The following is a 115,343-nucleotide window of genomic DNA, read 5'->3' as shown; positions in this document are numbered from 1 at the left end:
CGCACCACCCCAAGTGCCCCATGTAAGAGGTTCAAGGACATCCTCTGATCGCAATCCAATCAGAAATCGACCAGTTTGTTTTGCATAGAGAAGACAACCCGAACCAGCCCTCCCCCAGAAACCAGTCTCCCTGAGAGCCGAATTGAACTCTTCATCTGGGTCAAAATCACTCATTATGCAGTCCTTAAATTGCCATTGAAATCGGCCACTTGCTTCACAAGCAGATGACGCAGCATACTTATGCTGTCTTTTTAAAGAGAAAACTACAAATGAGCGGCAATCAAATCTCACTTCTTGAAGGACATGGGTTCAATTCCAACATCTTTTTATTTGGTTCTGCTAACTCGAATCCTACCGCATGGTTGGGCTTCAACCTGGATACCATCGGTGGAATTGTCGCAACTATTCACTTTTCAGCTCCAAATCTGAGCGGTCGCATTGCGGTCATCGCATCCGAATCCCCATCCTTGGAGACCTTATCATGCCCAAGTGACGGCCTCTTCATCCAGATTGAGCGCAATCCAGAGAGATCCCACATCAAATCTCTCTCGGATGGCATGTCCAGGCTATCCCATCCTATGGGCCACCTCGAAGCATCTTTCATCGGCGGCGGATATCACCTCGACTTCATCCGTGGGAACTTCGCAACTTTCGAGAATAGCGATACTCAGCGCTTTCCACCTCTTTCGTCTCCGCCAGCCCTTGAATCTTCAATCAGGCATTCACCCACTAACGGCAATTTGCCGAGGATCAAATCCAAGGTTCAAGAAGCGAAGTTTGGTGTAAAAATCAGTGGGGTAGAGGGCCTCATCATTTCTGTCGCCGAAGACGGCCAACTGCTGATCGCTCATGACGGTAGCATCCACACCACTCCAACATCTGCGACCATTGATCGTGATGGACTGCATGCACACTCGGCAGATGGCGACCTGGTTTTCTCGGTCTTCTCGCCAGAACTATTTTCGAAAACCAAAACGCCACTCTCAGAATCCCCCTATTTTGTCGCATTTGACGGCAAGGAAATTCTGGAGTGGCGCGAACTCAAAGTTGCCGAATGAATTAGGTCGGCAGCTTCTCTCTAGTCTTGGCCCAACCATCAATTGCGAGATCGATAGCTTCATCGATTGAAATCTTCTCATCCGCACGTATCCAACGGCGAATGCAGTCTTCAACAAATACCTCAGCCTCGGCAAAATTTTCTGCTTCAAGACGGTAGGCAAGAATTTCCAGATCACGCTCCGGCTTATGACCATAACGCTCGAAGGCCATGTGCAAATACTGCTCGTATTCCACCGTTTCAGGGTTTGGCAGATTCACGCGCACAGCAAAACGACGCCAAACAGCCTTATCGATCATGCCTGGGTGGTTCGTTGCGCCAAGGATGATTACGTGAGGCGGGATGTCGTCAAGCTGAACAAGCAGCGTCGACACGACACGCTTCATCTCGCCGCCCTCGTTTTCGTCTCCGCGATCCTTACCGATTGCGTCCATTTCGTCGAAAAACAGGATGCAGCGGTGCGTTTTAACGAAGTCAAAAATCGCAAACAGTCGTTTCGAGGTCTCACCAGCCTTCTGCGAGATAAGCTGGTCGTATCGCACAAAATAAAATGGACAGCCCATTCGGTTCGCGATTGCCTTTGAAAGAGCAGTTTTACCGTTACCCGGAGGACCAATCAGCATGCACTTGTTTCGCGGATCAAGGCCTTTGCTGATGTATTTTTCGTTATGCTCCTGTTCCTCGATGAACGCATTGATAATTTCCTTGACCTCTTCGGGCAGGATCACATGGTCCATATGAACATTTGTCTTGGTCATCACGAGACCAATTGGAATGTCTTTAACGCTCTTGAGGGTCTTATTGAAGGCGTCGAGCTTATTGCTCGAATCCGTCTTGTCCTCGACCTTGCCACCCTCTTCCGTGCGAAGCGTTTCTTCAATCAATGCGGCGAGCGCACGATCATTGTTCCCTTCGGCAGCCTGGAGCGTATTTTCAAGTTCTTCGAGGAAGGTAGACCTGTCGCCTTGAGAACCAGCCTTGAGAAGATCGAGAAAATTGGGGTATTGAGATAAATCGGACACTACTGTTCCTCTAAAAGGCTATTTTCTTAATAGAATGCCTCTCAGACGAACACGCCGTCAACAAGCTCAAGGTCGATGTGACGTCCAAATCACTTCCCCAATGAATGATTGGGGATCGACAATATCCTTTTCCTCGCCTCGGAAAGCCGGATTATCACATACCGCCTTCCACTGTCCGTCCGTCGTCTGCATCACTCTACGGACCAAAGCACGGCCTGCAGAAACTAGAACATAAATTCGTCCATCTTCTGGATCGGCAGTCATGGGAACAAACAATGTCTCCGCATTTTCTGGGATTGTCGGCCTCATCGCCGTTCCCTTCTGCAGCATACATCGTACATCACCTGGGTCCGGAGTTAGCGACGACAGGAGTTCACTGGTATAGGCGACGGACCCAACGGAGTTAAATTGGGTATCTACAAGAGGAACGGCTAGAACCGCTTCGTTTGTCGTCGACTGGGTTTCTTCACCGTTGATGTACCACCGAAGATCGATTTCGAGGATGTTCGCAATCTTGATGGCAACATCAGCTGGTGGGACGGTTCCCTTCAGATAGGAATGAGCGGTCGACAACGCGACTCCGAGCTGTTCAGCAAGCCAAGCGATAGGGCGGCCGCGCATGGCGTCCTTAATCCTATCAGCTCTGGATGCTTTTTCGCTCATTTTTCCTCTTTCGGTTTTCCGAATATTTTGTTCGGAATATCGAAAATGCCTCACCGTGTCAACTTATTTACCCGAATAAAGATTCGGGATTCCGTAAATTTTGTAAATTTTCATTCGGGATTCCGAATTTTTCGATTGAAGCAAAGAATGTTTACAACTCTTTGTTGATTCGATTTTCCGAATAAAGATTCGGGATTCCGAAAATCATCGTTCATGCCCCGCACAGGCGTTACGCTGCTACAGGAGGTTTGTTTTGATAGCAGTCGTTCTAAGGAACGTGAGGACAAAAGAAAACCCCCGCTTGATCAACAAAACGAGGGCGCTCTTTGTAGCCGTTATGCTTTCTGCTAAGTGACAATAAATCATAGATTTCAGTCCCTTAGCGGTCATCTCCCCTGTAAGAGCCTGTACACGGCATCACTTAGGAATAGATCATGGGCGTCACCGCAACTCCTTGGCTCTCTACCATCGGTAATCGGAAATCGCGGCTGGTCCAACCAAGCATTCACCTACAATGCCTTCAGCTGCGCCATTCGTCAAACGATTATTGCAATAATGTTGACCGCCCCTGGATTCGACAATCCGAATAAAAGGATTCGGTTTTCCGAAAACTCAAGGTTTTTCAACGCATTAACTGTTTCGGAATCTCGAAATTTTGGATTCGGAAAACCGAAAACCACATACCCGCATCTGCAAAGTCGGGCACTCTACGCATAATCAATTCCGCCGACGAGTATCTCGCCCCTTCCAGATTCGGAATCTCGAAAGTCTGGATTCGGTTTTCCGAAAAACAATTGTATCTCAAATAGATAGCAGATTCGGAATCCCGAACGACGAGATTCGGAAAATCGAAAATACACATCCACGCATGATGAACCACCTCGTGAAATTTGATCTGCAAGAATCGGATCGTGCATTATTGGAGTAGCAAACACATCAACCGGACTTAGCTCGATGGCTAATACGCCCAAACTGATACTTCTGACGGTTCTTCCGGCGATTTTGGCTTGTGGCATGGCCCATGCTCAAGAGCAAACGTGGACTCCAGACCATTTTGACCACGGCCGTGCACCCTCAGTCTCTCTTCCGTCGACGCCAGGGGTCTCGGTAGGTGGTGGGTTTAGTGGCTATTCCGCTCCAACTTCACCTCCTCCAACGGCTCAACCAGTGCCGCAACCTGTGAAGAAGCAGCCTCCAGCACCGTCAGACAAGGCTCAAAACGGTCAGAAAGGGCCTAACACGGCCTCTGACGCATCTCCTGCAAAGAAGGACACGGCAATACCTACAACGGCTCAGAAACAGCCTATCCAGGCTCCTAAGGTGGAGAAAAAATACCGGAAGGGAATGGTCCTGAGTGGCAATGCAGTCGTCGTAGATGGTCATAGCCTCGTCGTAGACGGTCATCCAGTGCGTTTGAACGGTGTTGAGGCTCCTGGTCTTGCCCAGATGTGCAACACCGCTTCAATGACCGTTTGGCCGTGCGGTTCCAAGGCCGCACATCGGCTGGTTCAGTTGATCGACGGGGATGCAGTAACGTGTCAGGTCGTGGATCAGGCGGGACACGGCGCTGCAGCAGTTTGCTCGACCCGTAGTATCCGTGATTTAGGGGAAATGCTTGTATCTGAAGGGTTTGCCGTACCGAACAGCCACGGCAAAACTTACGGAGCTGCAGCTCTATCCGCGCAGCAGGCACGTAAAGGGCTTTTCATCGGGTCATTCATCCATCCAACCCGCTGGAGGATTCAGAATCCGTCATAATCCTTATTGAATCCTATTTTTAGGGATAAAGCGGAAGCTGACCGAAGGGATTATTACTGGAAAAGAATCTGCTAGGACGTATGCGTGCCCGCCTGCTATCTTTTCAGGACTAGGCACTAGGGATTTTCCAAGCATTAATCGGTGAGATTCAGAGTCAGTTATATTCTTATGATTCAGGAATTTCGAACGGACCTTAAATCATTGAATCATAAAAACAATGTCGAAGGGTCTCCGATGAAGTTCACTAAAATCCAGACGGTTTCCCCTGGATCTGGACGCAAAGCCCCTGGTTTTCAGACATAATTAATTCCTTAAAAAATGTCGTTTCCCCTAATGTTTCTTGCACTCGTTAGGGAAGTAATATAGGGAATAAGAACTGGATATGATGAAAGAGGGCATATTTTGATGACAAACGAAAGCAGGCAGGACGTAATTCGCAAAGGCAGTAGCATCATTTCGGCTACGCCTAATGACAGCGTTATGTTCGAACCCATCGACAACACGCTTTTCAATTATCTGGTCCTGCGTACCTATTCGGACATCAGTCCCGAGCAGCAGATTTATAGGGTGCCTGTGAAGGAAGTCATGGAATATTTGCGGATTGACCGCATCGGCAAACTGCAGGCTTCTCTTGAACGTCTAGGCAAGGGTTTCATCGAAATTGATTACGTGGATGCAGAAACGGGTGAGCCTCGATCCATGTATGCCCACTATCTGTCCTCGGATGTTTCTTCGACTGGCTCTGGCATGCTGAAGTTTGCTTTCGATCCTATCCTTGTTCACTTCCTGTCTGAACCCAAGGTTTTCGGCCTCATCAGCGTCAGCCGCGTTCGCGATCTAAAGACAGTCGCGTCCCAGAAGCTTTATGAGATGATGGCACTTCAATTCCGGAAAAAGACTCCTGAATGGCGTTGCTCAGTCGAAGAACTCCGCGCCTATTTCCAAGCGGGCGACAAAAATGCTCGTTTTGATAACTTCCGCATCCATGTCATCGAGAAGGCAATCTCCGATGTGAATGCTATTGCCGAATTTGACATCGTGGTCGACTACATCCGTGGCGGTAAGGGCGGCGGTGTGACTGAGATTGTGTTCAAGGCTTTATCCAAGTCCCATACCCGCCTCATTGAAGCCTCTGCGATCAAATCCCCGTCCACTCGCAAAAAGAAACCTGCTGATAGTCATACTATTGATCTACTCGACGGAAAGACATTTGAGGAGCGTGGTGGACCTGCAGAGTTGACGATGGCAGCAATTGAAAGTGCCCGCGACATGATCCCCGATGATGCAGATATCAATCATCTGATTACTGAGTGGCGTGACATCAATCGCGGTAGAGCACTCACGAATCCTGACCAGTCGTTCCTGAGCTGGCTTGAACTCAAGCTTTCACAGGAAAACGATCCTCTGTTGAAGGACATTGATGGCGACGTCTTTGGCTTGCTCGTTGGCGGGAGGGACTAGTTTTGATCGATACAGAAGCCCAGAAGCGTCTTCTTCGTAAGCGCGTAGAGGCCCTGAGTTTTGGCGATGACGTTTTGAACGAGGCTTCTGACATCATCCGCGACGCAGGCATGAAACTCGCTGATGCTGCTGTCATTCTGCGCAAGGAATGGCTCAACGATCTAGTCGCATCGACCAAACCGTCAGAGTTCAAGCGAGCATCAGCTAATCCTCGCGTCCACTTCCTGGCGTGGGTTGGTGAGCGCGCCAAGAAACCGTTTCATGTGACCTATCGTGCAGTCGATGCGGTTGAGCGTCGGTTCGGCAGTGACCTGGCGTCTCGCTTTGCGCATATCGTTTGGCCGCAGGAAATTGCATGGGCGCAGCGTCTTCGTCTTTCGGATAACCCCAATACGGCGACCCGTGCGGCTATGTTTTTGCGTGAAACTGAGGGCAATCCTGCCAAGATGTTCAGCAAAATTGCTGATCTTTATTCCGATGCAGTTGCGAAGGTCGGTTATACGGACAATGCAGCTCATGAATTATCGCCAGATGAAATCCGGTTCAATCCGAGTGTGCCGGAATTCAATCCGCTTTTCCTGAAATATGCATCACGGTATTATTCTGATGTCTTGCACAACATGACCCGTGACAAGATTGAAATTCTCGCTGCTCGCGCCGCTAAGGATGAACGTCAGGATCGTTCTCTGATCATGGCTCGAAACGTCGTTAAAACAACGAAGCGTTTTCCTATGCGCAGGCTTCCAAACGTAATTTCTCTCGCGAAGTCGCTTGGGCTGACGGCCAACCAGCTGTATCAGCTGGAAATCTCGTTTCTTGTAAGGATGGAATGCGGCGAAATCGAACTGGAACAGGGGTTGAACTCCCCACATATCGCCTTCGTTACGGCTCTCACCGATGACAAAACGCGGCAGGAGTTGTTGGCCGCCGCTCCGCCGATTGATATCGAAGAAGCCAGTGTTCAGTGGGAAGTCGCTCATATGGACGGACGGCGATGGGCAAAAGACCTCCCTGCGTCGTTCAGCAAGTGGAGCGACATTGCGCAAAGCGAAGTCGAGAAGTGGCAGGTGGCCATCGTGGAGGAAGAACGCGAAACGCCAATGGATCTCGTATCCGATTTTGCATTCTGGCTCATGGACATCGCTCTATGACGACGGACATCACTAAAAATATCCCTGCCGAGATTACAAAGCGGCTTCTGGAGCATGGCAGCAGAGTTGCCATGCGTTCTGCGTCTTTGGCGTCCGAATTCTCGAACTCTCGGGTCGAGATCAGGGAAAGACTGGATGATGTGATTAGCGCAGTGCCTGATCACGTTCTGGACGGTCTCCCTGCCCCCTCCGTAGCGGCCGTAGACGGCGCTCTGATCTGTGACGCCAAGAGCATTGGCGATCTTTGTTCTGCTGTCGGAGTGCGCGTCGGCCCTGACGAAGGCCAATCGGATTCGGATGTCTGGATGGACCTCGTTTCCCGCTCTGTGACCAACCGCGACATCCTAGGAGGCGTTATGTCGTCGATGGAAATTCGGCTTGCTGCGGAATCCAATGCCGATGTTGTGTTGATCGATGGTTCGATGCTTTCGACCATGCTCAACGTTGCCAAAGGCCTGGCTGCCTCGCGTGGAGTGTCGAATGAGCTGTCGGTGCGTCTTGGTGCTATCGCTTCGCCCGACTTTTTTGAGCAGGTGATGACGATCCTAAGCTCGGCCCGTTATGTGGCGATGCCTAAATATACGACAACGAACGAATTTGCTGATCGCATTCCTGAAAAATTCGGCTCTACGGATGCCCGAACAATCATGACGCTCGCACTTCGTCCTGGTGAAATGACATATTTCTCTGTCCGAGAGCGCGAACAGAATTCCGGAGACAAATTCAAAGCTCCATATCTTGGCTTCAACAAAGAAAATCAGGCTGAATTTACGGATGCGTTAGAAGGCGTCGTCTCGTGCTATTATCGGCCGCATGCGTGGACGCCCGCATTTCGCCTCGACATGATTGCGGATGCTCTGCATGACGATGAAGCGTTACTGCGGGCACTGAAGGCTGTCAGGGATTCCACGACAGTCTCCGGCATGCGTGAACCAGTTCCGCTTTATCTTGTGGATTTATTTGCAAAAAGCATTTCCGAAGGAACGGCACCCGTTGTGGATATGGCGGTTCTCTCTGAAATTAGTGATCCCGAAGTCAAGCTTCTGCTGGCTATGGGCTATAGAACGTGAGGAAAGATGGAAAATAACGATAAAAACATTGCGATTGCAGCTGTAGGCAGCCCTTCTTCTACGGAAGAAATGGCAATCAGCATTTTTGACAATTCCTCGCAGCGCCGTCTTGTCGGAAGCCTTGTTTATTTGGACATGCAGCAGGAAGGCCATCAGGTTCGTGCCACCGGGCAGATTGTCAGTCTGGAAATGAGAAATAAATGGCATGAGCACGACATTATGCAGAATATTATCAAGCAGGATGGCTCTATTCCGTTTCTAAGCGGGCGTCAGGACGTCATCACGGCAAATCTCTCACCAGGCGCGGTCTTCTCCCGGCATTCCGATATGGACATGTGGGGGCATGAAGTTCTCGGCACCGTTCCCCCTACTGGAACGAAGATCAAACGCCTCGATCAGGCCACGCTTGATGAATTGCTGCGTTCGCAGAAGGATGATCTGTTTTACATCGGCCGTGCCTATGGCGATGCCAGTGTTTCGCTTCCGATGTATGTCAAGCATTTCGGAAATCCGGCGCGTGGCGGCCAGGGCGAAGCCTATCACAGCCTGATTGTGGGCAAGACTGGCTCGGGCAAGTCGACATTGGCCAAGTTCCTGCTCGCAGGTTACGCTCGCCACGAAGATATGGCCATCCTTGTTGTCGACCCCAAGGGTGAGTTCGCGGACGAAATCTCCGGCTATGCGGTTGGCGACAGTGGTCTTCCTTTCCGTGGCCTTCTGATGGGGATGAACCGCGCTGCGCGTCGCTACGGCATCACTCAGGTTCGCTTGGAAGGCTACGAGCTGTTCGAGGACGTTCTTTTGTCTCTCGGCCTCGACAAGAGCCTGAACATTCGAGGAGCGGACAACAAGCTCGAACTCGCTTCAGCCATTATCGAAATCATCCGTGAAAAGGATGGCATGACGTTGGATAACCTGCGTTCTCGCGCCGTTCTGAAGGAAATCCTTGAGCGTATCGCGGACGAAGAAGACGGCTATGTCGACCGCATCTACAAGTCGAAAGAGCCGCAGGATGCCTTGCGCAAGGAAATCGAACGCATCCTGAATAACGACAAGCACCGCATCTGGCAGGTTTGGGACTTCCTTGCGTTCCTGTTCGAACGCGGTGACGGCACCCGTCAGACGGTCGGCCAGATCGTACGCTCGCTGATGGAAAGCCCTGAAGGCGACCGTCCGATGATCGCTCTCGATCTTTCGGTGCCTGGCAACCGTCGCGATCTGGAGGATCTTGGCGATCAGTTCGCAGCCCTGCGCGAGGCCGATGAGGAACGCGATCTGTTCACCGATGCCCTTCAGAAGAAGATCATCTACCGCATCGTGTCGGACATGCGTCGCTTATCGGAAACCATCGTCTCTGAGCGGATGCGTGCCGGGAAAAAGAGCAACGTGAATACGCTGGTCGTCTTTGAGGAAGCTCACCGATATGCCCCTCGCCAAATCGCGTCTGATGATGAAGACGGCAAGAAGCTGAAGGCAAAGCTCATCGAAGCCGTTCGCGAGACGCGCAAGTTCGGTCTCGGCTGGTTCTTCATCGATCAGACGATTGGTGGCCTCGATAAGGAAATCATCCAGCAGGTCCGTTGCTCGTACATCGGATACGGTCTCTCAATGGGTGAAGAGCTGAATGCGGTTCGCGAAATGGTAGGCGGAGATGCACGCGATGTCGCTCTCTATCGTTCGTTCAAGGACCCAGCATCCTACGGCCGCCCGAGCGAGAAAAAGTTTCCCTGGATGGCGTTTGGTCCGGTTAGTCCGATGGCTGCCAATCACCCATTGTTCTTCAATGCCTTCGACGGCAAAGACTTCTCCAGTTTCAACGTTTTGCCTGTCGATGACAGTGTTCGGCCGATGCGTCTCCCACCTCAGACCATTGCAGGTCGTCGATCCAAAGGGGGTGGTAACATCAAGCCCGTGTCGATGGACGAGCTGCCTGAAGATTTGTTTTCGGAAAATATCTGACTGTCTTAAAATCAGGAATTTAAGGGGGCTTCGGCTCCCTTTTTTTGTTTCATTCAACGCCAACAAGCATTTTCGATACTAATGGATTATTGAGGAATAGACATGGAACAGCAGTCGGAACGCCGCCAATTAAAAATGCACCCACGCCTGTTATGGGATGTTATTCACAGACAGGCTGGTACTATTGGGAAAGCTATCCTTGAAGGCGTTATGAACTCAGTTGACGCTGGAGCTACTGAATGCCGTATTAAAATAAATCGTGAGCGTTTTGAAATTCACGATAACGGCAAGGGCTTCGCCTCAGATCAAGAAATCGAAGATTTTTTCGAAACATTTGGTCAGCCCCATGAAGAAGGGGACGCAACTTATGGCCGTTTTCGTATGGGTCGCGGTCAGCTGATGGCATTTGGTGTCAACGTTTGGCATACAAATGGCTATAAAATGGTGGTAAACTTAAAACCTCAAGGTAACGATAAATCTAAAGATCACACACTAGGTTACGATTTTTTCAAAATAAATGAAAACAACCCAGGCTGTCACATTGCAGTTGATCTTTATGATAAATTATCCCCATCTGCACTTGAAAGCGTTACGCGTGAAATCAGAGATTTTATTAAATACGTTAGTATTCCTGTTTATTTGAACGGGAAACAGATCAGCATCGACCCTTCGACTGAGGAATGGGACGAAATCACTGACGACGCCTATATCAAGCGTAAAGGCGGCGGCACGCTCGATATCTACAATCTCGGCGTATTGGTCACCAAGCAGTCACAATATATATCGGGTGCATCAGGTATCATCGTCTCCAAGAAGGCACTGGACGTGAATTTTGCCAGAAACGCTGTTCAGGCTAGCTGCCCGGTGTGGAAGCGTGTCTTGAAAGTCCTCAAAGATGACAATCTGCAGGCCTTGAAAAAGAAGGTTCCTCTTGATGACGTGCAGCGCGACTTCTTTGCGCGTCAGCTTGTTTCAGGCGAACTGGACGTCAAAGAGCTTGGTGACAATCGCATTGTTACTGACATCACAAATTCCCATCATCCATTGTCGATTTTCACCCGTCTGTCCAATTATCAGAATAATGTCACTGTCGCAGATCGCGGGGACCGCGTTGCTGAGATGGCGCATACTCGTAAGCTGTCGTTTGTTGTTACCAAGGAAATGGCAGAGCGATTTAATGCATCTACATCGGAAGAATTTGTAGAAGCTGTCAAAAATATTTTCTCTGAAAACAGACAGCATGTTCCTCGATTAAATGCGGTGGATCGTGGCCACTTTGACAAGGTCATTTCATCTTCGCACGAGCCTATAGCGGAAAAGGAGCTTAACAAAGCTGAGCGGGTCGCACTTCGGGCGTTGAGAGAAGCCAATCGGACCATGTACCAGCAAGGTTCCTATTACGATTTCAGATCTGGCACACAAACGTTCAGTAAAAGCGAAAGAAACGCATACGGACATACTGCGTATCGGCCACGCCAAATAAGCGTTGGAGCTTCCGACACCGCTTTAGCTTGGACTGATGGCGATGCAAACATTTGGTTCGAGCGTCGTCAGCTGAAGCTAGTGAAGAAAGGCATGCCTGGGATGATCCAGCTTGCGAATATCATGATGCATGAATACCTCCACAACGAGGCGTCGACAGACACTCATGAACATGGCGTCGAGTTCTATAATCGACATCATAATCTGAATGTTTATACGACCATCATTGCTGATAGTGCCAATGCAATGATGCGATCTGTAATGAAATCACTGCGCGCTGATGATAAAGCCCTCAGTCAGCAAATGGCCAAATACGAGGATACGATCACAGAAGCTGCGGAATTTGGTGTCGGACAGTCACTTGAAGAGACTGTGCTGCATGAAACTGACGAGACCATAGTTTATCCGGATCATGCGCCGTCTGCGCCCATGGCGGCTCTCGCTCCCGCAATTCGACCTAAAAAGAAGAGGGTCGAGCCAGAGCCAGAAGAAAACTCTCCACAGTTCTCAATGTCGTTTTAACGGGAATTGTGGTAAATTGAATCTTCCGGATTGATGTCCACCTTGAGGAGATAACGTATGACCAAAAAATTGTCTGACACCGATGGTCTGGTCAAGACGTTGGAATTGGGAGACCGTGGAGACTGGTTCGAGATTACTTCGGACGAAGGCGTAGCAGCGGCAGCAGAATTAACCCAAACTGCAATCGCTCTTTACTATAAGCGGGAAAGTGAGACGGAGGGCGGGCATCCTCGTCGGTGGTTCGTATTGGTCAATGAGAGCAACGGAAAAGAGATAGGCGATGTTTGTCTGGCTGTTGAGCCTGACGGTGTCGAACTGAAGAACCCTAACCTGATTAATGGCAAGTCTCATGTCACTGGTTATCAGAACAAGCCGCCCTACCCTGACTTTGAGTTTGAAATATCGGAATTGTCAGACGCAATCGGGATTGAAATCGAGCCAAATTGCATGGGCCGAAGAATTTCCTGAATAATCGGATTCAAATCCACCAGAGAGCGCTTCGGCGCTCTTTTTCGTTTAAAGTCATCATGAAGATCGACAAAAACCAGATGACAAAACCCTTATTTCTCTATATGTTTTACGGTATTTTGAATTGAAACGGAGTTCCCATGCAAAACGCGACGATCCAGGATACCCAATCTGAGCGCAAGTTTGATCTAGCGGATTTGGTGTCGTCTCTTGTTTCGTTGAATTCTCCAAACCGGGCGGTCGACCAGGTGGTTGAAGTCATGTTGGGTGGCGACACTGCTCGTGCCGAAATTGCCCCTATCTCCGTCCTCGGAAACAAGTGGCTTTATTCGGAAACTCCATATTATACTCGTGACATGAAGTCTGTTGAAGGACTTGCAGCGCGTCGCGGAGTTACCTTTTCAACTGAGAGGGCAACTACTGGATTTTCCGCTACGGCATCAATGCCGAAAACTGGCCAACACCGGACGGCATCGTCACCGTTGGCTACTGCCGCTGCAATCGCCGCAATTGCTAGTTTGAGCTATGGAGTCTAGTGTGTTCGATATTGAGAAGTTCGTTGAGGAAAATGGAATAACGCTTACGACGTCCGTGGTGGACTTCAATCCATATATTCCCCATGAAGCTGAGGATATGAAACATTGTCTGTGTCAGCTTTCTGGCGAAACTCTCAACAACTTCGAGTTCTACCTCTCTTTCGTGGATACCCAGGAAGGCTACACGCCTGATGCGACGTTCGTCCTTGAGCGTTTGCTCGACGATGTTCGCAGCTTCCGTGACTGTCAGGGGTATGACGATTTTGCGCGACTGTTGGGGATCGAGGACGATGATCCAAGCGGCATTGTAGCGTTTGAAGAAGCTGGCCGACTTTCAAATCTGATCGGCCAGCACTTCACCTTCGACGATGAAGCCATTTCCGTACCAGTCCTATAGCCCAGGACTAGTCTCGTCGTATGCAAGGGCAATATCCTTAAGCTTGAATTCACGACAGGGTTCGACGGTGCCATCACTATGATAGCTTGTACCGTGCGACCACAATGATCGCAATTGCTGAGCTTCTGGATGATCGCTTGAGATATCGACGTAGACGTCAATGACGCTTCCGCCGTTGTTTCCGTTGTCAATCCTGTAGCAACTTGCGATATGCGCTTCAGACAGCTCGTCAACGACCGCAGGGATGCCGTCTTCAAACGCGAAGATCTCCTGATCGGACGTATCGCCTTTGTAGGCACTGACTTTTAAGAGCGTGATCTCTCTTCCAGACAATTCCAAGAGATCGGCCGTAGCCAACTTGATCAGCTCATCGTCGGAAAGGTGTCGAGGTCGTGGAATTTTGGCCTCATCTTCCTCCTCAACCTGAATCCAGCCCTGCGCGTTATAGGTTCCGTCTGGATAAAAAATTGGGGTTTCAATTACCACCATCGTTCCCCTGTGTTCGCCAGTGAGAACTTTACCCTCCATGATCGACAGCAGGCCTTCCTTTTCGGCCAGAGGATCAGTCTGGGTGCAGGATTCAGTGCCATGAATGCCTTCCACATGAACGAGAATAGGTTCATCTGACATGTATATGCTGCCGTCCATCGTCATGATCTGATGCGTGGCAACGACCCTATTCTCGACCTTGGCTTCGAATTCCATGACCTTGTTGGATAGATCGTCCGAACTCAGAACTGCAGGCACATAAGAATTCTCATTCACGGGAATGACCAAATTCATATTGGCTGCGAGGGTTTCAGCCACACCGATCATCTCCGTGTTCTTTGCCTTGGTTCCAAGTGGATCAAAGGAAAGTTCGCTTGAGTTCGCCAGCTCAGTGAGGAATGCGGTTGTGCGCAATAGCGACATGAATTTTCCTGTAAATCGGTCACAGATTACCTGGTAGTGAGCAGGGTGATTTTCCTTGATGTAGGAGTATTGGCGGTCGCACTCAGATAATAGTTTATCCAAGGCTTCAGGTTCAAAATTCGACAGGCTGAAGCCTACCTTTTCCATTAATTCGTCTGCAAAATGCCAAAAAATATCATCAGCCTCATATTTGGCCTTTATTTCTCTGCTGGACATACGACTTCTCCATTTTTCAGATATCCAATTCTGACCATTTTCAATGAATTTCACAAAGCAGTCCGCCATTTTTAACGATTATTGATTGAATATTTCACGCCGATTTGAGAGTCTGGATATATGAAGGTTTTGTGCCTTCTGGAAAGGCATTTGAATGGCTGCATTGAGACCTAGAATTGATCTCTCGCCACATTGTGGATGCAGTCACTCGCGGTCCTTTTCCCAATTGGGACAATTCAAGGAAGGCATGCTTGGTTTCGAGCGTGCCTTTTTTGTTGCCTGAAATCCAACCAACACCGAGAGGGTGAGTTTATGGGTAGACGAGATATTAGAGCAGCTGAGCACCGCAAGCGTAAGAATGAACAAGCCATGGCAGTGGTGAACGAGGAAAAGTTTATCGGCAAAGGTACTAACCGCAGGCAAGTTGAACAAATTAAGGCTCTTAATCCGTCCCAGAAACAATACATGAAGGCCATCGATGATGCTGACGTCACGTTTGGCGAAGGAAGCGCAGGTACTGGCAAAACCTATATTGCAGTAGCAAAGGCAGTTGAATATCTAGCAGCAAAAAAGGTTGAAAAGCTGGTATTCACTCGCCCTGCTGTTGAGGCTGGTGGCGAAAAGCTCGGGTTCCTGCCTGGCGACATGAAAGAGAAGATCGACCCCTACCTCTTGCCGATCTATGACGTCCTCAATGAGCGTCTCGGGAAGGCCAATGTCCAGAGGATGATCGACGACGGTGTAATTGAGATCAGTCCTCTCGCATTTATGCGCGGGCGCACCTTCACCAATGCCTTCATCGTAATGGATGAGATGCAGAACGCTTCGCGATCTCAAATTAAAATGGCCCTCACACGAATTGGCGAAAATACCAAGGTGGTCTTTACGGGCGATCCACAGCAAAGTGATCTAGGGGACGAGTCTGGGTTTATGCCAATGGCTAAAGCTCTGGAAGGTGTGGAAGGGATTTCCGTCGTTCGCTTCGAGAGCCGTGATGTCGTCCGGAGCAAAATCGTTCGCGATATTCTCGCTCGGTTGGAACAGAGCCACGCCTAAGAAGAAGGCCCGAGACAAAATCTCGGGCCTTCTTCCTTTCAGAGGTGAATCAAATCAATTAAGCGTTGATTGCAGCGAGGAGATCCTTGCCAGGCTTAACAGTGACCTTGCGGCTGGCCGGAATGTTGATCGATTCACCAGTCTTCGGGTTCTTGCCGACGCGAGCCTTACGATCCTTGACGCCGAGCGTAGCAAAACCAGTCAGTCGAACCGATTCACCGTTGGCGAGCGTGTCAGTGATAATCGCGAGCTGGGCGGCCAGAACATCAGCCACAACTTTCTTGTTGACGCCCGCCTTTTCCGACACTGCTGCTTCGAGTTCGATCTTGTTCATTTTTTATTCTCCAGAATAATTGATGTGGAAACTGACGCTTTAAGCGGTCAAACTTATGGTTCACGGCAGTTCGCCATACTGTCAAGCGAGCAAATTCAAAGTTTTCGATAAAAACACAAAAAAGGAATTTTCGATGGATATCGAAGAGTATGTCGATGAAGAAACAAGAAAGGTCGATGAGGGCATCGAACGTCCTGTTTCATTCGACGATTTCAATGGCCAGACTGAGGCTAAGGAAAATCTCTCGATCTATGTGACAGCGGCGCGAAAACTCGACAAAGCGTTGGATCATGTGCTGTTTTACGGTCCTCCCGGTATGGGTAAAACGACCCTCTCGCAGATCATCGCACGGGAATTGAATGTCAACATCCGAACGTTGATAGCGCCAGCAATCAAGAAGCCGTCTGACATTGTCAGCGTTCTTGCTGGTATCCAACGACGTGATGTCGTCTTCATTGACGAAATTCATCGACTACCGGCGGAGATCGAAGAAGTTCTCTATTCCGCAATGGAAGATTTCGTTCTTAATGTCCTCGTTGGAGAGGGTGCTGGCGCTCGTGTCGTGGCGATCCCGCTTCCTCCATTCACGCTGATTGGCGCAACGACCTTGCCAGGCAAACTTACAAGGCCTATGCGCGACCGCTTTGGCATCCCGGTTCAGTTGCAACCCTATTCCGATGAGGAGATGGCGGCTGTGATCTCACGGGGCGCTGAGAAGCTCGGCCTTCGTATGGAGGAGGCTGCCATTGCTGAGGTAGCTCGCCGTTGCCGCAGCACTCCTCGTATTGGTTTGCGACAGCTTCGTCGCATCCATGATCATGCGGTCGCAGCTGACCGTGACACCGTGACAGTTGAGCAGGCGGATGAAGCCCTACAGCGTCTTGGAGTCGACAAAGACGGGTTTAATGCCGCTGATCGGAAATACATCAGCATGCTTCAGAATCGCTTCAAGGGAGGGCCAGTTGGCCTTAATACGATTGCCACGGCTCTCGGTGAGAATCCTGAAAATGTGGAGGACGTGATTGAGCCATACCTAATCCAGAAAGGTATTATCGACCGAACCAGTCGCGGCCGTGTTATAACCGACCCTCTTCGAAAGGCTCGATCTTTAAGGGAACAAAATCAGGGAATTCTCCCTTTGTAATGTTGCGCACGTAAACAAAATGGATATCATTGCATTTCTATTTTGGAGTTAAATCTGGTGAATTTTAGTAGATCATCGGGCTTTAGTCGTCCAGCGTCTCTTTCTTCAAAGCTGTCCGTCGCTGAGGAGAATGTTCAGGATTCTCAGCCAGCCGTGGTAATGCCTGATCCTATCGAGACTGACGACGAAACCACAGAAGTTGGCTCAACGCTACCGCCATCAATTTATGGAGGTAGCGTTCGGTTGCTTAACTGGAGCAACACCGCTCGTACTGGAATGAGCGTAGAGCTAGGCATTCGTGATATCTCACCTCAGGACGTCCATCCGTTTAAAGGGATGCTCTGCGGTAAAGAAAATGGGCAGCGCCTGAAAGTTTGGATTGGGCCTGGTTCAGATCATTTGCTCCTGAACCAGAATTCCGAGGGGGCATTTTATAGGGGTGATGGCTTGTTGATGCGCTGGTCCGACGACAGCGTAAACGGCATGTCGATCAAGATGCTGATCGACGGCTCGATTGATGGTAGCGACGGAAAGCACCCTTTCGATGGCTTTATAACTGGCCGCAAAGAAGGGGAGATTTTAACCTTCCTCGCTTGGGCTGTAGCTGATGACGAAACTGTCCAAGACCCCGCATTCGTACGAAAGAAGCGGCCATTTGCGGAGCTTTCCCCTGTTTCGCAATCTCAGATTCTGTGCGGCGACAATCGTTTCATCTCATTTTTGGCTAAGAATGAGCACATGCTGCTTGAAAGGCCTGTCTCTATCCGTCCCGTCGATAACCCGAAGTTTTATGCCACTGAATTCGTTAAGTCGTATATCGGCGTCGAGAGCCGCGCTGAAATGAACTACGAAACGCCTGAAGGGGCAATGGCTCGAAGAAAGTGGCGAGACCTCTTGAGCTACTACAACAACTCACGTGGCATATCGTGATAACAGACGGCGCTCTCGCCGGTGAATGTCAACGTATAGTCGTTTCTTGCAAAGTGATGTGGCATTAGTGAGTATCTATCTATTATAGTCTCATTATTGCAACAGGTCGCGTGAATAAGAAATGCACAAGGTATGTAACATAAGGGAAATAGGCCTTCGGGATAGCCTGCCTCCTAGCGAGCGCTGGCGTTCCTATTGCGCTGATCTCGACAAGCTTTTTTCCAAGGCTGTTGAGGGCGGATTTGGCAATTTCCAATCAAATTCGAATTCTTATGGGCGTAATGCCGCTTGATTTTGCGGCAACCGCCTCAGTTTGTTAAAAATTTATACAAAAAACTCGTTGACCGAACCATTATTTGCTATCTACCATCAACTTAATTGTTGCCCCAATGGCATTCGGTGAATCTCTGCACCCCTGGTGTTCGTCCAAGCTCTAAGCACGCCCGCAATGGCGGCTTTTGTTGTTGGTTTGTGCCTAGAATGGTGTTGGTGATGAACAAAGTTGAATTCTTTTCGTGGTGCGAAGATCGCGGCCTCTCTAAAAACGGTGAAATAGCCCGTTTATTCCGTCTTTCCAGTCAGACAGTGCGCAACTGGCGCAAGAAAAAAGTCGAGGAAATGCTCCCTACCTGGGTTTCTTGGGCATGTGCTGCTCTGGATTCAGAGGAACAGCGTGAATCGGCATCGAAGATCGCCCAAATGACAGTTGAAAAGTTATCAGCTTGGCAGCGTCGTCACGAGTTCAAAACACTCGATGACACTGCCGGCGTTTTCGACATTGAGCGGCAGGCCGTTCACAACTGGTACAAGCGCGGTCGTTTTCCTCGTTGGCTTTCATTGGCTTGTGCTGGGTATGACCTCAAAAAGCGCGCTAAATCTCGCAAGGAAAAATCGATAGCCGCTTGACGCTAAACTGTAGCGAATAGAACATCGTAATTAACGTTATCGGTCGATATTCGATGTAACTTCAGAGGGATACATATGTCTCGTAATAAATTGAAAGCTTTTGTCGGGGGTGTTGCTCTTTTAACGGCTGTATCCCTTTCTGGAACTGTGATGGCTGCGTATGACGGTTTCGGTTCTGACATCCCTCTGAACCTCGCTGCACGCGAGATCATTCCTGAAGGTTGGACGGTGGATTACGGCGACGGTGTCGACCGGGATGCAAATGTTTCGTGGTCCTCGGCAAGTGACTGGAAACAGGCGCTTCAAAACGCAGTCAGCAAGCGTGGATATGCCGCGAGCTTCGGCACAAATTCCGTCGTCATTTCGAAGGCTTCTGGTTCTTCTACTAAACCTTACTCGTCAGACGCAAAAACGAGTTCGGCAACCTCGAAGCCGCGCGCTCCTCGTTCGGCTCCAGCCAAGCGCAATCCAGCTCCTGCCCCAGCAACTGCAGCAGCTGAAGCACCTCTTCAGGGCGGCGGTGGTTTTACCATTCGTCCGTACAAAGGCGGCAAGCCTGTAGAGGACGTAAAGGGACCCGCAGAACGGCCTGATGAGGGGCGCTTGGCCACTAAGGGAGAGAAGTTTGAACCCTACAAGCCAGCGGCTTCGCAGTTTACCGTCTCAGCTGGGCAGATGTTGCACCCTGTGCTTGCTGAATGGGCTTCGAAATCCGGATGGACCGTTATTTGGGAGTCCGAATACGACTACCGCATTGAGGCGAATGCGAGCTTCAACGGCAACTTCGTTGATGCTGTTACTCAGATCGTGACCGCAATGGCAGAGGCTCGCCCTGCGATCACCGTCGATTTCTATCAGGGCAATAACGTTGCCGTAGTTTCAAACAAGGCTGCTGACGCAGTCAATTAAGGATTTCGGAGTTAGTAAATGTCGTCTCGTGCCGCAAAACTTTTTATTGCCCTTCTTGCCACGACAGTTCTTGGTGGTTGCACTCTAAACCAGGAAATGACGAATGGCGTGCGATCTGTCCAGCGTGAAGCGACGGCTGGCCTTGCGACCGCCGCAAGTCCGATGCCTGTTGCTGACAAGACCCCAATTAAGGTTCAGAGCGGGGTGTATGTCGGTACCAAATCGATCCGCAATGAGAATGGTGACCCTCTGCCGTCGAAGCTTGAGGGCAAGTCCGGTATCACCATCGTTAAAACCTCTCCGCAAAGCCTTCGTGATCTTTCGGTCCTGATTACTCAGCAGACGAAGATTCCAGTCGTGATTTCTGCTGCGGCTCCTACGGGCGGCAGTGGCGCTGGTGCACCAAATGCTGACGCTGCATCTGCGTCGGGTGGTGCCCGTCCTCAGGCAGCAGCGCCAAATCTTGGCATTGCCAATGGTCCGGTCCCAGACGGTTTCCCGATTGAAATGGCTCTGTCACAACTCCAGGGATCGTCAGCAGTTGCTGCCCCGTCTGCTGGTTTGCCGCCTGTTGCAACGACTGTATCGCTGCCTCTGAACTATTCAGGCCCACTTTCCGGTCTGATGGATTTGCTGGCCTCTCAGTACGATGTCGCCTGGAAATATCACAACGGCCGTATCGTCATCGAAAGCGTTGTAACCCGCAGTTTTGACGTCCCTGCTCTGGCAATGGCTTCGAGCCTCAAATTCGATCTGTCGTCGAAGTCGAGTGCTACTGGTGAAGGTGGCTCCACGCCTCAGGCTGGTCAGGAAGCCAGCGCTACGTCGTCGACCGACATTCTGCAGGAGATCAATGGCACTCTTGATAAGATGCTTCCTGGTGAAGGTAGCAGTTTCACGGTCAACCGTTCGACGGGTCTGGTGACTGTCACCGCGACGCCCGCAGTTATCAATCGTGTCTCTGATTATATTTCCACGATCAACAAGCGTCTCTCTGAACAAGTCGCTTTGTCCGTCAAGGTATATTCCTTGGTCATCGACAACAAAGAGGAGTTCGACCTCGACGTAAATGGTCTTTTTAACAAGGCCACCAAATACGGCTTGGCTATGGGCACGGCCGGATCTGGCGGTGTTGTTCCTCCAGTGGGCGGCCTTGGCGGTCCTGGTCTTGGTTGGGCGCTACTTGACACTAAGAGCAAGTGGGCCGGGTCGAATGCTCTCGTGAATGCTCTGTCAGAAAAGGGAGATATCTCCGTTGTCACGACTGCCTCGGTCACGACTGTTTCTGGCGTTCCTGTTCCGCTTCAGGTCGGAGAAGAGCGTGACTACGTGAAGCAAGTCGAGGTGACGCCTGGAACTGACGGCGCTCAGGCCACGGCCAGCATCACTCCGGGCACTGTCTCTACTGGCTTCAGCCTTCAGATTAATCCTCGCGTCGAGCGCAATGGCGATGTTCTGGTTCAGTACGGCATCAACATTTCGGAGCTGTCGGGTTCTGAAGATGGCTTCGAGTCCTTTGAAACCATGGGCACGAAGGTTCAGCTCCGCCGTATTTCCCAGCGCAACTTCATTCAGCAGGCGCGCATCCCGCATGGAAATACGCTCGTCCTGGCAGGCTTTGAACAGGTTCGCAACGAAGCCAAGAAGCGTGGTCTTGGACGTCAGGCACTGCCGATTTTTGGCGGAGGTGCTAAAGCAGGCGTCAAGCGTGAAATCATTGTTATCATGATCACGCCGACGCTTCTGAAATAAGGGGCTTGGAGGGTCGAATGGCCAAAAAAAATGATTTTGGGATGGGAGACTATGACGATGCCTCGTACGAGGCATCGGTCAATGACGTAGGTGTTGTAAAAGTTGGCAAGCGCGAATACGCAATTGGCCTTCTTTGGCATAAAATCGACGACGTCAGCAAAGCCGCCAACGAAGCACGTTCTCTCGCCACCAGTGAAAATCAACGAGCTGATTTTTTCTGCCTTCGCTTGACTGGTGATGCGCAGTTTGGTCTTGGATTTAAGGCGCGCGGGCATAAAAACGGTCTTCCATCTCTTGCAGCACAGTTGGCATCCGCTAAGGGTGGCAAGTGGATTGGTGTGTTTGAAGTTGAGAATGGGTACTATCTCGCTGCCGTCTATGAAGACGCGATCATGTCTGAATGTGATCGGTTCTTTAGCGATGCTGATGCAGCAAAAGAAGAATTCGAAAACTTCTATAACAGCACCGACTGGAAAGAAACCATCGCTCCAGAGAGCTTCGAGATTCCAGGAACAACTGAGGTGCCAATTGCTCGGTTACTCGAAGATCGGATTGCTTGCCGTCTTCAGGCGGTTAGTAAGCGTGGCGCTCTTATCAAAACACTCGTCGGGCTTGGAATTGTAGTTGGTACCGTTGGTGGTGTTAACTGGTACCTCAAGCATCTTGAGGACATCGAACTCGCACGCATCATGGCAATTGAAGCTGAAAATGCAAAAAAACAGCTCTTTGCACCCAAACAGGATGAAATCAAGATTCCAGACGCACCATGGATAAGATATCCGGTGGCTTCATACTTCATCGATAGTTGCGTCAAAAATGTGAATTCATTCCCACTCGATATTCCGGGTTGGGAGGTGAAGGAATTCATTTGTAGCGATGGCTTAGTTGCCGCTGCTGTGGATCGCTCTGGTGTGCTCGGAAAGGGTGGTGGTAGCTTTAACTGGATAAAGATGATGGTGGAGAAAGAAGGCTTTAAGCCGACAATTATTCCACCTCCAGGTGGCAACGGCAATCGCGCTTCAGTCCAGTGGGAAATTGGTGATCTGCCTAAAATTCCAGTAGATCTGGAAACGATAAAATGGACCAAAATGCGTGATGGTTTAATCGTTGTGATGGATGAGCGCTTTGTCCCCATTTCGATCTCGGACGGACCATCTAACAGTGACTTTTTCCGTGGAATTGCATTCTCGTTTTCTACGACCGAAGACCCGCGCAATTTTACAGATATAATTTCGGCGCTTCCAGGCGCGTTCGTCACTAGTTTATCATATGAAGTAACAAATAATCTTTGGACATTGGAAGGACAAGCCTATGAACAGCTTCCGCTACCTACGACTCAACCTAATTAGCGTTGCTTTGGCTACCTCGGCTGCAGCTATGGCTTTGGGATCTGCTCATGCGCAGCAGGCGCTGCCGCCTGCGACTGGTGAAGTTGAAACTGCACCAGCGCCGATGCAGGCTCTTCCAGAAGGCGCGACTATCGAGGGCGCTCGCGAGAAAATCAGCAATATGTCTTCCGAGGCTGGAAAGTCTCTTGAGAAGCTGATGGGTGGAAGCGTGACATCCCGCACGGCCACCGAAGTCGGTGCCATGGCCGAACGTAAACGCAGTATTATGATGCTCGAATTGCAGCGTGATGAAGCCAAATTGGCAAAAGAACTCTTTTTCGAGCTGGAAGGTGGCAAGGACAAGAACGAAGAAGAGTTGAAACAGCTGCGCGAAGAGAACGAAGGTCTGAAATCTTCTCTTGAGGCCGCGCAGAAATCGCCTAAGGCGGCTCCGATGTCCATTCCAGTGAACCCTGTTGTTACGGAAATCGTGGGCGCTGCTGGCGGTCTGAAAGCATCGGTGTCCTATCCAGGGTCTGGGGTGATCCTTGCCTCCCCTGGTACTATTCTGCCCAACGGCTGGAAGGTCATATCCGTTTCGAGCAAGGGAGTTGTCGCTATGGACGGAGACGTTCGTAAAACTCTCGGCTTCGGATCACCTCTTAACTAGCCGATCAATCCGCCGATTTTTGTCGGCGGATTGTATCGTTCATTTTGTGTGTAATATCTAAAGAGGATGGACGTGGGAGGCTATGTTGAAAGACTTCATGAGCATTTTAAAAGGGAAAAAGGATCAGGCTGCTGATAAGCAACCTGTCCAGACCCCTGCTAAACCTTCGCCTCAAAATGTTAATGCTTCGGCAGGTGCCACGCGGCCTGCGCAGGCACCACAAAATGGCCAGTCCCGTCCAGCTCAGGCAAGGCCTGCCACGCCTTCCCAAGGTCAGCAAAATCGTCCTGCACAGGCCGCCCAACGGCCACGGCCACCTCAAGAACAAGGATCGGCTCTTAGCCCTGTTAAGGCTGAGCAACGTCATGGGCGCGCAATAGTTGCGACCGAAGAAGAGGCTCTGGAACTTATAAATCATTCCGGTGATCTTATTACTGCTCCCAATGGTTCATATCCGCTCACTCCAGCGCTTCGCCAGTATGTCGCCTTGATTTCCCCAGGCGGCGAAGTCACGAGAAACATCCTTGCCATCGCAAAGGGATATCATGTCCATCCTGAGACATCTTCCGCAAAGTCGTATTTGAGGCAGAGCGGTCAATCTTGGGTTAAGGAAACCCTCGTTGACATGGATGTTGTTCGCCAGATTTATGCAAATCACGAACAAAAATACGGATCATTTTACAGCAATAATAGCAGGGGAGCTACGTCGCCCGCTGCTGAAACCGCTGTCCGCCAAAGAGAATTTCTCAGCTTGGTGCAGCGCGCCGCCGACATGAAGGCATCGGACATTCACTTAACGATTGGTCGAAATATTGCCACTGTTCGCTTCCGTATTGACGGTGAAGTTCGCAAAATCCCTGAGATGCAGGATTTGCCAATAATTGTCGCGAATGAGCTGTGTATGGCAGCCTTCGCAATGGCTGACGCATCCGATCCGACTTATAACCCACTGGATTATCAGGGCGCACGTGTAACCGACACATCTCTAAAAGGATTGAAATTTCCAGAGGGCGTGCAGTCGGTTCGTCTACAGTTCAATCCTCTTCCTTCTAACGGTCGTTATATGGTTGCTCGACTTCTGTATTCGCAGAAGATCGGATCAGATTCAGACGTTGATCAACTGGGATATGCGCCGATCCAAGTTCGACAGATACGCTCGATGCGTCGAAAACCATATGGGATTAATATTATTTCAGGTCCTACTGGTTCAGGTAAATCGACGACCCTGCAGCGTGGCCTCACTGCATTGATGCGTGAAAAGGTGGGCGTGAACGTTGTTACCATCGAAGATCCGCCAGAATATGTGATTGAAGGAGCCGCCCAGTTACCAGTTACGAACGCTAAAACGGCGGAAGAACGTTCCGAAAAATTCCGTCAAGCGATTACTGCCTCGCTGCGTTCTGACCCTGACGTCATCATGATCGGCGAAATTCGAGATCAGGCTTCTTCGCAGCTTGCGTTCGAAGCGGCTATGACCGGTCACGGTGTCTGGGCATCGTTGCATGCTAATGACGCGTCTTCGATCCTTGACCGCCTAAGAGACCAGAAGGTTGAACTGTACAAGCTATGCGACGCAACTCTCGTCACAGGTCTTATCGGCCAGAGGCTTTTGAAAAAGTCGGTGCCTAATCATACAGTCGGCTTCGATGAAGGTGTGGCTCTTGGCTTTATCCCCAAGGATGTAGAAGAATTTATGCGTACAAATGCGGCTGAATGGATACATAAAATCCGTTTTGCCGGAACTCATAAATTCGAAAAAAACCCTGCCGATGCATATGCTGGTCGCCGTGTTGTGGCCGAAGTTATAGAGCCTGATCAGACCTTCTTGGATCTAATAAAAGAGGAAAAAAAGGCAGAGGCTGTAAAATATTGGAAAGAGCAATTGGGTGGCATTAGTATGCTGGAGCACGCTTTTGTTCTTGTTTGTATGGGGCAGCTCGACCTTCGAGAGATGGAAAATGGCGTTGGCAGTGCCCTGAGAATAGACAGGAATCGAATTCCGACCATAATGAAACTTGTGTCGGAAGATATGTAGATTAGTGGGCCATTAAATGATCGGTAAATATGAAAGAATGTACCTGAAGTTTGCTTTCAATGAAAAGCAGCGGATGCGCGTGTATAGAAAACTAAGCCGTTTTCTTGCAAACTCGGTTACATTGTCTTCCGCACTCGAAATCATGCATAAGCATGCGACTATGGACGGAAAGAAGCCAAAGGCTCCAATAGCGCGTATTCTTGGGGAGTGGCGGCGTCAGATTACCAACGGTAAAAGCTTTGGCCAGGCCGTTCAGGGATGGATACCTGATAGTGACCGCCTCGTCATCGAAGGCTACGAGTCAGCTGGTGCTCTGGGAATGGGTATCGAAAAGGCGGTTTTGATTTCGTCTTCTGCAAAGCAGATTAAAAACACCCTGTTTGCTGGTTTGGCTTATCCGGTGATGCTGATCGTCATCGCAATTTTGATGCTGGTCCTTTTTGGATTGCAGGTGGTTCCAACCTTCGAAGAAGTTCTACCTCGTGAAAGCTGGACTGGTGTTGGCGCGCAGATGGCGACAATGTCCGACTTCATCAGGGATTATATCATCTACATCATCGGCCTGATGGCGGTCCTTATTGCGTTGACCATTTGGTCCATGCCTCGATGGACAGGCAAATGGCGCGTGAAGTTTGACCGCTACCCACCTTGGTCCTTGTATCGCCTAGTTATGGGTGCTGGCTTCATGGTGTCGGTTGGCAGCATGATCAAGTCTGGCATGGCCATTCCTAGCATTCTCAAGATGCTTCAGCGCGGTGCGAGTCCCTGGTATGTGGAACGTCTTTCTCGGGCCGCTTACCATGTCAACAACGGTAGCAACCTAGGTGATGCCCTTCATCGTGCCGGACACAATTTCCCAGACGTCGAAACCGTTCAGGATTTGCGAGCCTACGCATCTCTGACAGGGTTTGATGAAACCCTAGATCGTCTTGGTACCGAATGGCTCGGGGAGTCAGTTGCTAAGGTCCAGCAGCAGACTGGCATTATGCGGAACTTTGGCTTCCTATTTTTGGGCGTTGTCTTCGGTTGGATCGCAATGGGCATGTTCTCCTTGCTGCAGCAGATTACGACGTCAATGTGAGGTAGGGTAATGGTCGATAACGATACAAATAGAAAACCAAATGCCGTCGTTCCGAGAAAAAATGAAGCTGGAGCGTTGAGGCGAGGTCATCCACATCGTTTGAAAGATCTGGAATTTTCAGATCTATATATTGCAGAAGCTTCTGGGCGCATTCAAATTCGTGGAGCCGTCGACAACGATGGTCCTTTGATGGATGTTCCGGACAATGCTGTTTCTGATCTGGAAGAGCTTCGCTTCAGCGTTATGGCTTTAGGGAAGAAGACCGAAAAGCGAGAATTCTTTATCGACTTCGACGGCGTCCGTTATCGTGTTTCCAAGATCATTTCGCATGGGGGCATCTGGTATACTCTTCGAAAATCAAAATCGGAAATCCCTGCCCTAAAAGATTTGGGCGGCTTTAGACCTTCTGTCATGCGTCACTTGGCTCAATTGGGTCTTCAGACGTTTAAATCGTCGAAAGGTGGAATGATCCTTATCGCTGGCTCTACTGGGCAGGGCAAGACCACAACTGCCTGTTCGCTATTGCGCGAGTATCTCGTTCACTTTGGTGATGTCGCCGTCACCATTGAAGACCCGCCAGAAATGATGATGGACGGCGAGCATGGTACATCCGGGCGTTGCTTTCAGCTCGTCCTAGAGAAAGGTGACACGTTTGGAAGCTTGCTAGTGAGCGCTCTTCGCTTTACACCGAAGTACATTTTCTTGGGTGAGTTGCGAAAGCCAAGCGATGCAAGCCAGGCACTTCGAGCCGCAATTTCAGGCCATTTGGTTATCACGACTATTCATGCTGGTTCCATTGAGGAAGCCCTTAATTCCCTGATTAAATTAGCATCTGCAGACGAAGGCGGCGTTGTCTTTGCAAGAGATCAGCTTGCTTCCGGCATTGCTGGTGTCATTCATCAGTCGCTGCAGACGACAAGCCGTGGTAAAATCTTGCGCGCAGATACATTGTTTTTTGGCAAAGAAAACGGTCTTAGAACAATGATCCGTGATGGCAACATCAACCAATTGTCTACCGCCATTGATCTACAGCGTCGGCGAGCCGAGCAGAATAAGCCGCTGTTCGACTGATATGAATGGTTTCTGTTGGATTCTGACGGTCAAGGGGCATACAATCTAAATATTCTCTGGAGATTACCTAGATGTATGCCCTTTACATTGTGTTCTTGATGACATTCCTGATGTCTTTAGCTTTTGGCTTAAATGCACCCGCCGAGCAGAAGATGCTGAGGCCGGAGGTCGTCGCAATGCAGATGAGTTCGTGGCACGTTGCTGCGCAAAAAAAGTGCGGCCTAGAGGTTTGCAATGGCGGGACTGTCAATCCAGTCAACTATCTGAATGACATGGTTAAAAACGCGGAATTCGTCACCAGAGGATATTTTAGAACAAATTATGACGTTGGGTCCAAATATGTTCTAACCTCACTCACGGGTGTTGGAATGAGCGCTGGGAACATTAATAGCGCGACTGTCTCATCATCATTTCACAAACTCCTTGGTGGTGACTCTTCTTCGAGCATTGGATATTGGGATCAAACGAAAAAGCGGATTGAGCTTCCAAGTCGGCGTTATGGGAAAACTAATTTGAGCGTGCCAGGTGATATTTCGGCCAATTTACTCATAGGCGTTCCTGATAAAAGTCCGGTAATGATCAATAAAATCGTCGACCGTTGATTTAGGCACACTCACTGACGATAATATTGAAAAATAGCAACCTTTTGGAGGTTACCATGAAGAGACGGCTAGTTGATGTGATTAGATCGCGGCGCAACAAGGGCTTCTCCCTGATCGAAATCGGCGCAGCATTGGTTGTCGTCGGACTTATGTCTGCTGCGATCTCAGTAATGATTGCGGAATACACCGAGCAGCGGAAGGCTAAGACTGCGGCCGAGAAGCTTGCGGAGGTTCATGAGGCGGCAAGTGGTTATATCAAGGCCAACTATTCGGCTTTGATGACTAATACAACTGGCGGTAAAAAGGTTGTCGTTGCGTCAGGTCGTAAATCGATCACTGATCAACCCCCAGTCGGTTCGTTGCAACGTGACGGCTTTCTGCCTGCTGGATTTATCGATAATAACGCTTATGGTCAGCAGCATTCGGTGATTATCCGTCAGGTGACGCCTCCTAGCGGTGGCACTCCTTATTTGGAGGCAATTGTTACGACGCATGGTGGTAGAGCCATTCCAGATGACCAGCTGGCGCGTGTCGCTGGTTTTGTCGGCGTCTCGGGTGGTTATTTTGGCGGGTACGACATTAATGCTACAGACAACGGCATGATTGTGGGCAACTTCGGTGGTTGGCGCACCCAGAAGAGCGCATGGGACGCAGGTGGAATTACCATCCAACCTGGACACGTGCAGTCAACACTGGCCTTTGAGAATGGTAATCTTCTTACGGACTATCTCTATCGCAATGACGTTCCAGGCGTTCCAGAAGCCAACACCATGAACACCTCGATCAACATGGGCGGGAACAATATCAACAACGTGAATACTCTCAAAGGTGTGGCTAAATCTGACGCTAAGTACGGCGGCAATAATGTCGTAACAATCGATGGACATGTTGAAGCTATCGACGTGTGGGCAAGAAATGCCACCTTGTCCAACAACCTCACGGTCAACGGAACTTCGACAGTTAGCGGGAACGCCACTTTCGGGAAGGACGTCACGGTTGCAGGCAGTGTAACGGCAGATACCGTTAATACGAAGAACGCGACTGTCAGTGAAAAGCTAAAGACGAAGGATCTAGAAGTTACCGCAAAGGCTGATATTCAGGAAATTGATTTATCAAAGGCCTATTTGGTTATGTCTAACAACGGCGGGCGTCCAGATGGTCGCTTTCCTCAGACTGGTGGTAAAATTCAGCTTCGTGATCTTCTGCCTCGTACCGTTGCCCATTATTCATATCAGGTGACCGAATCCAAACCTAAGGTTTACAAGCCTGTTTGTGGTAGTGGCGGCACGCAAAAAATAATGGTTTATAGGCAGGTTGAGTCATACACAGGTGATATTGAAAATGCCAAACCTGTCATTTCCAATGGTGTGTTCGCAACCAGTTTAGATGCTAATTTTTGGGAAGTTAAATGGGAAGGCACGCCGAGGCACGGTACCGTTGAGAGAGCTGCAATCGCTCAGACGTTCTGTTCGTATCAATAACTTTTTTCATTGGAATTAAGATCGGGGGCTTCGGCCTCCGATTTTTTTTATTGTCACTTGCATCGGCCTAATAAATGATTTCCCCTAGGTGTGTAGACCTTCATTCAAGGAAAAATCGACATCGAACCGTGGATTGAAGACATCGAAACCGTAATTGTGAAATCAAATCGACAACGAAAGGTCTAGAACATGGCAATTGCACTCACAAAAAGAACCCGCTCGGGCGGTAATAGTGGCGGAGACTCGCGTCCCGTTTCGTGGAACCCTCTCCTCAAGATGACTGCTGATCGCGATGAAAATCGTGCGATTTGCGAACTTCAGGTTGATGCGTACGGCCTGCCTGCTGGTTCGCAGGTTGCTCTGACGCTGCTTCCTGCAAAGGCAGTTGCTCCTGGCAAGAAGGCTCGTCCGGAGCTGAAGAACTTCCGCGCTGGCAGCAAGATTGGCTCTTCTCCAAAATTTGGTGATGAAGTCCTGATCATTGCTGAGCGTAGCTACAAGGACAACAAGGAAACCATCGACGGTCTTCCAGTCATCAAGGCAAACTGGATCAAGGCCGCGATCCATGACCTCGCGGATGCTGGTCCTTCGGCTTATGCAGTTGGTTATGTCCATGTTGGCAAGATCCTGGAGCGCAAGAACAAGAACGACGAAACCTACTTCACGCAGAGCCGTAGCGTTTACATCGATCAGACTCCAGATGGTCCTGACGCCTTCGCGTTCAACAGCATGGAAGAGTTTGTCCACTTGGCAGGCCAGTGGCTTGAGCATGTTGGCCGGGACGGTGAAATCATCGTTCGCGTCACCAACAACAACGCAGTTCTCTCCGGTGAAGTGCCTGAGGGCGAAGCCGAAATGCTGAACAAGTCGCTCCGCCTGTTCTGGAACCGCGCTGAAGAGCGCCAGATGACGATTGAGGAGAGCATCGAGTTCTTCCTCGATGGCCCAGAAAAGCTCAATAGCGGCGCAGACAACCCTGACCATGGTCTCTGGAGATCGCTTGTTGAAGCTGCTGGCACGGAAGATGCCAAGGACTACTCGTTCGACGCTGTCGTTAATCGTGTTGCCCCAACTGGCTCGACTACGCTTGAAAATCTTCAGGAAAAGCGCGTTACCCAGTCCAATGAGGAGCAGGCTCTCTTCAACATGCAGAGCGGTGGGGAGTCTTCTTACACTGACCGCGTCTTCATTAAGGGCACCTGGCTTTACCGTCACCAGCCGCTGCAGGACGATCCGTCTCAGACCCGTCTGATCTCGACTGATACGTTCCCGTTGGACAGATATGGGCCTACCTATTTGGCCGCTGAGCTTCCTGGTGCTCGCCCAGCTGAGGTTCAGGCTGTTCTTGATCTGCGTGCGAAAGAGCGCGGCGAAAAGCGCTATTTCGATGCGAAGGCCGCACGGAATGCTCAGAAGGAAGAAGCAGGTGAGAACCTGAACATGGATAACAACGATAGTCCAGCTCCTTCTGGTGGTCTCACCCCATCTTAAATAGATGGAAGTTTCGGATTTAGGCCCCTTCATGGGGCCTTTTTCTTTTGTTTTTTAGTTTTTTTGATCTCACTTTCGATCTTTTCAGGTACGCTGTTTTAAACTATTTCGTAATTCGTGGTTTGAGATGGCTGAAAACACAAAAACACAGTGGGTAAACCTTGGCGTTGAAGGTTTTGACATTGTCCTTGCCAGTTTTGAGGATTCTCCCGGTGAAAAGGCAATTGTCATTCGAGGTGAGCGAAAAGCGACCGAATGGGAGGCCGCAGCTCTGAGGCGTGCTGGCTTCTTTCAAATGGCCAGCACTAATTCCTTGTGGGCTAGACGCGGTGGCAATTTCAAAATGCGTGAATTGCGACCAATTTTCCCGGCTATGAAAGCCGTGGACATGGAAATATCCGAGACAAGAATAAGTGTCCGTGGGCGCAGTCCATTTATTTCGACCAAAACAGCCACGGATCGCTTGCCGGAAAAATATGTTTCCGAGAATAAAAAACTGGATTCCAAGGCGGTCAACCAGTTCCAGGTTGTCTACAAGCCTGCTTCTCGCTTGGGTAATCCAATTGCCATGATTCCTGTCAATATGAGCGAAGCGACCGCCAAAGCTCTTGATCGCATCGTGGAAACGCATGGTCCCATCGATAATTTCGTGGCGACAAGCTTGGATATGACCCTCCACGAGTTGGAGAAATATCTGTCTCCTGAGCAGATTGATGCTGTAGGCATGGGTATTGCCGCCATGCTGCGCGACCGTGAATTCATTTTGGCTGACCAGACAGGTCTCGGTAAGGGGCGAGTGCTTGCAGCTCTTGCTTTGGCGGCGCGCGTGCTGGGTAAGAACGTGGTCTTCCTGACAGAGAAGGCAAACCTGTTTGCTGATTTCTGGCGTGACATTTCGGACATTGGTGCTGCCCCGCGCATGGGCACCCCGTTCCTTCTAAACAACGACTCTAAGATCATCGACGTTATGTCGCCGACTGGCGACATCCTGTTCCAATCAGAACGGCCGGACGTGATCAAACGCCTAATCCGTGCTGGAGGCATGCCAGAAGGCCACAATATGATGATGGCCTCATACAGCCAGTTTAATCGTGCGGGTTCGGCAAAATCGAATTATCTCGCATCTGTGGCCGAAGGGGCATTCGTTCTCACCGACGAAGCTCACAATGCGTCAGGAGACTCCAATACCAAGAAAATTCTCGATGAAGCGTTGGCTGGAGCGTATGGTGTCATGCGCTCTTCGGCGACATTTGCTCGCAAGGCAAAGTCGTTGCTTTCGTACAAGAGGGTTCTGCCTCCGTCTCTTCGCAATGAAGACGTCGGAGAAATGCTTGATGCAGGCGGCAACCCGCTTGCGGAGGCTCTTTCTCAGTATCTGGCGGAGGACGGGGTCCTTATCCGTCGCGAGCACGACCTGTCGGGCCTGAAGATCGACGTCATCATGGATGATGCTCGTCGTGACAGAAATCGCGGCTACTCTGACGCCTTGGCTCCGATTCTGGCAAAAATGGCTAAGTTGTCTCGTCTTGTCGACGATGAAATCAACACTCGAAACGAAGAGAACGAGCGCGCTGGCGGCAAGGCAGCGAAGGAAAAGTGGTATACGTCTAACTTTGGCTCCCGCCTGTCACCATTAATCAGGCAGTTCGTTACGGCATTAGAAGTCGACAGCTGCGTTGAACGCGCCATTATGGCGCTCCAGAGTGGCGAGAAGCCAGTTATCGTCATCGAATCTACGATGGAGTCCTTGATGAGGGAGCTGTCGGGTGAAGGTGGCTCTGATGATGACGATTTCGATGAAGCTGCGGACATTGAAATCACCGAAGAAGATATGAAGGCCGAGGGTACTCGCCCACCGGATTTCCGAGCTGCTCTTTCGGTTATGTTGGATCGCATCATGCAGATGTCGGTCAAACGTGGGAAGGAAGACCCCGAAAAGTTCCCAGTCGAGGACCCGTTTTGCATTGCGGAAGCCGACGACATACGAAGGATGATCGAGACCTTCCCTGATCTGTCACTGTCGCCGATTGACGATATTCGTGACCGTATTGAAGCGGCAGGCCGCGAACTCAAGGAGAAAGGCCATAACCCCGAAGGCTGGACTGCCGATGAAATTTCGGCCCGCAAGATGCGCGTCCAAGATGGCGTCTACGAAGCTCGCAAATCCATTGACCGCAACGAGACAATCGTTGCTTTCAATAATGGCGGCATCGATGCCCTCGTCATCACTCGCGCAGCATCCACGGGTCTCTCGTTGCATGCTTCCGAGCGTGTGAAGGACCAGCGACGCCGTCGCATGATCGAATTGCAGATTCCGGTCAACGTGGTTGAGCGTGTTCAGTTCTGGGGGCGCGTCAATCGTCGTGGACAGACGTCTATCCCCGCGTTTGAGACGCTTTGCACGGGCTTGCCACTTCAGATGCGTATTATGGCCATGGAGAACCGTAAGGTTGCTGCATTGTCAGCTAACGTGTCCGCGAATGCCGAAAACGCAAATGCGATGGATGTCCCTGACCTAATCGATAGTGTCGGCAATCAGGTCGCCCAGCGAATTCTTGAAGATAAGCCAAGTTTGGCTGAAAAAATGTGTATCGCCATGCGAAACATTGATCAGGAAGTAGCTGACCAGGAGCTTTATTACATCAACAAGCTTCTGCAACGCATGTGTATGCTGATGTCCGATGAGCAGGATGAACTCTTCACCCAGCTGACCACCGAATATGAAGACGCTATTGCCAGCATGAAGGCGGAAGGTAAGACACCTCGTGGCATGCGGGAACTCGAAGGGTTTTGGAAGGAAGTTTCGAGGGAAATTTATGAAGAAGGTAATCCTGATGATGGCGAAGTCTTCGGCCGCCCCGTTGAACTCGTCACGATGGAAGGCCATTTCGACAAAAACCCATTCACCAGCGAAAAAATTCTAAGTCTGATTTCGACAGCGAGAGAGGAGTTGGGCAGGCAATCCGGGAACGTGGTTGGCCCATTCTTCAACGAGGAAATTAAAGCGATTAGGAACAACCGCAAGAAGATATTGAATGCCTCCTTGTCAGCACGACTTGTGTCGGTCGATTTTGCCTTGAAATCCAAAGAGCCGAATGCGGTGAAGAATGCAGATGAACGCCTTACGAACCTGCAGGCCGCTCTTGCTGTCATTCAACCGGGGCAATCCATGACAGTGCCTTCAGAAGACTTAGGCAGTGTCACAGCTGTGATCGTTGATGTTCGCAAGCCTGATAAAGATGAAATTCATCTTCCAGGTCGCTGGTCCATCAAATTTGCAGTTCCCGGCGAAAGCCACACCAAGGAAATCTCACTGGCCACGTTGATCCGTGACAAATCTTATTCCTTGCATCCACTGCAGCCTGGTCGTCTTCCAGAGCCAAACCTGGCTGTGTTCGACAACGCTCCACGTGGTACTGTCGTTGAAACCAGACAGTTCCTGGATGGGAATCTCGTTAAAGCAGTGGCGATAGCCGCAGAGGCTCGCGCTGGCAACATGGTCATTTACTACGACGATGATGGAAATCGTCGTAGGACTGTAATGCTTGGGCGTAATGGTTATAAAAACCTGTTCGACCGTAATCGCAAGATAAAGTCCGGCGACGAAGGATTGGAGATTTTAAAATCCAACCGCCCTCTTTATACAAATCACCTTGAACGCTCGAAGGGCCTCACGATTGTCGCAGAAGGGAACACACTGACTGTCTCCATCCCCAAAAATAAGGATGGAAAACAGTTCGAGGATTTATTGGTTGGAGTGTGCGGCTTCCGAGCTGGAAATACGGACAAATTCTGCCGAGTCACTTATGAAAAGCTCGAAGAAATCCGTATTGCACTAAATTTTGGAGGTTTCTCCCTGCATTTTGAAGGAAATCAAGTCGCAAGGCAGGTGAAGAAGCCATTCCAGCAAAGAGGATTTGGGCAAAGAAATAACGGATTCGGCATGAAGCGCTGATTGAAATCCTTGACGAGCGGTACGGAAGGGGCGACTATTTTTCCGTTAAAAGGAGATTATTTTGCCTGAACATCTTTATATCGCCGAAAAACCCTCGCTCGCAGAAGCACTTGCCAAGGCTCGCGCGTCTATTTTGGGCGTAAAAGCACAGAAGGGTCAGGGCGCATGGACCGTTGGAAATGACGCGGTCACTTGGCTGTTTGGCCATATGTATGAACTCGCCAATCCAGATGATTATGATGCCAGTCTAAAGCAGTGGAAAATGGAGCATCTGCCCATTATTCCAGATAAATGGCGTCGTTCTCCTCACAAGGACAAGGCAGCGCATCTGAGGATCATCAAGGACCTTCTCAAGAATTCGAAATACGTCGTCAACGCTGGCGACGCGGAGCGCGAAGGTCAGCTACTTGTTGATGAGCTTCTGGAGGAGATGGGCTGGGACCCGTTTTCACCAAAGACGAAGCGCGTCTGGGTTTCGTCTATGGCGGAAAAGGATGTGGTCAAGGCTATTAATGATCAGTTCCCTAACGTGGAGAAGCGCAATCTTTCGATTGCCGCCGTCTTGCGTCAGAGAGCTGACTGGCTTCACGGCCTGAACCTGACACGCATGTATACGATCCTTGCCCGAAACTCGGGTGCAAACATGCTTATTTCCGTGGGACGCGTTCAGACGCCTACCTTGAAGCTTGTTGTTGATCGAGATCGTGAAATCGAGTCTTTCAAGCCTGTCGATCACTATTTGCCAAGCGGCATCTTCAAGCATGAAAATGGTTCGTTCCGCGCCGATTATATTATACCTGATGACTGTGAAGGCTTGGATTCTGAAGGCCGTCTGACAGACAAGAAGGTTGCTGATGCTATTGGCCTGAAGATTTCTGGCAAAACTGGCAAGATCACTGAATTTTCGACGGCTGTGAAGTCGAAAGCACCTCCTCTGCCATATTCTCTATCGGCACTGCAGGCTGAATGTTCCAGCAAGCTTAGCTTGACCGCCCAGGAGACGCTTGAAGTGGCCCAGTCGCTTTATGAAACCCATAAGGCGACGACTTATCCTCGTTCAGATAGCCGCTATCTGCCTCGTACCATTCTCAACGACGAAGCTCCTGGGATTATGGCTGCTTTGGCGTCGACACCAGGTCTTGATGCAGCGGCTCAGAAAGCAGACCTGAAGCTTCGTTCAAAGGCATGGGACGACAGCAAGGTCACCGACCACCACGGCATCATTCCTACTTCAGAGTTTTCGGCTGCTAAGCTGGCAAAAATGTCGCCTATGGAGCGCAAGGTGTTCGAGCTGATCGCAAAGGCATTTATTGCCCAGTTTCACCCTGAGCAAACATGGAAATCCGTTACCGCCAAGCTCAATGTCGAAGGTGAAAACTTTAAGGCCACTGGTCGAATTCCTATCGCTAATGGCTGGCGCGTTGTTTACGGCGCGGAAGCTGACGATGACGATGAAGACGAGAAGGAATCGGATCAGAACCTGCCGACGATGAGCAAAGGTGATCCTGTGCTCGCCGAGAAGGGGGACGTCACTGCGAAGCGCACGACGCCTCCCCCGTATTTTAACGATGGTACGCTGATTGCCGCCATGACGAACGTTCATAAGTTTGTCACGGACCCAGAAGTGAAGAAGCGTCTCCGTGAGAATGATGGCCTCGGCACCGAAGCTACTCGCGCCAACATCATTGAAACGCTGCTGAAGCGCAAATTCCTTGAGCGTAAGGGTAAGACCAAGCTCGTTTCAACCAAGGAAGGCCGTTCGGTCATTGATGCTCTCGATAACGACGTGACCAGCCCCGGCTTGACGGCAATTTGGGAAGCACAGCTGCAGAAGATTTCTCGCGGTGAGGCATCTGAAACCCAGTTCACCGAAATTCTGTTGAAGTCCCTTCGATCAATGATTGAAAAGGGGAAGGGTAAAACCGTCACAATTAAGGGTGCGTCCATTGAGCCGCTTCCAGGTCATGGTGAGACTTGCCCCAAGTGCGGCGTCGGCAAGATGGTCACTCGGATGCTGAACAAGGGTGAGCATAAGGGGAAAAAGTTCCTTGTTTGTGATGCCTACAATAAGGATGATCCGAATTCTTGTCGTCATGCAGTTTGGCCTAATTCGCCAAAGAAGGACGTAAAACCCATTGAAGGTCATGGTGAGACTTGTCCGCAATGCGGGAAAGGTAAGTTGTTGACGCGTGAAGTTCAGAAGGGCGAACACAAGGGCAAGAAATTCCTTTCGTGCGATGCGTGGTCGAAGGATGATCCGAATTCATGTAATTTCAGCAAATGGCCTGAGGTAAAAGTCACACCACTTGAAGGTCATGGGTCTACCTGCATCAAGTGCAACAAGGGGACGATGGTTACCCGAATGATCAATAAGGGTGACAATAAGGGTAAGACATTCCTGTCATGTAATGCTTATCCTGAATGCAACAATGCTATTTTCCCTGACAACCTGAAGAGCGGAAAATCGTCAAAATTTAGCAAAGGCTCCGGCAAAATGAGTTTTGGTAAAAAACCATTTAAAAAATAATGGCCGACCGCGATATTATAGGGGGAATTACCCCTATAATTGGTTGACGAGACGAACAGCTTCGTCGACAATTATGGAAAAATTGGAGTTCCCGATGAAGTCGTTTCGTTTTCTATTAGCCGCTGCAACTGCGCTTGTCGCCATCCCTGCAATTGCACAGGAACGTAACCCTTTCGCTGAACGTGAAAATCGCGTCGCTCCAATTATCAGCTATTTTCAAAGCAAGGGCGTCAAGCTGACTGCAATCGGTGATGCAGGCGGACTTCTTGGATATCTTGGCGAAGACGCCACTGGTAAGCAGCAGGTCTTCTACGTCACCCCTGATGGCAAGCATGTCGTCGCTGGCCTTATGATCGGCATGGGGGGAACCATCGTTACTGGTATTCAGGTTGGCGAAATGCGTGCTCGATTTGAAGCCGCTGCGAAGTCGTTTGAAGCTGAAGCTGAGAAGGCGCAACCTCTCCTTCCGAAGGAGGGCGATGAAAAGAGCGAGCAGGCCAAGGATAGGACCGATGAGCCAGTTCAGGAAGGTCAGTCTCCAGCGCCTGAAACTCAGGCCGCCCCTGCCCCAGCGGCTGAGAAAGCCGCCGAAGCTGCTGGCGCTGGTGCTTCCGATGAGCAGACTGCAATGCTACTCCCGCCTGCTATGGGGCCAGCAGCAGGTGAAATGGGGAACATGTCTGAGCTTTGGATTAGCAAGCTCAACAAGGAAGATTTCCTGAAGAAGGCTGAAGAGCTTCCCTATTTCGAAGTTGGATCGGTTACCGCACCGAGCACGTTGTGGATGGTAGCCGATCCCCAGTGTCCTTTCTGTCACAAGGCTTGGGATCACATCAAGCCGTCCGTTCTGGACAAAAAGCTGAAGGTTCGCGTGATCATGATTGCAGGTCTGAAAGGCAGTGAGCCAATTGCCACTGACATGCTCGCGCATGTTCGTCCAGCTCGCGCATGGTTGGATTCCAATGGCGGACGCAACTTGAAACCATCGATTGATCAGGAAAGCCCTGAGTATCACAAGGCTCAACAGTTCTTGGAGAAAAACATGGACTTCGCTCGGAGTATGGGCTTCGACCGCACGCCATTCCTTGCCTATGTGGCCAAGGACGGCAAGTTTTACTCGTCGCTTGGACTTCCGAATGATCTGAGGTCTTTCTTTGCTGAATCTGGAATCTAAGAGAGAGTGGTTCGATATCACAAATGAACGTATCCGTACCAGCTTCCGAAATAATTAGAGAGGCAGAAAAGCAGTTAATTGATGCGCATAAGATGCGTATTTCTGCTTACAACCTGTTGCGTGAAGCTGCATCTGTTGAAGAGCAGGCTCGAACCATCACCATAGAGGCTATGGGGCATGAAAATGGCCTTATAGCTTTTGAAATGGCAAAATGGTCCATGTCTGGCGTTGAAGGTTATGCGGTAAATATCGATTTGCCAGCAACGAAGCCTGCTGAAGTCCGGCCTGTTTCAGAACAGAAGAATTCCGCCCCTACGGCAGCAATTACTGAAATTGGGGTCACGAGAACGGGTACTTCCCATAAAACAGCTCCCGAAATCAAAACGCCGCTTCGGACTGAATCCACTCATAAAGAGCAATATTTTGGTGAGAATGTGCCGCCCGCGCGTATCGCTGAAGCTGATGAAATAGTTGCGCAGGCGTCTTCCTATGTCGCGCAGGGGCGCAAAGGAAATCCGTATGGCAGTGATCGCGGCAAAAACGCGTGGCGTAAGGCACTCTTCACCGCTGCATTCAACCATATTGCTACAAAATCCGGTGTCACTGTTGTATCGGAAGATGAGGCTGACCTTACTCAGCCTGGTCCTTCGGTCGAAGCAATGGAAGTGAAGGCCGATGATGTGAACGTGTCGACTTCTCGTGAGCAGGCCGAAGTGGCTAATGTTTCGGTCGCCGTCGCCGATCTCACGGCCGGACATCAAGCTGAAATTGAAGAACTGACGGCAGAGGAGGCCAGTGCCGCCACCGCTTCACCTGCCGATGAAGATTTAGCCTCATATGAAGAGATTTTGAGCGCCGATGACTATGAGTATGGTCCTTCGATAGGCGATGACGTTCTTGATGATGACCATCGCTTTGGCGAAGACACTCATGAAGTTGAGAACGTCTTTGACTCTGAAGCAGAAGAAGACGTCGAGAATGGCTATTTTGAAGAAGTTTTTTTGACTGAGGATCAGCCAGACGAAGTGACTGAAGATGATACTCTGTCTATAGTCGAAGATGAGCTGGTTGCTGATGTATCGGTCGCAGAGGAGATCGTTAAAGCGGTATCCGACGAAAACGTCGAAAAAACACAGGCCAGCGCTCCTATCGTTGATCCTTTCGATGACGTTGGAGAACTTCCACCTGCGAATCCTGCTCCACCACCTCGCGGCTTTTCGTCTGCGCCGACAATTAAGCCTGTGGAAGCTTCCAAGACAGCCTCAGGTCAGGCCAGCCCTAAGCCATCTGCTCCTAGTATGGGCGGGTTTGCGAAGCCAACCCTTGGTGGAACTCGACCATCCGCAGAACCGAAGCCCGTTGATGGGCCAAAAGCTCCAGAGGCTGCGAAGCCCACTGTCTCGAAGCCATCAGGTTTTTCGTCGCCTACAATGCCAACGGCGCATACTCCACGGCCTATTCCGCCCCACAGGCGACCAGGAAATGGTCAGGTCTTGCAGCAACCAATGACTTTGCCGTCTGCGATAGCGAACGTGAAGCCTGCAATTGGTGGTGATAAGCCAAAGCCCAATTCGTTCTCATCCCCGCCAAGCTTTATGAATAGAAAGGCATAATTAAACATGTCGAAGCCAAGACTGATTCTTATTCATGGCCTCAAAACTTCAGGTAAAAGTACGCTCGCGTCTCACCTAATCGAGAAACACGGTTATGAGCGTGTGAAGATGGCAACTCCATTGAAAAACATGGTGCGTAGCCTTCTCAGAGATGCTGGTATTCCGGAATACCGCATTGAGGATTACGTTGAAGGTGATTTGAAAGAGGTGCCAATTGCTGAACTCGGTGGCACCACGTCGCGACGCCTGATGATGACCTTAGGAGATGAGTGGCGGAATATGCACGGCGAGAAGCTGTGGGTAAATATCGCGATGTCCAAGATCACTTGCCTCCTAAATGAAGGTAAAAATGTCGTCATAGATGACATTCGATATGTATTCGAGATGGAAGCATTCTCGGCACTCAATCCGTTCAACTTCGTAATTACTCGTGGAAATCTTCATTTCGAGAAATATGGTGAAGACCGCCATCCTGGCGAGCGGCCGATGCCCGTGTCTCGGTTTGACTTCCATTTTAGAAATGACTCAGATAGTAAGGATTATCTATGGGCGCAGCTCGACGAGGTAATTTCACTGAGAGCCAGCTACGAGGCGAATATGCAGAGACTGATGGAATGTGGTGTTTATTCTGAAGCTGCGTAACCCATCCGACCTCCAGTCACAAACAAAATACGGCCGCGAGAGCGGCCATTTTTTGTGTTTGCACAAAGATGACGAGTCATTGTGTCGCACAAAATAAAAGGCGCATATAGCGCCCTTAATTTAAGTCAACCAGCTCTTGAGATTAATAATCAAAATCCGACCCAGTGTCGGCCGCCTTACACGACATGCAGAGGCGGTTGTGCGCCCCTTTTGACCAAAAATTGCGCCGACATTTAAGGCACGGGCGCTGCTTTTCGACTTTTCTGGTATCGATGATTTTCTTCTCATGCGACTTTATTGGTGGCAAGTAGGTTGCCTTGTCTACGAGGATTTTCGAAAAAAGTTCCTCTTCTCCACCAAGCATATCAGCCAACTTGGCGGCAACTGCATCAATGCTGCGACCGATATCATCGGCTATTTCACAAATAGGTATAAATCCATCATCTTTAACTCGCTTCTCGAAGGAGGCATCGAGATCGCGGTTATCTTCTGGCGTCCATTTACGCCGATGCCTATCATTTCCTTCCAAGCGCCGAGGAAGCCCTAGCCTGCTCGCACGCGTTTGAACACTAGAGCTGGAACGCTGAAGTGCAAGCGCAATGAGAACAATGCTGCCCACGCGAGGCCAGAGGTCGATCAGAGATCGATCATCGGCATCGGTCCAGGGCCGTCTGATTAGTTCGGCCATTATTACGCCTTTCTCATTGAACTAGGTTGACTACCTATGAATCTTCGGGAGAAATGAAGAACCGTCAAGATTGCAAATGGGTATAATCCCGATTTAAATTGGATTTATCGGGATTTGAGGATAACCAATGGCTCTTTCACCAAAACAACCGGCGAAAAAAAATCAGGCCGCGCCAGCCAAAACGAACAAGACCCAGACTTCTAATGGCGCTCAGTCACATATGGACTTGGCCGCTGCGACGGAACTAAGCCGTAATGCCTTGGCAAGAGATCGGTACATATTCCTTCTGAAAGTGATTTATGGGCTGATTGCAGCTCTGTTTGTTTCGATTATTGTGAATGTTTATCTCGGAACAAGGCCAGTCGAATTCCGCTACTTTACGACAACTCCAACCGGAGCGATCCGCGAAATTCAGGCTTTGAACCGCCCAGTGCAGTCTACGAATGAGGTTTTGAGCTGGACCACGCAGGTTATTACGCGAGCTTATTCCGTATCTTTTGCTAATCATGAGCAACAACTCGCCGATATCAGGCCAAATTTCACCGAGCCTGGTTGGCGTGGATTTGAGCAGGCTCTTAATCGTTCTGGATTTATTGAAAAAATCCTTTCGCAGCAGTTTGTTTCTTCAGCCGTCCCTCAAAGTGCGCCGGTGGTTGTAGCAGAGGGGCTTGTCGACGGTGCCTACGCGTGGCGACTGCAGGTTCCAATTCTCGTTACTTATCAGTCGGCGAGTTCTCAGACTTCCCAAACGGTAAATGTTCAGGTTACCGTTGTAAGAAGGCCCGAAACTGAGAACCCGAAAGGTCTTGGCATCGCGCAGATCGTAGCTAATTGAGGTCTAAGCAAATGAAACTATCGAAAAAGGCGTTGTCAGCAACAATAGCCATCGCTCTGAGTACGACAATGCCTGTCTTTGCTCAAGACGGCAGCGACCTGCTATTGCCACCGGCGTCTTTCCCTCAGAGTTCTGGGGCATCTGCTGCAGCGCCAACGCCAGTGGTTGGTTCGCCAATCGAGAATGTTGATCCATCCGATGCAACATTTCAGGAAGCTCTCAAACATCTTGCTCCTTTGACTCCTGGTCAAATTAAGCAGATGCGTCAGGTTTTGGATGGAGTGGATAAGGCAACAGGCATGCCTCTATCCCCTATAAATCCTATTACGCGTTCGATTAAGGTCAGCCTTAAATCGGGCGAACGCCCTGCTTCCCTAAAAGTTTCACCAGGTTGGGTTTCTACCCTGACATTCTCCGATGTCACTGGTCAGCCTTGGCCTGTTCTGAGCATCGTTAACGGCAACCCTGATGCTTATCACGTCCAGAAGTCTGTGGGTGACGAGAGCACGAACATCGTAACGATTTCGAGCAAGCAGGCTTATGTTCCGACGAACATTGCGATTAATTTGGCAGGAGCCAAGGTTCCCGTTGTCATGACGCTTAGTCCTTCTGCGGGCGAAGTCGATTTCCGTGTCGATGCCCAGATGGACCAGCGCGGCCCCAACGCCGCCTACGACACTGTTGGTGGCAGCTCTCTGGCTCCAACGAATGACAGCGTGATGCTTGGTTTCTTGGATGGCGTCCCACCCGAAGGCGCTCGAAAACTCAAGACCACTGATCGTGATGTTCAGGCCTGGCGCTACGACGACATGCTCTATGTCAGAACCTCTAAGCCCATTTTGTCGCCTGCGTTCGTTGCCAAGCAGCAGAACGCTAGTGGCGTGCATGTGTTTGTCTTGAAGGAAGCCCCTGTCCTGATCGTTTCCGATGCTGGCAGGTCATTGTACGTAAAAATTGACCGCTAGGCGTAGAGAACAGGAGAAATATAATGCTGAAAAAACTTAAAGGCACAACAACTGGTTCTCGCAAGATGCTCTTGGGCTTGGGCGCTGTTGTTGTTGGTGCGGTTGGATATTCCATTTTTTCAACTTCTGAGGTTGCTGCCCCTAATTCGTCCGTCAGTGCCCCTCCCAATTCTGGTCCTACCATTCAGGGCGGGAATCCAATTCCGCCTCAGTATGATCGGGTTTTGGCAGAAGCCGACCAGGAACGAATTACCGAAGCCAAAAAGGATGGAATTTCGGCCATGCCTACCGTCAGGCCAAATCCATCTGAGCAACAGATTCCTGTAATTGACCCAGATGAGCCAGAAGAAGCTGCACCGGAGGTCGAATTACCAGAGGTAAAGCCGCCTGTTGTTATTCAGCAGCAGCCTTTGCAGACATCGATTCCGATTGTTCAGCCGCCTCAGCAGATGAGAGACCCTCAGGAAACTGAGCGACTGCTGGATAGAATTAAAGATTTCCGTCGCCCAATTGCGGTCGCAGAAGTGATCCAGTTCACGACCAACGCCGCTGTTCAGGCTGAAATCGACGCGCGTCGCGAACAATCTGGACCTGCAGCTTCGGCAGCTGATTTGACGTCGAGAGTTGGATCTGCAGAACAGGCTTCGAAAATTAAGCTGCCGCTGGCAGGGACCATTCTTTACGCGGAATTGGTTAGCCGCGCCAACTCGGATTCTCCTGGTCCTGTATTGGCCCGCATACTTCAGGGTGAATATACTGGTGCGACCCTTATCGGTTCGTTCCAGACTGCTCAAAATTCCCTGATTATTTCCTTTAATAAGATGACGGTTAAAAAGACCGCTTCTGGTGAAGAGATCAACGAAACGGTTCCGATTGAAACCGTGGCGGTTGACACAAAATATATCGGAACTGGTCTCGCAACCAAGGTTGATCGGCATCTCTTCCAGAAATTGGCGATTGGTTTCACCGCATCCTTTGCCGAAGGTTTTGGCGATGCCCTCGCAAATAATGGAACAACAACAGTCGTTACTGAGGGAGGTTCTACGATTTCCTCTAGACCTAAACTCAATACCAACGAACAATTGTTGTCAGCGGGTGGTAAAGCTGTTTCCAGCGCGGGAAGTATCCTGATGGATGAGTTCGGACGTCGCCCAACCACGGTAATTGTCGAAAGCGGAACCGCTATCGGCGTTCTATTCTTGTAATTCTGGAGCTTTGTGATGGTCGATAATCCAAAAAACAACCCAGCTGATGATGAACCATTCGACTTCGGCGCAGATTGGGGTGGTGCTGAGACATCAGCCGATGATTTCAGCCCTGAAGATATGGATTTTGGGAACGGACCTTCAGGTTCCGGTGGATCGGACGTTGATAATCCGTTTGCTTTATCTGGCGATGACAATCCATTCGCCCAGGGTGGCGATGATGATATTTTCGCCAATGCTGGGGCGTTTGAAGAAGACGATAGTTTTCATTCTATGCCGACGCCGGATAATCTGAGTGCTGAAATGGAAGGTGAGGCAAATCCGGCCGACGATTTTGGTGATCTCTCAACTGATGTAAGCGGAGACGCTTTTGGGGAACCGTCGACTGATGGCGGTTTCGGCGGTTTCGATGACTTCGGAAATGAGAACGATGAACCGCAGTCTTTTGCCTCGCAGGACGGTTTTGAGAGTGCGGATGGTCTTTTTGGCGGCGATGCATCTGGAGATGCTTTCGCTACCGAAGACGATGGTTTCGGTTCCCAAGAGGAAAATGTCTACGCCGAAGGCGAAGGTTTTGCCTCCGAGGAAATGGGCGCTGAAGAAGTCGTTCAAGCAGCACCAGTTGCAAACTCCGGTGGTCGCGGAAAAGGAATGCTGGTTCTCGCAGGTATGGCAGCGGCTGTGCTCGGAATCGGCTACGTAGGATACACGTCAGTGGCTCCTATGTTCTTCGGCGGCGGTGACCAGCCTAACACGGTTGTCTCGGATGTACCTCAGGCACCGATCAATCAGTTCCCAACCGCTCTTCCAGGGCAGGATGGTGGCTTACCGCTTCCGGCTCCAGCTGCAGAGGATGTGGCCTCCCCTCCACTTCCGACTGTTCCAGCTCCCGTCGATGCGGCATCGCCTGTACTTCCGAGCATCCCTAGTGCAACTCAGCAGGAGCAGAATGTTGCCGACGCTGGGTCACCTTTGGCTCCGGTTCCAGATCTTCCTAGCTTGGGTGATGAAAAGGAAGCTCCTTCTTTGACAATACCAGAAGTGGGTGAAGCGTCTGCACCGCCTTTGGGCTTACCTTCAGTCCCGACTCCTGCGTCAGAAGACGATTTGGTCTCTGGAGATCGTGGCGGGATTACCGCGATGCGTGAACAGGAAGACGCTGCTAAGTCTCAGCCCATCTCCGCTGAAACGGCTGCCGAGCTGAAAGCCGTTTTGGAGCGCATCTCGTCCCTTGAAGCATCGGTCGATGCGAAGATCCAGTCGGTGGCTGATGATCTAAATGGCCGCCTGTCCGATCTCGAATCGAAGCTGACGTCTGGTTCAGCTGTGGTCCGTAATTCGGTCGCTGGTTCATCGGAAGCACCCGTCAGTCCTACTCGGGTAGCCACTGGCAGCCAGCCTCCTTTGAAGCCTACCATCGTTGAGCACATGAGCCTCAAGGGCGTTTCTCGCGGAATGGCTTGGGTGAAGACCGATACTGGCATTATCGAGGCTCGCGTTGGTGATAGTGTTGGCGACGTCGGCCGCGTGCTTGGCATTACTGAATACAATGGTGCTTGGATGGTCTCGACCGAAAAAGGCCTAATCTTGCAATAAAGGAGTTCGGCGTTGGCTGCTAAATTACTTGACTTATTTCTGAGCGTTAAGACGACCAATTGGCGAATGAACGATGCAGAATCCGCAGAAGCCGACGCCGAGTTCGCAAAGGTTCGAAAAACCGCGTTGGAACGTGATAAATACTCCTGTCGTTTTTGCGGCTTTAAAGCGAACAAATGGCAGGAAGTTCACCACTTCAATGATGATCATGCCGATAACCGCCTTGAGAACCTAATCACCGCGTGCACCTTCTGTCATATGTGCCAACATATTGGCCTTGCAGGTCGCAACAAAGAGGCGGTTCTAATCTGGCTTCCTGAAATTTCGCAAGCTGATCTTCATCATCTGATCCGGACTGGCTTGGTTGCGACAAGATCCGCTGAACAGATTAAAAATACGGCGCGTGCTTCTCCAGCGATTATCAAGGCATATCGTGAGGCGTCGGATACAGCTAAATCCATGACAGCGAGCTTTCTGGATCGTCAGGTTGAGGTCGAAAAGCTGTACGGAACATCTGATCCATTGGAAATTGCCAATTCCATGATGTTGCTGCCTGATGAAATTTATGCCAAGCGGAGAGACTTTCTGGCTGGAATTCGATTGTTGCCCCTTGGCCGCCGCTATCAAGGTACCGAGGACGTGATGGCGAAACAAATCGATAGCTGGTCGGAGGCTGGGGGTCCGTACTCCATGCTCAAGCCGAACTCTTGGCTTGGATTGATGAAGTCTGTCCTGGGTTGATCTTCATATTTGTCTTGACCTTTTGTGCGCTGTAAATCCTATAATTAATGGGTATTTGTGGCGCACGATTGATATTTAAGGAGGATTGCCTCGCATGGACACCGAACTAGACACGACTAGGCGATTTGGTGTTGTCATGTTCGATGACGACAAGGAACCAGGTCCTGGCTGGGCGTGTGTTGCTGGCGACAAAACTCCTACCCGCATTAGTAGCCCTGAAGACCTTTCCACTGGCGTCATTTGGTGGAGCAACATCAACTACGACTTCTTCTATAAACGATCTGATATCTGGCGTAAGACATGGTTGCGCCACGATAAGTATCTCGTTGTATCGCATACGAATGCGTTAAATGAGTGGAATTATGATCCAAAGGTGACCTCGCCCGACTTCATATGTTTTATCCTTGCGACCTTGTTTGACCGGGTAATGCGCTTGGCATATGGGCTAATCCGTGAGGTCGATCCTCGAATCGGCATGGACCGCGCCTTTGTTGGCAAGACACTGCGCGATGATTTGCGTATTGTTCTTCCTGAGGCCGAGTATCCGAAATCTGAAGCAGCTTCGATTATGAAGACTGGTCAGGCTTGGGAAGAGTTCACGGTTACGAGTGTCCGCTCGGTTCGTGGCAGCTCGCGCATCATGCTGCGCAAGCCGCGTATCCTTTATGCATTGGAGATGCTGAATACTCCTATCCCACATGGACCATTTGAACACTACAGCAAGACCCAACTCCGTAGCATGAGTCCTGATCGAGTGGCTTTCATTCGCGACCATGTTCAGCCATGCATGGTTGAAGTCTCGGTCGAAAAAATGTCGCCAGAAATTGCACCAGTTTATGGATTTGGCAACGCGACGGACCAAGGACGCAGAACGTTACGCAGCTGGGTGTCGCATCCCGAATTTGTCATTCTTGATCGGATGGCTGAGGTTGATGTTCGATCAGTTTGGATGGGCAGAGAATACGGTTCTTTGAGTGGTGAATTGCCCGATCCTGTTAAGGAATTCCTTTCTGATAAGTACAACGAGAATTCGTGGTCAGCAGGTATCATTGCTGAAACGCTATGGCGTGCAGCTACGCTTGCCGAGGAAAAATGGAAATCTGGCCCCCTAAAAAATGGCGAAGATCGAGCGCAGACCAGCTGGCAGGGAGCTTGGATCAAGGGCGCTGACAAGAACTCTATGTTCATGACGGCTCTCGAACTCTCTAAGATGGACTATGCAGTTGTGTCGTATGGTCTCGGTTGGGTGCAGTGTGCTGTTCCCGAAGAGGCAATGACGGCATTTTTGCGAGATGGCCTTTCACTAGGATTGATTCCTAATTTGCTGGATATTCCAGATAATCTGGCCGACCCGCAAATTCATATCCAGTGGGGTGGGGATAAGCGCTCGCATTCCTACGCACATTTCCTTGTTTCCAAAAAGAGAGACCTTCTTTGGAATTTGGATCGCGTGCCGATGCTTAAAGAAGACAAGCGAAAGAACTTCATAGCCAATTTGATTACCCAAAATAAAAAGGGCCTAATCTAGTTACATTTTCATATGCTCGTGATAGAAATGGCTCCAGCAATGTCGCTTGGAGCTATTTCTATGGAACACAATGAATTTCCGTTGCCTCTGATCACTAAAAGTCTCTCGCGCTTGCTCCGACACAATCCTGATGGTGTGCTCTCCATTGATCGTAACGGTTTTGTGTCAGTCGACTCTGTTATTAACTACCTGAATGGATTGAAGGCGTTCGACGGAAAGCTGGATCGGGTTCATATTGAAGAGGCTCTCAATGATTCTCATAAGACACGTTTCGCTCTGAGCGAGAATGGATTGAAAATTCGGGCGCTCTCTGGCCACTCGTTTGAAGTCGATTTGGGATATGAGCAATATGTGCCTACTGGAATGCTCTACTTCGGAACGACGGAGGAAGCGCGGGATCAGATCGAGGAACACGGCCTTACTTTGTCAAAGAAGCACTTCATTCGGTTGGTGGATACATTTGAGCGTGCTTTAGAGATCGCAGAGGCCCGACCTGGTCCTGGCCCCATGGTCATTGAAGTCGACGCCGTTGCACTGGCTAAAGAGGGGCATGAATTCTTGCATGCTGAAAACGGTGAAATCCTCTGTGAGAAATTTGGCAAGAAATATCTGCAATTACCGTCCCCTCCCACGGCTACATTCAAACGGTAATAAAAAAGGCGGCTGAGGAGCCGCCTTTTTTATTTGTATGCGGATATGGCATCGTTATATGGCTTCTCCGACAGATACGACACCGTCCGTGGCTTTAATGGCGTTCTCGACAGACAGATCGACCATGTAGTTGCCTTCGAGCAGGACGTCTGTCGAAGTTCCATTGACGATTGTAGTAAGAACGATCTGCGTCGCAGATTCCTTTTCATCGGCCCGAACTCGACCCAGCATTTTGGTCAATGTTTCAGTCTTGCGCCTCGTACCCGCTGCTCTGACTTCAGCGATTGCGTTCTCTGCATCTTCCGTCGAGATAGTACCCTGAGTCTGCTTTTCCTTAATGTCGCGAATTTGCTTCTGCTCATCCATCGAAGGAATGATCTGATCCGCGTCGATTTTTACGCGAATTTTGCCTCGCTCGCTGACTAGAATTTCGTCTGCATCGAGAACAGCGTTCCCCCAGATTGCCATATCTTCACGATCACCGCCGTCAGATCGAATGGAAAGATTCGCCACGATAATGACAGGTCGACGGCTTATTTTGGCGTTCTCAAGGGTCTGTCGAACCTTGTCCAGATGCTCGCTGTCTTCATCACTCATGAAGAATCGGACGTAGAAGTGATCATTCTTTTCGGCAACTCTGGCCGTGATAAATGGATCTCCATTGCGGGTCTGTTTACGCTCGATGAATTCGACGAGGCCAGCAAGACGCTTGTTCTTCAGGGATGCAGCGTTGTTTTCCTGCATCCAGCGCGCCAACGAGGCCTTGCGCTTTACCTTCACCTTGCGAAGGCGAGCTTCATAGGTGTCGAGAGGGTGTTCACCGAAATAGAAGCCAACAGCGTTGAACTCTCGATCAATACGGTTTCCCCATTCGACCTTCTCGTTGAGTTCCTTCGGGAAGGCAAGTTCCAGCGTTCCGCCAAATAGATCGGTTTGAGCAGCGTTTGTCTTTTTACCACCCTTGGACAGGTAGGCGAGGATGCTCGCAGCACAATAGCGGTTTCTGGCGAACTGCTTGCCATCAAAAGCGCCAGCCTCAACCAGACGTTCGAGTTGCCCCTTGTTGAACTGAGTACCAGCGCGTGAGTAGAAGTCAGTCAGGCTCTTGAACGGACCATCTTTACGAGCGTTTTCCAGGATCGAAAGGTCTTTCGAAATTCCGTTGATCGCGGCCAATCCAAAGCGGACGCCAAAGCCATCACCAAACTTCTCAGGTTTGAAACGAGCGCTCGACAGGTCGATGGACGGCATGAGCATTTTTATGCCGAACGCGTCCATGTCTTCCTTAACCTTGGCCATCTTTTCAGGCTTGTCTTCGTAGGTCAGGAGTGCGGCCATGAACTGCGCCGGATAATGCTTCTTCAACCACGCCGTCTGGTACGCAATCAGCGCATAAGCGGCTGCGTGCGACTTGTTGAAGCCGTAGCCTGCGAACTTATCGATGGTGTCAAATAGAGCGTTGGCTGTTTCGGCAGGCGTGCCCTTCGCGACAGCACCATCGATGAAGGTCTTCCGCTGAGCAGCCATTTCTTCGGGAATCTTCTTGCCCATAGCGCGACGAAGCATGTCTGCGCCGCCTAGCGAATAGCCTGCGACTACCTGCGCCACGAGCATGACCTGCTCCTGGTAGACCATGATGCCGAACGTCTCTTCGAGAAAGAGCTTGGTTTGATCCGCAGGTTCCGGGTAATGCGGCGTTGCCTTACCGTTCTTGCAGTCGACGAAGTGTGGGATCATGTCCATCGGACCTGGTCGATACAGCGACACAAGCGCGATCAAGTCCTCAAAGCGGCTCGGCTTAAGGGCGCGGAACCACTTTTTCATTCCATCAGATTCAAACTGAAATACGCCGTTGGTATAGCCTTCGGCGAGCATTGCGTAAGTCTGTTGGCAACCGAGATCGATTTGTTCGAGGTCGATCTTTTCACCAGTCGTGTTTTCAATGTTCTCAAGGCATTCACGGATGACCGAGAGCGTCTTCAGACCAAGGAAGTCGAACTTCACGAGGCCAGACTTCTCAGCGTGTTTCATGTTGAACTGGCATACAGGCATGCTTGACTGGCTATCCCAGCCGACCGGGACCAGCGAGTCCATTGGACGTCCAGTGATGATCACGCCAGCAGCGTGCGTTCCCTGACTTCGATAGAGGCCTTCAACCTGCATCGACTTCTGGATCAGCAACTTGTTCTTTTCCGAGCTGTTTACGAGCATGCGGAAGCCTGGATCATTTTCGTCCTCCATAGCTTCAGCGAGCGGTTTCGGTTCTGGCCCCTTCTTTGGGATGATTTTTGTGAGAGCATCCACTTCAGGATAGCTATAGGTGCCGTGTTCGTCCGAGTTCAGAACGCGACCGACGTCTTTGATTGCGGTACGCGATTTGATTTCACCGAAGGTGGCAATCATCGAAACATAATCGTCACCGTACTTCTCGCGAACGTACTGGATCACTTCTCCTCGACGATCCTGACAGAAGTCGACGTCGAAGTCCGGCATCGAAACGCGCTCTGGATTGAGGAAGCGCTCAAACAGTAGGCCCCAGCGAAGCGGATCGAGGTCGGTAATTTTGAGACTGTATGCGACGAGCGAGCCAGCACCCGAGCCACGTCCAGGACCTACAGGAATGCCATGGGCCTTCGCCCACTTGATGAAGTCCGAAACGATAAGGAAGTAGCCTGGGAACTCCATGCCCTCGATGATGCCGAGTTCGTATTCAAGGCGATCAATGTATTGCTGTTCGGTGTAGCCATCTGCCATGCCAACAGATGCCAGACGTTGTTTAAGACCCTCGTGAGCCTGAACACGCATTTCCTCACCCTCAGAGCGGCCGCCCTGTGTCTGGAAAGGAGGAAGAATCGGTTTGCGGCCGCTTGTTTTGAAGGCGCAACGTTGCGCGATGGCAGCCGCGTTTTCAAAAGCTTCTGGCAGGTCGGCAAAAAGTGCCTTCATTTCGTCGACGCTACGGATGTGATATCGACGGTCGCTACGAGCGGTGATGACGCCCCCTTCGATATTAACGACGCTCTTGTTCGTAACGGCATTCAGAATTTCAAAGGCGTCGTGCCGCTTCTTTTCTGCGTACCAGACTTCGCTAGTGCCAACCAGCGGAACAGAATTGCGGACGACCCCGTCAGAGCATTCAAACTCCGCAGCATTGTAGGCGAAATTGATCAGCTTCTCTTCGATTTCGATGTCTTTTGCAGTCTCGTCGCCGAAACGCGTAATTTCGATATAAATACGGTCACAGAATTCGTACCGCAACCAGTTCAGGAGCTGTTCTGCGTCGTCGTCGCGGCCCTTCAACAATAGAGTGCGAATGCAACCATCAACGCCGCCTGTCAGGGCGATGACGCCTTCGGTATTTCCGGAAATAACCTCAACAGGAATAATAGCCATGCCACCCTCGTTGCCCTCGCGAGGACGGTGCGACTGAGCCAAAATATGGCAAATATTCTCATAGCCCTTTTCGTTCTGAGCCAGAAGAATAATGCTTCCCTTCGTATTCATGCCGTTATCAAACCACAGCTTTACACCGATAATTGGCTGAATGCCCTTATCTGCGGCAGCTTGCGAAAATTCCATGGCTCCGTACATATTGCCTTCGTCAACCATGGCAATAGCCGGGATTTTTGCGGCCTTTGCAGCCGCTACGAGCGCCTTTACCTTGCTCGCGCCGATAGCAAGCGTGAAATCAGAGTGGACATGTAGATGGGCAAAAATTTCCTGCATTATTTCCTCTTATTGCGGCTGGCGAATAAAGATACAAATTCCTGACGCGCCAGTCGAGAACTCTTTATCCTTGACATATTCCCCTTATATTTGTCAACTAATTGGCACTTGGAGTTTTTGAATGAAAATCGAAGATAGAATCATTGAAATCACAGGCAAACTCGATGCCGACCAGGCTGCTGCAGCCGCTGCGCCACAAGGAATTTCGCTTATTTCTGCCGGTGCAGGTACGGGCAAAACGACAACCCTTACGGCCAGAATTTCGATTTTAGTTGCTCGCGGAATTCCCGCTTCGTCAATTATGGCAGTCACTTTCACCAAGAAAGCGGCGAAGGAGCTTAAAGAACGTGTGGAAAAGCATGTCGGTTCTGCGGCCGAAGGTTTGCGGATCGGAACATTCCATAGTTTATCGTCAAAAATTCTCCGTAAATATTCAGAGTTGGCTGGCTTGCAGAGCCGCAACTTCATGATTGTTGATGAAGACGAGGCAAAGGCCTTGATGATTGAGGCTGCTGTCGTTGACGGGGCATTCGGTCCATTTATCACGCATGAAGATGCAACAGAGGCTGAGATCAAGGTTCTAAAAAAGGATTATGACGCTGGTCTTCGCAACTTCGCTGAGCGAGCACTGCGTCAGGTTTCGCTTTGGAAGGGATGGGGGTTGTCCGATGTAGAGGCATCCGATCCGGCTCGCGAGGCACGTAGCCCTGAAGAAGAGCAGATGGCCGTCGCCTATAGCTCGTATCAGTACGAACTCGAACGGCGCAATATGGTAGACTTCGGCGACCTGATCTTGAAGGTCGTCACCTTACTCAAAGGGAACCCTGACATTCTTCAGGCTGAGGCCTCTGCGATCTCGCATATGCTCGTGGACGAGGCGCAAGACGCCAACCAGGTTCAGGTTGAGTGGGTGCGGTTGTTGACCTCGTATAATGGCGGTCTGACTGCAGTTGGCGACGAAGATCAAAACATCTTCGGGTTCCAGGGCGGTTATACGGGTGCAATGAGTGACATGGTTGGGCCGACCGCTAGTCGCTTCGTTCTCAAGGCCAATCGTCGCTGCACTCAACAGATATTGGAGCCAGCGAACATCATCGTTGATTACAATCGCCGTTCGACCCCGAAGGTTCTGGAATCTCATCGTTCTGGTCAAGCGGTTCGGTCGACGGGTCATGCAACCGATATAAGCGAGGCTTCCTGGATTGCTGGGCGCATCAAGGAATTGATCGACGGCGGGGTCCCTCCGCATGAAATCGCAGTTCTGTTCCGTTCGGCCTACGTCATACCTCCATACGAAGAGGCGATCCTTCGGAAGGGCGTTCCAAGTGTTGTCACTAGTGGCTCGTCCCTATTGGATCGTGAGGAAGTCAAGGACGTGATCGCCATGGTCCGTATGGCCATGAACCCGTTCGACGACCTCTCGTTCATTCGTGTTGCCTCCCGTCCGACCAGAGGTCTCGGGACCGCTGCTATTGAAGCGATCACAAACCTCGTGCTCGCCCGCTCCATACCGTTCCACGAAGCGTGCATCGTTGCGGCTGATGTCAATTCGGGTGTCGGACTGCGCAAGGACGTTCGCGATGGCGCAGCTTCGCTGGGGCACGCTCTCGCGATCTTGGCAGAGAAAGGTGAGTGGTGCCACCACACGCATGACATCATCACGATTGGCCTGGAGAAGACTGGTTACATGGAATGGCTTTCAAACCAGTCCGATGGCGACAAGCGCCTTCAGAACGTCGAGGCGGTTCATCGACTGGCCGATGGCTATGAGGATGCGATCCAGTTTTTGGAAGACCTCAGTCTTCTGACTGAAGTTGACCGCAGCATGGTCGATCTGATGGGGAAAGTGCGTCTTTCCACGATGCACTCTGTGAAGGGCTTGGAATTCGATTATGTGTTCTGCCCTGCCTTCGATTACGGCGTTATGCCTAATGCTCGCGCTATGGAAGAAGGTCGAAGAGGTAAAGCTGGCGACCGCTGGAATGGCCCTGCAGGCGGCGGTGTGGAAGAGGAGCGTCGCTTGGCTCATGTGGCCTTCACGCGCGCTCGTCACGGTCTCGATGTCAGCTTTGCGTGGCGTCGAGGAGGATCTCATCAGAAGGCCAAGGTGGGTGGCCCGTCGAGCTTCATGGAAGAATGCGAATTCAAATGGCAGGAAATTGGGACTGCAACGACTGCTGATCTCGGACGCAAGAAGGCAAAGAAGCGCGCAGGTCGTTCAGGCTTCGCTCGATAAAGAATCAGGATCGCCTCAGGGTCTGGCTGGGGCGATCCTGATGTGAACACAAGGCTCTGCGCCGCAGCGCTTCTCACGAATGCTTTTGACGACCAACTTGTCATCTTCAAATACGATGCCGTTCAACGCGTCTAGCACTGACTTCTCAAGGTTGTCAGCGTCACCGTCCAGTCTGGACGTCGGCCAAATGTCATCTTCACCCTTAAGGACAAAAATCAGGCTGGTTTCAACGGGGCAGTAGAACATCGCCTTCCCAGCCATGGCAATTTTCGCGTGGTCAGCAACAAGCCGTTCGTAATCAAGGGTGGCCTGGGGAGTGTAGGTGCGGCTGATCTTTTTGTTCACCATCTCCATAAATGCTCCGACATTGCCTCGGGCGGCAAGAAAGCAGCTGTGGAGAATATTGCGGTCTACAACCGTGCGCGGGCGTTCCTTGGGCTTGGGATCGTGGTCCAGCCTCACAGTGAATTCGACTGGTTCGAAATCGTATTCACATCTCTTTGCGCGTGAACGCCCTTTTGCCTTGGTGGGTTTCTTTTCTCCAGAGGCCGATTTTTTGCCCAGATTTATTCCAAGTTTTTTGGCTTGCGCCTCGGTTATTCGGACCACTTTACTTCCTCTTCGCAATCTTTCGAGAGGCAAGGTCCTCGCGAGCAATTTTCATGACTCCATAGGAAATTCCAACAAGAGCACGGTCAGGGCACCCGGCCTTATGCCATTCCTTGATGGCCCTGTCTTCTTTCATTTTGAGATACCGAGCTGTCGGCCGATAGTCAGCAATTTCAGCGCGAATGGATGCGTCAGCCAAATTTGCAGCATGTAGTACGCATTTCAGTGTGAGGTGATTATAAAGGCCTACGGTGAAGGCCAATTGTTCGGCTTCTGCCGAATGGCTGCCACCAGACAATGTGGAACCTTTCCACGCCAAGGAGCACGCGAAAATCCAAATCGACGCCCACATAATTCCAATAAACTTGGAACGGCTTTTATTGTTTAAATTCGTTGACAACGCATTCTCCAGACAGATACTTTATTCCACGTTCGATATTACAGTAAATATTGACTACTGAAAGGAAAATGATGTCTGAAGCGCCGCAAAAGCGATTCATCGCTCTAGATACGGAAACGACTGGTCTTAGCTATCAGGACGGGGATCGTGTCATTGAAATTGGTGCGGTTGAGGTTATCGGCAATCTAGAATCAGGCCGCCGTTACCACACATATTTAAACCCATATCCTCGCCAAGTTCACCCTGACGCATTTGCGGTTCACGGGATTTCAGATGAAATGCTGAAGGATGCCCCTCGCTTTAGGGATATCTATCATGATTTCTTTGAATTTATCGGCGACGCTCCCTTGGTTATCCATAACGCGTCGTTCGATATGGGATTTTTGAATGAAGAATGCGCCCGCCTCTCCTTGAAGCCGATTCAGAACGAGATTATCGACTCGCTGCGAGTTGCTCGTGAAAAGGAACCAGGTAAAAAGGCTTCGCTTGATCATCTCTGCCTTCGATATGGTGTGGATAACACTGATCGTACACTCCACGGCGCATTGATCGATGCCACCTTGCTGGCTCGCGTTTACGTCAAGCTTATGGGCCTGGATAAGCTAAATCTCGACGTCGCCGAGGAGGCCACTGAGATCGAAGCAATCACTTCTAGTGTAAATCATAATCGGATTTTCCGCCCATCTCGTGGGGCCATCCAGCCGACCCCTTCAGAATTGGCGGCCCACCAGAAATTTATCTCTGGGATTAAAGATTCCGTTTGGGGGATTTTCCAGCAAAATTAGTTGACTTCCCTTTATTAATGTAGGCACAATTAAAGGGTGAAAAGGAATCCCTGAATGTCTCGCGCTCTCTTGATCGAGCAACCGCTTGTTAGCGAAAAGATGCCATCTGAGCAGTCTTCTGATGCTGCTAAAGTTGCGATTTCCAGACTATTGGAAATTCGTCGAAACTCGGCCGAGAAAATGTCCGAGGCCATTGATGGTGTTTCGGAGAAACTTCACAAGGCGACTAAGGAGCTGATTGAGGAGCGAACATTTCGTTCTTCAGCCGAACTCGAAGTCCAGAATTTGTCAGCTCAGTTGAATAGTCTTAAGCAAAAATATGCAGAACTTCATGAAGGCCTGGTCAAGGTACTTACCCTCAAATTTCCAGGTGAAAGCGAACTTTCCCTCGAAACTCGTTTGGAATCATTTCTGCTTGCCTCAAATTCAGGTGCCGAAGTCGGAAATCAGCCAAATCTGACATCGCCTAAATCGATCTCTTTTCTCAATCTCATCGAAGACAGTCTTAATTAAGGAGCCAAAATGACCGTCAGCAATAATACCAACCGTTTCGTCCAGACGCTGAATACCGTTCTTCAGAACGGCCAAAAAGAGCGTGAGAAGATTTTGTCCTACCTGACGGCGGCGGTTACGCAGATCACCAAGACTCGCGAGGAGCGAGATGCTGCTTTGGTACAGCTTCGAGAAGTGAACACCAAATACAAGACGGCCACGGAACAAATTCGTCATCTGCAGCAGGTCAATCAGCGCCTTGAACACGACGTGCAGACCATGATGTCTGCCCTGGACGCAGCCACCCGCGAGTTTGCTCAGTCAGATGCTCAGATGGTAGATCGAGTTGTGGCTCTTGGTTCCGAAATCAATCTTCCTGGGTTCTCTGAGCGCCGCCAGCAAGTCGAGACGGCTCCTCGTACTGCTGCACCTGCTCAAACACAGGGCGTTGCCACACAGCGCCGTGCGGTCGTTCGCGGTGCACCAGTTTCTACGACTGAGTTTTCAACCGATGAGGATGTAAATCGGCGCTTGGAAGAGCTGGGGCGATTGCTGAATACTCCTTCCGCTCCGAAGCGCATGCCCTTGCTCTAGATAAAGAAAAAGCCCCCAATTGGGGGCTTCTCCATTTTTAGCGCTCCAGCTCTGATTCCCAATAGAGGAAATCGATCCAATCTTTGGGTGCCGGACTGCTCCTGATGAGCTTCTTTGCGTTGCGAGCCAATTCAAACTGAGTTGGCTTGCGCGGCGTTGGATCAGGAAACATTTTGCTTTCCTTTGGCGTCCTGTTCGCCTTGCGCAGGTTGCATGGCGTGCAAGCGCAAACAATGTTCTCCCAGCTCGTGTCGCCACCCCGCGACTTTGGCATCACGTGATCGAACGTCAGTTCGGCGGTCGTCAGGTCCTTGTTGCAGTATACGCACCGACCATGATCGCGCAGCCAGATATTGGTTCTGGAAAACGCGACGCAATGCGGAACTTTTTTGTATTGCGTAAGGGCTACGACGCTTGGCAGGCGAACAGATGAAGTGGGGCTTTTGACCTCGACATCATACTCTGCCACGCGCACGAGCTTGTTCAGAAACAGGCCGCGAATTGCCTCCTGCCACGTCAGCGTCTTCAGAGGGAAGATGCTGATAGGGCTGAAGTCGGCGTTTAAAAGTAAGGCAGGATAACTGTTTTCGTAGATCATGATATTCCCCGTAAAAATCTGTAGCCGGAGAACACCAAGAATTAGTATTTTGTCCGGCTAGTTGGCCGAACCGGACGATGTCCCTTCAACCAAAAGAGTATTCCAAATCAGAGCGCAGGAATTCACCTGCCGGGAGCATCGCTGTCCCGCCATCATAAATCCCGACCGAATTGATCTGCATTGCGCTCATTTGTTCTACCCTTTATCCCGCAAGAGGGATGACTTTATTCCTGCCTGAGCGCATTGAGAAAGTCAAACAGAAACTTTACCTGGTAGGAACGGGCTTGAATGTAGTGACATGGTTGTCGTTCAGGCTTCCTACTTCTCCGTTTACAATAATTGCCTTTATCTGTTCCTTATTGAGCTGAGTTGGTATGACCGCATCGATATGCGGGCCGTCAGTTCTGAGAGTCTGGTGAAGAATGCCAACAAGACGGTCGCCAAGAATGCTCCTTGCCACGGGACCGAGCTTGTTTTCAGCGAGATGGAGGATCGCCTGAACGGTGTCGGCCGCCGACGCTGCGTGAATGGTAGCGAAGACAAGGTGTCCGCTTGTCACTGCTTTAAGCAATTGTTCTGCAGCCTCAGGAGAGCGGACTTCACCGATCAAGATATATTCTGGGCGTCGACGCATAATTCCTCGAATGCTTTTAGCCCAATCTTCTTCATTTTTAATTTCAGTTTGGAGGCAATATCCTTTTTCAGAAATAGCGCCCTGAAGCTGGTACTCGACAGGATCTTCACACGTAATTGCTAAGCCGCCGAATTTCTCCAGATAATATTTTAGCGCTGCTACGGAGGTAGTGGTTTTCCCGTCGCCAGTTCGTCCACCAACCAGAACCAATCCCCGTTGCCTGCCCCATCCCTGGATATCTTTCAGCAGATTTGCATTAATTCTCAAGTGATCGAGGTCAGGAAGATCCAAGGGAACAGCGCGGACGGCGGCCCATTCCATGTCTTCAGCTGCCTTAAATCGAGAGTATCTGAGACGGAGCGCGCTGTATTGAACAGTGCCATCGTCCTCCTCTCTTTCCCTAATCATATTGCGAATTTTGTTAATCGCAGGCTGGTATTTTCGGGGAACAATGTAATTACCAGTTTCTTTGACCTTAGTTGGGTCTGGTCGAAATCGGGTTGGAACGTGCAGATGAGCTTCACTCATAGTCATATATAAATCGGTAAAAGGAAGCTGCATGATATCGGCTTCAGGCAAAATCTGAGCGCTGGTATCGTTCGTGTCGTGGGACATCTGGTTTTGCCTTCTAGTGTTTCGTTCTCTTTGATAAGGATAACTTGATAACGCTCATTGCCAAACGCCGGCGATTTTGCTTGATATGAAATGGGCAAAATGCAATAGAGATCTAAATCACTAACTCAGGAGGCTTAGATGGCTGGGCTTCATATCGGCTCATGGAATTTGAAACCTACTAATCAGCAGGTTGTGGGTGCGACACTCAGATTTTTAGACGCTTACAAGTCTCGTAACAATGTGAGTGATGATTCTCTCGCTTCATTGAGTATGGAAATCCTTTCAAAAGCTGACAATGCTTTTGAACTTGCAAACAGGGCATCGGACAGTTCGGGTGCAGTCGTTGATGCCGCTGAAACTGAATTCAGGCGCTTTTTGGCTTCAGAGGGGATTACGGTCTCAAGGGTAACGCCTGTTCAGGCCCCTTCTGCTGCTCCTGTATCGATAAGACCGCGAGATATCTCTCCAGCGCCTGTGATTGCGGAACCAACCGTCCAACCCGCGCCACGTCCTCGCGGGCGTGCTCGGAAGCTCCGCCCCATGATCAATGGGCACGAACTTCCGAGGAATGTGACGTCTCTTGAAGAAACGATTTCCATGAAGTCAATTGTATGTCTTGAGGACGGTAGGAAGGTGAAAGACTTGGCCGCCCACCTCAAGTCATTTAATATGACGCCTGCACAATATCGCGAGAAGTGGGGTCTTTCTGCAAGCTACCCGATGCATGCTCCTCTGATGATCTTGCAACGCGGAGCTACGTTTGATGTCGATTATACAACTGGTACTCGTCGTCGCGTTCGTATCTGACCGCACCTGACATTTAAGGATTGTAAGGGCGCGTCCTGGTTGGAAGCCTTTTTGTTTGTGCCATTCGTGGGCGCTCTTCACCATTGAATTCGAATGGTGGAGTTTAGCTCATGTCGACATCGTCGAATATTACCGCGCTTATGCGAGAGATCCCTCGTGGGATTTCCTTTGCAGATCGTTTGACCTGGCTTGAAGCACGGGAAACGGCTGTCCGCAAGGATGTGAAGCTGCATTCAGATGGCGTTGCGCGCTTTGCGACGGTGTTGGCTCATGCGGTGGGTTTTGATGTGGATTATGTGGCTACTTTGAACGATGCAGCTCGTTGGCACGACATCGGCAAACTGGCGACCCCAGATGCGGTTTTGAACAAATCAGGAAAGCTGGACGACAGTGAACGAACGATCATGCAGCGGCATGCATCGGACGGAAGCGTTTTGCTCGGCGACGATGCGCCCCAGATTTGGAGAGACGTCGCAAAATACCATCATGAGCGCTATGACGGCTTTGGCTATCATGGCCTAAAGGGCGAGAATATCCCAGTTTCTGCTCGTTTGATCGCTATTGCGGATGTGTTCGACGCATTGACCCAAAAGCGTGTCTATAAGAGCGGGATGACGGCTGAGGCGGCCTTGTGTTTGATGTCTGCGAATGTTGAAAGCCCTGGTTTCGGCAGACGTGCATTTGATCCCATCTTCCTTCGAGTGTTTGTTGCCGATTATCTCAACAAGGCTAATCACAGTTTCACTGACGATGGCCGCAAGATGTTGGAGACCTTTGCCGTCTCCGACCCGATGAATGACCTAGATGGCGATAAATACAAAAATGATGGCTGGTTGTTGAAGCTGAATGGAAAACGATTGAAGTACGCGCAGGCAGAAAACGGTAATGACAGGTTACTGGAAATTCACGGATCTACAGGTGAGCTACTTTTTGATGTTAGGCAGCCTGAATTATCAAACTGCCGAAAGCTCGCGTAAGGATGGCTAGCTCGACTCTGGCCTGATGTTATCTTAAATTTGGAACGAGTTCCTTGTGTTTAGAAGGTCTTCCAGAGTTTCGGTTGGATCGCCTTCTCTTTGCTTTCGAACTCTCTGTCGATGTGAGTGCTTAATGGTCGACATCCAGGCGTCGCCGCCCCCATCCCAATAGACTGTATCGCCATTTTTCAGAATATAATGTTCGCGAAAATCGCCGAAATCTGCCCACGCATTTTCGGTAGGAACAACTTTGACGATTTCCTCGGCATATTCACCTAGTTCGCCATGTTGCAGAATGACAATGTCGCCAACCTTAAAAGAAGCGCCTTGAATCGGGAAGTCGTCGACGTTGCCGATCAACTGCCCTCTCGAATTGGCCATGACTTTGACATCTCCGTGCTTCTCGAAAAACGCTTTTAGCTGGTCCTCCCACTTCTTGCTGCCTTTCCCGACCATCCATTTATGGCGGAGACAGGTGTCGCCGCTCGGATAGTGGGTGATCCGGACGCGGTGCGGGTAATCAACCTCGAAATATGGTTTGCTCCTATCGACTTTCATGACAACTCCTCTACATTTGCAGGAGATTGGCATATTCTCAGGCGAGTTACATCATGTCTAAAATAAAAAGGCGAGCCATAGCTCCCGCCTTTTATGAGTTATGCCAGTCGGTAGATTGAGAAACAATCGTATCTCACCAAACCCATATCGAGCTGATAAAACAGGAGAAAACCTCCGTCGACTCAGGCGTCTAATGATGCCCTGCAGTCGTCACTACGGATTAGGGCCATAACCCAATTAATACTAATTGAAGAAAATATAGCAATGGAGGTTTTGGAATGTGGTGCTGCAAGAGAGGATCGAACTCTCGACTTCCTTCTTACCAAGAAGGTACTCTACCACTGAGTTACTGCAGCATCTGGACATTGATGGTGGAAACGATGTTTTGGTGGCAGTAGATAGGATTGAACTATCGACCTACGGCTTATGAGTCCGCCGCTCTACCAACTGAGCTATACTGCCAAAACTTTGATAACTGGTGTCAATGGCAAGGATCGAACTTGCGACCACACGCTTATCAAGCGCGTGCTCTACCGCTGAGCTACACTGACATCAATTCTGGTGCGTGCAGGAAGGCTCGAACTTCCGACCGCTGGTTTATCGGACCAGTGCTCTACCACTGAGCTATGCGCGCAAACTGTTAAACTGCGTGGTGGGTTCGGGAAGGATTGAACTTCCGACCTTCGCCATGTCAAGGCGACGTTCTACCACTAAACTACGAACCCGAATTGGCCTGCCGAGCGGGATTTGCACCAAGAGCCACCACAGCTCCTTTTTCGCTACCTTCCACCCCACTGACCATTTGATGATCTCGCCGCCCTGGTGAGGGGCTAGATTTCATCGGCCGAGTTCCTCACGGAATCCTCTGGTGGCTGCCCATCGATTGGGCCTTCGACAGATTTATGATGCGAGATCGCCTGTAGTGGCGCTTCATCGCGGAATATGGTGGAGCCAAGCGGGATCGAACCGCTGACCTCTTGCATGCCATGCAAGCGCTCTCCCAGTTGAGCTATGGCCCCATATGAGTGAATGACTTTACCGCCGTGCAGGAATCGAACCTACCTTGGAACCGACAGGCCGCGCCCAGGTTCTCTTATGGATTCACCCCACCCAGTTGGAGCATCCGGCAGTAAAGTCTCCGACGCATTTGCGCATCGGGATGATCGATGGCCGTGAGGCCGAAGTGGTTGAGCTATCTGGCTGCTCTATCCTGCCAAAGGGTTCGAGGCCTGATTGATCCCAGTACATCCGTGGTAATCGCTACGGGCCTCTACGCGGCAACGAATGCCGCTGTCTCATCGACGTCGCAATCAATGCGCCATCTTTTTGAAGAATGGGAAACCGCTTATTATTTCACACACTGCGCAGACGTTTCGAACCGCCGCAGGGCTACTTTACTCGCGATTTCCCAAGCTTGGTTGCGGAGGTCGGATTCGAACCGACGACCTCAAGGTTATGAGCCTAGCGAGCTGACCTGGCTGCTCCACTCCGCGATAACTTGGTTGCCGTTTCCAGCAAATTCTGTAGGCGTTGCTCTCCACGCCCCAAAGTCTAGGCCATTCTGACCACGGTAGCCCATTAATAATTTCGGGCGTCTCGCATCCCTAACGGGAGCGGAATATGTCGACACTCGGTTGAAGGCCGACATCTGGTTGCGGAAGTGGGGATCGAACCCAACGACCTTCGGGTCATGACCCCGACGAGCTACCACTGCTCCATTCCGCGTTTCGTGTGACGTATTTAAACGTCAAATTCAGTGAATTTCTGGAGCGGGTGAAGGGAATCGAACCCTCGTCATCAGCTTGGAAGGCTACTGCTCTACCATTGAGCTACACCCGCATTTGTAATCTGCCCCAACCGTGGAATTTTCTCCCGCGTACCTGATAGATTCCTCGCATAATTACGTTGAGCCGCCCTTAAGGCATGTCGCTCCCCTCGCCCATTAATGAGCTACAAATTCTGGTGGAGAATATCGGGTTCGAACCGATGACCTCATGCTTGCAAAGCACGCGCTCTCCCAACTGAGCTAATTCCCCATAGTCCTGATGTTGTTTCTCAAATCGCCGCCCGTCAAGGACCAGTTCGGAAGGCAATTCGTGGAGCGGGCAAAGAGATTCGAACTCTCGACTTTCACCTTGGCAAGGTGACACTCTACCACTGAGTTATACCCGCAATTATCGACATTCAAATGTTATAGATCATCTGTTGCGCGAGAAGAATTTCTCAAGCACGACATTCTCGGCGCTAAATGTATCTTCAAACTTCCTAACTGGCTGTTTTAGAACACTAACTGGACATGCACGAACGAGCTTTTCACCCGATTTACGTCCTGCCGAAGCCTCATTTCTTTGCATTTCCATCTCCTCTCAATTGCAATTTGGTGCGTCCTGACGGGATCGAACCGCCGACATTCTCCGTGTAAAGGAGACGCTACTACCAGCTGAGCTAAGGACGCGAATTCTCCGCTCGCCGCGACAATCAATATCCGCGAGCTTTCAGGTTTACCTGAAGTGAAAATTGGCTTGGATGGCAGGGTTCGAACCTGCGACAACCTGGTTAACAGCCAGGCGCTCTACCAACTGAGCTACACCCAAATATGCGAATGCCTTGCTTCATTTTATGCACGAAGCAGCCAATCTATCTGGCGCTAAGCACAAATCTCAGCAGAAGCATTCGCGAGATTTTATCGTTTCCATCAATGTCAAAGAACATGCCCTCGGTTGAGAGCGGTAGTGAACGTCGTCGTCGTCGGTCGTCGTTCATGTTTACTAAGTTAGCCTGGCCAAAAACGTAAGTCAACAACAAAAATCAAAAAAATATAATTATTTCAACGACTTAGCTTATGGCGCAATACTTCCCCGTTCGCCTCTTTTGAGGCGTCCGAAAATTTGGTTAGTGCTTGGTGTCTGCGGCGAGTGACCGCCGCCCCGTTACCGTCGTCGTCCATTGTCGTTTTTCCCCGAGGCCAAAAAGAAAAGGCCCCTTCCGTTTCCAGAAGGGGCCTTGGTTCTTCAGAACCTTGGGGATTTTGCTACCTCGCGTTAATCCCTACTTCGACACCCTTCTGTGCTGAGCGCACGACAATACCACGTCCGCCCGCCATATTGGCGGTGACGTTGATGGTATTAATCGCGATAGCGCGCACGGAATGCATCTGAATACCTTTTCTCCTGAGCTATTTAGCTCTTTCTACAATATACATCGATTGATGCGCAATCGTCAAGGGCTTGATGAATAATCATCTTGGTCCCGGTTTTTTCGCATCTGAAGTGATTTCAAAATTATCTCTTAATATGCCGAAAATTCTTTCGTGTAGCTCGTTCCCATCCTCAAAGTTGGTAGCTATGACCATTCTGTCTTCAACGTGGGCAATCAATTGAGGGCTTTCGCCCGAGTTGTCATAAATAAGAGCAGTATCAACAAGCTGTAGTGCTGGAGACAGATTTGAAAAGGACTTGTCATATCTTCGTGTAATGGCTTCGATTGGGATATCATGCCCACCCTGTTCAACTCTGCTCTGAACTCGCTTGACGTTGAGGAGAGTGGAATTTACGCAGACAAAAAGAAGATCTACGGTGTATCCGTGATCTTTTGCACTCCTTATTACATTCATAGACTGATGGCTGCTTAGGGTTGTTTCATACGTGAACGATTTTCTGGTTTCGATCTTATTGTTTATTGCTTTTATAGCTATTTTGCCCGCCGCAATAGACCCAGCATTGGGGTTACCTTCCCTTTTAAGGGCCGCCTCAATATGGTCAGCGTTTATGAATTCTCCAGGCGTTTCAATTTCCTTGGCAATCGTCGATTTACCTGATCCGTTCGGACCTGCAAGGATTACGCAGTATAACTCATCTTCCCATTCGTGCTCCATTTTGCACCCCCTCTTCCTCTCCCTCGATGTGAACTCTTGTCCCGTCTGGATTTTCTTGAGTAATAGTTTTTCCCTCGCCCTTTTCTACATAGTAGGCTGGCACGCCCTTCTTCTTGCTTTCTTCGATAGCCTTTCGACCCATTTGACGGATCGATTCTGAATTCTTTTTAATAGCATCCGAGATTCTCATTGCATTCTCCCTTTCGAGGCGATCCTGTGCATACATAGTGTGTCTTGCGGCAAAACGTAAGCCTGACGGCTCTCAAACCTTCACTTCAGCGATAAATTGTTTCTCATTCTTAACGGTCCTAGATAGCAGGCCGAGAACAATGTCTTGGACCTCGACCGAGGTTTTCTCTCGCTCGAATTTGTCCTTGATGTCTTCAAGGAGGATCGAGCCGTCGTCGCTCTTGGCCATTTCCATGGAGCTGTTGGCGTTCAAAAGGTTTACGAAGGCGCTATCGAAATCCTTGTTCGATTCTGGAGTCGGTGCTTCACCTGGCGAGATAGCATCGATCAGCTTGCCCGTGAGGTCAAAGATGATCTTCTCATGCGGGATCACGAACTTTTCGAGGCTTCCCTTGGCCGTCAATGCGAAGACGGCGGGTTCATGATCGATGGCGTCGACATGCTGGCGGATGATGTTGCCTGGATTAAACCAAACAGTCGCCCCTACCCTCACAACGTTCTTGCGCAGGTGCATATGGCCGTTCACGACCAGCTTGCAGCCGATGATCGCTTGAGGAGCCACCGATCCCGGATAAGGGTTCTCGAAGGCGACGTCGTGATGGGTGAGCCAAACGATCTGGTCCACCTGACCGAAGAATGGGCGAGCGTCGGTTGGGAAGCTCTGGCCGTAAGGTGTCGCTCCGAGGCCTACAATCTTGTCGCCGATCTTGAACGTCTCGAACGCCCCTGCCTTGGTGCAGACGTTTAGAACGCCACTTTCTGCGATGATCGCCAGCGTATCGGAATCTGTCAGTGTGTCATTGACCTTGTCGTGGTTGCCCACATTCGAGATTGGTGTCGTCCAGCATTGTCGCAGGATGCGGATGAGTTTTGTCTTGAGCGATTCATCCTTCTCAACAGCGTCATCAAACATGTCGCCGAGGAAGCAGGGTACGAACCTGCGTTCATTGCAGATGTTGATTGCGTACTCGATCTTCTTGAGAACCGTCGCACTGAAGTTTCCGTCCTTGCGTCGACCAGGCTTCTTGGAGCTGAGGTGCGGATCTCCGATAAAAAGGATGCCTTCCACTTCACGATAGGTTTCAGTCATGTGCGTGCTCTTCCGTGTGGCTGTGGCCAAGCAGGGAAGCCGCGCTTCCAATAGTGCTGTGGCAAAGTGGGCAAGTGTGGCCCATCGAGCCGACAACCGTTTCCAGCTCGCTCTCTACATTCTTCATCTCGATCTCGGTCTGTGCCAGCTTCTGCTTTGTGGCTTGAACCCGCGACGACGCCTTCCCGATTGAAGTCAGGAGATCTTCAGGAACCTTATTGTCGGCAAGCTGAGGCATTGCGTCTGGAAGAGAGGCCAAAATTGCACTCCGTTCTTTGACCTTCCCTACATAGATGCGCGTATCCCGAAGCGCCTTTCCGCATTTGATGGCTTCTTCATTCCTGATGATCCCCGGCATTGCCTGAGGCAGATGCTGCAGGATCGCCAACGTCCTTGAATTGCGTTCGATGGTTTTTGTAGCCGACACGATGGTCGAGAGCGCTGAGTTCAGGGAACGGATGTCATGAAGCTCCGGTGCGACAGCAGGCAGTGATGCCAAAGCCTCGGCGACCTTTTTGTTACGAGCAATGCGTTGCGAACTGGATTCGATATTTTGCGCAACATTGACGAGGCGTTCATTGTTAATAAGTGCAGGCCCATTCGCAGGCAGGTCAGCAAGGGCACTAAGAACGGCTCGCTTCGAGGACACCTTCTGACTGGAGGCCAAAATCGCGTCTGCAAGCCCCTCAAGCTTAGAGATCGTCGAGGCCTGCTGTTCCATTTTTCGGACAGCTTCAGCGTCTGGTAGCTGTGCCAGTGCGTCGAGCTTCCTGATGATGGACGTTTTGACTGCGACCGCCTTGTTCAGACTATCGGCTGCAAGCTCCAATTTCGATGTCTCTTCGGCAGTGGTCTGGAATTGCTGAAGGAGCTGGCTCGCCTTTTCAACCAGCAGTCGACACTCTGGCAGTGCGGACAGCTTCTCTAGGCGACTAAGCAGAACGCCCATTTCAGCTTCGCCTTCCTTTACCCGTGCACTGTCGGCCGCACACTGGTCCTTATGAAGGGTCAGCATCGTGCGGATGTGGCTGGCTTCTTGGCCAATAGACAGCACTGCAGCGCGTTTGGAAGCAGGCTGATTCAGTAGGAAGACTGGTTCTTTTTGTTTGATGGCGTGAATGTCCATGCCTTCAAGAGACCCGATCTTGAATTCAGACATGATCCAATCAGGAACCGTGCGGCCGCCAGTGTTAAACTCTTCGCTCACAAGAGATCCGTCAGCTTCAAGGTAGCGCCAGCGATTGATTGGATTACGCTTTGCCTGACGGTCCCAAGACAGAACACGACCACCTGCCATACCGATTTCTACGGTGCACATGCGTTCGCTCCATCGAATAAGACTGTCGCGCGCCTCACCGTAGAAAACAGCGCGGAAAGCGCGAACAAACGAACTCTTGCCGATATTGTTGGTGCCGACGAGAGCATTCACGCCAGGTGTCAGGTGGAGAGTTTCATCAACATAGCCCTGAAAATTTTTCAGGCGAATCCATCGGATGCCCGTTTCCTCATTCGTCCATTGATAAGGACGAGGATTGTTTTCGATCCGGACACCTTCTGGGTGTTCTGGATGACCAGAGAGCTTTGCGATTGAGATGCCGTCATTAAATGTAGCTACGTCGTGGTGAGACACAGCGAGACACTGAACGCCGATCTTGCGCGCAGCGTCCTTGACCACACCATAGAAAGCTGGGACGCGTTCTGTCGCGACCCAGCAATCGCTTTCGTCGAGTAGCAGAAAACGATTCATGCCCGAACGAACGACGCCAATCATGCGAAGGCCAAGAGAAACAAGGTTGGTAAGCGCTCCGCCCTGATCCTCGTAGATATCCTCAGAACGGTCGTTGGAACGCCTGGAAACGATATCGAGAGACGGCTGGCCGCGTTCAATCTGGAGATCGAGGCCAATCGGTGCTTCGTTCGGAAGCACTTCGGTCACGAGGGCAGTAAGCAACATCTCATAGTTCGAGACGAGACGGGCATTGGCATCAGCCTGCAATTGTTCGAGGAAATCGCTGACTTTTGATTTGTTCGCGAGACGCCCCTTCGCAAGTCCGACTTCATTTGTCAGAATTTCACGCCGACGAATGAGCGATGTCTGCTCGCCGACAAGCTCTGCGATTTTACGTTCGGCTGCGGATAGATGGTTTCGATGAGTAAGGACGTCCACGATCATTTGCGTCACCTCAAGCGCCACCCTCGACAGCAGCAAGCTTGGACGCAATGGTTTCTAGAACCGAACTGAATTCGTCGACGCGCTTCGTATTTTCCTCGTAATTCTGAAGAATTTTCTGACGGATTTCGTCTTCGTTATCAGTGCCAGCAACTGCAATTGCCTGATCGCGAGCGGCCTGAAGATCAGCCTCGGCACGCTCCAATTCAGCGCCAGTTCGAATTTTTAGATCACGAAATTGCTCGTATTTTGGGCGAAGCGCTTCCAGGCGGGCAACGTTGTCAGAATCTTTCATTTGATTTCACTCCTAATTGCTCGATATTATAAAGTAAACCAATCTCCAATGTCAACATAATTGGCAGATTAATGTATTTAAGCGCCCTATCTTAATGGGGTTATGAGAGAGAGTCATATGTCTGATATTAATAAAAAAAAGCAGCATCCTCAGTCATTGTCGGATGAGAATGACGCTAAAACACTAGCAAAAAAAATCGTACTTGAAGACTTGGCTGGCACTCAAGATTGGAAAAACAGCAAGCTTGGTTATTTGAGTGGATATCCGGTAATTAAAAAATCGGTTTCGTCGGTAGTTGATAATGGGATCCAGTCGTTTCGAAACGTACAAAATTTATGGTCGTCATTGATGGCTGGCGATGATACACCCTCACTGGAGGAAGGAGGAAGCCCTGCTGAACGATTCGAATGGTCCATGCAATTACATAACAAATCAGAAAGCGATTTGGCGCATATAATTGCAAACACATGGAAAAGTGCAATCCTGTATTCGATACTTTCCCTAGTTGGCGCAATTCTGATTTCTTTTTCATTTTTGTATGTGGGATACAAAACATATGCAGACGGACTTATGCGTTTTGCGCCTTTGTTGATAACCATTCCCTTGATTGTTAAGCACAGTTATACAAACTGGATGGTTAGAAATAGAAGGCTAGACACGATAATTAATTATCTTATAAGCGGTGACATCTTACCAAAGAAAAATGGCGACCGCTGAGATTGGTCGCCATTTATTGCTCTTTAACTGTTAACGTACTTTCTTTTAATCGCACCAACCTCTTGCACTCCAATCGATCATCTTTCCGAAAAAACCCTTTTCGTTGTAGTCCTTGCATATCTCCGCCGAAGCCGACTGAGCCGCAGGAGCTGCGCCGTAGCGGTTATGCGCGTGATGTATAGCACCCCAACTGCCTATCATGGCACCAGCAACTATTGCGAGCGATATTCCTATTATGGCCGTCTTTATGAGTTTACGCATTTGTTCGTCTCCTTTTTTGTCCCACAGCGATTGGGATGAGGCATATATATTTGCATATAGAAGGCTTGTCAACTTATTTTTTGGATATTTTGAAAATAAATCTGTAATTGCGATTTGCGTCTTCTTAACTTATCATTTTGTAAACGCCAAAAAAGGGTGTGTTTCATGACAACTGATTTGTTAGCCTTGCCAGGCACTATTGGAAACGACGGCAAAACCGAAGATATGGCCTATCGATGGCTTGAGGTCTTATTCGCTACCGGAACAGACAGCGGTTTCGGGCAAGCCTTTGCTACGTTTACCTCGATGCTTGGCCTTTTGGGCGCGCTCTTTTTGGGGTGGCACATTATAATTGGTATTGTTTCCTCGGCATATAGCGGGAAAGTGTTAGGTGAGAGATACCACCAAATTTGGGCACCATTACGAGTCGTTTTGGGCTTTGGAATGATGATTCCAATCGCTGGAGGTTTTTCATCAGTCCACTATGTTCTAAAAGAGGTTATTGGCCGAGCTGCTGTTAATATGGGCAACGCTCCAATCACGGCGTATATAACCCATTTGGGAAAAAATGGCGGTGATATACACGTTGCATCAATGAGCGGCGGGCCTTTGGTTCGCGATATTATTGAGAGAGAAATTTGTGTTGCAGTTAGGAACGGCCTCTATCGTGCATCATGGATTGGTATCTCTGGCGAAATCCCACTGCCAGACCCTTCGCAAACTCCGAAGATCGGATTTGATCCTCGCGAAAGTTGGACTGGCGGCACTATGACAACGACTTGGTCTTATGGATCATGTGGCTCTATTGGGTTTAAGACTGCGAAACAAGATGCAGGCAGTGTTATTGTCGTTGATGGTAATAAACTTGAAAAATTTCATAAAGCTAGAGATGCCGCAACAAAAGAGTTGATCGAAGGCTTTCGCGCTACATTCCCTGAAAAGTCACAGATTAAGTTTGGTGACTATTTTGGGAAGACATCGTATAAAGATAAAACTGGATTGCAGGTATCTCGTGCACTTGAAGACTCGGGTGTTCTTCCTCGCGATATAGGTCCAACAATGCAGAAGCTGGCATCAGAATGGAATCGGAAAGTTGCCGCTGCGGTGCATGAGGTATTCTCAGGCGATGAAAATAGAGATAAGCAGGCTAAGGCTCTTGCGCAGCGTATCGAAAAATATGGATTTATGGTTGCAGGTTCTTATGAAAGAGAACTTTCTAAGATAGCTGGTGTAACCTCATCATTGGCTAATACTCTACCGTATAAAACTATTCCCGCTCCAGGTAGCTCTTATATGGAAGCGTTCGAGGCGGCAATGGCCTCTGTCTATAGTGCACGTAATCTCGACGGCGTTAACATGGCTGAAGAGGGCACGCAGATGGCGTCAGACGGCGGCGAGCTTTTCTCAGGTCTATTCGGAAGCGTTATAAATTTCCAAGACCTTCCAAGTGTGGAACAATTGAGTGCTGACCCAGTCGGTGGAATGATCTCCAGGGGACAGATATTTCTCGCGTGGGCATTTGGTATAATGGCTGCTGCCATGGCATTGTCTGCTGGTGCAGAGGCTGCCGCTCAAGAAGGTTCAAATGGATATACAGGCTGGATTCCTGGTGCCGCTTTTGTTGCGGGTGCTTTGAAAGGTACTTGGGTTTATGCTAGTCAGTGGGTCTCGTATGCAGTCTTGATTCTTCTTATTCTTGGAATTCTGCATACATGGGTTTTGCCTATGATCCCTATGATCATGGTGTTCATCATGGGCATGTCTTGGCTGATCATGTTCTTAGAAGCGTCAATTGCTGCGGTTCTTTGGTCGTTCGCATTTATTCGAATGGACGGCCAAGAATTCTTTGACAGAAACCAAGCGCCTGGTGCTACTTTGGTATTTAATCTCTTCCTTCGTCCCGCAATCGGCATGCTGGCATTTATTGGTGGCTTGTTGTTGTTGCCGACTTTGCTCGGCTCTTTGGCAACTATTTGGGACGAATCGTTTTATTCACAAAGCAATGGCGGTGTGTTTGATTACATTAACTTTGTTAAATGGCTTGTTTCATGGGTTATGTTCTGTTGGATGCAGTGGCATTTGACGCTTCGTCTTTTTGGTCTTATTCCAACCATTGCAGATCGTGTTGGGCATTGGATGGGCTTCCAGGGTGGAAATGGCTACAACGATGGTCATGAAACTCAGGCGGCAACTACCGCGATGGTTGGCGCTGGCATGGCCATGGCTAAAGCTCCCATTATGCCTCAGAAAACGATGTCCAGTAAACCTAAGACACCGACACCACCTCAATCTGGTGGTGAATCTGGAGGCGGTAAAGAAGAATAGGATTGAGGCCCTTCGGGGCCTTTTTCATTTAATGGATGGATGCAATGTAATAGCCGACGTCTGGCTGCTTCCATGAATTCAATGTGAATAGAATTCATTGGTGGTAATTTGGTACCGCTGAGGAGAATCGAACTCCCATTTTCTGATTGAAAATCAGACGTCCTAACCATTAGACGACAGCGACACATGGCGGCCATGATGGGAATCGAACCCACGACACCCTGATCGACAGTCAGGTGCTCTAACCACTGAGCTACACAGCCTTTTTTGTCTGGTACCGCCAGCGAGGTTCGAACTCGCGTCACCGCCTTGAGAGGGCAGCATCCTAACCACTAGAAGATGGCGGCTTATCAATTTCGATCTTGCTGAGTTTGTTGGTCAGCTCGTTCTTCTTCGTTCTTGATGATCTATATATGACATACTGCAAAATCGGCGTCAACAACAAAAATCCAAAAAAGATAATTATTTCAATGACTTAGTTCTAGGCGCAAGCTTCATCGTTCGCTGCCTTTAGGCCTCGGTAAAAATGCGCTGCAATTTGGTTTCTTCACGTTCTCGTTCGTCGCTATCGTCGTCGCCTTCCGGCATCGTGTTCTCCTTTCTGGTTGGTTTCAGGTTTGAACCTGGAAAATAAAAAGGGGCCGCAAAACGCGACCCCTAAAAAAGAATTCAGATATCTTTTTGAGCGGCCGCGTGCTTGACGGCCGCCGATAAACGGCTACCGCCGGGTGGTATCGTCCTCCCGACGTTCTTCAGTGCGCAGAATGTGCTGCATGCCGTTCATGTTTTACTCCAAGGTTTCCATACGTGTTTAATAAATGTCGCCGCCTCAGTCAAGGATCGCGTTTTTGGCCGTAGGTAATTTCGTCATGTTCGGTTACATTCGACATAAGCAATTTGAGGTAAACATGAAAATCTCGATATCGGATCGTGGCATCCATGCAATTGGTGATCTCCTTTCGGCAGGTGGATTTCAGTCCCGCTTGGTCGGAGGTGCTGTGCGTGACATGGTTGTCGGCATGCAACCGAAAGATATGGACCTTGCTACAGACGCTCTGCCCGAGGTCGTAATGGAACTGGCCGCGCGTAAGGGCTATCGGGTTATTCCGACTGGTCTGCAACATGGTACCGTCACCATCGTGTATGAAGACGTTGGCTATGAAGTCACGACGCTCCGGAAAGACGTTGAGACTGATGGGCGTCATGCGACTGTGGAGTATGTCACTGACTTCGCGGAAGATGCGGCTCGCCGCGATTTCACCTTCAACGCGATGTCGGCCTCTCTCGACGGGCAGGTGCATGACTATTTTGGAGGCTTGAAGGATCTCGATGAAGGCCGCGTCAGGTTTGTCGGCGATGCGCGCGAGCGTATTGAAGAGGATTACCTGCGCATCCTGCGCTTCTTTCGCTTTCGTGCTCGTTTTGGTGGCGAAGAGACGGAGCATGACCTGCAGGCGATCAAAGACACAGCCCATGGGCTTTCCGGTATTTCGGTCGAGCGTGTCTGGAGCGAAATATCAAAGGTCTTGCAGCATTCGAATGGCACGAAGCAGCTGCGGCCCATGGCAGACTTGGGCGTTGCCCAGGTCATTGGTCTGCCGATTGACGAGGATAATATCGGGATAGCGTCTGATGCCAGAGAGTTCGGCGCGCGGCCATCGGTGATGTTGGGCATCCTCTCAGGGCATGAGGGCTATGCCGAAGAGCTTGGAACTCGCTGGAAATTGTCGAATGCCGAGCTGAAGGACGCTGTTGCGGCAACTCAGGTCCTCGCTGCAGCTGAGTACGACCCACACTACTGGCTGACTGAGGCAGTGAACGGCCTTGATCCTACTGTCGCTTGTCCAATTCTTTCCGCGCTGGGCGCTCACGCGGCCGCAAAGGCGTTGGCTGGCGATATTCCGGTATTCCCCCTTAAAGGCCGTGATCTCGTAGGTGTCGTGGACAAGGGTCCCGGTATGGGTGCGGCTCTGAATGAGGCCAAGACCAAGTGGATCGACTCCGGCTTTACGCTCTCAAAAGAGGAACTGATCACTGAGATAATGAATAGCGGCCCCGCTACCAGGAGGTTGTAATGGCGCTTAAACTTAGACGACCTGGAACTAAGCCGGAGGATACCGACGATCTGTCGACTTCGTCTCGTTCGTTGGCGACTTCGGCTCCTGAGCGAGAGGTAAAGCGGAGTTCGAAGTGGTTTGGTCGTTCGGCACCTCCTCCACCCCACGGTAGCGGCTACTCTGAGTTTTTGGATTGGGCTTCGAATGAAGCGCTTGATCCTTCTAATGAAGATCGCATTTTGGCAACTACCTTATGGATGGGGAGAGAGCCGGAAGCTGAAGATATTGAAGAAGCTCCAGCGATCAAGATTTAGCCTCTTTCTCGGATATTTTCTCTTTTCATTTGCAGATGATTTTTTCGTAATTTATCATCGCAGAATATCATTTATTCAACATTTTTCTCCATACTTGGAGGGTGAATAGGTAGGCTGCGCATGTCCGTTCCAGATATTTGGAAAAAGTCGGCTCTAATTGACGTTGAAGCCAGCGGTCTGATGAAGGGTTCATTTCCAGTCGAGGTCGGTTGGCTGGTTGATGATGTTTTTGGGCACCTAATTATTGATCCGTCGAAACATTGGGATACGAGTCGATGGGATGTTGATGCTGAAGCCATGCATGGCTTGTCGCTGCAGACGCTTACGATGAAAGGCTTGCACCCGGTAAGGGTGGCTGCTCGGCTCAATCAGTCCTTCAAAGGAAAGAAAGTCTTTTCTGACTCTCCAGAGGCTGATTCCGATTGGCTCGCTGAGCTTCATCGAGCGGCTGATGTGAAGCGTGATTATGAAATCGAAAGCGTAGGGCGGTTACTTGGCTTTTTGGGAGTCGAAGCACACCGGGCCTACGAGATTTTCGATACCGTTCAAGAGAGCATGCCTTCTCGCGGTCGAGCGCTTGTTGGCGTGCGCTATCTCAAGGCTGTTGTCGACTATGCAATTTTGGAGGTTCGCGGGAATGCTCTCTAGGCTTGTTCTCATCGTGGCTTCACTTGCGGCTTTTTCTTCCCCAGTCTTGGCGCAACACAAGATCACGATTACTCGCGTGGAATCTTTGCGAGCTGTTCCGTCCGGCAATGTCTCTCGGGATGCCCTTGAAATGATACCAGGGACGACGATGGCTCCTGCCGACAGCAAACCCATGCGGCCGATCCCCGAGTATGTCTATTCGTCGAGAGCAGGAAAGAACATTCCGCTGCCGTCTCCAAACCCTCTTGGTGTCAGCTTTTGCGATGTAGACATTTATCCATTCGAAGACTGAAGGAAAGGGTAATTGACCTCAGTCTTCGTCTTTCGGCTTTCGATTGTAGATACCCGCAATGTCCATGTGGGAATATGATTTCCCTTTTGTTTTTCAAGAAAGCTCGGCATTATTTTCTTAGTTCAAAAGGTAAGGCAGTATCTACATGTCTGCAGATTATGAAATTATTGGTGACTTAGTTGTGAAGAACAGACCGAGTGGCAAACAGGATTACGTCTGCCATATTGGCGAATTACTGTCTATCGGATGGGACAACTCTGCTAACCAGATGATCGCACATGGCGATGTAACCAACGTCGCTCGTATCATGCAGGTGTTTGAAGACTTTGCAGAAAATGCATCAACTGATGCCGGATTGAGCGCAGATTTCTCCATTCTATGTTTTGAGGCTACCGAAGATTCTGTTTGTGCCCTTAACTCGGCTATAAACGATCCCGCTTGCGGTGGCGCTCTCCTTGAGAGAGCAGAAGTGTACGACGAGATCAGGCTCGGTATTCAGCCTCGTATTTAATTGTTTGAACGCCCGTGAACTCCCATAAGCCTATATTTTTATTGAGTTTGTCAATTTTTATTGTTGCATAATTCTTGAACCTGGATATATTGGCCCCATTAAAGGAGCCGATTTTGAATTTCTCAACCTCGAACAAGAAAGTTCCCGTCTATGTCTATGTAATGCTGGCCGTTACCTTAGCATATCTGACTATTGAAGTTCCTTTCTCTGTTCATTTGATCGAATTCATGGGTGGTAACCCTTCGATGTCGGACATCGATGACATCGAGGTTTTTGGTCGCATTCTGACTGGTTGTGCGGTTGCAATCTTTGTTGTGGGCGCGATTGTTCTTCCTCGCATAAACTTCAGGCGTTCCAAGTTTCGCAACGCTTTCTGGATTGCAGTTTGGACGTCGCTATCAATTGGCGGCACCTTTAACGCTCTGAACTACATTGCCGACTATCTGGGTGCTTCCAGCACGCCTGAGCAGCGCCGCGTTGCATTTCAGACGAATGTTGTAAAGCGTCAGATAGCTCAGAACGGATTTGGCGATATCGCTATGAGCAACTCCAATGACTGGCTTACGTTTGTGTCTGCAATACCTTCGCTTGGCGCATCCACTGACGAGCTGTTTGAAATGTCGAATGTCACTCTTAAAGACATGATACGTGAGGAAGCTTATCGTGCGCTTGGCAGCCTAGAAGCTGGCCGCAAGCTATTCTCCACTGAGAGCCGCACGGTAGCTAAGGAGATATATGCTAAATACCAGGTTGCTGTTGGCAAGTATCACGAAGCTCTTCAGGAATTGGACCGCGAAGCCAACAGGGCCGTAAGCAAGTTTGAAGACGCTGCTAGGAAGAAGGCGAATGGCTTGTGGTACTGGTATGACAAGGAAAAGAAGGCTGAGGTTGCTCGTACTGAATTCCGCAAACACGGCCTGCACTTTACGAATAAGCAGAACCCACTTGATCGCGATGTGTTCGCCTATGAATTCGGCAAGAAGTACAAGGTCGAAGTTAGGGCATCTTTTGATAAGGGCATACGTGAACAGTTTGGTTCTGTAATAGACCCCGACCTCGGGTTTGAGGAATTCTTCAGCCATCCCGCCGTTCACAACAAGCTTCGCTCGGTGTTCAAACTTCCGAAGTCATCCATCCCTCTGAGCGATACGATGTCCGATGCAGATTTTTCAAAGCTGGTCTATGAGCCGCTTGCTTCTAGTAATGCCGACATTTTTGCTCGTGCGTTTGATGCGCCTGCCACGCAGTTTGCGAATGGCAACGAGTTCGAGAAGCTCGGGACCAATGCAGTGAAAATGATCCAGGTTCCGGTGATGGCCATCCTTCTTTCGATAGCAGGTGCGATGTTGCACATATACAAGTTCTCGACCTATCTCATACAGGTCTTGGCTAGCCGGACGAAGCTTCAGTTCATAAACACTGGCGTTCGCCACGCCCTCGGTTTCTCAGTCATGGCTATTGCCTTCATAGGCATGGGCATATCTGGTAACGTAGTCACCTCGAACGCCGCTTTCGCTCAGATAAAGAGCGATGCCCCTGTTGCTCACCTGATGCACGGCGCAATAGCGATACAGCCGGAATTTTCGAAGCTTGGCCGTGGTCTTGGTTCGATAGGCCCTTGGAACCTCATAGTGTCCCACCTGCCTGCTCCAGTCCTTTACGAGGACACTAAGATTGCAAAGGCTGCAATCACTCCTGTGGTTGAACAGGCGGCCATGGAAGCCGAGAACATAACGCTGGAAAACATACCCGTTCCGACTCCGCGTCCAGACCGCGAGTCAAATTGACGGGCTAACAGTGAATTCTGGATAATCTGCCAGGACTTCGTTTGGCACTTCGAAACCGTTGTCGATAGCGCGTCCAATCGCGATCCTATGAGCCTTCTTGAGGCATGCTCGACCTGCTTTTGTCAGCTTGTGCCCAACGTTCATTGTATCTGGATGTTTGATCATCGCGTCGAAAGCTCGAATGAATAACTCTGCTCCGAGGCCAACTCCATGGTGGGCTTCATTAACAGCGATCCAATGCTTGCTGATGCCACCGACAAACTTCCTAGCCCCCTCTTCATAGATGGCAATGATCCCATCTTCATCCGGTTCTTTTGGGCTGATCCATACGTATCCACTTTCTGAGAAAGCATTGAACCTGTGCCGCTTCTTAAGAGTCCGATTGGCATGATTTCTGAGTAGTTCAAGCGGATTGTGAAGGGCTTCGCCGTTCCATGTCTCTCCAGACAGGGCAAGCTTCAGCATCTCCTCCTCGTGACTAGACGCGTTTTCTGGCTCCATCAGAAGAGATAGAGGAATGTTGTGTAGAGAAACGGGTTTTCTGTTGCTCGGCTCAATAATGAAGGCACAGCACTCCTTTGGTCATGCCTTCATATTGGTTTGCTGGCATGCAAGCATCAATTCAGAAGGTTCTCACGACATCATCTACTGTCGTCTTCCAGCGATTTAATGTCTGGATGCTCTCCTCTGAGTCCGCTTCGAGTTTCTTGAGATCGTCCTCTGAAGCTTCCAAGGCCTGGAGATACTTCTTATGCATGTCGCTTGTTGTCGGCACTGCAGACAGGTTTTGGCGGATGCGGGTCTGCTGCTTGTAGATGACGTCAATCTGTCTATTCAGGTCCTCCACTCTAAACTGAGCGTCAATCTGCTTCTGTTTGAGGTCAGCCAATTCTTCGAGCTTTGCCTTCAGGGTCTCGTCCGTGGTGTCGTTGGCCCACATCGCTATCATGGAGGAGTTGATGTCGCCGACAGTGTAGCTCTCGTCAAGCTTCATCTCATCCACGACGGTGACCGTTGTGCGCTCTCCTGCTGGCGCTTTGACCTTTATGCGATAATGGGTCGTCGTTTCAGTGACGTCGGCGTCTGAAATGAACCTCCAGCCGCTCAATTTCGGATGTTCAATGATGACGGCTCGTTCCGCATCTGGTGCCGTTGAGACTGTGTAAGTGGTCGAATTTCTCATGACGCCTGAAGTCGTGATCACACCGTCGACGACTTTGATGGACCGGATGGTTCGGCCGTTCTTCGCGTCGGGGGTGACAGTCACTTTCTTGTCGGTAGCAAAGCTTGCAAACCTGGTTTCATCAGGCGCGAGGCTTGGTAGTTGTGCATCGCCCACATAGCCGTTGTGCTTGTCATAGACCGTCAGGATGCCCGCTGGCAGACCAGCGCCCGTCGAGTTCTTGAACATGATCGCAGCGACGGGATTCTCGGATGACTGATGCATAGTGTAGACGGAAACGAGTTCTGCATCGACGTCCTGATCGATGATAGGTACTGAAAGCGTGTCGCCATTCGTGACATCGTGCGATCCTTTGAGGGTGAACGAGGTCGAGATGTCGTTTTCCACTGCATCGGAGACTTCGGCTTTCGCCATATCGTAGCTTGCGACTTCAGCACTACCGAAGGCCATGGCTCCGGCCGCTTGCATGGTTGGCATCGGGGCTATTGCCGCTTTTGCACCTATGCTGCTGGCGCTATTGCGCCTCGCTAGTTCACCTCGATCCACCCTTGGGGCTGCGTTTGCTGTTGTGCTGATGGCGACCTCTGCCCGATCCTTCCAGATGCGTTGGTGGAGACGCTGTTTGAGTGTTACAGGAGCGCCTGACGACAGGGTGATTGAGACATCTTTCCAGTCTTCACCGCTGGCGTTTTCAAGTATGGCCCATGACTGAATGCGCGTCTTCTTGTCGTCCCCAACCACCACTCGATATGCTGTTTTCCAGACAGGAGCCGAGACGACGTAGGAAACATCGATGTCACGGTTGCCTTTGCCGCCCATCTCGATGGCTATAACGCGTGAACCATCAGATTTCCCCTTCCCTGCTGCGTCAACTGCGGCCGTGATTTTTGCTTGGATGTCTGGGTCTTCAATGATGACTTCCGTCGAAGTATCCAGCGGCATGCTGGTCAACTTACCTGACGTGGTCAGCAAACTGAGAACATATTGAACGCCTCGTTTTTCACTCTGCGTTGATGTCACACCAAAAACTTTGCCTTGAAGCGCCTGGCCGGATGATGTGACAGACACCTTGGCTCCCTGAAGGTTGGAGAGCAACTGTGGAAGGCTCTGCAGGTCTCCAGCCGAGAACGGTAGTGTCCGGAATGTTTCTTCGACTGGCTCTGGACCAGCGAGAGAAATCCCTTTCACGGTGCCTTCCTTGTCCTTCACGATTAGGCTTTTCAAAATATCGTCGACCTGATCAAGGGGAACTTCAATGAGGATTTTTCCATCATCCTTGATGGAGGCCGTTCTGTGAATTTCAGCGAGACCCCCCGAAGAGAGAACTACGGATCGGATGGGGCCTTTCGTGTCAGCGTATGCAACTGAACTCAGTGACGTCGAAATAAGTGCCGCAACTAGTATCGATTTAAGCATGATGAGAAGCCTTTATTTGAATGTTCGTTGCGAACATACAACACAATGCCACCGGCATCCAAAAGATGGGTTTTTTCGTCATCAACAATAGATATGGTCTTGGCCAGCTAGCGAAATGTTCCGAGTTCATCCAAGGGCTGAACATTATGATGGCCCAAACCTGGGCGTATAATCGGTGTGTTGTGGATCTTCATCGCGAGCGGATGACGGCACTTCTTGCCTTGCCAAATCCGGCATCATTCGACGAAATAACTCAACCAAGCGTCCGACCAGTTCGTCATCGCGATAAGCCAGTTCAAGATCAGTGTCTCGAAACTTCCGATATCCGACGCATTTCCATGGCGCTTCCAGGCGATTAAAACGCGCGATAAATGCTTCTGACGGCATCGGGCCATCGTAATCCCAGAGTTTTCCATCCAAGTGAACGACAGCATGGCCAACTGTATCGTCCTTGTCCACCAGACCGACAATTTCGCCGCCAATGACTGCTTTTAGAGCTTGCGCAACGATAACGCAGCCACCATCGAATGGCCCGCATTCAATGTTGGCCTCCAAATCCGCACGAAAATCTTTGTCGATCAGCCTGCGCCGCATATTCCAACTACTAAAATCCATCTGCTTCCTATCCGTGTGACACCGCCGCAATTAATTAAAGCGAAGGGCCAGATAGCTCCTGGCTGTATTCCAAATGCGCTTCGTAAGCCTTGCGAAGAGTAATGATATCGGCCTTCAATGTGTCGCTGTCCTGCGTCAGGCACCAATCGCGGAAGCTATGAGCAAGCTCGATCTCGGCATCATCAGGCTGCTCACCATCTGGTTTACGGGTATGTGACCACGTGAATTCCGTTCCCTTGTCGCGGGATGCAACAATACGATCCTTCACGCCACGCATCTGCTTCCAGAACGCGTAAAATGGTAGCTTTACCTTCGTCATATACCCAGCCGCGTCTTCGATAACCAAGCCTTCCACATGTTCTCCGCCTACGCGGTAGTTCATGTCGGTGGTCGCCTTCTTGTACCAGCCAGCGAAGGCAGCGGCATTCTGGAATGTCATCGCCAGTTTCTTCGTTTCGAGACCGAATTTACGGCCAACGGCTTCAACCACGTCAAAGCTCGCTTTCTCAAAATCTGAAGAACGATGAATTATATCCAACAGTACGATTTTCGGCTCGTCATATTCGATCATATGCGGGTCATTGACTGGATCAATGACCTCCCACGTCATCGACGATTCAGTGTCGCGAAGATATCGACGTAGTTTTTCCTGCTGAACGCTGGTCAGCTGCTGAGCGATAATATTGCTGAAAATATCTGCAAAATCTCCATCTGGCGTAGACTTCGAAGCGACGAATAAGCTGTCTGTTTTTTCGTCGTAGCCCATATTTCCGAGAAAGCCGTTGTACTTCACATAAAGCCTGATCGGGAATCGCAGATTCTTTGCGAGATTGGTAAGCTCAGTTTCTTCTCGCTCGCCTACATTAAAAAATTTGTCATATCCGCGAGAAACGATTTTGCTCGTTTCCCGGTCGACAAATAGGCCGCGAGCCTTCACCACAACATCATCCCATGAACGGTCATAAAAAACCTTCTTGGTGAAATTTAGCGAATATACGTGCGGGAAACGTTCGCTCGCCTTTTGACGAACGCCTTCATGCTCGTGCATAGACTTCAGGAGGCTTGCGTCCAATTCCGTCGACTTGCCGTCAGGCTTGATAATCCAATGAGGCAGCATCTTGCGTTGGGCCTTTCTAACTTCTGTGATCTGGGTTTCGAGAGCTAGACGTTCCTTGAGCGGGCGATAGACATAGTTGCGGAATGCATTGGTGCTCCAACCATTGCCATCGAGAGTGCAAATTCGCAGATTTCCGCCGTGTTCGACTGAGTCTTCGAGATTGAAGGAGTGTTCAGTGGCCGCAATATCGACGTTGCCGTGATTGCGGTGTCCATGAACCTGGAATCCTCGCTTGCTGTTGCGCTCGAACTGCTCATCAATCGGATCTTCCCAATAGCCCGTGCCATGGGAGTATTGATCCAGAGAAATCAGGTGCGGTTTATCAGGGAACGTGCTTAAGCCAGCGTGGGTAACGAGAACCTCAGCGCCCTTGAAATTGTACTGAAGAAATTCCTTAGCCTTCTGACAGACAGCTTCAGCGTCTGCAGGAGTGATCCCTGCTTCCAGAAGCTGTGGAAGCGTTCTGAGGGCGAATTCACCGCTTATAGCATCTTCACCACGCGCCCATCGGTCGAGATGGTCTTCGTGATTACCCCAGAGAAGGGTGACGTTTTCCCGTGAAAGAGCATTGTCGACGAACCAGCGCATCACCTGGCCGTTTTCAATGCCACGATCAAGCAGGTCTCCAACAAAGACATACTTGTAGTCGTCGTCAAATCCATTCGCCAGCGGGCCGCCCTCTCCCGCGAGAACGGTGAAGCAGCCTTGGAGATCGCCAATGTGAATTACGCCTTTGTAGCGGTCGCTGAAGTCATGAACAGGCTCACGCAACCACGCATCCAGCTCGGCAATGTGGCTACCGTCTTCCTTGCCGCTAATAATAGTGATGTCATCGACATCATCTCGAATACCAGCTTCCAATAGCTTTGCATGCATTTCTCGAATTTTGAATTCAGGAACTCGATTGATCTCCTGCCGCTCGCTGTTTTGCTTGAGCGTCAACTCAAGCGGGATGGTCGACATGTCGAGCACGGCGATTTGGTAGCGATGAGGCTTCGCCATCTCCGCCAAATGCTTCAAGTTCGAGCGCTCGATGAGGGTCGAGTCAATCGCCAATGTTTCGCCACGTGACATCCGTTCTGCAGCGAATTGATTGAGCATCATGAAAGCGCGGGATGAGACGTCTTGATTGACAATCATCTGACCCTCACTCGTCAGGAATGGAGCTGCGATTGTCGACCGAATGTTGTCGGCGGACAGGGTCCATTGTTCCATTCCAATTGCCTTGAGAGCGTGGGACTTGCCAGAACCAGGCTGGCCACGAGTAATAATCAGCTTTCTCATATTTCTTTCATTCGCTTTTTCGTATTTTTGCCTGATAATAATTATCGAATTTAATGCAAGGAACCAAGCGCAATTAAGTTGACAATTTTATTTTTTCGAGGGATTTAATAAAAGCTTGTAACGGGTCTTTCTTGCCCGAGTTTGGAGATTGGAATGGGTAAAGTGGACGACGTTCTCGGTGATGAGATCAAAGCGTATGAGAAATTGAACTCTGATCGCGCAGCGAACATTGGCGAGCCGATTGTTGTGCGCGTTGACGGGGCCTCTTTTTCGAAGTTCACGCGGAATGCGACGAAGCCATTTGACGCGCGCATTTCTGCGGCGATGATCCACGCGACAAAGTCTACAGTTGAGGAATTCAACTGCCGGATCGGCTACACGCAATCAGATGAAATCAGCTTCCTGCTTTATAGTCCAGATCAGGAGTTGCCTTGCAGTGCTCGGTACGAGAAGTTGGCCAGTCGCTTTGCGGCTCACGTGACGGCTCATTTCCTCATGAAGGGGCTTGAACTGTTTCCTGACCTGATTGGTGATCGCTTGCCCTCTTTTGATGGTCGCGCAATCGCTTTTCCGACCCTTGATCTGGCTGCCAAGGCGATCCTTTGGCGTGAGCTGGATGCGCGTCGGAATGCTGTCAGCATGGCAGCCCGTTCGGTCTGCTCGCCAAACGAACTTAGTGGGCGTTCATCCCGTGAACAGCGCGAGATGATGTCCGAACGCGGGCTGGAATTTGATGGATTCCCCGAAGACTTCCGGTGTGGCGCTTTCGTAAGGCGGGTGAAAGTGATGAGAGAACTGACACCCGAAGAGCTGGCTCGCATCCCTGAAAAACATCGTCCATCTGGACCAATCGAGCGCTCCAGCGTTGAACAGGTCCAGCTTCCGAATTTGTCGTTGATCGAAAATCTTGCAGATGTCCTCGTCGATGGTGCTGAGCCAGTGATCGCGGAGCGAAAGTTTGCACTAGCAGTAACGGGGTAATTTATGGGCAGAGAGGACATCCTTCAGGGTCTGAACAAGGAACAACGCCAGGCGGCCGAAGCGGTCGACGGCGCATATCTCGTGGTTGCTGGCGCGGGTTCGGGCAAGACCACGGTCTTGTCCCGCCGTGTTGCAGCTCTTGTCGAGGCGGGGATCGAGCCTTCCTCGATTTTGCTTCTGACCTTTACGCGTTTTGCGGCCAAGAACATGCTGGACCGCGCTAAGCGCATCACGCCTGCGGCAGCTGACGTTGTTGGCGGTACGTATCACTCGATTGCGCACAGGTTGGTCCTTGAAAACCATCGCATGTTCCGTCTGCCAGAAAAGCCGACATTCCTTGATCCAGACGATGTGACGTCGGCTTTCAAGAAAATCGCCGTCTCTCTTGGTGGCAAGGATGAGAACATGCCGAAGGGGTCGGCCCTGGCAAAAGCTCATTCGTTCTCGGTCAATACGAAGCGCCAGCTGGACGATGTGGTCCACGACCGCTTCCCCGAATTTTCCTATGCCGTCGACTTCTTCCAGAAGTGTTCGGACGAGTACAAGACTTACAAGCGCACGCGCGGGCTTCTGGATTACGACGACTTGCTGGTTGCTTGGGACAACATGATGGACCATCCGGCCATCGGAGAGGCTGTGCGCAAACGCTTCAGGTATGTTCTGGTCGATGAAGATCAGGATTCGAATGCTATCCAGTGCTCTATCGTGGCGAAGCTCGGTGGCGAAAGCCCGAACGTCATGGTCGTTGGTGATCCTGCGCAGTCGATCTATGCATTCCGAGGTGCTGCTCCTCGCACAATGTTTGAGTTCATCGAGCGTTGGCCGCATGCGACGACGATTAAGCTCAACACCAATTATCGTTCAACAGAAGAGATTCTTACGATAGCAAACGCAGTCGACCGCGACATGCGCGAGCGCTTTGATCGTGAACTGCTTCCAGCCCCAGGCGCTGTCGGTGAAACTCCTATCATGACTCAGGTCGTGGATTATGAGACCGAGGCAAAATACATCGCCGACAAAATCCTTGACCGCAAGGTCGACGGTGTCGACCTCGGGGAGCAGGCGATCCTTGTTAGGTCGATGAATACGGCTCGACACATTGAAGCTGAACTGGTTCGACGTCGGATTCCTTATAAGGTCTCTGGGGGCATCAAGATCAATGATGCGGCGCACATTAAGGACATGCTTTGCATGGCTCGTTGTGCAGCAAACCCGTTGGATGAACCCGCATGGCTTCGCGTGCTGACTATGGCTCGCACAGTCGGCGAGAAGAAGGCTTCGCAGGTTTACAACAAGATTGCTGACGCAGTTTCGGAATCATTCCTCGGTGATCCGTGCGAAATCATCATGGATATGTGTAAGAAAAGCCCAGATGCAGGCCCCATTTCGGAAGCATATCGGATTTTGGCTGCGGGCGGCCCGCCTGTCGAAATACTGGAACGCGCAATGGCTGTCGTTGAAGACCTGTTCAAGCTTCGTTATGACGACTGGAGCAGTCGCAAGAGCGACATCAACGCTGTAATTGGCCTCGCCGAAGGTCAGGAAAGCCTTGATAGCTTCCTCTCGACTATGTCACTCGACTATTCGATTGATAAAAAGCGTGAAATTACAGGGGAAATGCAGGAAGAAAACCCTGTGACAATTTCTACTGTTCATTCAGCGAAGGGGCTGGAATGGGACGTGGTTTATATTCCTTCCTTTATTCAGGGCCACATACCATCGGCTTACGCCAATGGGTACGAGGAAATCGAGGAAGAAAAGCGCGTGCTTTATGTGGCTGTGACGCGTCCAAGGAAAATTCTTGAAATCACCAAGCCTACGACTGGTTTCAAAGGCGTGTTCCTTCAGCAGTCGAATTTCGAGTATCTGATTGCTCCTTTTTGTGAACAGCAAAAGATTGGTGTGGTCAGTAGGAATTCTCAGTCTTTCGCCTTCGGCTTCGAAGACGATTATGTAGATATCTTCAGGTGATTAATGGAAAACCACCCATACGATCATGTTGTATCGTTTCTGATTTATGAGATGTCGGTCGATCAGAACGGACATCAGTTTACCCTGACGGATCGTCTGCTTGTTGATTCTAGCAGCACTGAGATGCTTCAGGTGGGTGGTTTCGATGGCTATGTGCATATGGCCGCCGAAGGTCTTCGCGGAACATTGACTAAACCTGGGATGAAGGCCGTGATTGATATGGTCACGATCCGGGACCAGTTGGTCTATCTGACGTCGAGTGAGGAGCGTTCTGATTTCATCATGCACTCACAGATGAAGGACATTCTTTCATCGCTTGCAGATGCCTTGACGAAAGACGGTCATTTCGAAGTGGTTGGGACGGAGATCCGTCGCACCGACCGCCCTGCCCTTGTGGAGCGGTATGAGAACCCTCCAACGGTTGCGGTGCTCCTTGTGGAAACCCAGTCGGGATTGGTTGTTATCCGCAGAGGTCTGAAGGACGGCTTTGGCAAACTGGCCTTACCTGGCGGGTTCCACGTCAAGGGTGAAACATGGCAGGAAGCTGCCGCCCGCGAGGTCCTCGAAGAAACTGGTCTTGCACTCGATCCTTCGAAGATCGTTATCCGTGATCTCGTCACGGTCGGGGAAGGCTCTATCAATCTTGCTTTCGGGCAGTACACCGAAATCGCCGATGATTTTGACCCAAACTTCGACAGCGAAATTCTGAGCGTAGAATGGGTGAAATCTCCTGTCGAAGCGGCGTTCCCCACGCATACAGTGATGATCAAGGCCTTCTTCGACGGCAAAGCTCCTAATTGAAAAGAGAAACTGATGCCCAAGACACGACACCCTCAAGATGTTCCCTTGAACGAATGGACGGATGGATGGTTGCAATTAAGCTTAGCAAATCATCTTGGTGCCAAATATTTATTCGCACACAACCATGAGAAAGCCGAAAATGGATGGCCCGTTTCGCATGATGAAATGGTCGCTTTTCTGATCGATAAAGGTGAAGTCCCGCAGGCAGGCACAGGTTTGCCTGAGGCATCTTCCAACTAAAGTAATTTCCCTTGTTATTTGTGCGAGCAAGGGTCAGAATGCCAATGTAATCACGATCACCGGGTCGAAAAATCCGTTTTTCGGACGGCCGTGAAAGAGATAGAACCCTGGGACAGGCGTGAAATACCGCTCCTCCCGGGGTTTCGTTTTTTTTTGGATTGCCCTGATAAAATCATCAATATGTCGGGATTAAAGGGTCGAAATTCGGCTTATTTATAGGCAAATCCGGCACCGGCGGTTGCCAATCCCGTTTGTTTCTTTGATCCTAATTGTGAAGATGTCGAATTAAGGATCATTAATGTCCGACAATAGACAGCCATTTGACTGGTCGGAAGTTGCGATTGCTATGGATCGCGGCTTGCGTGTCTTTGCGGATTTTTCCAAGCCAATTCTAATTGCGCATGCAGCCGACACTATGTCGATCACCAACCTGCTTTTCTTGGTTTCGGTTGGTGAAAATGAAGCTCGCGTGAATGATCTGGTCAAACGTGGTCACTATGTCGGTTCGAACGCTTCTTACGCCCTAAAGTCACTGCAGGACGGTGGTTTTATCGAACGTCGTCAAGATCCTTCGGATAAGCGAAACGCTATCGTTGTCTGTACGGATCGGGGACGAGCGCTTGTTGTTGCAATCAAAGAGGCCTGCGTTGCCAAGGGCGTAGCTCCTCGTGATGTGATAAAATCGCTCAAGATGTTTGAGGACCACTGCACGAAGCTTCCGGTCACCTAATGAAAATAAGAGTTTTGCTGCCTCACATCTCATCCAGAATTGCTGCTGGCGAGGTTGTCGAGAGATCAGCCTCAGTCGTTAAAGAACTCGTTGAGAATGCAGTCGATGCTGGCGCTAAATCGGTCACGGTCTCGGTTCGTGGACCAGCGCTTGAACATATCAAGGTGTTTGATGATGGTCGCGGCATGGATGTGGAGGATTTGGCCCTTTCGATGCATCGGCATGCGACATCCAAACTGACGGATGACGACATTCTGAAAGTTTCGACGTTGGGCTATCGTGGAGAAGCTTTGCCTTCCATCGCGACGGTCGCGGACGTCTCGATTATCTCTCGAACTGCCGAGATGGATTGCGCATTTGTGATGACAAGCCGTCATGGGGTTCTGCAAGGGCCACGACCTTCAGCTGGGCAATACGGTACAATCGTGGAGGTCTCAGATCTCTTCGGACGGCATCCAGCTCGACAAAAATTCCAGAAATCAGCAAAGGCTGAGGCGGCCGCCATTCGTGAGGTCTTGGCTGCGATTGCGCTTTGTTTTCCGAATGTCGATTTCCGTTTTACGGTCAATGGCACCGAGGGCCGCTATCAGGCACGTGAGAGCATCAAGGATCGCTGCGCTGACGTTCTGGGCAAGGATTTCCAAGGGAACGGTATCGAAGTGGCTCATCAGGTCGGTGATATCCGTATCGACGGAGTCACCTGCATCCCTACTGCTGCGCGCTCTGACGCATCTGGCATTCGTCTTTCAGTAAACGGACGCCCTGTTGCCGACAAGATGCTGAAGGCTGCTGTTCAGGCCGCCTATGCCTCCTTGATCGGCCCTGGAAGGCACCCGCAGGCCTACATTGCCATCACCCTTCCTTCCAGCCTGGTCGACATCAATGTTCACCCTCGGAAGGCTGAGGTGCGTTTTATGCGACCTAACGATGTGGCGGCGGCCGTGAGACAGGCAGTTGAGCACGCGCTTGATCATTCCGGACTGCGTTCGCCAGTCTCTCTTCCCGATCTCGCTCGTACGCTTGCCGCAGAGAACGACATTGGCGTTGATGATCGCCGTCGTCTGCCGCTCGGACAGTTTGTTGGCCAGACGAATGGCTCGTGGCTGATATCCGAGACCGCAGATGGCATTGTCATCATTGACCAGCATGCCGCCCACGAGCGAGTCATTCTGGAGCGTTTGAAGCAGCACATGGATGGCATCACGATCCCTGCGTTCGTCTATCCAGAGCCTGTCTCAACGGAAGTCTCATTCTCGGATGCGGCCTGTGTTGATGAAGCGGCCGGGGTGTATGCTGAACTTGGCTTCAAGACACGCGTCGTTGGAGAAGTTGTCCAACTGATCTCGGTGCCGAGTGTCCTAGCCGATGTCTCGCCTAAGTCGCTTGTCACTCTGGTCGTTCGCTGTGCGGTCGATGGTGTTGGCGCTGGCGCTTTGAAAGAGGCGTTGTGGGAGAAGTTGGCGACAGCGGCCTGTAAGGCGGCTATCAAGGCTGGTGACGATCTGACACCGGAACGAGCTGACCTGCTGCTTCGTGAAATCGAGGCGACCCCCAATGCTTCTTATTGCAACCACGGCAGGCCAACCGTTGCGTTCCTGAAGAATGAGGATATCGCTAAGCTCTTTGCCAGAGGCTAGGCTTGTTGATTGCGACTTCAGCACTCAATCTGATTGAAAATTTGGAATGCTCAAATGACGAAATTCACTCAATCCCAACTGCGCGCATATATCGAAAAACTGTCTGAGGATCACGGCCTTGGTATTACCATTTCCGACGCTCCGATCCGTTTGGAAGATCGCCATTTTAATTTCAAGGGCCGTATCAAAGGTGCTCGGGGAGAAAAGGTAATTGCTATCCCATTTGAGAGTTTTCAGTACGGAGTTATTACGGCTCGTTCGGTGCTCTACGGCACTCACGCACGCGATGTGACTTGGCTCGTGAATGGACAGGCTAGCGGACGCCGCACTGGGGAGGCCACTTGTTTTGTTGGTAGAACCCCTCCTGTGTCGCTCCATATCTCTAAAGCACAGCTGAAAGAGTGGACTCATGCAAATCTCGAAAACGCTCCAGAAGACAAGAAGGCTGCGTGGCTGAAACACTTCGATCAGCACTACGAAGGCCTTCTGGAGAAGGGATTGTATGCCGACGAAGCAAGCTTTGGCCGCTATGTCGATGACGGTGGCAAATACCTGAAGCTTCAGTTGGACCCTATATTGGTTGCGGCCAACGAGACTGAACCTGAAGCGGTTTCCACGCTGAAGATGTGACACGAAAAAGGGCGCTATGAGCGCCCTTTCACTTTAATGCTGGTGGCTATCCGACATCTTAGGTTGACAGGACATTTTTAATCTATTGACAGAACTGACTGATGAGTTCAGTTCTTAATTAGGACAAACCGAGAACATTGGCATTGGCATTAATCCAGAAAGCATACAGGCTGAAGCTATATCCGACTGTTGAACAGGCGGACGCATTGGCTCGTTTTGCTGGATCATGCCGTTGGTTATGGAATTACCTGCTCGATCTACAGCAGAAGAAATACCAAGCAGAAAAAAAATTCATTTTCCGCTTCGAGATGCAGGAATTGTTGCCTGGGCTTAAACGAGAATATCCGTGGCTTGCAGCAGCTCCGTCCAATTCATTGCAACGCGTTTGTCGGAATCTCGATCAGGCTCTGAAGAAATGTTTCAAAGAGGGCGCGGGTTTCCCGCGCTTCAAGAAACGTGGCGTTTCGAGAGAAGCTTTTTATGTCGTAAATCAAGGTTTGCGCATCGAGGACAATCGCGTCGTTTTGCCCAAAATGAAGCAGGGTGTGAAGTTCCGTGCAGGACGATTGCCCGAAGGCCGCATTTTATCCGCGACTGTATCGCAACGAGCTGGAACATGGTGGTGTGTCGTTCAGTGCGAGGTTGAGCAGATCATTAATGTGGCAGACGCATCATCTGTCTCGGCTGATGCAGTCATCGGCATTGATGTTGGGCTTAAGGCGCTGATGGTCTGTTCGGATGGCGTTGTTGTTGCCAACCCACGCAGATTGAGCAAAGCGCAGAAGCGACTGAGACGGGCGCAGCGCATCCTGGCGCGGCGCGGCGCAAAAAGGGCAGTGCCAACCGACGCCGTCAGGCCGCTCGTGTGGCTGTCATCCACGCCAAGGTGGCCGATTATCGCGCTGATGCTCTGCATCAGGCGACAACGGCTCTTGTGCGTCGTGCCAATATCATTGTGACCGAAGATCTCAACATCAAGGGCATGGTGAAAAACAAACGCCTTGCCCGTTCCATCTCCGATGCAGGATGGGGTGAGGCCATTCGCCAGATCAGCTACAAGGCCGATTGGGCAGGCAAAACACACCTCAAGGTCGGACAGTTTGAACCATCCACTCAGAAATGTTCGGCCTGTGGGAATTTGAGAAGCGGAGAAGACCGTCTCCGCCTTCACGAACGCACCTATCGGTGCGATTCGTGTGGGAATGTCGCAGATCGCGACTTAAATGCAGCGCTTAATCTGCGCAATTATGGATTAAACTACGTAGGGCAGGCTATGCCCGAACGGACAGGAGTAATTCCTGTCAACGCCTGTGGAGCTTCCTCTGCTGGGCCAGATGCAATTGCATCCGGCAGGTACGGAGCATTGAATCAGGAACCTGCATCAACCTCAGATGTCGGATAGCCATGCTGGTGCTATGTTTAATTGATCGAGAAGCCTTTGTGCGACTATTTTTGCATCCGCCAGTTCCATATCGGTGTATGGCGCGAGCGGTCGCTCGACTTCCAGCTCATTGTCATCGTCCACATAGATTTCGATCAATTCAGCAGCGGAAGACAATTTGTCGTCCGAGTAGGATTGTATGTGAAGCCAGTTTTCCATTTCGTTTTGGACATCTGCTAGTGGTCGGCGGCCTCGAATGTCCCAAGCCATTTCGTCATCGTCGATGCAGAATACATGGCAGACAGCCGCGATATAGTCGTCTTCGTCATCGGGATTTACCCAGTGTGGCTCGCCATCATCGAGGACGACGAGCATTTTCCAGCCTGTTAGCTCATGAATTGCGAGAGCGAGCACATGGCAGGAGCCAGTCGTGTAAGCATCAATCTCGGCTTCCGATGCGTCGCTCAATTCCATGATCATCTCCGGCCGAAAGACATCCTTGGAGATGGACGGTCGTAATCTTCCTCGTCATTCTGATCACCTGAAGGAGTGCCGTACTTCCGACCTGCCGATGACGACGGCTTGGAAGGTTCGGGGTTTTCATAGCCACGGCGATCAATGCGTTCGGAGTTCATACGCTTCAGGGCTTCATCGTCATAGAGCTTCAGGATTGTGTTCGGAGTTCCACCATACGCACGCTTGCTTGTTGGAAGACGCTCGGTGCTTACCGGATCACGCTTGAAGACAGGTGCCATTGAAGAGATAACCGGAATGATTTTCCCAGTTTTGCCACCAAATGCCCACTCCTCTTCCATGGATACAACTACCAGTGATGGCAGAAAGCCGATTTCATTTCCCGTCATGTACTGGGAACTGAATTTTCCAACGACAGCCTTACCTGTTTCATTCTTCGGGTTTACGTCCTTGATGACCTGTTCTTTGCCCATCGCAAGGGACCAAGCTGGGATCAGTTCGAGTAGATAGTCGGCAGCAGGGGCGACGTCTGCGTGAAGCAAATCCTCGATCAGGTGATCGATTGTCTTCTCTGACGTCTGAAAGAAGGTGTCGGTGTTTCCATCGTTATCACGGATGATGAAGCCTGGGTTGCCTCCTGGCCAGCGCTCACTTTTGATCCGATCAAAAGCGGCCCGAAGACCTTCGACCGAATTCACGACCATCGCCTTTGCGCCGTCAGCTATGATTCCAGACTGCAAAGCGCCTTTCTTGTTTACGACGGCTTTGGTTGGCCTAGTCATTGCGGTCATAACCTGCACTTCACCCAAAAGTTTGTCGTGAACGCGAGCTGCCACGGCACCAACCATGACTTTATTGTTTTCAACGTATCCGCGTTCGAAGCCGATGATGTCACCTTTGACCAGCGGTGCGACCCAGTCGTTGCCAGCGATAGCTGTTTTCAAGGAATTACGCTCAGAGGTATGGCCAATAGCCTGCTTTAATGTGATCCGCTGACCAGCTTTCACCCCAAACGTATCGACGAGCAGATGCCCTTTGATTTCGTCAGACCCCACAATTTCGTCTAGGGTTATGAAGATCGGTGAACCAGAGACTAACTTTCCTTTACTGGCTTCAACAGCATTGTCATGTGCCTGCGCGCTATGTTGAGACATGGCTGCGCTTCTCATGCGTGTCTGCATGGCATTATCTGTCGCAATCCTCGCTGCTTGTCGAGAGATCATCATATTCATAATACCTACCATAAATAGTCTCCGAGAAATTCTTCTCTTTGATTATTTCACAATCATTTGCAGGAATCTAATCGGCGGGGAAGTGGAGGACGCACTCGGGTTCGAACCGAGGACCTGCGGTTTAAGAGACCGTCGCTCTCCCAACTGAGCTATGCGTCCGTAGTGGTGAACGCGGTGGGATTCGAACCCACGTAAGACGGGGATTAAAAGTCCCCCGCTAAAACCTACTCAGCTACGCGTCCATTTGATGATCTATGTATCGCATGCCGGAAGAATTAAGTCAACAACAAAAATAGAAAAATGTTGAATTTTCAATGGGTTACTGTATCAGACAAAGGGGTTCCGTGGCGCAAAAATAAAGCGCGTCGAAAGTCATCGAATTCGAGGGATGGTTTCGCACTGCGCATTTAAAAAGCCGCGAGGACATCGCGGCTCTGGTCAAAGAGAACGGATATCCTGCCGCTATGACGCGCAGTGCCAAAGTTTTCGTTTGAGTGCTGTGAAAGTGACGGACATTTTAAGTTCCTAACGTTTATCTCAATAGCATAGCCGATTTCGCAGATACGAACAAGCGACGTGGTGACCGACTAGAAATATTCTTCCTAAATAACTGAGAAAGGTATATTTCAAAGCAAAATTCGTTGCGAAGTCGCTATTGCTGAACCATCATGGAATTACAGTTTCAGGAGAATTCGACTTTGGCCAAATTGCGAACGAGCAAAGGGCAGGACGCGCTTGCTGTGATCGCCCCTGAGTTAATAGCCTTTATCGGCTCAGTGTCCGCTGTCGAACGCTGCTCGGCGCTTGCTGTTTCGAATGCCTTGCTTCTCAAAGCTGCCTCGCATTGGGGGCGTGAGATTTCTCATCAGCCAATGAAAATTCAGCCTGACACAATCACTACGGTGCTGGACGCATTGCATGATCAATATACGCGCCTTGAAGGGGCTTTTGATAACACTGACGGAAGCAATATGAAGGACATCTATGTGATGGCCTGCAAGTGGGAAATGGTTGCCACCCAGGTTGTCATGGTGACTGTTGGAGCCAGCCTTTCTCGGGATTATGCGAATGTGGCTCGTCAAGCCTGGGGGCTTTTAGCTAAGTCACGACATGTTGCGCAGGACGCCGTGAATGCGCTTCTTGAGTATGGCAAAATCTACCAGGATTCTCCTGTCCCGCTGTTGCCGGGTAAGCAGCCTACAAAGAGCTATCTGTTTGCACTGGCTACTAACCTTCCTCCTATGTTCAGCGCCAACAAGAAGGCGAATCAGAAATGAGTTTGGCAAAGACATTCATGTCAGGGATTTCTGTCCTTGGTTTGACTGGTGCGGTATTGGTTGGCTCAACCTCCATTGCCTACATCAAGCAGGTGGAACAGACACTTCCCGACCACAAACAACTCATTTCATGGTCTCCGTCTGAGGGGACGACCATCGTGTCGAGCGATGGAGTAACGCTCGGGGTTCATGCCAAAGAACATCGCAAATTCGTTCCATTGAAGGCTATCCCGAACGTGGTTATTTCGGCGTTCATCGCGGCAGAGGACGGTAACTACTGGAAGCATCACGGTGTCGATGCCAGTGCAATAGTCCGCGCGACTCTGTCCAATTTGAAATCAGGTCCTTCCTCTCGCCTTGAAGGCGGCTCAACCATCACGCAGCAAGTGGTCAAGAACGTCCTTTTGACATCTGAGCGTACCTTTGACCGTAAAATCAAGGAGGGCATACTTGCCCTTAAGGTTGATCGCGATGTCGGCAAGGATCGTGTCTTAGAGATCTATCTCAATCAAATTTATTTCGGCTCCGGAGCCTATGGAGTGGCTGTGGCCGCTGAAACCTATTTTGGAAAGGAACTATCCGAGCTGACCATTGAGGAAGCCGCTATGTTGGCAGGCCTTCCTAAAGCACCAAGTGCAGCCAATCCATTTATCAATCCTGGTCGTGCCCTTGAGCGTCGGAACTACGTGCTTCGCAGGATGCAGGAGAACGGGTTCATTTCGGCTCAGGAACAGCAGGTAGCTTCTTCCGCACCGATTATGACCCATAAACCTGATGTTGCTCTTGCTGAGAACGATCCAGCGATGTGGTACGCACAGGAAGCTGTTCGACGACAGTTGTTACAAGAACGCGGCGCAAAGCAACTTTATGAAGGTGGCGGGCAGGTCGTTTCGACCATCAATTCGCGGGTTCAGAGGGCCGCACATGCTGAATTGCGACGACACCTTGTCCTTGAGGATCGCAAATCTGGTTGGCGTGGACCTCTAAAGCGAGGATATGCAGGTGTGATTGATTGGTCTTCCCCTCAGTTGGCAAAGCCTGAAGGAGCTGAGGACTGGATCGTATCTGTCGTATTGAAGTCTGATCGTGACGCGACATTAGCCACGGAAAACGGCGAGGTGACCATCAAAGGTGCGAGTCTGTCGTGGGCAACCTCCAAGAAGCGTGCGAATGCGGTTCTCAGACAAGGCGACGTAGTCTTGCTTGCCGATCTCGGCAAGGGGTTGGAGCTTGTCCAGTTGCCTGAGCTTCAAGGGGCTGTGGTCGTTATGGACCCTCGTGATGGATCGGTGCTTGGCCTTGCTGGCGGGTTCAGCGGCGAAACGAGCGAATTCGATAGGGCTACACAGGCAAAGCGTCAGACTGGGTCGGTGTTCAAGCCGTTCGTGTATATGGCGGCCATCGAAGCGGGATATAACGCTGTCTCTCCGGTACTCGATAGCCCGATAGCAATCGATCAAGGGGCTGGCATGAAAGACTGGCGGCCGAGCGGTGGTTCGTCTGGTGGCATGGGGATGATCACGTTCCGTCGCTCACTGGAGTTGTCTCGCAATCTCTCGACCGTTCGTCTCCTCTATGATCTCGGTATGGATCGGATAGTCAATGTTGCCACCCGAGTTGGGTTCACGATGCCTGCGAATGCCTCATATGCAATGGCTCTAGGCGCTGCCGAGGCGACACCGCTTGAAGTTGCCAGCGCCTACTCCTCTTTCGCAAATGGCGGATATCGAGTGGACGCCAAGCTTCTACCCAGCAAGGATGTCGTTAGACAGCGTGCATTTGATCCTATGGACGTCGCCAAGATGACATCGATCCTTGAGGGCGTGATCAAAGCTGGTACCGCGCAAAAGGCCTTCGCTGGCTTCAAGAAACCATTGGCAGGCAAGACGGGGACAACGAACAAGTCTCGCGACGCATGGTTTGCGGCATACGGCCCTGAGGTGGTCATCGTCGGGTGGATTGGAAGGGATGACCATGGCCCCCTCTATAATGGCGCAGCTGGTGGTTCGAGTGCAGCACCATTGGTGCGAAGTGTTTCTGATGCAATTGATGGCGCGGTTTCGTTTGATGAATTCTCAATCCCAGCAGAAGCTGAAACCGTCCGAGTGAACCGAAAAACGGGTGCTATCGATGAGAATGGCGACGTCCTTGAGGTTATGACGGCCAATGAAGTCAGGCAGCTTGAGCCAATCGTTCCAGAGGAAAATTCTGAGCAACACGTAGAAGCTGAGCAAAATTACACCGATGAAACCTACGATTACGATGAGGAATAATGTCGGAATTCGCTACACCAACATATTTATAATTGCGAATGACAAATAAAATCATTGACTTTTAACTAGCCGACACGATCCACTGTGGTGGGTGGAATATATTGAAGGAAGTGATTTTGGTACATTCACGGGATTCTGCCTTGGCGGAGCCTATGTTGAAACCCGATGAAGAAACAAGGCTCATCAAGGACTGGCAACAACACCAAAACGAGCGCTCCAAGGAGCGCATAGTTCGGGCGTATATGCGCTCTTGCTACTCATTTGCTGCGCGTTACACGAAGAATGAAACACATATGCGAGACCTTGCGCAGGAAGGCAGCTTGGGTATCTGCCGCGCCCTGGACAAATTCGATTTCAGTTACAATGTGAAGTTCTCAACATACTGCTTTTATTGGATCGAGAATTTTGTTGCGGATGCCGCATCAAGAACTATGAACGTTGTTTATGTGCCATCGCGCGCCTTCCTTGAATCTAGGATGGGTAAACTGGAAGGCGAAAAGGCTCACGCTGCATTCAACGCGACGAATAATCTGGTAGCCCTTGAGGCGACGGTAGATGAAACCGGACAGACTTATTCGGAAAAGATAGCTGATAAGCGCCCGAATCCTGAAGACCTGATGGTCGAGTCGACGCTTCAAGAAGAATATAAGCGTTTAATTGCTCGCGCCATGTCGGGCCTGACGCCGAGAGAGCAGAAGGTTATTTTTGAGAGAAAACTAACCGAGCCTCCGCGCACTCTGGAAGATATATCCACCGATCTGGGCGTTACGCGAGAGCGAGTCAGGCAGATTGAGATTGCGGCCCTACAAAAAATGGCCGCGACGCTTTCTGAGTTCGACGTCGCGGCTCATTTCACTTCTTGATCACTTCACGCCAGTGGAGCCGTAGCCGCCTTCGCCGCGTTCGGTGGAGGATGAAAACTTCTCGACTTCCGCAAGTTCCGTTCCAACGATTGGGAGGAACACCATCTGAATGATACGGTCACCTGGCTGGACGATGAGTGGTTCTCCATCGACAGGATGCCATTCGAGAACGGCCGCAATTTCACCTTGGTAATCGGAATCGATCAGGCCAATGGTGTTGGCAAGGCTCAGCCCCTTGGAACCTAGACCAGAACGCGGCATTAGAACTGCTGCAATATTGGGATTGCCAATGTGGATGGCGAAACCAAGTGGGATTTTCACTCGATCACCTGTTCGCAGTTCAAGTGGCTTCGAACCGCAAAATCGGATGTCGTATCCTGCAGCGCCATCGGTTGCCCTCCGTGGCAACGCGTCAAGCTCCTTCAGCAACGGATTTTTGATTTCTATTTCGATTTTATGCATTCGTTTTCCCAGTATTCAATTTTCAGATTAGGGGTTTTTTCTTCGACTTTGACCAATTTCCAGCCAATCTTAGAACGCAAGTCTGGCATGAACGTATCGCAAACGTAAATCCCATTAATCCTGCTTATCTCCGCCGAGTTGCAGAATCCCAAGGAATATTCATACAGCTTGGCACCGCCTGCGATAATTAATTCGTCGACAAGTATCTCTTTAAAATGAGAAATAGCTTCCTCAAGCGATCTGAAGTCGCCGTTTTGGGACGAAAGTGAGTGAACTCGCCTACCAGTCAGCGGAGGCAATGTCTCCATGGTGGTTCGGCCGAGAAGAAGGTCCTTCCCCATCGTTCTCGTTCGGAAGTGTTTGAGGTCTTCTTTGTGATGCCATGGGAGGTGGCCCTTTAAGCCGATCCCCCAGTTGTTGTCGGCTGCTGCGATCAATGTTATGCGCATGTCAGACCGCCACGGGCGCTGCGATTGCGGGGTGAGGATCGTAACCAGTTACCTCGAAGTCCTCGATCTGATACCCGTCGATGGAATCTGGTTTGCGAAGCAATTTCATTCTGGGAAGCGGGCGAGGCTCGCGCTTCAGTAACTCTCGCGCCATATCTTCGTGGTTCGAGTAAAGATGGACGTCGCCGCCAGACCAGATTATTTCACCCGGAATCATGTCGGCTTGTTGAGCAATCATCATCAATAGCGCCGAAATACCGCATAAATTAAATTTTAGGCCGAGGCCAATATCGACGGACCTTTGAAAAAGCATAGCAGACACCTTACTTTTTTCTCGTCCATCAACTGGGTCGGTATACTTTTTCGTACTTGAATGGAACTGATAGAGAAGGTGACAGGGCGGAAGAGCCATTTCGTCAATCTCGGCCACGTTCCAGCCATGGAACAGCATTCTGCGGCTGGCAGGATTGGTCTTCAGCGTCTCAATGACCGTAGCGATCTGATCGTATTCCTTGCCATCTGCACCTTTCCATTTGCGCCACTGCTTTCCATACACGGGGCCTAAGTCGCCCCACTTTTCGGCGAAGCTGTCGTCCGCAAGAATGCGCTCTTCGAATTTCTGCTGGGAGATGTCTTCGCCAGTCGCTTTTCGGTACTTATCAAGCGGCCAATCGGTCCATATTTTTACGTTTTCCCTCAAGAGAGATTGGATGTTGGTTTGCCCAGTAAGGAACCAAAGCATCTCTTTGACGGCCGTTTTCCAATAGACGCGCTTTGTGGTCAGAATCGGCACAGTGCCGTCAGATACATCGAACCGCATCATTGCCCCAAAAATAGACTTTGTGCCTACGCCTGTACGATCCATGCGGTAGTCGCCATTCTCCAGAATATTTTCTAGCAGATCGAGATATTGGTATTCAGGATGCCTTGGCATTTCTATTCTCCATTTTCAAAAGCACGCCTTAGTGTGATTCAATCGGCTGAGGCTCACAAGCTAATACGGTCTCTTGATTAGTGGAAGGCAAGCGTTGATCATATTGTTTTAAGGCAATCAAAAATGCGCTCCCAGGAGGTTCTCCTTGAAGAATTTAACAATGAATGGGTTTCAAAGAACGCTGGCTGCTGCGTGTTCCGTACTCGGCCTGCCAGCTGAAGCCGTTCAGATTAATGGGTCGGCACTTCTTATTCCTTCCGAGAACATTGCGATAACTCCAGAGCTGTCGGGTAATACTCGTGTTTGGCTCGTAACGACGACATTCAAAGTTGGTTCGATTGATGGTTTAACGGATCGAGAGATCACAAATGTCCTCTTTGAAGAGCCGCTTAATGACATTTGGGCAGTGGCTCGGCGGGTGGCTCTATATTTAGCTGAGAGGAATATAAATATTGCCATCGAAAATAGCCTCTAGGCACCGGCATTAGTTCTTTGCCTTTGGTGTGATCATAATCTCCTGAATATTGATGATTATTGGAGGAGACGACACATGGCAACGATGGCGATGTCCCGAACACAAAATGCCTCGTTCTTGAAGAGGCTCACCAGCACTCTGTCCGACTTGACGAAAAATTTGATGGGGACAACTTCGCTTGTTGCACCTTCGATGGCAGCGACGAAGAAGATTGACAATCCGTTTGGAAATTTCGGCGTCCTCGCGTCTGCTGACAAATTTAAGGCCAATGCCAAGCCGATTGCCAGATCATCGATCCTTTTCACGATTGACGATGCGCGCAAACGCATTTCGGAATTCGTCGAAAACAAGTTCAAGCCAGAGAGTATCGCTGAACTCAAGGAATACCTTTCTGAGCGATTCCTGCGCCTCGAAACATGGAAGTTGCCTCCAGGCCCGATGAACATGCTTGTGGACACCAAGTCCAGCGCGGCAACGCCTGCTGCTGCCGTCGACAAGCGTCTATCTTACTGGAATATGCTTGAGGAGAAGCTCCGTGGGGATCTGCGCCGCGAAATCGGCACGGCTGAGCCAGCAAAGGCATTCGGCAGCTGGGAAGGCATGTCCATGTCCCTGTCCAACTCTCGCGGGAACATCGGCTACTCCGTCTCCAAGGGGCAGGCTTATGTTGGTAAGGTCTTCGCCGACCAGAATGATCGCCGGACCATGCATGAGATCGTAGCGGCTGCGAAGCAACAGGGTGTAGAACTCATACTCCCAACTGATGATGGCACGATCAATGGACGCCGAGTTCCAGGTCTTCCCTTCTTGAAGAAAATGGAGTCCTTGAAGGCCGAGGTGGTCCATTCAGGTCTTAAGCACGATGCCTTGGCTACCGCGTTCGGAGGTTTGGGTCTTGTAGAAACCATCGAAAGCAAGATCAAGTCGAAGCAAGCGCGCGAAGCTTCCCTTGATGGCAAAACGCAGGAAAGCACTCAGGAATTTGATCTGTCACAGTTCTTGCGTAAGGAGCCAGAGCCATTTGCAGCCAAGACAAGCGATCCAAATGTCAGCTCGTTCGGTGATTTCGGCGAGGAACTCGAAGAAAACTATGAATCTACGCGTAATCTGAGCATCCGTATGTATGCTGAGACTTCGAACGAATTCATTGTATATGATCGGGATTTTGACGAAGCTACCCAGATTCAGTTTAATGATATGCCTGCGGGCCGCTATGAGCGCGAAAACGTTCATGGTGTCGTCGAAGGATATACCGAAATTCTCGAAGACGGTTCTCTGAAGCACTATGACCATCGCGGAAATATCGTTGAATTTGAGAACAAGCTGGAGGACAAGCAAGACCAAGAGACCGAATACGGCAGTGACCTGCCAAAATTCGGTCGATAATTTTGCTTAGATAACGTGGCACGGGCTATCTTCTGGATAGCTCGTGCTTTTTTGTTGCGCGTCTTTCTGATGTGTGTCAACATTTTTATCCAATGAATATTCCCGTGAATATTCCTTGCAACGGAGCATTTAATGACAAAGAAGCTTAATCCCATTGAAAATGGCGGCGACATCGACGCACGTCGAAAGAGCCTCGAAAGCGCCCTCGCGCAGATCGAGCGTGCGCATGGCAAGGGGTCCATTATGACCCTTGGTGCAAATTCCAAGGTTGAAACAGAAGTGGTGTCGACAGGTTCGCTCTCACTCGACATCGCGCTTGGCATCGGTGGTTTCCCTCGCGGCCGTATCATCGAAATTTATGGCCCTGAAAGTTCCGGTAAGACCACGCTTGCGCTGCACACGATTGCTGAGGCCCAGAAGAACGGCGGCACCTGCGCATTCGTTGACGCAGAACATGCCCTCGATCCAATCTATGCCCGCAAGCTTGGCGTTGACCTGGAAAATCTTCTGGTTTCTCAGCCGGACACTGGCGAACAGGCTCTGGAAATCACCGACACTCTGGTGCGCTCCGGTGCGGTCGATGTTCTTGTTGTCGACTCAGTTGCCGCTCTCGTCCCGAAGGCTGAAATCGAAGGCGAAATGGGTGACTCCTTGCCAGGTCTGCAAGCGCGTCTGATGAGCCAGGCGTTACGCAAGCTCACCGCTTCGATCTCGCGTTCGAACTGCATGGTCATCTTCATCAACCAGATCCGCATGAAGATCGGCGTTATGTTCGGTTCTCCGGAAACCACGACTGGCGGCAACGCGCTGAAGTTTTATGCATCGGTTCGTCTCGATATTCGCCGCATTGGCTCGATCAAGGATCGCGACGAGGTGGTCGGCAACCAGACCAAGGTAAAGGTCGTCAAGAACAAGCTGGCAGCTCCGTTCAAGCAGGTTGAATTCGACATCCTGTACGGCGAAGGAGTTTCCAAGGTGGGCGAACTCATTGACCTCGGGCTGAAGGCTGGTCTCGTGGAAAAGTCGGGTGCGTGGTTCTCGTATAATTCGCAGCGCCTCGGCCAGGGTCGTGAAAATGCCAAGCAGTATCTGCGTGACAACCCCGAAGTCGCGGATGAAATCGAGGCAAAGATTCGCGGCGACCAGGATGAAATTTCCGAATCTCTGCTGACTGGCGATACGTCAGATGACGGCGGTTCGGATGAATAATGGCATAGCTGGATTTCAGGTCTGGTCCGATGGTTCCTGTCTTGGGAACCCCGGTGCAGGCGGATATGCTGCCATTGCGTTTGATCCCGATGGAAAGGAACTCGCGGTCGTAACTGGTCGCGAGAAACGTTCCACTAATCAGCGCATGGAGATGGTTGCGGCCGCAGAAGGATTGGCTCAACTCCCTTTGGGGGTTGAGGTCACAGTTTGCACGGATTCAAAGTACGTCGTTGATGGCATGACGTCGTGGATTTTTGGTTGGAAGCGTCGCGGTTGGAAAAAAGCTGACGGCGAGCCAGTTAAAAATCTTGAACTCTGGCAGCGACTTGATCGCGAAGTCTCCAACCGCAAGGTTAAATGGATGCACGTTCGTGGCCATGTGGGTATTGAATTAAACGAGCGATGCGACAAACTTGCCAATGAGCAAGCCCGCCTCGCTAAAGCAGGAGAATAATGTGCGAAAGTTAGCTTTGTCGGTTCTGGTGGCGCTTGGTTCTCTTATTTCGGTAGCTATGGCTGCCGATGACAAGTGGGACCCGTATGCCCCAATGCCTCACGACATTGTAGTGGGTAATCCTTCTGCTCCGATCACCGTCGTAGAGTACGCTTCGTTAACTTGTCCTCATTGCGGCCGTTTTCATAAGGAAACGATGCCCTCTTTCAAAGAGCAGTTGGTCGATACGGGACAGGCAAAGCTGATTTATCGCCATCTTCCGCTCGATCAATCCGCATTGGCTGGGTCCCTCGCGGCCTCCTGTGCTTCTGAAGATATTCGATTTGAGGTTGTTTCCACACTGTTCGATCAGGTTGCTGTCTGGGCACCAGACATCAAGAAAATGGTTCCAGTTCTTCAATCGAAATTTGGTGACCGGATTGATGCAGCTGAAATGCTGAAGTGTGCTTCGAATTCAGAATTAGCCAATGAAATTGTAAATGGCATGACGAAGGCGATTGATAATGGAGTAGCCTCGACTCCGACCTTCTTCATCAACGGCGAGAAGTTTGACGGCTTTATTTCCCCTGAGAATTTCTCAGTCCTCGTAAAAGCAGCTGGGCCGACTGCGCCTGAAAAATAAGTTCCCTACCCAAACGTGAAATAAAAAAGGCCAGCTAGAAATCCTCTCGCTGGCCTTTTCGTTAAAAAGGTTTTCTTATTTGCAGTTTTGGTCAATTTCGTTCTTTGCCGCTGAAAATCCTGACAGACTATATCTGTCTTCGGCGCTTTTCCCGTCTTTGTCCGTCCAAGTAATTTTAAACTCTTTCCCGCGTAGCATGGCGGCAGTAAGGTTCGCTTCCGGTTTACCCGTCCCGACGAAAGCAGCTTCCGCATAGGTGAGAGTGGCGAATTGCTTGCCGTCTACGTCGATGACCGCCTTCATTTGGCTGGCATCAACGCCGCCATTGGTGACTGCTATCGAGCCTCTCACGCCCTCAGATGGATGGTTCTGGATTGATAGATATGGAGTGGCTCTATTTTCAAAGGTGCTCTCACTTTGATGTGGCATCGTGCTTGCCCAGCATGCCCCGTTCTCTGAAACCACGGACCAATCATAAAAGCTTTGCTGGGCCGCAGACGCGTAAACCGTCCCCAAAATAATTGTGGCAGACAGGGTGGCGGTTTTGATCATAACTAATTCCTCTCTGAAGATTATTATTTATGAAACCACCACGGCCGTCTCGTCGCAATAGCTGTGTTAAATTTTCGACCTTTTGATCGGCAATGGCGTTCTGGTTCCTTGCAAAAATAACGACGACTATGAATGAAATCGAGCATTTTTTGATATGGAGATTGTGGGTATGCGATTACTCCTAGAGCTTAAGTCAGTCAATCAGAGTGTTGTCTCTAATGGCCGCACTCAGGTTCGTCTTAAAGGGGTCGATAAGAATGGCCGTCCAAGCAATGCGATTGCGTATGGTTTTACGGCTGAAAATATATTGAAAAGCCTTTATAAAATTGTCGATCCAAAGACGGACCTGTCAGAGCGCAGTGTTACCATCGACCTCCACGGTGACTGGAAAAATGGCAAAGAGTATGAGAAGGAAGGGCAGAAGTTTACTTATCGATATTTTGAGATCGATCAGTTTCAGTTCCTCCTCGGCCCTGCTCTTGAACTCCAGAAAATTCGCCAGGATTCTTTGGCTGCGTTTCATCGTGCTGAAGCGTTCCGTGCAGAAGGCGACTTCCGTTCTGCTTATCGTGAGTTGCTCGCGCAAGCGGGTCGTACCTGTAACATGATCGATGAAGTTTCGGAGATCGTTGAAAGCCTCAATAAGTATGACGAACTTCCGGACGATTTCGACGTCCCCTCGACTGAAGAGTCGCCTGCGACGCCTGAGGCATCTGCTTTGAAGAAGTTCTCTTCAATGAACCGCGTTGAAGACGCGATGCAGTTCGCTGGTGACGCCCCTAAGGAGGAGGCTGCTCACGAGGAGGTTGCTGAGGTATCTGGCGTTGGCCAAGAAGCACCAGCTGACGAAGACGATTACGTTTTCGGTGAAGTGGTTGACGATGAGCCGTTAGCTGAAGACGCGCCTGCTGCTGACGAAGCCGAGGAAGGCTTGGATGAAAGCCAGTCGGACGTGCTTGATGATGAGCCTGCAGCTCCGTCCGAAGAGGAGGCTCCTGAAGTATCCGTTAAGCCATCTCCTGCCCCAGCTCCAAAGCCAACTGGCTTTGGCCGTCCGATGGGTGGCGGGTTTGGTCGCCCAGGTGGGTTTGGCCGTCCAGGCTAAACGGCTCCAGCATGGAAGAGAAAGGTGGCCTTCGGGCCACTTTTTGTTTGTCTGCCAAACTATCAGTTTGTGTGACTGACAAACTCTGCGTTTTCTCTCGATGAGAGTTAGGATGGTCGGAGTGCATGCTACCTAGGTGGATGGGGCATACCAACCTGATAGTTTGACAGGCTCGCAAACTATCAGGGCTTTGGTGAAGCTACGTTCTCGACCGTGCTCTCAAGGGTTATGGTTTGGAAGCGAAGGCTGCGCCCGCTATCGTCGAACGCGACGACCGACAGTACGCCGCTACCGAAACAACCGCTGTCCATCGCGATCCTGTTCCCATGGTCGCAAGGGTTCTTCTTGTCGGGCGTGTGGCCGTATACGACGACTTTTCCGAAGTCATGACACGAGCGATTGAACTCACCTCTGATCCACATCATGTCATGGAGCGACTGCTTCTCCAGATCGACGCCTGGCCTTAGCCCAGCATGGACGTAGATGTGCGTGTCAGTTTCCGCCGTCATGGGAAGCGACCGCAGGAATTCAGCATGTTCCTCTGGAACAAACTCATCCAGGGTATCTGGGATCGGGTTGTAGAGCGGGTTCCAGCCGTAACTCTGCAGAGTTTGTTGCCCACCATGCTCCCACCACGCTGTTGCCAGATTGTGTGAAGGGTCGAACCAAACAGACGAGAACATGTCGTCATGATTCCCCTTGATGGGATGCCAGGACATGTGACTTTCTTGAGGTCCTGCAATCAAGAGGTCTATGACTTCTCTGGAGCTTGGGCCTCGGTCAACGTAGTCACCAAGCAAATGCACTCTGCCTCTGGTTCCGCTTTGTAAAGCGTCGGCGGCGCACCAATCGAGTGCGATCCTGAGCTGCTCAACACAGCCGTGGACGTCGCCGATTGCGTAATCAGTAATATGGTCTGAAGTTTTGAATTTCTGATGCATGTGAATTGACCGATCCTTTCGTCAATCGTAGTCAATCTTTTTGAATATATCTAAACTCCTAAGGTTTGAATGAAGACTTTTCCTCCAGCTTTTCGAAAAGCTCCCTTCCCTTTTCCTCATCGCAATCAATTCCGAGATTTCGAGCATACAGGAAAGCCTCATCCAGATCGGCATCCAAGAATTTGGCGTACATAGCCGCAAGTGTTCCGACAAATGTCGGTCCATGCGAAGCTTCACGAACTTTTCGATATAATTTCACTACATAGTGAGCGAGTTCATGGATTATGGTGCCACTGTTCATCATGTGGCTGGCGAGCACTATTCCTTTGGTCGCAGAGAAGTAGCTATGGCTTTCTAAATTCGATGGCCCTTCTTTGATCGGTACTTCTTTGACGCCTAACTCCTCGCAAACCTGATCGGCGTAAGCTCTACATTCATCAATCGTATTGAATTGCTCATTTCTGTAATCAAACGTCCATTCCCACCGATAGACCAACTCACGTTGGTAATCGCGAATACGGTTCGACTTTGCCCGAGCCGGAGGATCAAATCGTTTGGCTATCTGTCTGGCTTCTAATTCAGCCGCTTCCATGAAGTCGTGCTGACTTAGAACCTTGATGTCTCGCGTGTGTCGGGTGTCTGGCCTCCATCCAACGAGTATATTTTTGTCATCCTCGAAGATGACTATCTCACCCCGATCCTTGGCGGGTATGGACATCTTTATGCCAAAGCGAATGTTTGCGTATTCTGGAGGGGTAATAGGGCTTGGTAAGTGCCGAATGCGATGACCAGGCATGGGTCTGTCAACCAAGACAACCGTGTTGGCTGCTACAGCTTTGCTACTGGACGGTAAATCGAGAAAAACGCGCCCGTTGTCATGGCGTTCTAAGAAGTCATAGATCTCGGTGAAAGGGTGGGTGCCAAATTCGAAAGCGGATGCTGATATTAGCGACATTCCATCGCCCTGAATTGCGCCTTCGTATAGATCGCGCGCGGTGAAAATCCTATGCCGATGAGTCGAGTAGAATTTGATCCAGTTCTTCGATGCTTCTAATGAGGTGAATGGTCCCCAGATGCGTCCGTCGTCCGATGTAACGGAATGAATGATTTCAGGCGCGAAAAGACTGCTTCTCGCGTCAATGTTTTCAGACTTGTTCTGTGGCGCAATAGGCGCATTCAATAGATGAATCATGGAACCTTACCTCACGATTTCATCTATTGTAGCGCTGCCATTTGCATTTTTGAATTCAGGCTGCCTGTTTGCCTTCTTTTAGACGCGCAGACAAGCCCGTAAAGCGTTCGTTGGCCTCGGTCGTCCTTACAGAGTGTAAGACAGCCTGATCGTGGCCGACAACAATGCAGAGCTTCTTGGCGCGCGTCACGGCGGTGTAGATCAGGTTGCGTGTCAGCATGTGCTTGTGCGCCCATGGGCAAACGAAGATGACGACTGGAAATTCACACCCTTGACTTTTATGGACCGTAGCGGCCCATGCCAGTTCGATGTCATGAATGTCGTCAGGGCCGTAGAAGGCTTCGAAACCTGAATAATCGACAACCAGATATGGTTCTTCATTGTTGTCTTTGTTCGGGCGTTTGCCGACGCGCAGGATCGTCCCTACTTCACCGTTATAGACCTTTTTCACATAGTCGTTTTTCAGGTGCATGACACGGTCGCCGACCGAGAACTCACGTTTGCGAATTTCCACGGTCTTAGCGTTGCTCGATGGATTTAGAGCCTCCTTGAGCTTCTGGTTCAAAGCGAGGATGCCCAGATCGCCAACGCGCATAGGCGATAGAACCTGCACATCCGAAATGGGATCAAAACCAAGCTCTTTCACTTTGACCGACATGAAATCCACGACAGTTTTTGCGAAAGATTCGGGATCTCCAACAGCCTTGGCATCTGAAAACACTTCGAAGCCGTTCAAGTCATCCCGGCCATTGAGAGGATGTTCGCCAGCATTGATGTTAGCCGCCGCGACGACGATCCCGCTGTCACCCGACTGACGATGAACTGTCTGCAGGCGAGCAACAGGGATGACGCCGGACTCAATCAGATCGCGCAGCACCTGACCAGCACCCACTGACGGGAGCTGGTCGACGTCGCCGACAATGGTTACGGCTGCATGCACTGATACGGCATCCATAAATGCTTGTCCGAGTCGAATATCGACCATCGAAAATTCGTCGATGATGATACGATCTTCTGGGAACGGATTGGATGCATCGTATTCGAAGCCGCCTTTGTCTGCTGAAAAGCTAAGAAGGCGGTGACAGGTGCTTGCCGGATGCCCTGAGGCCTCATACAGGCGCTTTGCTGCACGGCCAGTGGGAGCGGCAAGAATGGTTTCTTGCTCCAGCTTTTCGATGGCGTGGACAATGACTTTCTGGGTTGTCGACTTACCAGTGCCTGGGCCACCCGTGATGATCGAAATTGGATTCATGACAGCCATCACGGCCGCGTTGACCTGGCTGTCATCGCGATTGACCTTCAGCTCGACCACAGCTTCTTCAACGACCTTGCGAGCGAGTTCTTCAGGGATGCGAGGTCCGCTTTTCACCATGTCCAGCAGACGCTTGGCGAGCCTGCTTTCGGCTTGGTAGAGGCCTTCGGTGTAGAGGAGGCCTGTCACCTTGTCATCGACGATGCCGCCTTCTTTGACGACGGTGATGATCGCTTCCTCGATCAGTGCCTCATCGACCTGCAACAGGCGTCGAGCCTCGCCAACGAGAGCTTCCATAGTCAGTCCACAATGTCCTTCTCGACCTGTCTTCTGGTCGAGCGCGTAGCGAACACCTGAATTGAGACGAGCAGGGCTATCCTTGGCGTGTCCTGCATCGAGAGCAATTTCGTCTGCTGTGGCAAATCCAATACCATCGATGGTCTCAGCGAGTTCCCATGGTCGCGTCTGGATCACACGCCGAGCTGCCGCACCGTAGCGTTTGATGATCTTGGCAATGGTCATTTCGCCAAGCCCGAAGCGGCCAAGGAATTCGATCAGTTCAGGTTGGGCTGCGTTGCTGTTCCAAGCTTCCGCAATCGCCTCAGCTCGACGCATAGGAATGCCCGATTTCACGAGTTCGTTCGGGTCTACAACGGCCTCTAGAATGGCATCGCCAAAGAACTTTGCGATCTTTTCGGCTGTCGATTTGCCGACGCCAGGAACAGAACCCATCTTAAGCCAGGCTACGACACCTTTCGCCCCTTTCGCGATTTCCATCATGAAAATCGCGGCTTTGAAAGTTTCCTTGCCCTTGTACTGAGACCACTGTCCTTTTGCGACAATGCGGTCACCGCGCTTGGCTTTGATGTTGCTGGTCACCGCAACGGTCGTAGATTTTCCACCGTCGATTTTGACGCTATAAACGGCGTAACCGTCAGACGTCTCATAGATCACACGCTCAACCCTACCAACCACTTCCTGTAAAGTAGGTTCGGCAGGAGCTACAGGTTGAGAAGCATGCACTTTTGCGACTGGTGCTTGCGGCAACGAGATGTCCTCATGCTGCTCCGGCTGAAGAGACTTTTTCAGGCCAAACCCTGAGGACGAATTCGGTCGGCTAAAACCTGTCGACGCAGGTTTGGGAGCCGCGCCAAAAAGATCGCCCTGATTATTGCCCAAATTGTTCGGCGTCGACGCCTTTGAAGTTACGCCCGAAGCCTTATTTTTGTAGGAGAATGCTTCTGCAGGCGGTCGCTTAAAATGCATTGATCTTCCTTCTCTAAAAACGCAAAAAATATTGCTCTTAAATCGCCGCTTGCGCAAGACTGAAAACAAGATTTCAATATAAATTCAGATTTTATGAGGGCGCATAATTGTCGCATCAGTGGCATCGGGAGGTAATTCTTTTATGAAAAATTCGTTGGCGTTTATAATCGGCGTATTTATCATATTATTCGGGATGGTTCCCGCTCAGGCGATGTGTAGGCTCGATGTGAACCAAGTGGTCGCGTCGAGTTCGTATTTCAACACGCGTCTAGTTAAATCGCCGGAAAAACAAAAAGACGGATCAGTGGTCTTTAGCCATGTGGATGATCCACGTATGGTTGTCAGTCTTTCGTTCGGCCGCGCCGATCCCGTTGGACACATATCCCGAAGTGCATACGTAGCCAAGGTCGATGAGTTCGCTGGCTTTATGGTGGGCAAGGCAAAGGCACAAGGACGATGGGCTGAGAAGTCCGTTCATCCTCATGATCCCGTGGCGTCGGTGGTCGTTGAAGAGACGAAGATTGACAAGGTAGGAGATGCGCTGGTGGGGCATATGGAGGCCCTCTTTACACCAGATTGCATCCTGATTGCCGACTTTGTCTCTCCTTCATCTCAGAACCTGCGGTCAAGATGGGTGCAGATGGCCCAGGAAATCACCACTCTCAGGTCGTCTGCGGCTCATATGGTCGTTCCTATTAGCTGGGAAGCAGAAGACACCTCTCCTGCAGGCTGGAAAGCTGTCTTAGCAGGACTCGGCACCCCCTTGGTGGTGATGATTCTGATTAATGCTCTGCTTGGTCATGTGAAAGAGCTGGACCCTCCAAGCATCCACACACGCACCGTTTTGGGCACTAACGCCTTCCTGGTATTTAGCGCATTGATATACCAGTACGGTTACTACCTCCCGATTGCATCCATGCCGTTTGAAGAAATGAAGTATCTCGATAGCTTTCTTCTTCTGACACTTGTCGGCATCCTTTGCGTAGCTGGCGCATTGCTCGCGCAACGGGCTGCACGTCTGGGTCTAATTTCTGCGTGCGTTGGTGGCTTTGCCCTTTTGTCGGCGAGCTATCTAGGGTGGACGCCCGACGTCAACATAAGCTTGGCCGTTGGCCTGTCAATGATCATTATGGGCGGCTTGGCCTATGCTGCTTGGAGTATGGCATCTAAGCCTAAGAAGAGCGTGATTGAAGGAAATTAACTGCGCGAGGCATATCTAAAAAAGAAAGGCTGGAACGAAAATTCCAGCCTTTCTTTTTGTTACTTTGAGTGTGCCGCTCTCAACGCTTTTATCGCATCGAGGACCATCACCTCGGTGATGTTTCCATTGAGAGCCTGGACTTTGTCGCCTACCGCAATGACTATTGCAGGCTGTGATTGCAGGCCTGTCTTCTTGGCAAGTTCGTTGTTGCTTCTGATATTGAGCGCTGCCGATGGAGTGTCGAGTGACAGCGGCACCAGACCAAGGTCATTAAGTGCCTTCAGGCGGGTCTCAGGTTGAATTCCTTCATTCAGGAATGCCTGTCTCAGGTGCCTCCAATCTGCGCCTGCCGCATTTGCCGCAATTATCTCACTAGACGCTTGGACGGCCATCACGTTACCGCTTCTCGGGAGATCATGATGAACAATGCCGACCCCATTATCATCCGACGCTACCTTGTCGATGATTTTTGAAACCGCATTACAGGCATCGCAACCATAGTCTGGGAACTCAAAAATCGTCACGTCACCAGACTGATTTCCTGACACTGGCGTTGGGAATTTTGGAGTCACGGCGGCTGTCTCTGCCTTTTGTCGCCATTCCATTATGGCTTCAACAAGTTCCTTTGGGTTGGCTTTAAAATACTCAACAACCTCCCCTACAATGGCTTTGCGATCTTCGGGGGACAATTTTTTGAAAGCGTCTGCTGCAACGGATGTATTCGGCGAAGAAAGGGCTAGAGAAATAGCCAAGGCTGATGTTAGCATTTTCATCAGAAAACTCCTTTGTTGACGAAATAGCCTCATGGCTCGGCTGCAGTCAACGTCGATTTAAGGTGGAAAATGAATTCTTACCATATTTTAGGCGTAAAACCCGGTGCCTCCAAGCAAGAAATAACGGCCGCTTTCCGCAAAAAGGCGAAGGAGTGCCACCCTGATATCAATCGACACGATTTGACTCTAGAGAGGAAGTTCAAGGAGTTAAACGATGCTTACCGCAAGCTCCTTGAAAATCTGGATGAATCACCTGCAAGTGAACGGCCGTCTACCCATTCATATCGCTCGTCTCCGAGACGGGTAAATTCGATAAAAGAAATTCATCTGACGATTGATGAGGCAATGAATGGAGTTCACTACCGAATTGATGATGCACACGGTCATTGCGACACCTGCCATGGAGATGGATTTGTCAGACTGAAGCAGCCGACCGCCTGCCCCTATTGTGGCGGTACTGGGAATTCGGCCTATAAAGATAGAGGCCCATTGCAGATCAAGATCGTTTGTTCGCACTGCGAGGGTAGCGGAAAGACGACACGGCGTAAGTGCCTGGAATGCCATGGTTTCGGAACTAAGGCTGGTGCAGGACTGGTTATTGACCTTCCCGCTGGTTGTTTGGCAGGCGACAGCTTTGTCGTCGAGAACGGCTTCTCTAATCTGGATAACAATGTGATAGGGGATCTGGACCTGCTGATCGCTTTGAAGCCTGACCCTCGTTTCAGGGTTCTCGGCAGGGATATCGAGATGCATTTAAAGCTCGATGTCTGGGAAGCGGTGTTAGGTGCGAAGAAAGATGCCCTTGGCCCTGATGGGGAACGGTATACGTTCAACATTCCCAGCGGCACGCCACAAGGTCGGCGTATCCGGTTGAAGGATATGGGAATGCGAAAAAATACAGATGACGCCGAAAAAGGTGACCTGATTGCAGTGGTGTCTATTCTGATCCCATCAGGCGACGATCCAAAAATAAAGGAGGCGTATGAACGCCTCCGGAATGATCTCACCAATTGATGGAATCGAAACTATCTGCTTCCGGTCAGGTTGAGGATCGCCCTGAACAGATTAATGATGTTCAGATAAAGATTGATAGCGAAGAGATACTGCAGCTTTTCTGTCTCTTCGCTTGGCAGATTCAGGCCGTAAGTCTCTTTCAACTCTTGCGTCTCCCATGCAGTCAGACACGTAAAGATAAGAACTGCGATGCAGGACAGAGCGAAATCCAGGGCCGAGGAGCCGAGGAAGATGTTGATGATTGAAGCTGCAATCAATCCAAAAAGGCCCATCACCATGAACGCGCCCATGCTGGCCAAGCTTTTCTTGGTCGTGTAGCCGTAGAGGCTTGCCCCCATGAAGGTGGCAATGGCAGCGAGTGCTGCATTGATCACCGATGCTCCTGTGTAATGCCAGGCGGTCACGGCCAAGGATGGGCCGAGCAGGAGAACCAAGGTCCAGAACACGGCCTTTGTCGAGGCGAGAGACTTGCCTACGATGCCAAACATAAAAAGCAGAAGGACGGCCAATGGTGCGAGCGAGATTGCTGTACCAAGGCCCGTAAATCCACCTTCTGCCGTGACGAAAAGATTCATCAGATTGGTGCCGCCAACGACCGCAGCTGTAAGAGCAGTCGCGACCAAGCCCTGCGTTACGAGCGAGTAGGTGGAAATCATATGTTTCCTAAGGCCTTCGTCGTAGAAATATGCATCTGCGTACTGATTTTGTGAATTCTTCATATTTGACCTCCTGTTTATTTCACGGGTAATGTTGATGTAATATATCCTTTTTAAGGCTGCAAGTCCATGGAACGAAAAGCATTTCTC

The 115,343-nt window shown here is 50.4% G+C and carries 103 protein-coding genes and 18 tRNA genes (2 of these 121 cut by a window edge); 70 read left to right on the top strand and 51 right to left on the bottom strand.

What is annotated here, in order from left to right; translation table 11 throughout:
• Positions 1-174, bottom strand: the beginning of a protein-coding gene (locus tag QU595_RS14605; protein ID WP_315923124.1) for an NUDIX hydrolase. It extends 306 nt beyond the left edge of the window; only the first 174 of its 480 coding nucleotides appear in the window; its start codon is at positions 172-174; its stop codon lies off the left edge, out of view.
• 95 nt (positions 175-269) lie between these two features.
• Between QU595_RS14605 and QU595_RS14600 the strand changes: the two genes are divergently transcribed.
• A complete protein-coding gene (locus QU595_RS14600; RefSeq protein ID WP_315923122.1) occupies positions 270-1,058 on the top strand; it encodes a hypothetical protein in 789 nt (262 codons plus the stop codon).
• A gap of 1 nt (position 1,059) precedes the next feature.
• Here the strand turns inward: QU595_RS14600 and QU595_RS14595 are convergent, their stop codons facing one another.
• Positions 1,060-2,079: an ATP-binding protein gene (locus tag QU595_RS14595; protein WP_315923120.1), complete on the bottom strand. Its 1,020-nt coding sequence runs from the start codon at positions 2,077-2,079 to the stop codon at positions 1,060-1,062.
• A gap of 66 nt (positions 2,080-2,145) precedes the next feature.
• Entirely contained in the window at positions 2,146-2,742 is a 597-nt protein-coding gene (locus tag QU595_RS14590) for a LexA family transcriptional regulator (RefSeq protein ID WP_315923118.1), read from the bottom strand.
• A gap of 2,163 nt (positions 2,743-4,905) precedes the next feature.
• Between QU595_RS14590 and QU595_RS14585 the strand changes: the two genes are divergently transcribed.
• The 8 genes from QU595_RS14585 (at position 4,906) to QU595_RS14550 (ending at position 13,546) form a co-directional block, all read left to right on the top strand.
• On the top strand, positions 4,906-5,961 hold the full coding sequence (locus QU595_RS14585; RefSeq protein WP_315923116.1) for a replication initiation protein: 1,056 nt from the start codon (positions 4,906-4,908) through the stop codon (positions 5,959-5,961).
• Positions 5,962-5,963: 2 nt separating this feature from the next.
• Entirely contained in the window at positions 5,964-7,112 is a 1,149-nt protein-coding gene (locus tag QU595_RS14580) for a hypothetical protein (RefSeq protein WP_315923114.1), read from the top strand.
• The gene (locus QU595_RS14575; RefSeq protein ID WP_315923112.1) at positions 7,109-8,182 is read left to right on the top strand and encodes a DNA double-strand break repair nuclease NurA; all 1,074 of its coding nucleotides are present in this window, start codon (positions 7,109-7,111) and stop codon (positions 8,180-8,182) included. Before QU595_RS14580 ends, QU595_RS14575 begins: the two co-directional genes overlap by 4 nt.
• Positions 8,183-8,188: 6 nt before the next feature.
• Positions 8,189-10,141: an ATP-binding protein gene (locus QU595_RS14570; protein ID WP_315923110.1), complete on the top strand. Its 1,953-nt coding sequence runs from the start codon at positions 8,189-8,191 to the stop codon at positions 10,139-10,141.
• Positions 10,142-10,243: 102 nt separating this feature from the next.
• Positions 10,244-12,145 carry an ATP-binding protein gene (locus tag QU595_RS14565; protein WP_315923108.1) on the top strand — a complete coding sequence of 634 codons (1,902 nt, stop codon included), beginning with the start codon at positions 10,244-10,246 and terminating at the stop codon, positions 12,143-12,145.
• 57 nt (positions 12,146-12,202) lie between these two features.
• On the top strand, positions 12,203-12,613 hold the full coding sequence (locus tag QU595_RS14560) for a hypothetical protein (RefSeq protein WP_315923106.1): 411 nt from the start codon (positions 12,203-12,205) through the stop codon (positions 12,611-12,613).
• A 140-nt stretch (positions 12,614-12,753) separates the two neighbouring features.
• Positions 12,754-13,149, top strand: coding sequence for a hypothetical protein (locus QU595_RS14555; RefSeq protein ID WP_315923104.1), 396 nt, complete (start codon positions 12,754-12,756; stop codon positions 13,147-13,149).
• A 1-nt stretch (position 13,150) separates the two neighbouring features.
• A complete protein-coding gene (locus tag QU595_RS14550; RefSeq protein ID WP_315923102.1) occupies positions 13,151-13,546 on the top strand; it encodes a hypothetical protein in 396 nt (131 codons plus the stop codon).
• Here QU595_RS14550 and QU595_RS14545 read toward each other — a convergent pair.
• On the bottom strand, positions 13,541-14,674 hold the full coding sequence (locus tag QU595_RS14545; RefSeq protein ID WP_315923100.1) for a hypothetical protein: 1,134 nt from the start codon (positions 14,672-14,674) through the stop codon (positions 13,541-13,543). The genes QU595_RS14550 and QU595_RS14545 overlap by 6 nt on opposite strands.
• Positions 14,675-15,043: 369 nt before the next feature.
• Between QU595_RS14545 and QU595_RS14540 the strand changes: the two genes are divergently transcribed.
• On the top strand, positions 15,044-15,730 hold the full coding sequence (locus tag QU595_RS14540; protein ID WP_315923098.1) for a PhoH family protein: 687 nt from the start codon (positions 15,044-15,046) through the stop codon (positions 15,728-15,730).
• Between the two features lie 58 nt (positions 15,731-15,788).
• On the opposite strand, the gene QU595_RS14535 is transcribed toward QU595_RS14540, so the two are convergent.
• Positions 15,789-16,064 (bottom strand): HU family DNA-binding protein, encoded by a 276-nt coding sequence (locus QU595_RS14535; RefSeq protein ID WP_315923096.1) that lies wholly within the window; start codon positions 16,062-16,064, stop codon positions 15,789-15,791.
• A gap of 133 nt (positions 16,065-16,197) precedes the next feature.
• On the opposite strand from QU595_RS14535, the gene ruvB reads away from it, so the two are divergent.
• From ruvB to QU595_RS14445, 18 genes are all read left to right on the top strand, one after another.
• Positions 16,198-17,208, top strand: coding sequence for a Holliday junction branch migration DNA helicase RuvB (gene ruvB, locus QU595_RS14530; RefSeq protein WP_315923095.1), 1,011 nt, complete (start codon positions 16,198-16,200; stop codon positions 17,206-17,208).
• Positions 17,209-17,265: 57 nt separating this feature from the next.
• Positions 17,266-18,138 (top strand): hypothetical protein, encoded by an 873-nt coding sequence (locus QU595_RS14525; RefSeq protein WP_315923093.1) that lies wholly within the window; start codon positions 17,266-17,268, stop codon positions 18,136-18,138.
• 492 nt (positions 18,139-18,630) lie between these two features.
• The gene (locus QU595_RS14520; protein ID WP_315923091.1) at positions 18,631-19,044 is read left to right on the top strand and encodes a hypothetical protein; all 414 of its coding nucleotides are present in this window, start codon (positions 18,631-18,633) and stop codon (positions 19,042-19,044) included.
• Between the two features lie 75 nt (positions 19,045-19,119).
• Positions 19,120-19,953: a toxin co-regulated pilus biosynthesis Q family protein gene (locus QU595_RS14515; RefSeq protein WP_315923089.1), complete on the top strand. Its 834-nt coding sequence runs from the start codon at positions 19,120-19,122 to the stop codon at positions 19,951-19,953.
• 18 nt (positions 19,954-19,971) lie between these two features.
• A complete protein-coding gene (locus QU595_RS14510) occupies positions 19,972-21,705 on the top strand; it encodes a PilN family type IVB pilus formation outer membrane protein (RefSeq protein WP_315923087.1) in 1,734 nt (577 codons plus the stop codon).
• Positions 21,706-21,722: 17 nt separating this feature from the next.
• The gene (gene pilO2, locus QU595_RS14505; protein ID WP_315923085.1) at positions 21,723-23,054 is read left to right on the top strand and encodes a type 4b pilus protein PilO2; all 1,332 of its coding nucleotides are present in this window, start codon (positions 21,723-21,725) and stop codon (positions 23,052-23,054) included.
• On the top strand, positions 23,017-23,703 hold the full coding sequence (gene pilP, locus QU595_RS14500) for a type IV pilus biogenesis protein PilP (RefSeq protein WP_315923084.1): 687 nt from the start codon (positions 23,017-23,019) through the stop codon (positions 23,701-23,703). The genes pilO2 and pilP overlap by 38 nt, the downstream gene beginning before the upstream one ends.
• Before the next feature lie 85 nt (positions 23,704-23,788).
• Positions 23,789-25,738 (top strand): GspE/PulE family protein, encoded by a 1,950-nt coding sequence (locus tag QU595_RS14495; RefSeq protein ID WP_315923082.1) that lies wholly within the window; start codon positions 23,789-23,791, stop codon positions 25,736-25,738.
• A gap of 16 nt (positions 25,739-25,754) precedes the next feature.
• On the top strand, positions 25,755-26,819 hold the full coding sequence (locus QU595_RS14490; protein WP_315923080.1) for a type II secretion system F family protein: 1,065 nt from the start codon (positions 25,755-25,757) through the stop codon (positions 26,817-26,819).
• A 9-nt stretch (positions 26,820-26,828) separates the two neighbouring features.
• Positions 26,829-27,890 (top strand): ATPase, T2SS/T4P/T4SS family, encoded by a 1,062-nt coding sequence (locus tag QU595_RS14485; protein WP_315923078.1) that lies wholly within the window; start codon positions 26,829-26,831, stop codon positions 27,888-27,890.
• A gap of 71 nt (positions 27,891-27,961) precedes the next feature.
• On the top strand, positions 27,962-28,492 hold the full coding sequence (locus QU595_RS14480; RefSeq protein ID WP_315923076.1) for a hypothetical protein: 531 nt from the start codon (positions 27,962-27,964) through the stop codon (positions 28,490-28,492).
• A 56-nt stretch (positions 28,493-28,548) separates the two neighbouring features.
• The gene (pilV, locus tag QU595_RS14475) at positions 28,549-29,973 is read left to right on the top strand and encodes a shufflon system plasmid conjugative transfer pilus tip adhesin PilV (RefSeq protein ID WP_315923074.1); all 1,425 of its coding nucleotides are present in this window, start codon (positions 28,549-28,551) and stop codon (positions 29,971-29,973) included.
• Between the two features lie 189 nt (positions 29,974-30,162).
• Complete coding sequence (locus tag QU595_RS14470; protein ID WP_315923072.1) at positions 30,163-31,464, top strand: hypothetical protein; 1,302 nt, start codon at positions 30,163-30,165, stop codon at positions 31,462-31,464.
• Between the two features lie 127 nt (positions 31,465-31,591).
• On the top strand, positions 31,592-35,419 hold the full coding sequence (locus QU595_RS14465) for a strawberry notch C-terminal domain-containing protein (RefSeq protein ID WP_315923070.1): 3,828 nt from the start codon (positions 31,592-31,594) through the stop codon (positions 35,417-35,419).
• A gap of 61 nt (positions 35,420-35,480) precedes the next feature.
• Positions 35,481-37,946 carry a DNA topoisomerase 3 gene (locus tag QU595_RS14460; RefSeq protein ID WP_315923068.1) on the top strand — a complete coding sequence of 822 codons (2,466 nt, stop codon included), beginning with the start codon at positions 35,481-35,483 and terminating at the stop codon, positions 37,944-37,946.
• 94 nt (positions 37,947-38,040) lie between these two features.
• Entirely contained in the window at positions 38,041-39,120 is a 1,080-nt protein-coding gene (locus QU595_RS14455) for a thioredoxin fold domain-containing protein (protein WP_315923066.1), read from the top strand.
• A gap of 23 nt (positions 39,121-39,143) precedes the next feature.
• Positions 39,144-40,733: a hypothetical protein gene (locus QU595_RS14450; RefSeq protein ID WP_315923064.1), complete on the top strand. Its 1,590-nt coding sequence runs from the start codon at positions 39,144-39,146 to the stop codon at positions 40,731-40,733.
• 6 nt (positions 40,734-40,739) lie between these two features.
• Complete coding sequence (locus tag QU595_RS14445) at positions 40,740-41,375, top strand: hypothetical protein (RefSeq protein WP_315923063.1); 636 nt, start codon at positions 40,740-40,742, stop codon at positions 41,373-41,375.
• Between the two features lie 142 nt (positions 41,376-41,517).
• Here QU595_RS14445 and QU595_RS14440 read toward each other — a convergent pair whose 3' ends face one another.
• On the bottom strand, positions 41,518-42,063 hold the full coding sequence (locus tag QU595_RS14440) for a hypothetical protein (RefSeq protein WP_315923061.1): 546 nt from the start codon (positions 42,061-42,063) through the stop codon (positions 41,518-41,520).
• 127 nt (positions 42,064-42,190) lie between these two features.
• On the opposite strand from QU595_RS14440, the gene QU595_RS14435 reads away from it, so the two are divergent.
• The 7 genes from QU595_RS14435 (at position 42,191) to QU595_RS14405 (ending at position 49,584) form a co-directional block, all read left to right on the top strand.
• Entirely contained in the window at positions 42,191-42,898 is a 708-nt protein-coding gene (locus QU595_RS14435) for a DotI/IcmL/TraM family protein (RefSeq protein ID WP_315923059.1), read from the top strand.
• An 11-nt stretch (positions 42,899-42,909) separates the two neighbouring features.
• On the top strand, positions 42,910-43,863 hold the full coding sequence (locus QU595_RS14430; protein WP_315923057.1) for a DotH/IcmK family type IV secretion protein: 954 nt from the start codon (positions 42,910-42,912) through the stop codon (positions 43,861-43,863).
• 23 nt (positions 43,864-43,886) lie between these two features.
• Positions 43,887-45,068 (top strand): DotG/IcmE/VirB10 family protein, encoded by a 1,182-nt coding sequence (locus QU595_RS14425; RefSeq protein ID WP_315923055.1) that lies wholly within the window; start codon positions 43,887-43,889, stop codon positions 45,066-45,068.
• A 15-nt stretch (positions 45,069-45,083) separates the two neighbouring features.
• Positions 45,084-46,664 carry a hypothetical protein gene (locus QU595_RS14420; RefSeq protein WP_315923053.1) on the top strand — a complete coding sequence of 527 codons (1,581 nt, stop codon included), beginning with the start codon at positions 45,084-45,086 and terminating at the stop codon, positions 46,662-46,664.
• A gap of 12 nt (positions 46,665-46,676) precedes the next feature.
• Positions 46,677-47,405 carry an HNH endonuclease gene (locus QU595_RS14415; RefSeq protein ID WP_315923051.1) on the top strand — a complete coding sequence of 243 codons (729 nt, stop codon included), beginning with the start codon at positions 46,677-46,679 and terminating at the stop codon, positions 47,403-47,405.
• A 94-nt stretch (positions 47,406-47,499) separates the two neighbouring features.
• Positions 47,500-48,933 (top strand): hypothetical protein, encoded by a 1,434-nt coding sequence (locus QU595_RS14410; protein ID WP_315923049.1) that lies wholly within the window; start codon positions 47,500-47,502, stop codon positions 48,931-48,933.
• Positions 48,934-48,993: 60 nt separating this feature from the next.
• Complete coding sequence (locus tag QU595_RS14405; RefSeq protein WP_315923047.1) at positions 48,994-49,584, top strand: RNA 2'-phosphotransferase; 591 nt, start codon at positions 48,994-48,996, stop codon at positions 49,582-49,584.
• A gap of 54 nt (positions 49,585-49,638) precedes the next feature.
• On the opposite strand, the gene dnaE is transcribed toward QU595_RS14405, so the two are convergent.
• A complete protein-coding gene (dnaE, locus tag QU595_RS14400) occupies positions 49,639-53,310 on the bottom strand; it encodes a DNA polymerase III subunit alpha (RefSeq protein ID WP_315923045.1) in 3,672 nt (1,223 codons plus the stop codon).
• 121 nt (positions 53,311-53,431) lie between these two features.
• Here dnaE and QU595_RS14395 point away from each other — a divergent pair, with 121 nt between their 5' ends.
• Positions 53,432-55,546, top strand: coding sequence for an ATP-dependent helicase (locus QU595_RS14395; protein ID WP_315923043.1), 2,115 nt, complete (start codon positions 53,432-53,434; stop codon positions 55,544-55,546).
• 15 nt (positions 55,547-55,561) lie between these two features.
• Here QU595_RS14395 and QU595_RS14390 read toward each other — a convergent pair whose 3' ends face one another.
• Both QU595_RS14390 and QU595_RS14385 read right to left on the bottom strand, forming a co-directional pair.
• A complete protein-coding gene (locus QU595_RS14390; RefSeq protein ID WP_315923041.1) occupies positions 55,562-56,155 on the bottom strand; it encodes a RusA family crossover junction endodeoxyribonuclease in 594 nt (197 codons plus the stop codon).
• A 1-nt stretch (position 56,156) separates the two neighbouring features.
• The gene (locus tag QU595_RS14385; protein ID WP_315923039.1) at positions 56,157-56,555 is read right to left on the bottom strand and encodes a hypothetical protein; all 399 of its coding nucleotides are present in this window, start codon (positions 56,553-56,555) and stop codon (positions 56,157-56,159) included.
• A 71-nt stretch (positions 56,556-56,626) separates the two neighbouring features.
• Between QU595_RS14385 and dnaQ the strand changes: the two genes are divergently transcribed.
• From dnaQ to QU595_RS14370, 3 genes are read left to right on the top strand one after another with little or no spacing between them, the layout of a single operon-like run.
• Positions 56,627-57,340 (top strand): DNA polymerase III subunit epsilon, encoded by a 714-nt coding sequence (gene dnaQ, locus QU595_RS14380; RefSeq protein ID WP_315923037.1) that lies wholly within the window; start codon positions 56,627-56,629, stop codon positions 57,338-57,340.
• Positions 57,341-57,394: 54 nt separating this feature from the next.
• A complete protein-coding gene (locus QU595_RS14375) occupies positions 57,395-57,853 on the top strand; it encodes a hypothetical protein (protein WP_315923035.1) in 459 nt (152 codons plus the stop codon).
• Positions 57,854-57,862: 9 nt separating this feature from the next.
• Positions 57,863-58,426: a hypothetical protein gene (locus tag QU595_RS14370; RefSeq protein WP_315923034.1), complete on the top strand. Its 564-nt coding sequence runs from the start codon at positions 57,863-57,865 to the stop codon at positions 58,424-58,426.
• A 37-nt stretch (positions 58,427-58,463) separates the two neighbouring features.
• Here QU595_RS14370 and QU595_RS14365 read toward each other — a convergent pair whose 3' ends face one another.
• A complete protein-coding gene (locus tag QU595_RS14365) occupies positions 58,464-59,024 on the bottom strand; it encodes an HNH endonuclease (protein WP_315923032.1) in 561 nt (186 codons plus the stop codon).
• A 265-nt stretch (positions 59,025-59,289) separates the two neighbouring features.
• Positions 59,290-60,273 carry an ATPase, T2SS/T4P/T4SS family gene (locus tag QU595_RS14360; RefSeq protein WP_315923030.1) on the bottom strand — a complete coding sequence of 328 codons (984 nt, stop codon included), beginning with the start codon at positions 60,271-60,273 and terminating at the stop codon, positions 59,290-59,292.
• A 138-nt stretch (positions 60,274-60,411) separates the two neighbouring features.
• On the opposite strand from QU595_RS14360, the gene QU595_RS14355 reads away from it, so the two are divergent.
• On the top strand, positions 60,412-61,080 hold the full coding sequence (locus QU595_RS14355) for a MucR family transcriptional regulator (protein WP_315923028.1): 669 nt from the start codon (positions 60,412-60,414) through the stop codon (positions 61,078-61,080).
• 110 nt (positions 61,081-61,190) lie between these two features.
• Positions 61,191-62,057, top strand: coding sequence for an HD-GYP domain-containing protein (locus tag QU595_RS14350; RefSeq protein ID WP_315923026.1), 867 nt, complete (start codon positions 61,191-61,193; stop codon positions 62,055-62,057).
• A gap of 33 nt (positions 62,058-62,090) precedes the next feature.
• Here QU595_RS14350 and QU595_RS14345 read toward each other — a convergent pair whose 3' ends face one another.
• The 20 genes from QU595_RS14345 to QU595_RS14250 all read right to left on the bottom strand — a co-directional run bounded on the left by QU595_RS14345 (position 62,091) and on the right by QU595_RS14250 (position 70,233).
• A complete protein-coding gene (locus QU595_RS14345) occupies positions 62,091-62,615 on the bottom strand; it encodes a hypothetical protein (RefSeq protein WP_315923024.1) in 525 nt (174 codons plus the stop codon).
• Between the two features lie 281 nt (positions 62,616-62,896).
• Positions 62,897-62,971 (bottom strand) — tRNA-Thr (locus QU595_RS14340).
• A gap of 30 nt (positions 62,972-63,001) precedes the next feature.
• A tRNA-Met gene (locus QU595_RS14335) sits at positions 63,002-63,077 on the bottom strand.
• A 14-nt stretch (positions 63,078-63,091) separates the two neighbouring features.
• Positions 63,092-63,166, bottom strand: a tRNA-Ile gene (locus QU595_RS14330).
• An 8-nt stretch (positions 63,167-63,174) separates the two neighbouring features.
• Positions 63,175-63,249, bottom strand: a tRNA-Ile gene (locus tag QU595_RS14325).
• 16 nt (positions 63,250-63,265) lie between these two features.
• Positions 63,266-63,340 (bottom strand) — tRNA-Val (locus tag QU595_RS14320).
• Between the two features lie 218 nt (positions 63,341-63,558).
• Positions 63,559-63,634: transfer RNA gene (locus QU595_RS14315), tRNA-Ala, on the bottom strand.
• Positions 63,635-64,030: 396 nt separating this feature from the next.
• Positions 64,031-64,108 (bottom strand) — tRNA-Met (locus tag QU595_RS14310).
• 156 nt (positions 64,109-64,264) lie between these two features.
• Positions 64,265-64,340 (bottom strand) — tRNA-Met (locus QU595_RS14305).
• 40 nt (positions 64,341-64,380) lie between these two features.
• A tRNA-Gly gene (locus QU595_RS14300) sits at positions 64,381-64,454 on the bottom strand.
• 121 nt (positions 64,455-64,575) lie between these two features.
• Positions 64,576-64,651 (bottom strand) — tRNA-Ala (locus QU595_RS14295).
• 61 nt (positions 64,652-64,712) lie between these two features.
• Positions 64,713-64,787, bottom strand: a tRNA-Gly gene (locus tag QU595_RS14290).
• Positions 64,788-64,813: 26 nt separating this feature from the next.
• On the bottom strand, positions 64,814-64,969 hold the full coding sequence (locus QU595_RS14285) for a hypothetical protein (RefSeq protein WP_315923022.1): 156 nt from the start codon (positions 64,967-64,969) through the stop codon (positions 64,814-64,816).
• A gap of 24 nt (positions 64,970-64,993) precedes the next feature.
• A tRNA-Val gene (locus QU595_RS14280) sits at positions 64,994-65,070 on the bottom strand.
• A 63-nt stretch (positions 65,071-65,133) separates the two neighbouring features.
• A tRNA-Asn gene (locus QU595_RS14275) sits at positions 65,134-65,209 on the bottom strand.
• A 644-nt stretch (positions 65,210-65,853) separates the two neighbouring features.
• Positions 65,854-66,489 carry a zeta toxin family protein gene (locus QU595_RS14270; RefSeq protein WP_315923020.1) on the bottom strand — a complete coding sequence of 212 codons (636 nt, stop codon included), beginning with the start codon at positions 66,487-66,489 and terminating at the stop codon, positions 65,854-65,856.
• Positions 66,467-66,679, bottom strand: coding sequence for a hypothetical protein (locus QU595_RS14265; protein ID WP_315923018.1), 213 nt, complete (start codon positions 66,677-66,679; stop codon positions 66,467-66,469). Before QU595_RS14265 ends, QU595_RS14270 begins: the two co-directional genes overlap by 23 nt.
• Before the next feature lie 72 nt (positions 66,680-66,751).
• A complete protein-coding gene (locus tag QU595_RS14260; RefSeq protein WP_315923017.1) occupies positions 66,752-67,768 on the bottom strand; it encodes a metallophosphoesterase in 1,017 nt (338 codons plus the stop codon).
• On the bottom strand, positions 67,761-69,941 hold the full coding sequence (locus QU595_RS14255; RefSeq protein WP_315923015.1) for an AAA family ATPase: 2,181 nt from the start codon (positions 69,939-69,941) through the stop codon (positions 67,761-67,763). The genes QU595_RS14260 and QU595_RS14255 overlap by 8 nt, the downstream gene beginning before the upstream one ends.
• A 10-nt stretch (positions 69,942-69,951) precedes the next feature.
• On the bottom strand, positions 69,952-70,233 hold the full coding sequence (locus QU595_RS14250; protein ID WP_315923013.1) for a hypothetical protein: 282 nt from the start codon (positions 70,231-70,233) through the stop codon (positions 69,952-69,954).
• A gap of 117 nt (positions 70,234-70,350) precedes the next feature.
• Here QU595_RS14250 and QU595_RS14245 point away from each other — a divergent pair, with 117 nt between their 5' ends.
• A complete protein-coding gene (locus tag QU595_RS14245) occupies positions 70,351-70,950 on the top strand; it encodes a hypothetical protein (protein ID WP_315923011.1) in 600 nt (199 codons plus the stop codon).
• Positions 70,951-71,376: 426 nt separating this feature from the next.
• Positions 71,377-73,536: a DotA/TraY family protein gene (locus QU595_RS14240; protein WP_315923009.1), complete on the top strand. Its 2,160-nt coding sequence runs from the start codon at positions 71,377-71,379 to the stop codon at positions 73,534-73,536.
• A 109-nt stretch (positions 73,537-73,645) separates the two neighbouring features.
• Here QU595_RS14240 and QU595_RS14235 read toward each other — a convergent pair.
• From QU595_RS14235 to QU595_RS14225, 3 genes are all read right to left on the bottom strand, one after another.
• Positions 73,646-73,720: transfer RNA gene (locus QU595_RS14235), tRNA-Glu, on the bottom strand.
• A gap of 3 nt (positions 73,721-73,723) precedes the next feature.
• A tRNA-Asp gene (locus QU595_RS14230) sits at positions 73,724-73,799 on the bottom strand.
• A 9-nt stretch (positions 73,800-73,808) separates the two neighbouring features.
• Positions 73,809-73,883, bottom strand: a tRNA-Glu gene (locus QU595_RS14225).
• A gap of 501 nt (positions 73,884-74,384) precedes the next feature.
• On the opposite strand from QU595_RS14225, the gene QU595_RS14220 reads away from it, so the two are divergent.
• From QU595_RS14220 to QU595_RS14195, 6 genes are all read left to right on the top strand, one after another.
• Positions 74,385-75,611 (top strand): CCA tRNA nucleotidyltransferase, encoded by a 1,227-nt coding sequence (locus tag QU595_RS14220; RefSeq protein ID WP_315923007.1) that lies wholly within the window; start codon positions 74,385-74,387, stop codon positions 75,609-75,611.
• The gene (locus QU595_RS14215) at positions 75,611-75,907 is read left to right on the top strand and encodes a hypothetical protein (RefSeq protein ID WP_315923005.1); all 297 of its coding nucleotides are present in this window, start codon (positions 75,611-75,613) and stop codon (positions 75,905-75,907) included. The genes QU595_RS14220 and QU595_RS14215 overlap by 1 nt, the downstream gene beginning before the upstream one ends.
• Positions 75,908-76,027: 120 nt before the next feature.
• On the top strand, positions 76,028-76,555 hold the full coding sequence (locus QU595_RS14210) for a hypothetical protein (RefSeq protein ID WP_315923003.1): 528 nt from the start codon (positions 76,028-76,030) through the stop codon (positions 76,553-76,555).
• Positions 76,545-76,847 carry a hypothetical protein gene (locus tag QU595_RS14205; RefSeq protein WP_315923001.1) on the top strand — a complete coding sequence of 101 codons (303 nt, stop codon included), beginning with the start codon at positions 76,545-76,547 and terminating at the stop codon, positions 76,845-76,847. Before QU595_RS14210 ends, QU595_RS14205 begins: the two co-directional genes overlap by 11 nt.
• A 145-nt stretch (positions 76,848-76,992) precedes the next feature.
• Entirely contained in the window at positions 76,993-77,358 is a 366-nt protein-coding gene (locus QU595_RS14200; protein ID WP_315922999.1) for a hypothetical protein, read from the top strand.
• Between the two features lie 113 nt (positions 77,359-77,471).
• A complete protein-coding gene (locus QU595_RS14195) occupies positions 77,472-79,145 on the top strand; it encodes a hypothetical protein (protein WP_315922997.1) in 1,674 nt (557 codons plus the stop codon).
• Here the strand turns inward: QU595_RS14195 and QU595_RS14190 are convergent.
• The 4 genes from QU595_RS14190 to QU595_RS14175 form a co-directional block, all read right to left on the bottom strand.
• Positions 79,137-79,610, bottom strand: coding sequence for a hypothetical protein (locus QU595_RS14190; protein ID WP_315922996.1), 474 nt, complete (start codon positions 79,608-79,610; stop codon positions 79,137-79,139). The genes QU595_RS14195 and QU595_RS14190 overlap by 9 nt on opposite strands.
• 157 nt (positions 79,611-79,767) lie before the next feature.
• On the bottom strand, positions 79,768-81,744 hold the full coding sequence (locus QU595_RS14185; RefSeq protein WP_315922994.1) for a DUF4139 domain-containing protein: 1,977 nt from the start codon (positions 81,742-81,744) through the stop codon (positions 79,768-79,770).
• Positions 81,745-81,888: 144 nt separating this feature from the next.
• Positions 81,889-82,359, bottom strand: coding sequence for a hypothetical protein (locus tag QU595_RS14180; protein WP_315922992.1), 471 nt, complete (start codon positions 82,357-82,359; stop codon positions 81,889-81,891).
• Between the two features lie 34 nt (positions 82,360-82,393).
• Positions 82,394-84,760, bottom strand: coding sequence for an RNA ligase (locus QU595_RS14175; protein WP_315922990.1), 2,367 nt, complete (start codon positions 84,758-84,760; stop codon positions 82,394-82,396).
• 153 nt (positions 84,761-84,913) lie between these two features.
• Between QU595_RS14175 and QU595_RS14170 the strand changes: the two genes are divergently transcribed.
• From QU595_RS14170 to QU595_RS14130, 9 genes are all read left to right on the top strand, one after another.
• Positions 84,914-85,741, top strand: coding sequence for a tRNA(His) guanylyltransferase Thg1 family protein (locus tag QU595_RS14170; RefSeq protein ID WP_315922988.1), 828 nt, complete (start codon positions 84,914-84,916; stop codon positions 85,739-85,741).
• Between the two features lie 3 nt (positions 85,742-85,744).
• Positions 85,745-87,712: an ATP-dependent helicase gene (locus tag QU595_RS14165; protein WP_315922986.1), complete on the top strand. Its 1,968-nt coding sequence runs from the start codon at positions 85,745-85,747 to the stop codon at positions 87,710-87,712.
• 3 nt (positions 87,713-87,715) lie between these two features.
• Positions 87,716-88,513 carry an NUDIX domain-containing protein gene (locus tag QU595_RS14160; protein ID WP_315922984.1) on the top strand — a complete coding sequence of 266 codons (798 nt, stop codon included), beginning with the start codon at positions 87,716-87,718 and terminating at the stop codon, positions 88,511-88,513.
• 12 nt (positions 88,514-88,525) lie between these two features.
• The gene (locus QU595_RS14155; protein ID WP_315922983.1) at positions 88,526-88,753 is read left to right on the top strand and encodes a hypothetical protein; all 228 of its coding nucleotides are present in this window, start codon (positions 88,526-88,528) and stop codon (positions 88,751-88,753) included.
• A 298-nt stretch (positions 88,754-89,051) separates the two neighbouring features.
• The gene (locus QU595_RS14150) at positions 89,052-89,483 is read left to right on the top strand and encodes a MarR family transcriptional regulator (protein ID WP_315922981.1); all 432 of its coding nucleotides are present in this window, start codon (positions 89,052-89,054) and stop codon (positions 89,481-89,483) included.
• On the top strand, positions 89,483-91,120 hold the full coding sequence (gene mutL, locus QU595_RS14145) for a DNA mismatch repair endonuclease MutL (protein WP_315922979.1): 1,638 nt from the start codon (positions 89,483-89,485) through the stop codon (positions 91,118-91,120). Before QU595_RS14150 ends, mutL begins: the two co-directional genes overlap by 1 nt.
• A 54-nt stretch (positions 91,121-91,174) precedes the next feature.
• A complete protein-coding gene (locus QU595_RS14140; RefSeq protein ID WP_315922977.1) occupies positions 91,175-91,750 on the top strand; it encodes a hypothetical protein in 576 nt (191 codons plus the stop codon).
• A gap of 137 nt (positions 91,751-91,887) precedes the next feature.
• On the top strand, positions 91,888-92,709 hold the full coding sequence (locus tag QU595_RS14135) for a transposase (protein ID WP_315922975.1): 822 nt from the start codon (positions 91,888-91,890) through the stop codon (positions 92,707-92,709).
• The gene (locus QU595_RS14130; protein ID WP_315922973.1) at positions 92,616-93,152 is read left to right on the top strand and encodes a transposase; all 537 of its coding nucleotides are present in this window, start codon (positions 92,616-92,618) and stop codon (positions 93,150-93,152) included. The genes QU595_RS14135 and QU595_RS14130 overlap by 94 nt, the downstream gene beginning before the upstream one ends.
• Here QU595_RS14130 and QU595_RS14125 read toward each other — a convergent pair.
• The 4 genes from QU595_RS14125 to QU595_RS14110 all read right to left on the bottom strand — a co-directional run bounded on the left by QU595_RS14125 (position 93,138) and on the right by QU595_RS14110 (position 95,079).
• Positions 93,138-93,605: a hypothetical protein gene (locus QU595_RS14125; RefSeq protein WP_315922971.1), complete on the bottom strand. Its 468-nt coding sequence runs from the start codon at positions 93,603-93,605 to the stop codon at positions 93,138-93,140. The two genes, QU595_RS14130 and QU595_RS14125, sit on opposite strands and share 15 nt — an antisense overlap.
• Before the next feature lie 2 nt (positions 93,606-93,607).
• A complete protein-coding gene (locus QU595_RS14120; RefSeq protein ID WP_315922969.1) occupies positions 93,608-94,849 on the bottom strand; it encodes a hypothetical protein in 1,242 nt (413 codons plus the stop codon).
• Between the two features lie 71 nt (positions 94,850-94,920).
• Positions 94,921-94,996, bottom strand: a tRNA-Lys gene (locus QU595_RS14115).
• A gap of 4 nt (positions 94,997-95,000) precedes the next feature.
• A tRNA-Lys gene (locus tag QU595_RS14110) sits at positions 95,001-95,079 on the bottom strand.
• Positions 95,080-95,505: 426 nt separating this feature from the next.
• Between QU595_RS14110 and QU595_RS14105 the strand changes: the two genes are divergently transcribed.
• The 3 genes from QU595_RS14105 (at position 95,506) to QU595_RS14095 (ending at position 99,250) form a co-directional block, all read left to right on the top strand.
• Complete coding sequence (locus QU595_RS14105; RefSeq protein ID WP_315922967.1) at positions 95,506-96,114, top strand: hypothetical protein; 609 nt, start codon at positions 95,506-95,508, stop codon at positions 96,112-96,114.
• Positions 96,111-98,387 carry a penicillin-binding protein 1A gene (locus tag QU595_RS14100; protein WP_315922965.1) on the top strand — a complete coding sequence of 759 codons (2,277 nt, stop codon included), beginning with the start codon at positions 96,111-96,113 and terminating at the stop codon, positions 98,385-98,387. The genes QU595_RS14105 and QU595_RS14100 overlap by 4 nt, the downstream gene beginning before the upstream one ends.
• Positions 98,388-98,542: 155 nt before the next feature.
• A complete protein-coding gene (locus QU595_RS14095) occupies positions 98,543-99,250 on the top strand; it encodes a sigma-70 family RNA polymerase sigma factor (RefSeq protein ID WP_315922963.1) in 708 nt (235 codons plus the stop codon).
• On the opposite strand, the gene dut is transcribed toward QU595_RS14095, so the two are convergent.
• Genes dut through QU595_RS14080 form a run of 3 tightly spaced genes read right to left on the bottom strand, consistent with a single transcriptional unit; the run spans position 99,251 to position 101,095 of the window.
• Positions 99,251-99,712 carry a dUTP diphosphatase gene (gene dut, locus QU595_RS14090; protein WP_315922961.1) on the bottom strand — a complete coding sequence of 154 codons (462 nt, stop codon included), beginning with the start codon at positions 99,710-99,712 and terminating at the stop codon, positions 99,251-99,253.
• Entirely contained in the window at positions 99,694-100,161 is a 468-nt protein-coding gene (locus QU595_RS14085; protein WP_315922959.1) for a dihydrofolate reductase, read from the bottom strand. The genes dut and QU595_RS14085 overlap by 19 nt, the downstream gene beginning before the upstream one ends.
• Position 100,162: 1 nt before the next feature.
• Positions 100,163-101,095 (bottom strand): thymidylate synthase, encoded by a 933-nt coding sequence (locus tag QU595_RS14080; protein ID WP_315922957.1) that lies wholly within the window; start codon positions 101,093-101,095, stop codon positions 100,163-100,165.
• A 145-nt stretch (positions 101,096-101,240) separates the two neighbouring features.
• Here QU595_RS14080 and QU595_RS14075 point away from each other — a divergent pair, with 145 nt between their 5' ends.
• The 5 genes from QU595_RS14075 to QU595_RS14055 all read left to right on the top strand — a co-directional run bounded on the left by QU595_RS14075 (position 101,241) and on the right by QU595_RS14055 (position 105,241).
• The gene (locus QU595_RS14075; RefSeq protein WP_315922955.1) at positions 101,241-101,570 is read left to right on the top strand and encodes a hypothetical protein; all 330 of its coding nucleotides are present in this window, start codon (positions 101,241-101,243) and stop codon (positions 101,568-101,570) included.
• Positions 101,571-101,645: 75 nt separating this feature from the next.
• Positions 101,646-102,956: a hypothetical protein gene (locus QU595_RS14070; RefSeq protein ID WP_315922953.1), complete on the top strand. Its 1,311-nt coding sequence runs from the start codon at positions 101,646-101,648 to the stop codon at positions 102,954-102,956.
• 132 nt (positions 102,957-103,088) lie between these two features.
• Positions 103,089-104,165 carry a recombinase RecA gene (gene recA / locus QU595_RS14065; RefSeq protein ID WP_315922951.1) on the top strand — a complete coding sequence of 359 codons (1,077 nt, stop codon included), beginning with the start codon at positions 103,089-103,091 and terminating at the stop codon, positions 104,163-104,165.
• Entirely contained in the window at positions 104,158-104,619 is a 462-nt protein-coding gene (rnhA, locus tag QU595_RS14060) for a ribonuclease HI (RefSeq protein WP_315922950.1), read from the top strand. The genes recA and rnhA overlap by 8 nt, the downstream gene beginning before the upstream one ends.
• Positions 104,585-105,241: a thioredoxin domain-containing protein gene (locus tag QU595_RS14055; RefSeq protein WP_315922948.1), complete on the top strand. Its 657-nt coding sequence runs from the start codon at positions 104,585-104,587 to the stop codon at positions 105,239-105,241. The genes rnhA and QU595_RS14055 overlap by 35 nt, the downstream gene beginning before the upstream one ends.
• 75 nt (positions 105,242-105,316) lie before the next feature.
• Here QU595_RS14055 and QU595_RS14050 read toward each other — a convergent pair whose 3' ends face one another.
• Entirely contained in the window at positions 105,317-105,793 is a 477-nt protein-coding gene (locus QU595_RS14050) for a hypothetical protein (protein WP_315922946.1), read from the bottom strand.
• A gap of 169 nt (positions 105,794-105,962) precedes the next feature.
• Between QU595_RS14050 and QU595_RS14045 the strand changes: the two genes are divergently transcribed.
• On the top strand, positions 105,963-106,898 hold the full coding sequence (locus QU595_RS14045; RefSeq protein WP_315922944.1) for a hypothetical protein: 936 nt from the start codon (positions 105,963-105,965) through the stop codon (positions 106,896-106,898).
• A gap of 182 nt (positions 106,899-107,080) precedes the next feature.
• On the opposite strand, the gene QU595_RS14040 is transcribed toward QU595_RS14045, so the two are convergent.
• The 3 genes from QU595_RS14040 to QU595_RS14030 are packed head-to-tail and all read right to left on the bottom strand — an operon-like array spanning position 107,081 to position 111,549.
• Positions 107,081-107,839: a metallophosphoesterase family protein gene (locus QU595_RS14040; protein ID WP_315922942.1), complete on the bottom strand. Its 759-nt coding sequence runs from the start codon at positions 107,837-107,839 to the stop codon at positions 107,081-107,083.
• A gap of 58 nt (positions 107,840-107,897) precedes the next feature.
• Complete coding sequence (locus QU595_RS14035) at positions 107,898-109,031, bottom strand: hypothetical protein (RefSeq protein WP_315922940.1); 1,134 nt, start codon at positions 109,029-109,031, stop codon at positions 107,898-107,900.
• Between the two features lie 55 nt (positions 109,032-109,086).
• Positions 109,087-111,549 (bottom strand): ATP-dependent RecD-like DNA helicase, encoded by a 2,463-nt coding sequence (locus QU595_RS14030; protein WP_315922938.1) that lies wholly within the window; start codon positions 111,547-111,549, stop codon positions 109,087-109,089.
• A gap of 142 nt (positions 111,550-111,691) precedes the next feature.
• Between QU595_RS14030 and QU595_RS14025 the strand changes: the two genes are divergently transcribed.
• Positions 111,692-112,750: a hypothetical protein gene (locus QU595_RS14025; RefSeq protein WP_315922936.1), complete on the top strand. Its 1,059-nt coding sequence runs from the start codon at positions 111,692-111,694 to the stop codon at positions 112,748-112,750.
• A gap of 59 nt (positions 112,751-112,809) precedes the next feature.
• On the opposite strand, the gene QU595_RS14020 is transcribed toward QU595_RS14025, so the two are convergent.
• On the bottom strand, positions 112,810-113,523 hold the full coding sequence (locus QU595_RS14020; protein WP_315922934.1) for a thioredoxin domain-containing protein: 714 nt from the start codon (positions 113,521-113,523) through the stop codon (positions 112,810-112,812).
• Positions 113,524-113,592: 69 nt separating this feature from the next.
• Between QU595_RS14020 and QU595_RS14015 the strand changes: the two genes are divergently transcribed.
• The gene (locus QU595_RS14015; protein WP_315922932.1) at positions 113,593-114,537 is read left to right on the top strand and encodes a DnaJ C-terminal domain-containing protein; all 945 of its coding nucleotides are present in this window, start codon (positions 113,593-113,595) and stop codon (positions 114,535-114,537) included.
• Between the two features lie 11 nt (positions 114,538-114,548).
• On the opposite strand, the gene QU595_RS14010 is transcribed toward QU595_RS14015, so the two are convergent.
• Positions 114,549-115,256, bottom strand: a complete 708-nt coding sequence (locus tag QU595_RS14010; RefSeq protein ID WP_315922930.1) for a Bax inhibitor-1/YccA family protein — start codon at positions 115,254-115,256, stop codon at positions 114,549-114,551.
• Positions 115,257-115,322: 66 nt separating this feature from the next.
• On the opposite strand from QU595_RS14010, the gene QU595_RS14005 reads away from it, so the two are divergent.
• On the top strand, positions 115,323-115,343 hold the 5' portion of the coding sequence (locus QU595_RS14005; protein ID WP_315922928.1) for a hypothetical protein. The gene runs 624 nt beyond the window's last position; 21 of the gene's 645 nt are visible here — the first part of the coding sequence; it begins with the start codon at positions 115,323-115,325; its stop codon lies off the right edge, out of view.

This window comes from Mesorhizobium sp. SP-1A (assembly GCF_032460275.1).
Lineage (GTDB): Bacteria > Pseudomonadota > Alphaproteobacteria > Rhizobiales > Rhizobiaceae > Mesorhizobium.
This window is presented reverse-complemented; position numbering and strand designations above follow the sequence as displayed.

Coding starts and splice junctions, on each gene's coding strand:
- QU595_RS14010 (WP_315922930.1), bottom strand. CDS start 115,256: ATGAAGAATTCACAAAATCAGTACGCAGATGCATATTTCTACGACGAA.
- QU595_RS14125 (WP_315922971.1), bottom strand. CDS start 93,605: ATGGAATTGAGCGACGCATCGGAAGCCGAGATTGATGCTTACACGACT.
- ruvB (WP_315923095.1), top strand. CDS start 16,198: ATGGATATCGAAGAGTATGTCGATGAAGAAACAAGAAAGGTCGATGAG.
- QU595_RS14015 (WP_315922932.1), top strand. CDS start 113,593: ATGAATTCTTACCATATTTTAGGCGTAAAACCCGGTGCCTCCAAGCAA.
- pilO2 (WP_315923085.1), top strand. CDS start 21,723: ATGGCCAAAAAAAATGATTTTGGGATGGGAGACTATGACGATGCCTCG.
- QU595_RS14430 (WP_315923057.1), top strand. CDS start 42,910: ATGAAACTATCGAAAAAGGCGTTGTCAGCAACAATAGCCATCGCTCTG.
- QU595_RS14510 (WP_315923087.1), top strand. CDS start 19,972: ATGTCGTCTCGTGCCGCAAAACTTTTTATTGCCCTTCTTGCCACGACA.
- QU595_RS14395 (WP_315923043.1), top strand. CDS start 53,432: ATGAAAATCGAAGATAGAATCATTGAAATCACAGGCAAACTCGATGCC.
- QU595_RS14465 (WP_315923070.1), top strand. CDS start 31,592: ATGGCTGAAAACACAAAAACACAGTGGGTAAACCTTGGCGTTGAAGGT.
- QU595_RS14170 (WP_315922988.1), top strand. CDS start 84,914: ATGGGTAAAGTGGACGACGTTCTCGGTGATGAGATCAAAGCGTATGAG.
- QU595_RS14160 (WP_315922984.1), top strand. CDS start 87,716: ATGGAAAACCACCCATACGATCATGTTGTATCGTTTCTGATTTATGAG.
- QU595_RS14260 (WP_315923017.1), bottom strand. CDS start 67,768: ATGACTGAAACCTATCGTGAAGTGGAAGGCATCCTTTTTATCGGAGAT.
- QU595_RS14255 (WP_315923015.1), bottom strand. CDS start 69,941: ATGATCGTGGACGTCCTTACTCATCGAAACCATCTATCCGCAGCCGAA.
- QU595_RS14540 (WP_315923098.1), top strand. CDS start 15,044: ATGGCAGTGGTGAACGAGGAAAAGTTTATCGGCAAAGGTACTAACCGC.
- QU595_RS14045 (WP_315922944.1), top strand. CDS start 105,963: ATGCGATTACTCCTAGAGCTTAAGTCAGTCAATCAGAGTGTTGTCTCT.
- pilP (WP_315923084.1), top strand. CDS start 23,017: ATGAACAGCTTCCGCTACCTACGACTCAACCTAATTAGCGTTGCTTTG.
- QU595_RS14035 (WP_315922940.1), bottom strand. CDS start 109,031: ATGATTCATCTATTGAATGCGCCTATTGCGCCACAGAACAAGTCTGAA.
- QU595_RS14455 (WP_315923066.1), top strand. CDS start 38,041: ATGAAGTCGTTTCGTTTTCTATTAGCCGCTGCAACTGCGCTTGTCGCC.
- QU595_RS14545 (WP_315923100.1), bottom strand. CDS start 14,674: ATGTCCAGCAGAGAAATAAAGGCCAAATATGAGGCTGATGATATTTTT.
- QU595_RS14515 (WP_315923089.1), top strand. CDS start 19,120: ATGTCTCGTAATAAATTGAAAGCTTTTGTCGGGGGTGTTGCTCTTTTA.
- QU595_RS14245 (WP_315923011.1), top strand. CDS start 70,351: ATGTCTGATATTAATAAAAAAAAGCAGCATCCTCAGTCATTGTCGGAT.
- pilV (WP_315923074.1), top strand. CDS start 28,549: ATGAAGAGACGGCTAGTTGATGTGATTAGATCGCGGCGCAACAAGGGC.
- QU595_RS14570 (WP_315923110.1), top strand. CDS start 8,189: ATGGAAAATAACGATAAAAACATTGCGATTGCAGCTGTAGGCAGCCCT.
- dnaQ (WP_315923037.1), top strand. CDS start 56,627: ATGTCTGAAGCGCCGCAAAAGCGATTCATCGCTCTAGATACGGAAACG.
- QU595_RS14030 (WP_315922938.1), bottom strand. CDS start 111,549: ATGCATTTTAAGCGACCGCCTGCAGAAGCATTCTCCTACAAAAATAAG.
- QU595_RS14050 (WP_315922946.1), bottom strand. CDS start 105,793: ATGATCAAAACCGCCACCCTGTCTGCCACAATTATTTTGGGGACGGTT.
- QU595_RS14575 (WP_315923112.1), top strand. CDS start 7,109: ATGACGACGGACATCACTAAAAATATCCCTGCCGAGATTACAAAGCGG.
- QU595_RS14055 (WP_315922948.1), top strand. CDS start 104,585: ATGAGCAAGCCCGCCTCGCTAAAGCAGGAGAATAATGTGCGAAAGTTA.
- dut (WP_315922961.1), bottom strand. CDS start 99,712: ATGCATAAAATCGAAATAGAAATCAAAAATCCGTTGCTGAAGGAGCTT.
- QU595_RS14370 (WP_315923034.1), top strand. CDS start 57,863: ATGACCGTCAGCAATAATACCAACCGTTTCGTCCAGACGCTGAATACC.
- QU595_RS14560 (WP_315923106.1), top strand. CDS start 12,203: ATGACCAAAAAATTGTCTGACACCGATGGTCTGGTCAAGACGTTGGAA.
- QU595_RS14485 (WP_315923078.1), top strand. CDS start 26,829: ATGGTCGATAACGATACAAATAGAAAACCAAATGCCGTCGTTCCGAGA.
- rnhA (WP_315922950.1), top strand. CDS start 104,158: ATGAATAATGGCATAGCTGGATTTCAGGTCTGGTCCGATGGTTCCTGT.
- QU595_RS14565 (WP_315923108.1), top strand. CDS start 10,244: ATGGAACAGCAGTCGGAACGCCGCCAATTAAAAATGCACCCACGCCTG.
- QU595_RS14355 (WP_315923028.1), top strand. CDS start 60,412: ATGGCTGGGCTTCATATCGGCTCATGGAATTTGAAACCTACTAATCAG.
- QU595_RS14120 (WP_315922969.1), bottom strand. CDS start 94,849: ATGGTAGGTATTATGAATATGATGATCTCTCGACAAGCAGCGAGGATT.
- QU595_RS14070 (WP_315922953.1), top strand. CDS start 101,646: ATGGCAACGATGGCGATGTCCCGAACACAAAATGCCTCGTTCTTGAAG.
- QU595_RS14105 (WP_315922967.1), top strand. CDS start 95,506: ATGGAATTACAGTTTCAGGAGAATTCGACTTTGGCCAAATTGCGAACG.
- QU595_RS14585 (WP_315923116.1), top strand. CDS start 4,906: ATGACAAACGAAAGCAGGCAGGACGTAATTCGCAAAGGCAGTAGCATC.
- QU595_RS14210 (WP_315923003.1), top strand. CDS start 76,028: ATGTCCGTTCCAGATATTTGGAAAAAGTCGGCTCTAATTGACGTTGAA.
- QU595_RS14250 (WP_315923013.1), bottom strand. CDS start 70,233: ATGAAAGATTCTGACAACGTTGCCCGCCTGGAAGCGCTTCGCCCAAAA.
- recA (WP_315922951.1), top strand. CDS start 103,089: ATGACAAAGAAGCTTAATCCCATTGAAAATGGCGGCGACATCGACGCA.
- QU595_RS14350 (WP_315923026.1), top strand. CDS start 61,191: ATGTCGACATCGTCGAATATTACCGCGCTTATGCGAGAGATCCCTCGT.
- QU595_RS14205 (WP_315923001.1), top strand. CDS start 76,545: ATGCTCTCTAGGCTTGTTCTCATCGTGGCTTCACTTGCGGCTTTTTCT.
- QU595_RS14590 (WP_315923118.1), bottom strand. CDS start 2,742: ATGAGCGAAAAAGCATCCAGAGCTGATAGGATTAAGGACGCCATGCGC.
- QU595_RS14480 (WP_315923076.1), top strand. CDS start 27,962: ATGTATGCCCTTTACATTGTGTTCTTGATGACATTCCTGATGTCTTTA.
- QU595_RS14365 (WP_315923032.1), bottom strand. CDS start 59,024: ATGATCTACGAAAACAGTTATCCTGCCTTACTTTTAAACGCCGACTTC.
- QU595_RS14100 (WP_315922965.1), top strand. CDS start 96,111: ATGAGTTTGGCAAAGACATTCATGTCAGGGATTTCTGTCCTTGGTTTG.
- QU595_RS14165 (WP_315922986.1), top strand. CDS start 85,745: ATGGGCAGAGAGGACATCCTTCAGGGTCTGAACAAGGAACAACGCCAG.
- QU595_RS14450 (WP_315923064.1), top strand. CDS start 39,144: ATGAACGTATCCGTACCAGCTTCCGAAATAATTAGAGAGGCAGAAAAG.
- QU595_RS14410 (WP_315923049.1), top strand. CDS start 47,500: ATGGACACCGAACTAGACACGACTAGGCGATTTGGTGTTGTCATGTTC.
- QU595_RS14285 (WP_315923022.1), bottom strand. CDS start 64,969: ATGCAAAGAAATGAGGCTTCGGCAGGACGTAAATCGGGTGAAAAGCTC.
- QU595_RS14270 (WP_315923020.1), bottom strand. CDS start 66,489: ATGGAGCACGAATGGGAAGATGAGTTATACTGCGTAATCCTTGCAGGT.
- QU595_RS14360 (WP_315923030.1), bottom strand. CDS start 60,273: ATGTCCCACGACACGAACGATACCAGCGCTCAGATTTTGCCTGAAGCC.
- QU595_RS14440 (WP_315923061.1), bottom strand. CDS start 42,063: ATGGCCGAACTAATCAGACGGCCCTGGACCGATGCCGATGATCGATCT.
- QU595_RS14185 (WP_315922994.1), bottom strand. CDS start 81,744: ATGCTTAAATCGATACTAGTTGCGGCACTTATTTCGACGTCACTGAGT.
- QU595_RS14435 (WP_315923059.1), top strand. CDS start 42,191: ATGGCTCTTTCACCAAAACAACCGGCGAAAAAAAATCAGGCCGCGCCA.
- QU595_RS14080 (WP_315922957.1), bottom strand. CDS start 101,095: ATGCCAAGGCATCCTGAATACCAATATCTCGATCTGCTAGAAAATATT.
- QU595_RS14085 (WP_315922959.1), bottom strand. CDS start 100,161: ATGCGCATAACATTGATCGCAGCAGCCGACAACAACTGGGGGATCGGC.
- QU595_RS14470 (WP_315923072.1), top strand. CDS start 30,163: ATGGCAATTGCACTCACAAAAAGAACCCGCTCGGGCGGTAATAGTGGC.
- QU595_RS14520 (WP_315923091.1), top strand. CDS start 18,631: ATGAACAAAGTTGAATTCTTTTCGTGGTGCGAAGATCGCGGCCTCTCT.
- QU595_RS14445 (WP_315923063.1), top strand. CDS start 40,740: ATGTCGAAGCCAAGACTGATTCTTATTCATGGCCTCAAAACTTCAGGT.
- QU595_RS14215 (WP_315923005.1), top strand. CDS start 75,611: ATGGCGCTTAAACTTAGACGACCTGGAACTAAGCCGGAGGATACCGAC.
- QU595_RS14155 (WP_315922983.1), top strand. CDS start 88,526: ATGCCCAAGACACGACACCCTCAAGATGTTCCCTTGAACGAATGGACG.
- QU595_RS14020 (WP_315922934.1), bottom strand. CDS start 113,523: ATGAAAATGCTAACATCAGCCTTGGCTATTTCTCTAGCCCTTTCTTCG.
- QU595_RS14190 (WP_315922996.1), bottom strand. CDS start 79,610: ATGCTGAAGCTTGCCCTGTCTGGAGAGACATGGAACGGCGAAGCCCTT.
- QU595_RS14150 (WP_315922981.1), top strand. CDS start 89,052: ATGTCCGACAATAGACAGCCATTTGACTGGTCGGAAGTTGCGATTGCT.
- QU595_RS14425 (WP_315923055.1), top strand. CDS start 43,887: ATGCTGAAAAAACTTAAAGGCACAACAACTGGTTCTCGCAAGATGCTC.
- QU595_RS14265 (WP_315923018.1), bottom strand. CDS start 66,679: ATGAGAATCTCGGATGCTATTAAAAAGAATTCAGAATCGATCCGTCAA.
- QU595_RS14345 (WP_315923024.1), bottom strand. CDS start 62,615: ATGAAAGTCGATAGGAGCAAACCATATTTCGAGGTTGATTACCCGCAC.
- QU595_RS14600 (WP_315923122.1), top strand. CDS start 270: ATGAGCGGCAATCAAATCTCACTTCTTGAAGGACATGGGTTCAATTCC.
- QU595_RS14240 (WP_315923009.1), top strand. CDS start 71,377: ATGACAACTGATTTGTTAGCCTTGCCAGGCACTATTGGAAACGACGGC.
- QU595_RS14490 (WP_315923080.1), top strand. CDS start 25,755: ATGATCGGTAAATATGAAAGAATGTACCTGAAGTTTGCTTTCAATGAA.
- dnaE (WP_315923045.1), bottom strand. CDS start 53,310: ATGCAGGAAATTTTTGCCCATCTACATGTCCACTCTGATTTCACGCTT.
- QU595_RS14200 (WP_315922999.1), top strand. CDS start 76,993: ATGTCTGCAGATTATGAAATTATTGGTGACTTAGTTGTGAAGAACAGA.
- QU595_RS14420 (WP_315923053.1), top strand. CDS start 45,084: ATGGTCGATAATCCAAAAAACAACCCAGCTGATGATGAACCATTCGAC.
- QU595_RS14535 (WP_315923096.1), bottom strand. CDS start 16,064: ATGAACAAGATCGAACTCGAAGCAGCAGTGTCGGAAAAGGCGGGCGTC.
- QU595_RS14405 (WP_315923047.1), top strand. CDS start 48,994: ATGGAACACAATGAATTTCCGTTGCCTCTGATCACTAAAAGTCTCTCG.
- QU595_RS14025 (WP_315922936.1), top strand. CDS start 111,692: ATGAAAAATTCGTTGGCGTTTATAATCGGCGTATTTATCATATTATTC.
- QU595_RS14040 (WP_315922942.1), bottom strand. CDS start 107,839: ATGCATCAGAAATTCAAAACTTCAGACCATATTACTGATTACGCAATC.
- QU595_RS14140 (WP_315922977.1), top strand. CDS start 91,175: ATGACGAAATTCACTCAATCCCAACTGCGCGCATATATCGAAAAACTG.
- QU595_RS14180 (WP_315922992.1), bottom strand. CDS start 82,359: ATGGATTTTAGTAGTTGGAATATGCGGCGCAGGCTGATCGACAAAGAT.
- QU595_RS14375 (WP_315923035.1), top strand. CDS start 57,395: ATGTCTCGCGCTCTCTTGATCGAGCAACCGCTTGTTAGCGAAAAGATG.
- QU595_RS14555 (WP_315923104.1), top strand. CDS start 12,754: ATGCAAAACGCGACGATCCAGGATACCCAATCTGAGCGCAAGTTTGAT.
- mutL (WP_315922979.1), top strand. CDS start 89,483: ATGAAAATAAGAGTTTTGCTGCCTCACATCTCATCCAGAATTGCTGCT.
- QU595_RS14175 (WP_315922990.1), bottom strand. CDS start 84,760: ATGAGAAAGCTGATTATTACTCGTGGCCAGCCTGGTTCTGGCAAGTCC.